Origin of the sequence: Mesorhizobium sp. B2-4-17 (assembly GCF_006441275.1) — a bacterium.
Classification (GTDB): Bacteria; Pseudomonadota; Alphaproteobacteria; order Rhizobiales; family Rhizobiaceae; genus Mesorhizobium.
In genome coordinates this window covers 1-115343 of the sequence record NZ_VFUX01000015.1, presented here as the reverse complement: position 1 = coordinate 115343, position 115343 = coordinate 1, and the positions used below count along the sequence as shown (strand labels likewise).

Here is a 115343-nt window from a genome sequence, read left to right as displayed (position 1 = left end):
GAAGACATCAAGGCGCCGGAATGCTTCATCATCGAGCAGCGCCTGCGCGAGCTGATGGACATCCCGGTCTTCCATGACGACCAGCACGGCACCGCCATCATCTCGGCCGCCGGCCTCATCAACGCGCTGGAGATCACCGGCCGCGACATGAAGACCACCAGGCTGGTCTGCAACGGCGCGGGTGCGGCCGGCATCGCCTGCATCGAGCTGATGAAGGCGATGGGCTTCGCGCCTGAAAACATCATCCTGTGCGACACCAAGGGCGTCGTCTTCCAGGGCCGCACCGAAGGCATGAACCAGTGGAAGTCGGCGCATGCGGTGAAAACCGAGGCGCGCAGCCTGGCCGAAGCGCTCGATGGTGCCGACGTCTTCCTCGGTCTGTCGGCCAAGGGCGCACTGACCACCGCCATGGTGCAGTCGATGGCCAAGAACCCGATCATCTTCGCCATGGCCAATCCGGATCCCGAGATCACACCGGAAGAAGTGGCCGAGATCCGCACCGACGCCATCATGGCCACCGGGCGTTCGGACTATCCGAACCAGGTCAACAACGTGCTCGGCTTCCCCTATATCTTTCGCGGCGCACTGGATGTGCGGGCCACCACCATCAACGACGACATGAAGATCGCCGCGGCCCGCGCGCTCGCCGAACTGGCGCGCCAGGACGTGCCGGACGACGTCGCCGCCGCCTATCAGGGCAACCGGCCGAAATTCGGCCCCAACTACATCATTCCGGTGCCGTTCGACCCGCGCCTGATCTCGGCCATTCCGATTGCCGTGGCCAAGGCGGCGATGGATTCTGGCGTCGCCCGCAAGCCGATCCTCGACCTCGACCGCTACGCGCAGGAGTTGTCCGCCCGCCGCGATCCGATCGCTTCGACCCTGCAGCGCATCTACGACCGCGTGCGCCGCCAACCCAAGCGCATCGTCTTCGCCGAAGGCGAGGAGGAGCAGGTAATGCGCGCCGCCGTCTCCTATGTGAACCAGCGGCTCGGCACCGCCATCCTGCTTGGCCGCGACGATGTCATCAAGGAGAACGCCAGGAACGCCGGCATCGACCTCAACAAGCAGGGCCTCGAGATCATCAATGCCCGGCTGTCGCGCCGCAACTCGATCTACACCGACTATCTCTACGAGCGCATGCAGCGCAAAGGTTTCCTGTTCCGCGACTGCCAGCGGCTGATCAACAACGACCGCAACCACTTCGCCGCCTGCATGGTAGCGCTGGGCGATGCCGACGGCATCGTCACCGGCGTGACCCGCAATTATTCCACCGCGCTCGACGACGTGCGCCGCGTCATCGATGCCAAGCCCGGCCACCGCGTCATCGGCGTGTCGATCGTGCTGGCGCGCGGCAGGACGGTGATCGTCGCCGATACCGCCGTGCACGACATGCCCAACGCCGAGCAGATCGCCGATATCGCCGAGGAAGCGGCTGGCTTTGCCCGCCGCATGGGCTACGAGCCGCGGCTGGCCATGCTCGCCTATTCCACCTTCGGCCATCCGCAGGGCGAGCGTTCCGAACGTATCCAGGAAGCGGTGCGAATCCTCGACAGGCGCCGCGTCGATTTCGAGTATGACGGCGAGATGGCCGCCGATGTCGCGCTGAACGCCCGCGCCATGGCGCAATACCCGTTCATGAGGCTGACCGGCCCGGCCAACGTGCTGATCATGCCGGCCTTCCACTCGGCCTCGATCTCGACCAAGATGCTGCAGGAACTCGGCGGCTCGACGGTGATCGGTCCGTTGCTGGTCGGCCTGAACAAACCGGTTCAGATAGTCTCGCTGAACGCCAAGGACAGCGACATCGTCAACATGGCGGCGATCGCGGCTTATACGGCGGGGACTTGAGAAACGCTCACCCCGCCGCGAACACCCGCGCCGCCTCGACAACCTCCTCGACCTGGTCCTGCCGCAAGAGGTCGATCGGAACGCGGCCGTCGAGCTGCGTCGCCGGGCGCGTCAGCCACAGCCAGGCCAGCCTGGGATTGCCGATAAGGGACAGCACGTCGCTTATGCCCGCCACCGGCCTGCCGTCGACGAACTGCGCCAGCGGGAAGACGTGTTTGCGGCCGCCCTTGCGCAGGGCGATGACGTCGTTTCGTCTCTGCCAACGGTGCAGGGTCGAGCGGGCGATGCGCAGGTTTTCCTCCAGATAGGTCGAACCGGCGACACGGCCGGCCCAGTCCTCGATCAGCATCGATTCGAGGTCGTCGGACTGGGGAGGAGGTGCTTCATCGGCCAACAAGCCCGTCGGCAGGTTTGTGGTTCCGGCGGTGCCGGCTTCGCTGCGGCGCGCGGCTTCCGCCGCCAGCGCGCGCACGAACTTCTGGGCAAGGCCGGGAAGGTCGGCATGGATGGTGTCGATGGCGCGCTGAAGTTTCGGCGACAGCAAGGTGACGGCCGACGCTATGCTGCCGGCGATCTTGCCGACCGAGACCACTGTGGATCGGTTTATCGCCTCGTCATAATGGGCCAGCGCGCGTTCGACGTCCTCCGCGACCATCTCCGCGAAGTCGTCCTGTCCGAGACCGTTTGTCTGAGATTTGTTCATGCATCTGTCTTCTGGCCGCGTGCTCCTCCCCAAAGCCACGGCCGGTTGCTGAATTTCTAGTGCGGAAAACGGAGATCGCGGCGGCAACGAATCGCGCCCGACAGCCTGATGTCTTGCATCCTTGAGACCCCAACTGGCTGCGGACGTCCCGAAATGTCAGTCACGGGACGCTCGCAAGTTCGTGTAGGTGCGATATGTGACAACCGCGCGACGGTGAGAGCGGTTGCTTTTCCTCCTCCCGGAAGGAAGAGCCATTCCTACAGCAACCCAGCCTGTTCCGCCTCGCGGCGCAGATTCTGCCTCGGCCTTGGGCCGATCTGCTGGATCACCAATCCGGCCGCGAGCGAGCCGAGATCACCGCAAGTCTTGAGGTCGCGGCCTTGCGTGTAGCCATGCAGGAAACCGGCGGCATAGAGATCGCCGGCGCCAGTTGTGTCGACCAACTCCCTGATGGCGGTCGCCCGGATCACCACGGTCTCGTCGCCGCGCACGATGACCGAGCCTTTTTCAGACCGCGTCACGGCCGCGATCCTGCAGTCCTTGCGGATTTGCGCCAGCGCCGCGTCGAAGGAGGATGTCTGGTAGAGCGACTTGATCTCGTGGCTATTGGCGAAGACGATGTCGACCGTGCCCGAGCGCATCAGCTCGAGGAACTCGTCGCGGTAACGGTCGACGCAGAACGAATCCGACAGCGTCATCGACACTTCGCGGCCCGCCGCGTGCGCCAGTCTCGCCGTCTGCCGGATCGCTTCCTTGGCGCGCGGCGGATCCCACAGGTAACCCTCGAAATAGGTGACCCTGGCGCCCGAAGCCTTGTCGGCCTCGACATCTTCCGGCCCGAGTTCGACGCAGGCGCCGAGATAGGTGTTCATCGAGCGTTCGCCGTCGGGGGTGACGAAGATCATCGAGCGCGCCGTCGGCGGCTCGCCCTCGAGCGGCTTGGTGTCGAAGGCGACGCCCTGCGCATGGATGTCGTGGGCATAGATTTCGCCCAGCGCATCATTGGAAACCTTGCCGAAGAAGGCGGCGCGTCCGCCGAAGCTGGCAACGCCGGCCGCCGTGTTGCCGGCGCTGCCTCCGGAGGCCTCGATCGCCGGGCCCATGCGGCTGTAGAGCAGTTCGGCGCGGTGGGTATCGATGAGGTTCATCGCGCCCTTGATGATGCCGTTGGTTTCGAGGAATTCCTCCTCGCACTGGGCGATGATGTCGACAATGGCATTGCCGATGCAAAGCACGTCATAATCCGGCATCAATGTCTCCGCCAAAAACCGAGCCGGCTTCTTGCCACGCCCGCGCGGGTCTACAGCATGATCCCGAAAATTGGCAACTGATTTTCCGTCGTTGCCGGCGTGGCGGCGATGACCGTTCCCTGTCGACAAGGCGTAAAGCTGCGGTCCTTGCAAATTGGGGTCCACGTGGTGCGCGTCAACAGCCAGGCGCTACGACAATTCGACCGTGGCCGAAGCACTTCTTCGCGGCGTTGGCTAGAACAAGTCCGATTGCACCCCGAAGGCGACAAGTCCATGTCCGAAAAAAACGATACGACAACCGACCTGGCGTTGCTCGGCGTCTTGGCGGTGCTGTGGGGCGCCTCCTACACCTTCATCAAGATCGGCGTCGAAACGATCCCGCCGGTCACTTTCATTGCCGCCCGCACCTTGATCGCCGGCGGCATTCTGTTCGCCATCATCCGCTGGCGCGGGCTCGCCATGCCGCGCGATGCGGCCACGTGGCGTCGCTTTGCCTTCCAGGCCTGCCTCAACAGCGTGATCCCTTTCACGCTGATCGCGGCCGCCGAGCGCTCGGTCGACGCCGGCCTCGCCACCATCCTCAATGCGACTTCGCCGATTTTCACCTTCCTGCTGACCGCGCTGATCACCCGCCACGAGCCGGTTACGGTGCGCAAGCTGATCGGTGTCGGCGCCGGCATCGCCGGCATCTGCCTCATCGTTGGCACCGAGGCGCTGGGCGGCCTCGGTCACCAGCTGTGGGCGCAGGTCGCCATCATCGTGGCAACAATCTGCTACGCCGGTGCCGCGATCTTCGGCCGTGGCTTCAAGGGCCTCGATCCGATGCAGCCGGCTGCGGGCTCGATGCTCTGCGGCGCGGTCATTCTGGTGCCGCTCAGCCTGGTGGTCGACCAGCCCTGGACGCTGACCCCCTCGATGGCATCGATCCTGGCCCTGCTGGGTCTGTCGGTGTTCTCGACGGCGCTGGCTTTCGTCATCTATTTCCGCCTCATCCACACGCTGGGTTCCGTCGGCACGACGTCGCAAGCCTATCTGCGCGTGCCGATCGGCGTTGGTATCGGCGCCGTCTTCCTCGGCGAAAGCCTGGGGCCAACCGCCTGGGTCGGAATGGCCTTGGTCGTCGCCGGCGTCGCGGCCATGACCATACCGGTCCGCAAGCGGGCTTTCGCGCGGTAGGAATAATTCCAGGAAGTGTGAAGCGGTTTTCGATCCGCGATCGCATCAACCAGAAAATCATACGCGCTTGTGCTAGCGACCCGCCTTGCCTATCTCGGAAGGCGTCCGCCTTCCGGCGGTGTCCGCCTTACCTGGGGGTGAAGCACGGTGATTTTCGACGCTGCCCGCACTGCGGCCTTGGAACTGCTTTCGCCTCCCTTCCGTGCCGTGTTTATCAAGACGCTTGGCCTGACCCTGCTGGCGCTGGTCGCCCTGTGGTTCGGCCTGACCAGCCTTGTCGAGTGGCTGGCCCTGCCATGGCTTCACACGCTGTTGCCCGGCGCGCCGTCCTGGGCCGGCTGGCTCGGCGGCATCATTGCGGCAATAGCGCTTGCCTTCGGCATGGCACTGCTCGTCGCGCCGGTGACCGCCGTGATCGCCGGCCTGTTCCTCGACGATGTCGCCGAGGTGGTCGAGCGCACCGACTATCCCCGCGATCCGGTTGGGCGCGCCATGCCGGCGCTGCGTTCGCTTGTGCTGGCGATAAAATTCTTCGGCGTCGTCATCGTCGGCAACATCGTGGCACTCATGCTTCTGCTGGTGCCGGGCATCAACATCGCCGCCTTCTTCGTCGTCAACGGCTATCTGCTCGGCCGCGAGTTCTTCGAATTCGCCGCCATGCGCTTCCGCCCCGAGGAAGAAGCCAGGGCCTTGCGCGGGCGCTATGCTGGCACGGTGTTTGTCGCCGGCCTGATCATATCGGCCTGCCTTGCCGTGCCGCTGCTCAACCTTGTGACGCCGCTCTTCGCTGCCGCCATGATGGTGCATCTGCACAAGGCGATCTCGGCACGGGAAGCGGCCCGCGGCTGAGCGGTTCCTTCACCGCAACAGGAAGCCGCGTCCCAACTCGTCGTCGGGTTCGACGATGTATTCGGTTCGCCCGGAATAGTAGGCGCGGCCGCCGACGCGGGCGATGATCGCCTCGTGCGGACCGGCCTGCGCCGTTCGCGCCACGGCTCCGGAAAAGCGCGAGCCGGCGATGCTCTCGAAGGTGCGCGTCTGCCCGATGGCAATCTGGCCCCTGGCATGCATGGCCGCCAGCCGGGCGGTGACGCCGGAGCCGGTCGGCGAACGGTCGACCTCGGCTTCGGCGAAGACGCAGATGTTTTTCGTTACCTCGCCGGAAAAGGCGTCCTTTCCATCCGTCAAAATCGTGCCGTAGAGAAAGGCAAGATCGGCGTGGTCGGGATGCGACAGCCGGAAATCCGCTTTCAGCCTGTCCGTCAAACCCGTCGCCGCATCGACGAAATCACGCACCCGGCTGCGGCCGAACTCAAGACCGAACTGGTGGCAGTCCGCCAGCGCGTAGAAGGCGCCGCCATAGGCGACGTCGAAACCGATCGCGCCATAGCCCGGCAATTCGATCCGTTGGTCACGGGCAAACAGGAAGGCCGGCACGCTTTCGAACGACACCGCGCCGGCACTGCCGTCGTGGACCTCGACCGAGGCGACGACCAAACCGCACGGCGCCTCGATGTTGACCGTCGTGATTGGCTCCTGTTTCACCACCAGCCCTTCGTCGACGGCATAGCGACCGAGCGCGACGATGGCGTGGCCGCACATGGTCGAATAGCCCTCATTGTGCATGAACAGCACGGCAAGGTCGGCGCCGGGCAAGTCGGGTTCGACCAGCAAGGCGCCATACATGTCGTAGTGGCCGCGCGGCTCGAAGATCAGCAGCTTGCGCAGATGATCGAGATGGTCGCGCACATAGGCGCGCTTTTCCAGGATGGTGCCCTTCGGGATCTCCGGATAGCCGCCGGTGACGATCCTGAGCGGCTCGCCGCCCGTATGCATGTCGACGACGGTAAGGGTCATGTGACGGCTCTTTTCAGTCTGAGGATTTGCCGAACAGCGCCTGCAACTTGCCGAACGGCATGGCGGCGCTGGTGAAGCCGAACGTGCCGTCCTGCTGAATCTCGCGCGCCGCCGTCTCCAGCATGCCATAGGCGAAATTGGTCAACCACGGCCCGAGCGAAATGCGTTTTGCCCCTGCCATGGCGAGATCGGCGGTGGTGAAGCCGGGCCTCGCCATGACGTTGACCGGCTTGCTGACCGCCGAGCACAAGGTCCGCACCATCTCGACGTCGCCGATGCCCGGCGCGTAGAGCACATCGGCGCCGGCCTTCTCGAATGCCTGCAGCCGCTTGATGGTGTCGTCGAGGTCGGACTTGCCCCACAAAAAGTTCTCGGCGCGCGCCGTGAACACGAAATCGCGCTTCAGCGCGCGTGCCGCTTCCACCGCCGCCGCGACGCGCTCGACCGCGTGGGCAAAATCATAGATCGGCTTGTCGGGATCGCCTGTGTGATCCTCGATCGAACAGCCGGCAAGGCCGGCCGCTTCGGCCGCGAAGATGGTTTCAGCGGCCTGCTCGGCGCTGTCGCCCTTGCCTCTCTCGAGATCGGCCGAGACCGGCAGGCTGGTTGCCGCCGTCACCTCGCGGCAATGATGGATCATCTGATCGAAGGTCACGGCGCCGTCCGGCAGGCCGCGCGAAAACGCAAAGCCGGCGCTGGTCGTCGCCAAAGCCTTGAAACCGAAGGAGCCAAGCAGCTTCGTCGTGCCGACATCCCAAGGATTGGGCATGACGAAGGTCGTGGCATGCAGGTCGCGAAAAATCTTGCCCTTGTCCATGGTGGTTCCCCCATCGCGTGCTGTTTGGTGAAGCGGATTTTATCTTGCCCTCTTTGCCCGGGCAAACGAATGCGGTTGGTTCAGAAGCGTTTGGCGTTCTCTGCTGACAAATGTTCGAACGCGTCGGAATCCTTGACGTAATGTGCTGTTTTCCCAAGTGGCGGATGCCGAACTCTCGTGCGACGACGCCTCGCACGCTGCCTCGGAGATCGTTGACATCACGGCTCGGGGTGTCGGGCGCAGTGGAACGTAGCATAGCGCCCCAACAGGTCCAGTCCGCCCGTCAAACTGGATAAATCAGTGGATCGGCACCAACCCGGCCAATTCGCGCATGTCGTCGAACAGGATGCCGCCGGCCCGGATCAGGCCATCGCGGTCGGAATAGGGGTCGCCGTGATAGGAAAACACCCGCATGCCCGCGGCAATGCCTGCCTGCGTGCCGGCAACGCTGTCTTCGATGACGATGCAGTCGGCAGGCGCAAAGCCCAGGGTGCTGGCCGCATGCAGGAACAGGTCCGGAAATGGTTTGCCGCGCCCGACCATGGTGGCACTGAACATCGCATGTTCGAACAGCGGCAAGAGCCCGGTCTGGCCCAGCGTGATATGCATCTTCGAGATCCTGGCCGATGTGGCCACGCAATAGGCGATGCCGGCCGCGCGCACCGCCTCGACAAACTCCCGGACATAGGGGATCGCCTCGACGCCATGGGCGAACAGATCAGGCAGGCCGGCATTCCAGCGCTCGACGAAATCGGCGCCGAGCCTAACCTCTGTCTGCTCTTCGATCTCCTTCTGCACCGAGACCATGCTGCGGCCGGAAAAATTCTTGCGGCAATATTCGAAGCTTGTCGGATAGCCGGCGGCAACGAGCCATTCGGCGAGGCGCCGGTTGGCAAGGTTTTCGGTGTCGACGAGGATGCCGTCGCAGTCGAAGATGACCAGTTTGGGAAGGGACATTGTTTAGGGCGTCAGGCGGTGCCGGTTGATCCGAATCCGCCCGCGCCACGCGCCGTGCCGCCGGCCAGGGACCGCTCTTCAACGGCCACTTGAGTCACTGGCGCGAAAACGATCTGGGCGATGCGCATGCCGCGCGTCACGGCGAAATCCTCGTCGCCGAGATTGATCAAGAGCACCTTCACCTCGCCGCGATAGTCGCTGTCGACCGTGCCAGGCGAATTGAGGACGGTGAGGCCGTGTTTGAAGGCAAGGCCGGAGCGAGGCCGGACCTGGCCTTCCATGCCTTCGGGAATTTCCAGGATCAGGCCGGTCGGCACCAAGGCGCGTTTTCCCGGCAGGATCAGCAGCGGCCGGTCATCCGGCACGGCCGCGCGCAGATCCATGCCTGCGGCGCCGGTGCTTTCATAGGCGGGAAGCGGTAGTCCTTCACCATGCGGCAACCTGACGAAGCCGACAGTCGGACCGATGACGGAGGGAGTTTGGAGAGCTGCGCGCATAAAATCGATCCTATCGGCGCGAATGCCGATTCGGTCAATTCGCGTGCAAGAGTATCAACGTCTTTCTTTCGGGCATCACTATGGCCGGAGCGCAGCTCAGCGCACTTCCATCGGAACCACCGTCGTCTCCTTGATCTCCTCCATGACGAAGGAAGCGGACACGTCGGACAGCGCCACCTTTGCGATCAGCCGCTGGTAGAGCCGGTCATAAGCCTTCACGTCGGCGACACGGGCGCGCAAGACATAGTCGAGGTCGCCGGACATGCGGTAGACGCCGATGATCTCGGGTAAGCCCGTCACCGCCGCGCGGAATTTCTGCAACCAGCCGGGATCATGATTCGATGTGCGGATCAGGATGAACACCGACAGGCCAAGCCCGAGCTTGTCGGCATCGACAAGCGCCACGCGGCCGGTGATGACGCCATCCTCCTCCAGCCGCTTGACGCGCCGCCAGCACGCATTGCGCGACAAGGCCACCCGTTCCGACAGCTGGTCGACCGACAAGGTGCCGTCGCGTTGCAATTCGGCAAGCAGTTTTCGGTCGATTTCGTCGATTTCGAGCGCCATATGGGATGTTTGTCCCACGAGACGGCAAAATACAAGGATATTTTGGGACCGATGAACCAGCAAAGCGTGCCAGGATACTCAACATAAGAACTCAAGCGCTGAAGGGGACCAGCATGTCGGTAGCAAGCATTTTCACCTCTCATCCGGCCAAGGTCGGCGAAACCTATTTCAGCCATATGGCCTTCGCCGCCTGGTTCTCCTCGCGTCTGCTGATGGCGGCGGGCGCCGCGCTCGTTCACGCTTTCTTGCCATTTCTGTTCGAGACTACCGCCAGCCGAATCGTCCGCCAGCTTTACGAGCGGACGCACAACAGAGGCACACACGCGACCAAGGAGCCCGCGGCTCTTCCCGATCGCGCCTAGAGGACGACGGAAGCGATGTGCCGATGGGCGGCCTATCTCGGTGAAGCGGTCTTTCTCGAAGACATCCTCACGGCGCCCTGCCACTCGCTGATCGCCCAGAGCCACTGCGCCCAGGAAGCGAAGTCGCCGACCAATGGCGACGGCTTCGGCCTTGCCTGGTATGGCGACCGGCCGGAACCGGGTCTCTATCGCGACATCCTGCCGGCCTGGTCGGACCCCAATCTGAAGAGCCTGTGCCGGCAGATCAAGTCCGGCCTGTTCCTCGCCCATGTGCGGGCCTCGACCGGCGGCGCCACCAGCCGCATGAACTGCCATCCCTTCATCTCGGGTCCCTGGTCGTTCATGCACAACGGCCAGATCGGCGGCTTCGAAAAGATCCGCCGCGCGCTGGAGAATTCCTTATCCGACGCCGTCTTCGACCAGCGCGAAGGTACCACCGATTCCGAATTGTTCTTCCTGCTGATGATTGATGAGGGACTGGCCGGCGACCCGCAAGGCGCGGTGTCGCGCGCGACCAGCCGCGTGCTCGAAGCCTCGCGCCGCGCCGGCCTTGAACCGGCGCTGAAACTCACCGCCGCCTTCTCTGACGGGCAGGCGCTGCATGCGGTGCGTTATGCCACCGACGCGCACGCGCCGACGCTCTACACGTCCATGTTCCGCAAGGGCGGCGGCCGCTGCATCGTCTCCGAACCTTTCGACCGCGACGGCGGCGATTGGCAGGCTGTTCCGCCGTCGAGCTTTGTCACCATGACCCGAGGGGAGATCGCCATTCGTCCCTTTGCGCCGGCAGCGGCGAAACTGGCGTTGGTCGGGTAGCGATTCTCCGGATTGCAAATGAGAAACGTCGCGGGACAGCGCTGACTTCATCGACTCGGCAACGCAATTTCGATCAAGCGTTGCCGATCCTCGAATGCTCGACTCCGCTTGAAGTCATGCCGCTGTCCGCCATCTTCACCCGGGCGAGCGCGGTCAAGCCGGAGCATTTGCCATGGACGCCATCTTTTCCTCGATTGCCGATCTCGCCGCCGCCATCGCCAAGCGCAAGATTTCGGCCGTCGAAGCACTCGACGCCCATCTCGCGCAGATCGATAGCCACAACGGAGCGGTCAACGCCGTCATTTCGCTCGACAGGGAAGGCGCGCGCGAGCGGGCAAGAAATGCCGACGCGGCGGTCGCGCGCGGTGAGGCGCTCGGGCCTTTGCATGGCGTTCCCTTCACGCTGAAAGACACGCACGAGACGGCGGGCATGAAGACCACGGTCGGCTTTCCGCCTTTCGCCGACTACGTCGCCAGCCACGACAGCCCGGTCGTTGCGAGGCTAAAGGCGGCCGGCGGCAATCTCTTCGCCAAGACCAATGTCGCGACCATGCTTTCCGATTGGCAGTCGAACAATCCGCTGTTCGGCCGCACCAGCAATCCCTGGAACCTTGAGCGGACCGCAGGTGGCTCCAGCGGCGGCGCCGCAGCGGCGGTGTCCACTGGCATGACACCATTCGATGTCGGCACGGACATGCAGGATTCGATCCGGCTGCCCGCCGCCTTCTGCGGTGTCTATGGGCTCAAGCCGACGGAGCGCCGCGTCTCGCTGGTAGGCGCCTTCCCGGACCCGGCTGGCGCCGCGCGCAGCGTGCGGCTGATGTCCTGCCTCGGGCCGCTGGCGCGCAGCGTGGACGATCTGTCGTTGATCTACCGAATCATCGCCGGGCCGGACGGGCGCGACACCGATCTTGCGCCGGTGCCGGTTGAGGCCACGCCGGAGCTTGACCTCCAGACAGTGCGCATCGCCTTTGCATCGACCTTTCCCGGTTTCCCGGTGGCCGGCGACATTAGCGCAGCGGTTGAAAATCTCGCAAGACAACTGCAATCGGCCGGCGCCACCGTCGAGGAAGCGAAGCTGCCCAGGCTCGATCTGCACGACGATCTTGCCCAGGGGGGAGCGCTGATCGGCATGATGATGGAAGCCGCACAGCCGGAGCCGCCGGAAGAGCCGACACCGATCTCCCGCTGGTTCGGGGCACTCGCCCGCCGCGACCGGTCCATCCTCGCCTGGGATGCTCTTTTCGAGAGCCATGACGCGCTGCTTTGTCCGGTCGCCATGACCACGGCCTTCCCGCATTGCGAACCGGGCACGACGATCGAGGTCGGCGGTGGGCAACAGAGCTACTGGATGCTGCCGGCCTATGGCGCTGTCTTCAACTACAGCGGCCACCCAGCCCTTTCGATGCCGTGCGGACAGGATGGCGACGGCCTGCCGATCGGCCTGCAACTGGTCGGCAGACGCTGGTCGGAATCGCGGCTGTTCGGCATGGCCAAGGCGATGGCGCCCTTGACTGGCGGCTTCAGTCGCCCGCCGGGCTACTGAGCGAAGCGACCCAATCCGTAAGGTGCCAGCAGCGGGTCACGCTCGCCGTCGAGGATCTCCCGGGCGGCGAACAGGCCGACCGCCGGCGCCAGCGTGATGCCCGAATGCGTGACGGCGACATAGAGACCACGCATGCCCTCGGCGCGGCCGATGACCGGGAAGCCGTCGACCGGCGTCGGCCGGTAGCCGATCGTGTGGAAATCCAGTTCCAGTCCGGCGCTGTCGCGCAGCATGGCCTTCATGACTGCAAACAACTCGCGAGCCGTGGCGTCGGCATCCATGCCCGGGTCGCCGCCGCCGAAATCAGAGCCGGCGATGATGCGGCCCTCCGCGGTCTGGCGCATGTGCAGCCGCTCGGCCAGCACCAGCCCGTTGAGCAGTTTTCTGTATGGCCGCGAATGGACGATCAGGCCCGGCGGCGTCTCGATCGGCAGTCTGACGCCGGCCGTCGCGGCAATGTCCGGCGAGCCGACGCCGGCCGCGATCACCACTTCGTCGGCGGCAACCAGCCCATGTGATGTGTCGACGCCCGTAATGCGGCCATTGCTCTGGGCAAGTGCCGTTACCGCGCTGATGAGGATGCGCGCGCCATGCCGCTCCGCGTCGGCCAGCAGCGCTTTCGCTGTGGCGACGGGTTCCGCGACGCCCTCTTGGGCGACATGCAGGGCGAAATCTGGAAGTTCGGTCAGATTGGGCTCGATGCGCGCGGCTGCGGCGCGGTCGACGCGCTCGATGCCGTAGCCCCAGGATGAATGTTCTTCGGCATAGGTTTCCAGGTCGGCCGCCGACAGATCCCAGCACAGGCCGCCGCACCAGCTGAGCGGCAGGCCGGGCAGGTCCTGCGCCAGCCTTGTCCATTCGGCCATGGCGCGGGTGCGCAGCCGGAAATACGGTTCCGGATTGCCCCAACTGGCGTTGATCCAGGCAAACGAATTCGGAGTCGCCACTCCGCCGGCGGCGCTGTCGGCAATGACCGTCACCCGGGCGCCCGCTTTGGTGAGATGCCAGGCGATCGATGCGCCGATGATGCCGGCGCCGATAACGATGACTTGTTTCGCCGCGGTCATGCTTTCACCTCTGCATCGTAGTCCTAGGCAACGCTTACCCAAGTGCCACGCTGGCGGGTGCTTGCCAACATCGAGCCGCGAGAAATATGCGTCGTGACGTCAAGTGCCGGCTGCCCCTCGGACCGAGTCGGCTTGAGCGAGCTGCGGCACCCGGCGGCGTCCGCGCCGCCGGAACGGTCGACAGCCCGGCACTGCGCTGCTAGAAGCCCGGCCTGTCACACGGAAATCCCAAAAGAATGCCCGAAACAATACCAGAGGAAGTGTCGCGCCGCCGCACCTTCGCGATCATCGCCCACCCGGACGCCGGCAAGACCACGCTCACCGAAAAGCTGCTGCTGTTCGGCGGCGCCATCCAGCTTGCCGGCGAGGTCAAGGCCAAGAAGGATCGCATCCAGACCCGGTCCGACTGGATGAAGATCGAGCGCGAGCGCGGAATCTCGGTCGTCACTTCGGTGATGACCTTCGAGTATGAAGACAACGTCTTCAACCTGCTCGACACGCCCGGCCACGAGGATTTCGCCGACGACACCTACCGCACGCTGTCGGCGGTCGACGCGGCCGTCATGGTGATCGACGCCGCCAAGGGTATCGAGCCGCGCACGCTGAAACTGTTCGAAGTCTGCCGGCTGCGCGATATCCCGATCATCACCTTCGTCAACAAGATGGACCGCGAGAGCCGCGACCCGTTCGAGATCCTCGACGAGATCGAGCAGAAGCTGGCGCTCGACACCGCACCCATCACCTGGCCGATCGGCCGCGGCAAGACCTTCTCCGGCACCTACCATCTGGCGCTGAACGCGGTGCGCAAGGGCGACGACGAGAAGGAGCGCACGCCGGTCAACGGCCCCGATTCCAACCGCGTCGCCGGGCTGTTGCCCGACAACGAGCGCGAAGCCTTCATCGAGGAGCTGGAACTGGCGCGCGAAGCCTGCCGGCCGCTCGACATCGACGCTTTCCGCGAGGGTCATCTGACACCGGTCTATTTCGGCTCGGCGCTGCGCAATTATGGCGTGCGCGACCTGATCGAGGCGCTTGGTGCCTATGGACCGCCGCCGCGCGCGCAGGAGGCCGACACCCGCAAGGTCGAGGCGACCGAGGATAAGATGACCTCCTTCGTCTTCAAGATCCAGGCCAACATGGACCCCAACCATCGCGACCGCATCGCTTTCGTGCGGGTCTGCTCGGGCAAGCTCGAGCGCGGCATGAAGGCCAAGCTGGTGCGCACGGGAAAGCCGATGAGCCTGTCGGCACCGCAGTTCTTCTTCGCCCGCACCCGCGTTACCGCTGACGAAGCCTTTGCCGGCGACGTCGTCGGCATTCCCAACCACGGCACGCTGCGCATCGGCGACACGCTGACAGAAGGCGAGGAAATACTGTTCAGGGGCGTGCCGAACTTCGCCCCGGAAATCCTGCGCCGCGTCCGCCTCGGCGACGCCATGAAGGCGAAGAAACTCAAGGAAGCGCTGCACCAGATGGCCGAGGAAGGCGTCGTGCAGCTGTTTTCGCCCGAGGATGGCTCACCGGCCATCGTCGGCGTCGTCGGCGCACTGCAGCTCGATGTGCTGAAGGAACGGCTGAACTTCGAATACACGCTGCCCGTCGAATTCGAGATGTCGCGCTTTTCCGTCTGCCGCTGGATATCGGCCGACGACAAGGCCGAGGTTCAGCGCTTCATCGAAGCACATCGCGGCGACATCGCCCGCGACCTCGACAACGACCCGGTGTTCCTCGCCCAGCACGCCTTCTCGCTGAACTACGAAGCCGAACGCTGGAAGGCGATCCGTTTCGAAACGATCAAGGACTATCAGGTCCGCGACAAAGCAGCCTGAGCTGCCGCCTTTTCCTTCTCCCCGTCCACGGGGAGAAGGTGCCCGAAGGGCGGATGAGGGGCGGCGCCGACCTCAAGGACCGATCGGCAATGTGCCCGCCCTTCGCAAGCTCAGGGCGTTCGCTCAGCCCTTCGCCGCCTCTTCGATCTTGGCGATGTCGATCTTGCCCATCTGCATCATCGCCGACATCACCCGGCCTGCCTTGGCCCTGTCGGGGTCCTGGAGCAACTTCGGCAGCTGCTCGGGCACGACCTGCCAGGAAACGCCGAACTTGTCCTTCAGCCAGCTGCAGCGTCCAGGTTCGCCGCCGCCTTCGGTGAGCCTGGTCCAGAAATGATCTACCTCTTCCTGCGTCTTGCAGTCGATCGACAGCGACATGGCCTCGGTGAACTTGTATTGCGGGCCGCCGTTGAGCGCCTGGAATTGCACGCCGTCGAGCTCGAACGAGGCCACCAGCACCTTGCCTTCCGAGGCGTGGCCCTGGGGCCAGCGCGTGACGCTCAGCACCTTCGAATTCTTGAAAATGGACACATAGTGGTTCATGGCCTCTTCGGCCTCACCGTCGAACCACAGGAAGGTGGTAATCTTTTGCATGGTGCACTCCTCGGTTGCTCTGCTGTTGTAGTGAAACGGCTGACTCCGAGAATGGTGCCATTCCTGCCGTCCGTCCCAAGGACGCCTTTGCGGCACCTGATCCGACAACCGCATGCATTTTTTTCGGGAGCCCTCGAATTTTCCAGGAAAATCTGGCGCATTGCAAAAATGTGGCCAGACCATATTTGCGAGTCTATAACGCCTGCGGTCCGAATTCAGCGCCGCCACGCTCCGCATCGAGCGCAGCCGGCCAGCCAAGGAAGAGTCATGCCTGCCTATCGCTCCCGCACCACCACCCATGGCCGCAATATGGCCGGCGCCCGCGGCCTCTGGCGCGCCACCGGCATGAAGGACTCTGATTTCGGCAAGCCGATTATCGCGGTGGTCAACTCGTTCACCCAGTTCGTGCCGGGCCATGTCCATCTGAAGGACCTCGGCCAGCTGGTCGCGCGCGAGATCGAGAAGGCCGGCGGCGTCGCCAAGGAATTCAACACCATCGCCGTCGATGACGGCATCGCCATGGGCCATGACGGCATGCTCTATTCGCTGCCGTCGCGCGAATTGATCGCCGATTCGGTCGAATACATGGTCAACGCGCACTGCGCCGACGCCATGGTCTGCATCTCCAATTGCGACAAGATCACGCCCGGCATGCTGATGGCCTCGCTGCGCCTGAACATCCCGACTGTCTTTGTCTCCGGCGGGCCGATGGAAGCCGGCAAGGTGGTGCTGGCCGGCAAGGCGCAGGCGCTCGATCTGGTCGACGCCATGGTGGCGGCCGCCGACGACAAGATCTCCGACGAGGACGTCAAGGTCATCGAGCGCTCGGCCTGCCCGACCTGCGGCTCCTGCTCGGGCATGTTCACCGCCAATTCGATGAACTGCCTGACCGAGGCGCTCGGCCTGTCGCTGCCGGGCAACGGCTCGACCTTGGCGACGCACGCCGACCGCAAGCGGTTGTTCGTCGAGGCGGGTCACCTCGTCGTCGATCTCGCCCAGCGCTATTACGAGCAGGATGACGAGACAGCGCTGCCGCGCAGCATTGCCTCGAAGGGTGCCTTCGAGAACGCCATGACCCTCGACATCGCCATGGGCGGCTCGACCAACACCGTGCTGCACATCCTGGCCGCCGCCTACGAGGGCGAGGTCGACTTCACCATGGAGGACATCGACCGACTGTCGCGGCGGGTTCCGGTGCTGTGCAAGGTCGCGCCGGCCAAGTCGGACGTGCATATGGAAGACGTCCACCGCGCCGGCGGCATTATGGCCATCCTTGGCCAGCTCGACAATGCCGGGCTGATCAATCGCGACCTGCCGACCGTGCACACGGCTAGCCTCGGCGAGGCGCTCGACCGCTGGGACATTTCCCGCACCACCAGCCAGAACGTACGCGATTTCTTCCTCGCCGCTCCCGGCGGCGTGCCGACACAGGTCGCTTTCAGCCAGGACCGCCGCTGGGACGATCTCGATCTTGATCGCGAGAAGGGTGTCATCCGCTCGGCGGAGACGCCGTTTTCGAAAGACGGTGGGCTTGCCGTGCTGAAAGGCAATCTGGCGCTCGACGGCTGTATCGTGAAGACGGCCGGCGTCGACGAGTCGGTCCTGAAGTTCACCGGCCCGGCGCGGGTGTTCGAAAGCCAGGACGCCAGCGTGAAGGCCATCCTCTCCAACGAGATCAAGGCTGGCGACGTTGTCGTCATCCGCTACGAGGGACCGCGTGGCGGCCCCGGCATGCAGGAAATGCTCTACCCGACCAGCTATCTGAAGTCGAAGGGCCTCGGCAAGGCCTGCGCGCTGGTCACCGACGGCCGCTTCTCCGGCGGCACGTCGGGCCTGTCGATCGGCCATGTCTCGCCGGAAGCCGCCGAGGGCGGCACGATCGGGCTGGTGAGGGAAGGCGACACGATCGAGATCGACATCCCCAACCGCACCATCCGCCTCGCCATCAGCGACGCCGAACTGGAAACGCGCCGCGCGGCGATGGAAGCCAAGGGCGCGGACGCCTGGAAGCCCGAGGAAAAGCGCAAGCGCAAGGTGACCACCGCGCTACGCGCCTACGCCGCCTTCGCCACCAGCGCCGACAAGGGCGCGGTGCGGGTCGTGCCGGAGTAAGATCCTGGTGGGGAGTTTGAAGACGCGGCGACAGCTGCGCTCCGTGAGCGGCTTCAACTATGCTCGTTGCCGGTCACGTCGGCGCTGCCCCTCATCTGCCTGCCGGCATCTTCTCCCCGTATAGGGACGGGGAGAAGGGGCTGGCGGCAACCTCTTAGCATTCTTGCAACAACGACAAATTGGGCGAAGCCGTTGGTGCCGACCTCTTTCTCCCCGTCCCTATACAGGGAGAAATGTCCGGCAGGACAATGAGGGGCAGCACAAACTCTGCAGGACTACCTGTCCTCGGCTTGCGCTGCTCCACACTCACGGCATCAGCTGATATTCATAAAGCTTCTGGTAGAGCCCGCCCTGGCTGAGCAGTGTCTTGTGCGGGCCGCTCTCCACCACCTTGCCGGCTTCCAGCACGACGATCGTGTCGGCTTGGTGCACGGTCGACAGGCGGTGCGCGATGACGATGGTCGTACGCCCTTCCGTCAATTGCTGCAGCGCGTCGCGGAACAGGGCTTCCGATTCGGCGTCGAGCGCGCTGGTCGCCTCGTCCAGCAGCAGGATTTCGGCGTTGCGCAGCATGGCGCGTGCGATCGAGATGCGCTGGCGCTGGCCGCCCGACAGCAGACCGCCATTCTCGCCGACATCGGTCTCGTAACCCTTCGCTTGCGCGATGATGAAGTCATGCGCATTGGCCGCCTTGGCCGCGGCAATCACCTCTTCGTCCGTCGCGTCCTGCCGCCCGAGCCGGATGTTGTGCATGATCGTACCGGCAAACAGGAACGTGTCCTGGCCGACATAGGCGATCTTTTCCCTGAGCGAGGCAAGGGTCGCCTGGGAAATGTCCTGGCCGTCGAACAGCACCTTGCCGCTCTTCGGGTCGTACATGCGCATGATCAGGTTCAGGATCGTCGACTTGCCGCCGCCGGAAGGCCCGACCAGCGCCGTCATCTTGCCGGGCGCGAAGGTCAGGTCGAACCGGTCCAGCACCGGCGGGCCATTCTGATAGGCGAAGCTGACGGCGTCGAACCGGATTTCGCCCGGTCCGGCCCGGAGCGACGTTGCATCCGGCTTCTCGGCCAGCGTCAGCGGCTCGTCGGCCAGCTGGAACATTATGCGCACGCCGACAATGCCGCTTTCCAACGCGATGCGCACGCGCGCCAGGCGTTTTGCCGGTTCATAGGCCAGCAGCAGTGCCGCGATGAAGGCCATGATGCCGCCCGGCGTCTGGCCGCCCTGCAGCACCAGCAAGCCGCTGACCAGCACGGCACCGGCGATGGCCAGGCCGGCCAGCGTTTCCATCACGGGACTGGTGATCGCCTCCAGCGCGGCGATGTTGTTGGCCCGGTCCTCGACATCGGACACCGCCCTGTACATGCGCTTGCGCATCAGGCCTTCGAGGTTGAAGGATTTGACCACGCGCACGCCGATCGCGGTTTCCTGCATCACCTGGACGATCTGGCCGACCGAGCGGAACTCCATCGCCGCGAACTTGCGCACGCGTTTCAGGATGCGGTTGACGCCGTAGATGGCCAGCGGACCGACGACGAAGCAGATCAGCGACAGCGCCGGCTGCTGCCAGACCATGACCCCGATCAAGGCAGCCAGGGTCACCAGATCGCGCACATAGGAGGTGACGATGAGGTCGAGCACGTTGCGCGCCGCCTGGGCATTGTTGGTCATGCGGGTGATCAGGTCGGACGACGAGGTCGAGTGGTAGAATTCGATGCCTTGCGCCAGGATGCGGTCATAGATCTTGCGCTGCCGTTCGGCGATGATGGCGTTGCCGACCCGGCTCATGAAGTAGGCCTGGACGAAATTGGCTATGCCCTTGACGATGAAGATCGCGGCGACCGCCACGGCGATCATGTTGACGCGCTCGATCCTTTTGTCGATCACGAATTCATTGGTGATTTCGCGCAGGATCCAGGCGCTGGCAGCCGTCATGCCGGCCACCACGAGCATCGACAGGATGGCAGCGGCGTAGCCGGCCCTGTGCTGCCGGAACGATTCCCTGAGCAGCCTCGCCACGAGGCGCTGGTTCTCCGTCGAACGGAAGAAACGAAACAACGGCTGATCCTTGATGCCGGGATGTCGAAGGCGGCTTATAGAGGGAGTTGCGGCCGGATGGAACCATTGGCGGCTTCTGGAAAGAAACCGCTGCGGCATGCTGTCTTTTGGGACACGATGGAAAAGTGATTCTTGAAGCGGGATGACGACAGATGGACTTCGACCTTATCGTTCGTGGCGGCACGCTGCCGGATGGCAGGATTGCCGATCTCGGCATCAGCGGCGAGACGATCGCGGCGATCGAGCCCAGGCTGGAGGGTTCCGCCCGGGCCGAAATCGACGCCCGTGGCAATCTTGTGTCGCCGCCCTTCGTCGATCCGCATTTCCATATGGATGCCACGCTCTCCTATGGCATTCCGCGCATCAACGCGTCGGGCACGCTGCTCGAAGGCATTTCGCTGTGGGGCGAACTGAAGCCGCTTTTGACGCATGAGGCGGTGCGCGACCGGGCGCTCGCCTATTGCGACTGGGCGGTGTCGACGGGGCTGCTCGCCATCCGCACCCATGTCGATGTCTGCGACGACCGGCTGCTGGCGGTCGAGGCTCTGCTCGACGTCAAGAAAACGGTCGCTCCTTACATCGACCTGCAATTGGTGGCGTTTCCTCAGGATGGCTTCTATCGCTCCCCGACGGCACGCCAGAACACCATCCGTGCGCTCGACATGGGCGTCGACGTCGTTGGCGGCATTCCGCATTTCGAGCGCACCATGGCCGACGGCACGCGCTCGGTGACCGAGCTTTGCGAAATCGCAGCCAAGCGCGGCCTGATGGTCGACCTGCATTGCGACGAGACCGACGACCCGCTCTCGCGCCACATCGAGCAACTGGCCTATGAAACGCAGCGGTTGGGGCTGCAGGGCAGGGTGGCCGGCTCGCACCTCACCTCGATGCATTCGATGGACAATTATTACGTTTCGAAGCTTTTGCCGCTGATCGCGGAAGCCGGCGTCTCCGCCATCCCCAATCCGCTGATCAACATCATGCTGCAGGGCCGCCACGACACCTTCCCGAAACGCCGTGGCCTGACCCGGGTCAAGGAGATGCAGGCGCTCGGCATCCGCGTCGGCTGGGGTCAGGATTGCGTGCTCGACCCCTGGTATTCGCTGGGCACCGCCGACATGCTCGACGTCGCCTTCATGGGCCTGCATGTCGCCCAGATGTCGAGCCCGGCCGACATGGCACGCTGCTTCGACATGGTCACCAATGTCAACGCCGCCATCATGGGGCTCGATCATCTCGGCCTCGCGGTCGGCAAGCGCGCCAGCCTCGTCATCCTCGACGCCGGCAATCCGATCGAGGCCCTGCGTCTGCGCGGCGAACGCATTTGCGTCATCGCCAGGGGCAAGGTGGTGGCGGAGCGCACGAGGCAGGATACCAGGCTTTCGATCGAGGGCAGGCCAGCGGCGGTGAACCGCAGGCACAAAGCCATCTAGGCCCAGCCGATTCCCGGTTCTGGTCCCGCGATTTCCCGGATTCTCCTCGTCAAAGCGGTCGCTTCCGTCTACGACGCAGCTTCGCATGAGAAGAATTGGGATCGGCATGACGCAACCCGTGGCGCAGAATTCCACAATCAGGAACGTGCTTCTGGCCGGCATTTTGTTGATGCTGGCCGGCGACTTCCTGTTTGCGCTGAACGATGCGATGGGCAAGTGGCTGGTCGCCAGCTTCTCCGTTGGCCAGGTGGTGCTGATCCGTTCCATTGGCGCCTTCTTCGTGCTCGGCCCGATGATCGCCCATCAGGGCACCGCCAAGCTGTTTCGCATGGAGCGGCCCGAATTGCAGATATTGCGTGTCGTCATGACCACGCTCGACACCGCGCTCTTCTATGCCGCTGTCGTCTATCTGCCGCTGGCAGATGTCATGAGTTTCTACATGGCCGGGCCGATCTATGTCGCGGCACTCTCGCACCTGCTGCTTGGCGAAAAGGTCGGCTGGCGCCGCTGGCTGGCGATCCTGCTTGGCTTCTGCGGCGTGGTGATCATGCTGAAGCCATCCTCTGCCGCGTTCTCCTTGTCGTCGGGCTTCGCGCTTGCCGGCAGCATCGCCTTCGCCTTCGCCATCATCCTCAACCGGCGGCTGCGCGGCACCAGCGACACCAATCTGGTGACATGGCAAACGATCGGCACGCTGCTGGTCGGCGGCGTCCTGACCATCGGCGCTTGGCGCACACCTTCGGCGCTCGACGTCGGCGCCATGCTGCTGCTCGGCATCGTTTCCTGCGGCGCGCATCTGATGATCACGCGGGCGCTGAAACTGGCGCCGGCTTCGACACTGGCGCCGCTGCACTACACGCTGCTCCTTTGGGCAGTGGTGTTTGGACTGGTGTTCTTCGGCGATGTTCCCGGCCCGCGCATCCTGATCGGCTCCGGCATCATCGTGCTGGCCGGCCTGTTCATCTTCCACCGCCAGAAGGTGGTCGACACCACGGTGCCACCCGAAAATGTGCCGAAGGGCGTCAATTAAAGCCCGGATTTCTGGTGCCTAACCCAAGCTTATCGCGGCCAGGTGCCGTGAAAACTCCGGCGTCTCCATCAGCGCCCTGCAGCGCGCGAAGCGGCTGTCGGCATAGGCGCGGAAATCGTCGACCGGGTTGTTGTTGGCAAGCTGGATCAGCCCCCACAGTGTCCACAGCAAGTCGCACATCGCCTTGTAGATGATGATACGGCCGTGTTCCGCAGGTCTCGCCTCGCCACCGAAATAGGCGCGCATCATCTCTTCATCCTGGAAGGCATCGAATTTGCCTTCCACGCTGAGATCGCCGAGATCCCACAGCGGATCATTCATTCCCGAATATTCCCAGTCGACGATCCACATCCTGTCGCCCGTATCGAGAAAATTCTCGCACAGCGGATCGCAATGGCAGGCGACGAGCGGCAACGGATGGGCGGCGAAGGCGGAGCGCACGCTCTCCGCCTCCCGCACCACGTCGTGATAGCCCGCGGGCAGGGCGACGTCCTTGGTCGAAAGCACCTTGAGATAGTCGTCGATCATCGCGAACAGTTCGAAGCGGAAGGGGAACACGGCGCCCGATGTGTGCAGCTTGCGGAAGGCTTCGCCGGCGCGGGCCGGACTGCCCCGACGTTCCCTAAATTTCTCCGGCGACATCGTCTCGGCCCCGGCGATGAAGCGCGTCACCATCACGCCGGTGTCGGCGTCGACATAGAGCACTTCCGGGCTGACGCCGGCCTTTGCCGCCGCGCGCGCCGCTACCGCTTCATTGGCGCGGTTGATGTATTCCTGGGTGCCTTTGCCGGGGATGCGCAGGCAGTAGTCACCGGCCCTGAAGACGAGGTTGGTGAGGCCGCCAAGCCGGTCCAGCGACCCGGTATAGCCGGCCAGCACCGGAATGGCGTCAAGTGTTGCCCGCGCCTCGTCTGTCGCCATGGCTGCGCCCCACGCCGTTATTTCTTCGGGCAACGGTTCCACAATTTTCGCCGTTTGGCTATCATCCCTCGCGGGACAAGGGATTGGTGAGTACGTGGCGGACAGCAAACATCAGGGCGCGCTCGGCGCGGTCTACGCGGCCAAGCGCCCGGAAGAGGTGGCGGCACTCTATGATCGCTGGTCACAAACCTACGACGCCGACATGTCGGCTGCCGGCTACCGCCATCCGACCATCTGCCTTGCGTTGCTCGCCCGTCATCTGCCACGCGGCTCAGCCCCGCTGCTCGATGCCGGGGCAGGCACCGGGCTGATCGGCGAATGGCTTGACATAACAGGCTATCCCCAGGTCGAGGCGCTCGACATCTCGCAAGGCATGCTGGACCAGGCCGCGCGCAAGGGCGTCTATTCGGCCCTGCATTGCCTGGCGCTCGGCGGTCGGCTGCCTTTCGCCGATCATGCCTATGCGGGGATCATCTCGGCCGGCGTGTTCACCTCGGGCCATGTCGGCGCCGAGGGGCTGGACGAACTGATCCGCATCTGCCGGCCCGACGGGGTGATCGTGCTGACGGTCAAGAACACGCTTTGGGACCAGGGTTTTGCCGCACGCATCGCCGAACTCGAGGCGCAAGGCCTCGTCACCCGCGTTGAAGAAACGCGCCCCTACGTCTCGATGCCTGGCGAGGCGGATACCGTGCCGAGCCGTGGTCTCGCCCTGCGGGTGAACTAAGCTTTCACCCTCTCCGCTGTCGGATCGTACATCGGCTCGAGATGGATTTTGGCCGGCGTCCGCTCCATCGCGACCACCAGCTCATAGCCGCCCGAGATGAGGAAGTCGTCGCTGACGCCATCGGCGTTGCGCACATAGCCGTAGCCGATATTCCTGCCGATCGTGTAGCCATAGCCGCCGCTGGTGAGATAGCCGACCGGCTCGCCATTGCGCAGGATGGTCTCGCGCCCGAGCAGCACGATCTCCGGATCATCAACCGTGAAGCCGGCAAAACGCTTCTTCAAGGGTGCGCCGCCAACTTTCTCGAGCGCGCGCCGTCCGACGAAATCGGTGTTCTTGCGCAGCTTGACCGCCCAGCCGAGGCCGGCTTCCTGCGGCGTGTCGTTGGGCGTGATGTCGGAGCCCCAGGCGCGGTAGCCCTTTTCCAGCCGCAGCGATTCCAGCGCCCGGTAGCCGACTGGGCGGATGCCGTGTTTCTTGCCCGCCGCCATCAGCGCGTCGAAGACTTCGCCTGTCGCCGCGATCGGCACGTGCAGTTCCCAGCCGAGCTCGCCGACATAGGTGACGCGCAGCGCCCGCACGATTTGGCCGGCGATTGCGATCTCGCGCACATGGCCGAACGGGAAGCCGGCATTCGATACATCGGCCACGGTGACGGCCGCAAGCACGTCGCGTGCGCGCGGCCCCATCAGCGACAGCGTGCCGAAATCCTCGGTGACATCGGTCAGCCTGGCATTGAGGCCCTCGCCGATATGGTCGCTGATCCATGAGGCATCATGGGTGCGAAAACCGGTGCCCGTGACGATGTAGAATTTTTCCTCGGCCAACCGCGCCACCGTCAGGTCAGCCTCGATGCCGCCGCGCGTGTTGAGAAGTTGCGTATAGATCAGCCTTCCGGTGGGCTTGCTGACATCGTTGGCGCAGATCCAGTCCAGCGCCTTGGCCGCATCGGGCCCGCTCAACTCGTATTTGGCGAAGGAGGACTGGTCGAAAATGCCGACTTGCTCGCGCACATGCCGGTGTTCGTCGCCAACCGCCGCGAACCAGTTCTGGCGCCCCATCGAATAGATGTCCTTGGGCTCGACGCCATTCGGCGCGAACCAGTTCGGCCGTTCCCAGCCGAGCTTCGAGCCGAACACGGCGCGCTGCTCCTTCAGCCTGTCGTAAAGCGGCGAGACGATGCGCGGCCGGCCGCTGGCATACTCCTCGTGTGGAAAGCCGATCGTGTAGTGCTTGCCATAGGCTTCCAGCGTGCGCTCGCACACCCACTGCCGGTCCCGGTGCAGGCTGGAAAAACGCCTGATGTCGACCACCCACAGGTCGAGCGGCGCCTCGCCGTCGACCACCCACTGCGCCAGCACCCAGCCGGCGCCACCGCCCGAAGCGATGCCGAAGGCATTGAAGCCGGCGCCGACGAACATGTTGGCGCATTCGGGCGCCACGCCGAGGATGAAATTGCCGTCCGGCGTGAAGCTTTCCGGCCCGTTGATCATCTGCTTGACGCCGACGGTTTCCAGCGCCGGCACGCGCGCGATCGCCTGCGTCATGTGCTGCTCGAAATGATCGTAATCATCGTCCAACAGCCGGAATTGCCAGTCATTGGGCACGTCAGCCGTCGTCCATGCCTGCGGGTTCGGCTCATAGCCGCCCATCACCAGCCCGCCGACCTCCTCCTTGAAATAGGTGCGCCGGTCCGGGTCGCGCAGCGTCGGCGCGTCGGTCGCCAGTCCCGCGATCTTCTCGGTGATGATGTACTGGTGCTTGACCGGCTGCAGCGGCACGTTGATGCCCGCCATGACGCCGACCTGCCGTGCCCATTGCCCGGCGCAGTTCACCACCTTGTCGCAGGCGATGTCACCCTGATTGGTCTTCACCGCCGTGATGCGGCCGTCCGTCATGTCGAAGCCGGTGACAAGCACATCCTCGTAGAGTTTGGCGCCATGCATGCGCGCGCCCTTGGCCAGCGACTGCGTGATGTCGGAGGGGCTCGCCTGGCCGTCGGTCGGCAGCCAGGAGGCGCCGACAAGGTCGCCGGTCTCCATCAGCGGCCACATCGCCTTGACCTCCGCCGGCGACAGCAACTGCATATCCATGCCGAAACTTTTCGCCGTCGTCGCCAGCCTTTTGTACTCGGTCCAGCGGTCGGCATTGGTGGCGAGCCGCAGGCAGCCGGTCATCTTCCAGCCGGTGGCAAGCCCGGTTTCGGCCTCCAGCCCCTTGTAGAGGTCGACCGAGTATTTGAGCACTCGGGTGATCGATGCCGACGAGCGCAATTGCCCGACCAGACCGGCGGCATGCCAGGTCGAGCCCGAGGTCAGCTTGCCCTGTTCGAGCAGCACCACGTCGGCCTTGTGGTCGCGCGCCAGATGATAGGCCGTCGAGCAGCCGATGATGCCGCCGCCGATGACGACGATCGCGGCCTGGCTAGGCAAGGTCATGATTTCAGAATCCCGTATTTTGTCCGGTAGTTTTCCAGCGCCGCGTCGAGCCGCACCAGGTTTTCCTCGGTGTAGGCGACGTAGTCGATACCCGGTGCGTCGAGATAGAGTTCCGACACCATGCTCCACATCGCCTCGCGCAGCAGCGAGGCGCATTGCATGGCGGCGTGCGAGCGGCGGATCGCCTCGTCCGGTTCCTTCATGAAATAGGCGGTCAGGAAAGCAAAAGATTCCTCGTCGCTCATGCCCGCGTTCGAGGCGACGCCGGCAAGGTCGAACATCGCCGTGTTGAAGCCGGCATATTCGAAATCGATCAGCCACAGCCGGCTGCCGTCGTCAAGAATATTAGCCGGCAAAAGATCATTATGGCCAAAGACGATCGGCAACAACTTCTGTGCCCGCTCCAGCTCGTCGGCCAGCGCCAGGAACCGCGGCAGGTCGCCACGCTTGCGGCTGCCGCCTTCCTCAAGCGTGCGGGCGTAGTCGCGGATGACGTGGAACACCCAGAACATGAAGCCGGCGCCGGAGATATGGTTTGGCATCTCACGGTGGAAGCCGCGCATCAGGGCCGCGACCCGGCCAAGATTGGCACGCACGTCCTCGGCCAGATAGGTCTTGGCGCCGAGAAACGCCGTCACCATGATCCCCGGTTCGGCATAGCGGACCGCCGGCGCGAAACCGGCGGCATGCGCTGCCCGCGCGGTCATCACCTCGCGCTCGCGGAAGACGTGGTGGAATGGATAGTCCTGGCCGAAGCGCACGACATGTTTGCCGGTCATGTCCGTGACGACAAAGTTGGCGTTGCTCAGGCCACCCGGCAGCGGAGCGATCTCGATGCTGCCAGTCCAGCAGGGCAGGGCGCGGATGCGATCTTCGGCGGTCACGAGCTTGCCCCGGGTTCAGCCAGTCTTCGGCATAGCGATGGTGAGAAGGAACGCAAAACCTCGTTGGTGCGGGATACCGGGAACTGTATCCCGCACCGCACCGACGAGCCCCTTGGCCGGTTTTTGAACCCGGCATCCGCCCCCGCGGATCTGAAAAATCTGGCGCCAGGCATGTTCCAGACGAACTGGCCAGTCGGTTGCGGCTCTGCCATCACCCTCCCGTGGCAGTTCCGAGCCTGTCACGAAGTCAATCTCACGCCAGCGTCGCGTCGCTGTCAATAAAAAGCTGTGACTTTTTTTGGGTGTTTTGCCCGAAAGCAGAAGGCATTTCCTTTAAAAGCGTTAGGAATGCCCTAGAATCGGTCAATCTCGGGACGCTCAGATGATCCACTCGAAACGGCATGGCGAAATCCTGCGGCTGCTGCAGGAAGAGGGAACCATCACCATCAACAGCCTGGCCGACCGGCTGGGCGTCTCGCTCGAGACCGTGCGTCGCGACGTCAAGCCACTCACCAGTGACGGCTCGGTGCTGAAGATGCATGGCGCCATCGGCCTGCCGTCGATGATCGGCGAAGCGCCGTTCGAACGCCGCATGCGCGAGAATGCCGATGCCAAGCGCGCCATTGCACGCATGGTCGCCGCCACCATTCGCGACGGCGAGTCGATCATGCTCGACACCGGCACAACGACCTCGTTCCTGGCGCGGGAGCTGCTCGGCCACCGGCGCCTGACGGTCGTCACCAACTCGTCGGATATCGCCCGCACGCTGGCCACCGTCAACGGCAACAAGGTCTACATGGCCGGCGGCGAACTGCGCAGCGATTCAGGCGCTGCGTTCGGGACTCCGGCCATCGAGTTCGTCAGCCGTTTTTCCGTCAGCCATGCCATCATCTCCATCGGTGCCGTCGATGCGGTGACAGGTGTCATGGACTACGATCTGGAAGAGGCCGAATTCGCACGCATGGTGCTGTCGCGCGGCCAGCGTTCGCTCGTCATCACCGACCACAGCAAATTCGGCCGTCAGGGTCTTGTTCAGGTCTGCGGCTTCGACGGCTTTTCCGAGCTTGCCACCGACCTGGCACCGCCGCGCGATATAGCCGCGGCGCTGGCGCAAGCCGGAGCGCGGCTCAGCATCGCGGGCGACGCAGCCGGGTTCTAACCGAACACCAGCGACTGGTGGACGCATACGCCCGCGAACGTCCCGCCCGACACGGCAAAGGCGATGTTGTGCGTCGCGCGTGCCGCGTCTCCGGCGGCATAGACGCCGGCGTTGACTTTCGCCCTGGCGACGTTGCTCGGCGCCGCCATCTGGAATGCGGGCTTCCTGCTGACCGGCTGTCTCCTGCGCGGCAGCGGCCAGGATTCCCTCACGATAGGCTTCCGCATCATTGTCATCGTCGTGGTGCTGGAGACGGCGTTCATGCTGGCACTGCGCTACGGCCCCGCATGGCGGCGGCGCATCAGGCTGGTGCTCGGCTGAGCGCCGGCTCTCCAGCCACGGGATAAGCACTGCCACTGGCTTTTCTTCGCGGCTGCGGCGGTGTTTAGTCCGGCCATGGCCTTCACCATCCGCCAGTTGCAATTCTTCGTCGCCGTCGCCGAGCAGGGCACGGTATCGCGCGCGGCACAAAATCTCTCCATCTCGCAATCGTCGGTCACCGAAGCGATCAAGGAACTCGAAAGCGATCTCGGCGTCGAACTGTTCGACCGCCATCCGCGCGGCCTCAACGTCACCCACAAGGGCCACCAGTTCCTGCGCCACGCCACGAAGATACTCGCCGACGTGTCCGACGCCCGCCGCTCTTTTTCCGGCGAGAAGGCCGCTTTCGGGGGCCGGCTGCAACTCGGCGTCACCTCGCTGGTCGCCGGCTATGTGCTGTCGGACCTGCTTGCCCGCTACCGCCGCGCCTATCCCGGCGTCGAGGTCTCGGCCATCGAGGACAATGGCGACTATCTCGAACATCTGTTGATCGGCGGCAAGCTCGACATTGCCGTCATGGTCACGTCCAATCTGCGCGATCGCACGGCGTTGCAGTCGGAAATCCTCGAAGTTTCGGCCTATCGCCTCTGGCTGCCGCTCGGCCATCCGCTCGCCGGTGCCGACATCATCGGCATCGGCGATATCGCCTCCGAGCCGCTGATCATGCTCACCGTCGATGAAATTGAGGAGAACACCGGCAAGCTGCTGACGGCGATCGGCGCCAAGCCGCATGTCGCCTTCCGCACCCGCTCCGTGGAAGCCGTTCGCAGCCTTGTCGCCACCGGGGCCGGCGTGGCGCTGCTGCCCGACCTTGTCTACCGGCCCTGGTCGCTGGAAGGCGACCGCATCGAATCGCGCGATGTTTCCGGCGCTTTGCCAGTGGTCCAGGTCGGCATGGTCTGGCGGCGCGGCTCCGGTCTGCCGCAGGCGGCGCGCGACTTCATCGGACTTGCCCAGTCGCAGCGGATGGTCCGGCAGCGCCTTTGATGACTTTGCTTGATATATCGGAAAAACCGATACCGCATTTCTGATAAATGAATTTGCGAAACCGGAATTTTCCAAGCACCTTGCGCTTCAGGAACCAAAGCCGCCACCAGAGCGGCATCAAGTCCGTCGACGAACTGACAGTTTTTCGGTCCGCGCATGACCTTTGGCGAAAACCGGAACCGGTTTTCGGGCCAGGCGCCAAAATGGGAGATTGATGATGAATTCATTCCTGAAGTCATGCACTGCGCTGACGGTCGCGTTGACCTTCTCAGGTCAGGCCATTGCCCAGGTCAAGGAACTCGGCAAGGGCGAAGGCCAGGTCAACATCGTTGCCTGGCCGGGCTATATCGAGCGCGGCGAAACCGACAAGGGTTATGACTGGGTCACGTCCTTCGAGAAGGAGACGGGCTGCAAGGTCAACGTCAAGACGGCCAACACCTCCGACGAGATGGTCTCGCTGATGAACGAAGGCGGTTTCGACCTCGTCACGGCTTCGGGCGATGCCTCGCTGCGCCTCGTCGCCGGCAAGCGCGTGCAGCCGATCAACACCGATCTCATCCCCAGCTGGAAGACGGTCGACGACCGCCTGAAGGATGCGCCATGGTTCACCGTCGGTGGCGCCCACTATGGCGTGCCCTATCAGTGGGGCCCGAACATCCTGATGTACAACACGGACGTTTTCAAGGAAGCGCCGAAGAGCTGGAATGTCGTGTTCGAGGAGATGAACCTGCCGGACGGCAAGTCCAACAAGGGCCGTGTCCAGGCCTATGATGGGCCGATCCACATTGCCGACGCCGCCAACTACCTGATGTTCCACAAGCCGGAGCTGGGTATCAAGGACCCCTACGAACTGAACGAAGACCAGTACAAGGCAGCACTGGCGCTGCTGCGCGTCCAGCGCACGCTGGTCGGCCGCTATTGGCATGACGCGGCGATCCAGGTCGACGACTTCCAGAACGAAGGCGTTGTCGCTTCGGGTTCGTGGCCGTTCCAGGTCAACACGCTGGTCGCCGCCAAGAAGCCGATTGCCTCGACCGTTCCCGAGGAAGGCGTCACTGGCTGGGCCGACACCACCATGATGGAAGCCGACGCGGCCAATCCGAACTGCGCCTATAAGTGGCTTGAACATTCGCTGGCGCCGAAAGTGCAGGGTGACGTTTCCGCCTGGTTCGGTTCGCTCCCTGTCGTGCCCGCCGCCTGCAAGGGCAATGAGCTGCTCGGCGAGGAAGGCTGCAAGACCAACGGCTACGAGAACTTCGACAAGATCAGGTTCTGGAAGACGCCGGTCTCGAAATGCGCCAGCCAGAACGACCAGTGCGTGCCCTACTACCGCTGGGTGTCGGATTATATCGGCGTCATCGGCGGTCGGTGATCCCCTTACCCTCCCCCTTGGGGGGAGGGTCGACGCAAAGCGTCGGGGTGGGGGGAGCGCGGACGTTCGGCGCTAACCACCCCCACCCGCGGCTTCGCCGCGACCTCCCCCATCGAGGGGGAGGTAGGGCGTCGTGCGAACCCGTTTAACCGGCAACCGAACTGACAGGCCCATGACCTCAGCCGTCTCTTTCCAGAAAGTTTCGCGCCATTTCGGCAGCGTTCGCGCCGTCGATGCGGTCGATCTCGACATCGCACCGGGCGAGTTCTTTGCCATGCTCGGGCCGTCCGGATCCGGCAAGACGACGTGCCTGCGGCTGATCGCCGGCTTCGAGCAGCCGACGGCGGGGTCGATCTCGATCTTCGGTGAACGTGCCGAGGGCGTGCCGCCTTACCGCCGCAACGTCAACACCGTGTTCCAGGATTACGCGCTGTTCCCGCATCTCAATGTGCTCGACAACGTCGCCTACGGGCTGATGGTCAAAGGCGTTGGCAAGGCCGAGCGGCACAAGGCGGCGGAAGAAGCGTTGTCGCTGGTGCGGCTGCCCGGCTATGGCGCCCGCCGGCCCGGCCAGCTTTCCGGCGGCCAGCGCCAGCGTGTCGCGCTCGCCCGCGCGCTGGTCAACCAGCCCAAGGTGCTGCTGCTCGACGAGCCGCTCGGTGCGCTCGACCTGAAGCTGCGCGAAAACATGCAGGAGGAACTGAAGTCGCTGCAGAAGGCGCTCGGCATCACCTTTGTCTTCGTCACCCACGACCAGGGCGAGGCGCTGTCGATGGCCGACCGCGTCGCCGTTTTCAACGACGGCAGGATCATGCAGATCGGCACGCCGGAGGATATCTACCAACGGCCGAGCACCCGCTTCGTCGCCGACTTCGTCGGCTCGTCCAACGTGTTGCCGCCGGACTTCGTCCAGCGCTATTCCGGCCAGCATCGCTGGGGAAGTCTGCGTCCGGAATCCATTCGCGTTTCAAACGCAACGAACGGGGACGGTGTTGCTGCCCGCCTGGTCGGCACGAATTATCTCGGCGCCACCACAAGGCTGGCGCTCGACGCAGATGGGCTGAGGCTTCACGCCATGGTGCCGGCCGGCACCGCTTTGCCGGCTGAGGGCGAGGCGGTGATGCTGACGTTCAATCGCGAGCACCTGCATCTGATGGATGAGCCGGCATGATGGCGGTCCGCGCGAAGCACCCCCCTCTGTCCTGCCGGACATCTCCCCCTCAAGGGGGGAGATTAGCAGTTTCTCGGCCTCGCCAATTCTGCTGCGTGGGAGATTGGCGAAGTCCGGAGGGACAGCCGATCTCCCCCCTAGAGGGGGAGATGTCCGGCAGGACAGAGGGGGGCGCGAAGGATCGCGGCTTCTCTCATTCCCCCGCCCAAGACGGTGTGTCGCCATGACAGTCGCGGCGCTCAACGCCAATCCCGCCCCCGCCATCCTGCCCGGCAGCGGCGGCATGCGTGGCGCGCTGTCGGACCTGTTGTGGCGCAGGCCGCAATTCCTGCTCCTGCTGATGCTGCTGCCGCCGGTGTTGTGGCTCGGCATCGTCTATATCGGCTCGCTGTTCGCCCTGCTGGCACAGAGCTTCTTTTCCATCGACGAGTACTCCGGCCTCATCAACCGCCAGTTCACGCTGAAGACCTATGGCGACCTGTTCCAGGCCGCCAATCTCGACATCATCCTGCGCACGGTGACGATGGCGGCGCTGGTCACGCTGGCCTCGGCCATCGTCGCCTTCCCGATTGCCTACTATGCCGCGCGTTATGCGCGCGGCCGCTGGAAGGCGCTGTTCTATCTCGGCGTCATGCTGCCGCTGTGGTCGAGCTACCTGGTCAAGATCTATGCCTGGAAACTGATCCTCGCCAAGGAAGGCATCCTCACCTGGCTGCTCGCCAAGCTCAATCTGTTGTGGCTGCTCGATGCATGGCTGTCGTTGCCGGTCGTCGGCGGCAACTCGCTGTCGGTGTCGTTCACCGGCACCTTCATCGTCTTCGTCTATGTCTGGCTGCCGTTCATGATCCTGCCGGTGCAGGCGGCACTCGAACGCGTGCCCGGCAACCTGGTGGAAGCCTCGTCCGATCTCGGCGCTTCGCCCGGCCAGACCTTCCGCAACGTGCTGTTCCCGCTGGCGCTGCCTGGCATCGTCGCCGGCTCGATCTTCACCTTCTCGCTGACATTGGGCGACTACATCATCCCGCAGATCATCGGCACCTCGCGCCTGTTCATCGGCCAGGCGGTCTATTCGCAACAAGGCACGGCCGGCAACATTCCGCTCGCCGCCGCCTTCACCGTGGTGCCCATCGTCATCATGGGGTTCTACCTCTGGGGCGCCAAACGCATGGGGGCCTTCGATGCGCTCTGACCGTGGCCAATCCGCCCCCCTCGGCCTGAAGATATCAGCCGCCTGCGGCCTGCTCTTCCTGCACCTGCCGATCCTGCTGATCTTCGTCTATGCCTTCACCACGGAGGAGAAGAGTTTCGTCTGGCCGCCGCCGGGGCTCACCACCCAATGGTTCGCCGTCACCTGGAACCGGCCCGACGTCTGGCAGGCGCTGTCGCTGTCGGTGCGCGTCGCCGCCATCTCGACCGCGATTGCGCTGGTGCTGGGCACGCTTTGCGCCGCCGCGGTCTCGCGGACCAAATTCTTCGGCCGCGAGACGATCTCGCTGCTTGTCATCCTGCCGATCGCTCTGCCCGGCATCATCACCGGCATCGCGCTGCGCTCGGCGTTTGCGCTGGCCGACATCCCCTTCTCGTTCTGGACGATCGTGCTCGGCCACGCCACTTTCTGCGTGGTCGTCGTCTACAACAATGCCGTCGCCCGCTTCCGCCGCACCTCGGGCTCGATGATCGAGGCCTCGATGGATCTCGGCGCCGACGGCTTCCAGACCTTCCGGCACGTCGTGCTGCCCAACATCGCAACTGCGCTTCTTGCCGGCGGCATGCTGGCCTTCGCTTTATCGTTCGATGAGGTCATCGTCACCACCTTCACCGCCGGCCAGCAGCAGACCGTGCCCATCTGGATGCTTGAGGAACTGATCCGCCCGCGCCAGCGCCCGGTCACCAATGTCGTGGCCATGGTCGTCGTGCTGGTGACGCTGCTGCCGATCCTGTTTGCCTATTACCTGACCCGCGACGGTGACCAGATCGCCGGTTCGGGCAAATAACGCCAGTTCATAAGGGAGAGACGTTCATGGACACCCAGATGCTGATCGGCTCGAAATTCGAGAGAGGCACCGAAACCGAGGAGCCGATCCTCAATCCGAAGACCGGGGCCAACATTCTCAACCTGCCCGAAGCCAACCCAGCGCAGATCGAGGCGGCCGTCAGTGCCGCCGAACAAGCGTTCGTCAGTTGGTCGCGCACCACGCCGGCGCAGCGCTCGGGCTATCTGCTGAAGATCGCCGACCGTATCGAAGCCGCCGCGCATGAGTTCGCGACGCTCGAGGCGCTGAACTGCGGCAAGCCGATCAATGCCGTGCTCAATGACGAGATACCGGCGATCGTCGACTGCTATCGCTTTTTTGCCGGCGCGGTTCGCTCGATGCCGGGGGTCGTCGCGGGCGAATATCTGCCCGGCCACACCTCGATGGTGCGGCGCGACCCGATCGGCATCGTCGCCTCGATAGCGCCGTGGAACTATCCGCTGATGATGATGGCCTGGAAGCTCGCGCCGGCCATCGCCGGCGGCAACACCGTGGTCTTCAAGCCGTCGGAGCAGACGCCGCTGACGGCGCTGAAGCTGGCGAAGATTCTGGCCGAGGTGCTGCCGGAAGGCGTCGTCAATGTCGTGCTTGGCCGTGGCGACAGCGTCGGCAACACGCTGATCAACCATCCCAAGGTCAACATGATCTCGATCACCGGCGATGTCGCCACCGGCAAGAAGGTGCTGCAGGCCGCCGCCAAGTCCGTCAAGCGGACACATCTGGAGCTTGGCGGCAAGGCGCCCGTCATCGTCTTCGACGATGCCGATCTCGGTGCTGTGGTCAACGGCCTGCGCGCCTTCGGTTACTACAATGCCGGCCAGGACTGCACCGCCGCCTGCCGCATCTATGCCGGCAAGAAGATCTACGACAAGCTCGTCGCCGATCTCTCCTCCGCCGTCTCGACCATAAAGTATGATCGCGCTGACGATACCGAGAACGAGATCGGCCCGCTGATCTCGCGCCGCCAGCGCGACCGCGTGTCGAGCTTCGTCGAGCGCGCGTCCGAATTGAAGCACATCGAGATCACCACCGGCGGCAAGCCGGGCGAGGGCACCGGCTTCTACTACCAGCCGACCGTCGTTGCCGGCGCGCTGCAGGAGGACGAGATCGTGCGCCGTGAAGTGTTCGGCCCGGTCGTCTCGGTCACCCGCTTCTCGGAAGTCGACGACGCGGTGAAATGGGCCAATGACAGCGACTATGGCCTCGCGTCATCGGTGTGGACCAAGGACGTCTCGCGCGCCATGGCGACGGCTGCCCGCCTGCAATATGGCTGCACCTGGATCAACACCCATTTCATGCTGACCAACGAGATGCCGCATGGCGGACTGAAGCAGTCCGGCTACGGCAAGGACATGTCGCTCTACGCGCTGGAGGACTATACCGCCGTGCGCCATGTCATGGTGGCGCACACGTAACATTTTCGAGAAAACGCAAGCATTCAACCAGGGAGGAACGAACCATGCATCGCCGCCAGTTTCTGACATCCGCGGCCGTAGCCGCCACACTATTGGCCGTAACGCCTGCCCTTGCCGCCGATACCGCGCAAGCGGTGGTCGAAGCCTATGTCGCCGCCTGGAATGCGCATGACTCGGCCAAGGCTGCCGGATATTTCGCCGACGAGGTCACCTATTACGACGCTTCCGTAGGCAAGCCGGTCACGGGCAAGGAAGCCGCCAAGACCGGCGTCATCGACAACTTCCTCAAAGCGGTCCCAGACGCGGTGTGGACGATGAAGGGCAAGCCCGTCATCGACGGGGATCGCGTTGCGTTCGAATGGGAATTTTCCGGCACCAACACCGGGGCCTGGGGCGATGGCACGGCCGCGACCGGGAAGAAGTTCTCCTTCACCGGCGCCTCGATGTTTTCCATCAAGGACGGCAAGATCGCGACCCAGAGCGACTACTACGACGCGCTCGGCTTTTACAAGCAGCTTGGCCTGATGTAATCGCGGCTTCCATTCTCCCCGTAAACGCTGTTCACGGGGAGAATGTGACCCAAAGGACCGACGAGAATCAGCGGCCCGGCAGCTATGCGGCCGTCCTACCCTGCTCCGCCGATGTCGCGGGCTTGATGTTCTGGTTGACCCGGAAGACGTTGGATGGGTCATAGGTCCGCTTCACCTGGCTCAGCCGCTCGTAATTCGCGCCATAGCTCGCCCGCAGGCGCTGTTCTCCCTCGTCATCCATCATGAAATTCACGTAGCCGCCTTCGCCGTTGTGGGGATGAATGCTCGCCCAGTAGTTTCGTGCCCATTCGATCAGTTCGGCGGCCTTGCCCGGATCGGGATCGATCGCCGCTATGACCATCGACCAGCTTGCGTCGCGCGCGTTCCAGGCGGTCTCGTCCTTGCCAACGCGGCGGACCGCGCCGTCGATCGGGTAAAGATGCATGAGCGACAATTCGCTGGGGGCCTGGGCGGCTTGTGCGATATGGGTCGCGATGGCTTCGTCCGGAAGCGATTTGACGAAATCGCCCTTCCAGTACCATTGCAGGCCTTTCGGAAGGAGCGGGTCGAACAGCGACTGCAGCGCCGGGAACGGCATTACGCCCATCCAGTTGAAGATCGGTGGGGGCAAGGTGTCCAGCAGCGGCGCCATGGCCTTGCGCCCGTCTTCCTCCGTGCCGTTGTAGCACGAGATAATGGCGCAGACGCGCTTGCCCCAATATTCGCGCGGGAAGGGATCGGTCGAGGGGACCGACTTCAACCCGACAAAGGCGCCGAGCTCTTCCGGTGCCTCCGGCAGATAATCGCGATAGGTACGCATGACCGCTGGCGCGTCCTTGGCCTCCCAGAATACCGGGCCGCCGAAGATCATGTCCACAGGATGTGCCTGGAACAGGAAGCTGGTCACCACGCCGAAATTGCCGCCGCCGCCCCGCAGCGCCCAGAACAGGTCGGGATTGTCGCTTTTGCTGGCCGTCACCAGGCTGCCATCGGCGAGCACCAGATCCGCCTCGATCAGATTGTCGATCGTGAGGCCGTATTTGCGCGTGAGATAGCCCGTTCCACCGCCGAGCGTAAGGCCGGCGACGCCCGTGGTCGAGACGATGCCGAACGGAACGGCGAGCCCGAATGGATGGGTGGCGTGGTCCACGTCACCCGAGGTGCAACCGGGCGCGACCCTCACGGTCCGGGTTTTCGGATCGACATGAACTCCCTTCATCATCGACAGGTCGATGACGAGGCCATTGTCGCAAATCCCCAATCCGGCACCGTTATGTCCTCCGCTGCGCACGGCGACCAGCAGGTCGTTGTCGCGCGCATACGCCACGGCGGTGATCACGTCGGCGACATCGGCACAGCGCGCAATCAGCAGCGGGCGCTTGTCGATCATGCCGTTATAGACCCTGCGCGCTTCGTCATATCCACCATCCTCGCGCAGGATCAACTCCCCGCGCAGGCCTTCACGCAGTTTTGCATGGGTTCCGTCGGTCATCGGTTTTCTCCCTGGTTGCGCCCGCGCCATGCGGCTTCGCCGCGAGGACTAATCTTGTTACTTGTTTGTACCGCCATCCGGCGGGTGCTTAGGGATAGCGCAGGAGCGGCACATTGCACCGATCTGGTTCTCCGCTGCTTCGCCCGAAAGGGCCAATGGTATGATGGCCCATGAGAGCCATAGGCTGGCTTCCGCAAGCTGCGGGATGCCGAGCCTCGTCCTTGGGTTGCTTGCACCACGAACGCGGCAGCTCGTCGGCCGCTCTTGTCCATCGTGCCAGTCGGCCTCTTCCGGCGCTCGACCGCTTCTACTCGACGATGCGGAAAATCTGCCACAGGCTGGTGCCCGACACGACATAGGGCTCCATCTCCTTGCCCCATTTGGCGTGCGCGTCGATCTTGCCGATCTTGGCGAAGAACGCCTCCAACTGGGCCAGGCTCTCGACCTGGTGATGGGATTCGACCGTCGCCTCCCGGGCGCCGATCGAGCCGGTCATGATCCGAAACTCGAGGTCGGCGAGACCGACTTGTGAGCCGATTTCGCGCTCCCATTTCTTCATCAATTCGAGCACGGTCTGCTTGTGTCCGAACTTGGCATCGATCTGCCATCTGGCGCTGAACATTTTTCTTCTCCTCCGGTTACGGCCCGGGCATGATCCCGAAAAGTGGCATCCTATTTTGAGGGCATGCTCCGGCACTGAGACAGCTCCATCCCATTCGATCGGGGTGGACAGGCTCCGCGGTTGACTACTCGTCCCAGGCTTGCACGACAGTCTGCCGGGCGATGCGCCCGTCCTTCAGCTCGAGCATCGACGCGCAGAACACTTTCGTGCCGTCAGGATAGGCACAGGCCTGGGTGAAGGCGAGGCTGTCGCCCTGCGCGACGGTGGCATCGACCTTGTGGGTCATGGCCCGGCTGCAGATGTCGTCCCAGAAGATGCTGATCGCCGCGCGACCGCGGATCTCGCGCGGCTTGCTCGGCGGATTGTTGCGGTCGATCACCCGCACCGTCGCATCGTCGGCATAGAAGCCCGACAGCATCTTGCCGTCACGGCCTTCGATCGCCTTCTTGATCGCCGTGCCGTCCACTGCGGGAGTCTTGGTCAACATTTTATCCTCCATGGCCCATCTTCGCGGTCGGGCGGTTGATGTCGGGAAGTGCCGACGTCCATCGACGGGCAGTGTCGTTCATTGCGACTTTGCCTTGACCGCCGCGAACACGTCGTCGGTCTGCTTCTTGAAGGTCGCCAGATCGACCTGGCTGCCGTTGAGTATCGTCGACCAATGGCGCACGATTGCCGCCATCGCGATCGTCTCCTTGATCTCCTCGTCGCTTGCGCCGTTTAGCTTGGCCGCCTCGGTGTGGAAATAGATGCAATACTGGCATGGGATCTGCGAGGCGACCGCGAGGCCCATCAACTCCTTGGTCTTGCCGTCAAGTGCGGTTTTGGGATTGAGCTGCACGCCCTTGATCTCGGCCCAGGCACCGGCGATGGCGACGTCAGGCAGTGTCTTGAACATGTCCGGCACCGAGCCGAGCGTCGCCTGGATGTCCTTGTAGGCGGCTGTCGCCGATGCGTCCTCGGCTTTTGCGGGAGAGATCGCCGACAGTGCGCCAATGCTTGCCGCGATCAAAAGTGATCTGACATTCAGTTTCGACTTGAGCATTTCATCCTCCGTTCGCAGTGCTTTGCTGGCTACGTCCGCCTGGCCTGCATGGGGGAATTGATAGCGCCTGCATCGGCATGGCCGCTTCGCCCGAAAGCGCCATGGCTCTCATGGCCCATCCAGGCCAGTGTGCCTGACGGAAAATGCCGCCGCGGCCGCCCGCGATGGCAGGTCGAGCTTGAGCAGTATGTTGGCGACATGGCGCTTGACTGTATGTTCGCTCAGCCTGAGTTCGGCGGCGATCGCTGCATTGCTCTTGCCGTCGGCGATCAGATTCACGACCTCGCTCTCGCGCGCCGTCAGGCAAGCCGGCTCGGTCGCCTTGGCCTTGGGGCGGCAGGCCGGTTCCAGATGCTGTTCGGACATCGCCCGGACAAGTGCCATGGGCTCATCCAACTCGTCGATGCTGATGCGGCCGGCGTCGGCGAAATGAAGCCCGGAGCCGGCCGCCAGGTCAGCGACCAGCCGCGACGCCAGTATGTCGCCGCGCCCGGCATGGGTGGCGAGGTGCATTGTAACGCGGCCGGTCAATCCGGCCGGTGGCCCGCGCGCCTCGATCTCGCCGACATGCGCGCCCTGGGCACTCGCCACGCCGATTTGCTGCGCCGCCTCGCGCAACGCCGCCGCGCAACGCAAGGCACGCCCTGGCCCGTCGAAACGAGAAATCATCATTTCGCCATGCATATCCACGCAGCGCCCGCCATGGCGCCCGACAAGCGTTCGCCATGTTTCCTGGAAGCGCTGGCTGCGTTCGCTCCACATCCGGTCGCCAAGCCTTGCCGTGTCGTAGATGCGTGTCACCAGCAGCGCCGCCAGGACGCGTTCGGCTTCTGTCACGGCGCATTCGCCGGTGAGGAATTCCTCGATCAGGTCGGCCACCCGGTCAACATCGCCGGTCCAGATTGGATGGTCGCGTCCGGGGATCTCGGCCAGCCGCGCATTCGGGATATTCCTGGCCAGGAAGCGGCTGGCGTCGGGATCGACCCGCGCATCGTTGCGGCGGTGGATCAGCAGCGTTGGCGCGCTGATCGCCGCCAGCACGCCGCGCACATCGATTTCCGCGTTCATCCGTGCCAGTGCCGCTGCCGCCGTCGGGCTCGCCGACTGCCGCTCGAAGCGCGCCCACCAGGTCGAGAAATGCGGGTCATCCACCCGACCGGGTGCGAAATTGGGCAAGGTGGCGCCGGTACCCCAGCCCGTTTCGGCCGTTTCGATGAAGGCTTCGAGCCGTTCGGGCGGCATCACCCATTTGTGGAAATGCGCATAGCCGCCATAGAGCGCCAGTGCTCGCGTCCGCTCCGGATATGTGGCGGCAAACAGCATTGCCATCGGCGCGCCCTCGGAGGCCCCGAGCAACGCGGCCCGACCGCTGCCGGTCGCGTCCATCACCGCGCGCACATCGTCCATGCGGGTTTCGAGGCTGGGCAGGTGATGGACATCGACACGGTCGGAAAGACCCGTGCCGCGCTTGTCGAACAGGATCAGCCGCGAGAATGCCGAAAGCCGTTTCAGGAGCCTGGTATAGCCCTCGTCTTCCCAATGCAGGTCGAGATTGGAAATGAAACCAGGGATGAAGACGAGATCAAGCGACCCTTGGCCGACCACCTGATAGGCGATCCGCACCTCGCCGCTTAGGGCATATCGAGTCTCGATCGGCCTCACGAGTTTTTCCGCCTGGCCTGACGATTTCTGATCGCCGACCATAGCAGAGCCGCGTCGATTGCGGCAGCTTAAACTTTAGCGGAAAGGAATATAAGCTGCCGGGCCCCCGGCTATTTCTGCGACGCGACAGCGTCGCCCGGAGGAACCTTGAGCCCGAGTTTCAAATCCGCCTCGGCCGGCGTGATTGGGCGCTTGATCCTGGCGGCGGCTACCACGACGAGTTCGTCGAAGCCTGCGGCGCCGTTGTCCAGCATCTCGAAGAACTGCCGCCGCATCCTCGGCTCCCAGAACTTGTTGATGTGCTCGGCAACGCCGGTAATGCCTTCCTCGCGCGGCCTGGAATGGAAAAAGGCAGCGATCTGGTTGGCCATGCGTATCAGCTTTTCGCTGGTGCTCATGATGTGATCTTCGTCATGCGACATGCTGGGTAACTCCGAAAACCACGCGGTCGGGCTGGGTGAAAACATCGAAATCGTCGCCGCGCACCAACGCCACCAACGTCATGCCGGCCTCTTGCGCGGTGCGGATGGCCAGCGCGGTCGGGGCCGAGACGGCGATGATGAAGGCAGAGCCGATCGCCGCCGTCTTCTGCACCATCTCTACCGAGACGCGTGACGTGACGATCACGGCACCCGAAGCGCCATCGACGCCGGCTTTCGCCAATGCGCCGGCCAGCTTGTCCAGCGCATTGTGGCGGCCGACGTCCTCGCGCGCCATGACGACACCCTTGCCCGGTATGTAGAAGCCGGCGGCATGCACGGCGCCTGTTTCGCTGTGCAGCGGCTGCATCTTGGACAGCAGTTTGACCGAGCGGGTAATATCATTCGCCCCAAGCGTAAGTCTTGACGCACCGACGGCGTCGACCGAACGCATCGCTTCCTCGATGGATTCGATTCCGCAGAGCCCGCAGCCGACCGGTCCGGCAAGCCGCCGCCGCCGCGCTTCGAAGCGCGTGTTGGCCTGGTCCTTCAGCCGGATCTGGATGTCGATGCCGGCGCCGAGATCCTCGACCTCGATCGCCTCGATCTCGTCCGGAGCGGCGATGATGCCTTCAGTGAGCGAGAAGCCGAGCGCGAAATCCTCGAAGTCGGCCGGGCTTGCCATCATCACCGCATGGGTGGTGCCGGCAAAGGAGAATGCCACCGGCGTCTCCTCCGGCACCATGCGGTTGGCGGCAGCGGTGCCGCTGGCGCGGTGCGCCAGCCGCGAGATCTGTGTCGTGGCTTTGCGGGGCGCGCTCAAGACTACTCCGCCGCTTGCATCGGAGCGATGCGCCGGCTGTTGCGCGCCTGCTCCTCATAGTCACGCTGCCAGTCCGACGGCCCGTTGGAGGCACCGACCTGGACCGCCGTCACCTTGTACTCCGGACAGTTGGTCGCCCAGTCGGAGAAGTCGGTGGTGATGACGTTGGCCTGCGTGTCCGGGTGGTGGAAGGTGGTGTAGACCACGCCGGGTGACACCCGGTCGGTGATCAGCGCCCGCAGCGTCGTCTCGCCCGAACGGCTGGTCAGCCGCACCCAGTCACCATCGCGCAGGCCGCGGTTTTCGGCATCGTGGGGATGGATTTCCAGCCTGTCCTCCGAGTGCCACAGGACATTGTCGGTACGCCGCGTCTGCGCGCCGACATTGTACTGGCTGAGGATACGGCCGGTGGTGAGCAGCAGCGGGAAACGTGGCCCGGTTCTCTCGTCCGTGGCGACATATTCGGTGCGGATGAACTTGCCCTTGCCGCGCACGAACCCATCGACATGCATGATCGGGGTGCCGAGCGGCGCCTTGTCGTTGCATGGCCATTGCACGGATCCGACACAGTCGAGCAGTTCGAAGGAGACGTTGGCGAAGCTCGGCGTCGTCTTGGCGATCTCGTCCATGATCTCGGAGGGATGCTGATAGTTCCAGTCCAGCCCCATGGCGCGGGCAAGCACCTGCGTCGCCTCCCAGTCGGCGTAGCGCGCCTTGGGCTCCAGAACCTTGCGCACCATGTTGATGCGGCGCTCGGCGTTGGTGAAGGTGCCGTCCTTTTCGAGGAAGGTCGAGCCCGGCAGGAAGACGTGCGCGTAGTTCGCTGTCTCGTTGAGGAAGAGATCGTGCACAACCACGCATTCCATCGCGGCGAGGCCGGCGGCGACATGCTTGGTGTCGGGGTCGGACTGCAGGATGTCCTCGCCCTGGATGTAGATGCCCTTGAAGCTGCCGTCGACGGCGGCATCCAGCATGTTGGGGATGCGCAGGCCCGGCTCGTCGTCGAGCTTCACGCCCCACAGGCTCTCATAGATGTCGCGCACGGCTTCACCGGAGATATGACGATAGCCGGGCAATTCGTGCGGGAAGGAGCCCATGTCGCAGGAACCCTGCACATTGTTCTGGCCGCGCAGCGGATTCACGCCGACGCCCGGCCGGCCGATATTGCCGGTGGCCATGGCAAGGTTGGCGATCGCCATCACGGTGGTCGAGCCCTGGCTGTGTTCCGTCACGCCCAGGCCATAGTAGATCGCGCCGTTGCCGCCGGTGGCGTAGAGACGCGCTGCACCGCGGATCAGTTCAGGATCGACGCCGGACAGCTTGCCGACGGTTTCGGGGCTGTTTTCCGGCAGGGCGACAAAAGAAGCCCAGTCCTGGAACTCCGCCCAGTCGCAGCGCTCGCGGACGAAGGCTTCGTCGAACAGGCCTTCGGTGACGATGACATGCGCCAGCGCCGTCAGCACCGCCACATTGGTGCCGGGCTTCAATGGCAGGTGGTACTCTGCCTCGACATGCGCCGACTTGACCATCTCGGTGCGCCGCGGATCGAGCACGATCAGCTTGGCGCCCTCGCGCAACCGCTTCTTCAACCGCGAGGCGAACACCGGATGGGCGGTAGCCGGATTGGCGCCGATGACGACGGCGACGTCGGTGAATTCGACGGAATCGAAATCCTGCGTGCCGGCCGAGGTGCCGTAGGTCTGGCCGAGGCCGTAGCCGGTCGGCGAATGGCAGACGCGCGCGCAGGTGTCGACATTGTTGTTGCGGAAGCCCTGCCGAACCAGCTTCTGGACGAGGTAGGTCTCTTCGTTCGTGCAGCGCGAGGAGGTGATGCCGCCGATGGAAGCGCGTCCGTACTGATACTGGATGCGGCGGAATTCCTTCGCCGTATGGGCGATCGCCTCTTCCCAGCTCACTTCACGCCAGGGATCGCTCACCTTCTCGCGGATCATCGGCGACAGGATACGGTCCTTGTGGGTGGCGTAGCCGTAGGCGAACCGGCCTTTCACGCAGGAGTGGCCGTGGTTTGCCTTGCCCTCCTTGTAGGGCATCATGCGGATGACCTCGTCGCCCTTCACCTCGGCCTTGAACGAGCAGCCGACGCCGCAATAGGCGCAGGTGGTGACGGCGGAACGCTCCGGCAGGCCCTTCTCGAGCACGGTCTTCTCGCGCAGCGCATCGGTCGGACAGGCCTGCACGCAGGCACCGCAGGACACGCATTCCGAGGCGATGAAATCCTCGTGCATGCCGGCCACCATGCGCGATTCGAAGCCGCGGCCCTCGATGGTCAGCGCGAACGTGCCCTGCACCTCTTCGCAGGCGCGCACGCAGCGCGAGCAGACGATGCATTGGGCCGGATCATAGGTGAAGTAAGGGTTCGATTCATCACGGGCAATGTAGTCCACCGCCAGCGAGCCATGGCCGGGCGCGACGCCGTCTTCCTGCTTGACGTGGTTGCGCCCCTCGATGCCGTAGCGGTTCTCGGTCAGGCCGACCGACTTCGCCACCGTGTCGAACTCGCTGGCGCCGGTGCCGGCCTTTTCGTTCCAGCCGGTCGGATGGTCGGAAACATAGAGCTCCATGACGCCACGGCGGATGGCGTCAAGGCGATCCGACTGCGTGTGTACAATCATACCTTCGCCGACCGGCGTCGTGCAGGAGGCCGGCGTGCCGCCGCGCCCTTCGATCTCGACCAGGCAGACGCGGCAGGAGCCGAAGGAGTCCAGCATGTCGGTGGCGCAGAGTTTCGGGATTTCGACCCCGCCCTCCATCGCCGCGCGCATGATCGAGGTGCCTTCCGGCACGCTGATGCTGCGGCCGTCGACGGTCAGCGTGATTTGCTTCGTCGCTTTCGATTCCGGGGTTCCGTAGTCGAGCTCTTCGATGAGCGTCGGGAAGTCGGCCTTGATGTTCATCTGCCAGCTCCTATTCAGCAGCCACGCGCGCCGGCGCGGGCTTGAAATCCTCGGGGAAATGCGTGATCGAGCTCATCACCGGGTAGGGCGTGAAGCCGCCCAGCGCGCACAGCGATCCGAACTTCATGGTGTTGCAGAGGTCGGTGACCAGAGCCAGGTTCTTTTCCGGTTCGATGCCGGCGGCGAGCCTGTCGATGGTCTCCACCCCGCGCGTCGAACCGATGCGGCAGGGCGTGCACTTGCCGCAGCTTTCGATGGCGCAGAACTCCATGGCGAAGCGCGCCTGCTTCAGCATGTCGGCGGTGTCGTCGAAGACGGTGATACCGGCATGGCCGATCAGACCGTCCTTCGCGGCGAAAGCCTCGTAGTCGAACGGCGTGTCGAACAGCGCGCGCGGGAAATAGGCGCCGAGCGGCCCGCCGACCTGCACCGCCTTCACCGGACGCCCGGTCGCCGTGCCGCCGCCGATATCATCGACGATCTCGCCGAGCGTCAGGCCGAAGGCCGTTTCGAACAGGCCGCCATATTTGATATTGCCGGCGATCTGGATCGGGATCGTGCCGCGCGAGCGGCCCATGCCGAAATCCTTGTAGAAGGCGGCGCCCCTGTCCATGATAATCGGCACGGAGGCCAGCGAGATGACATTGTTGATCACCGTCGGTTTGCCGAACAAGCCCTGGATCGCCGGCAGCGGCGGCTTGGCGCGCACCACGCCGCGCTTGCCCTCCAGGCTGTTCAAGAGCGAGGTCTCCTCGCCGCAGACATAGGCGCCGGCGCCGACGCGGATTTCCATGTCGAACGCGTTAGGGGAACCCAGCACGTTGACGCCGAGCACGCCCGCCTCGCGGGCGATTTCGACGGCCTTGTTCATGATGGCCACCGCATGCGGATATTCCGAGCGGATATAGACGAAACCCTTGGTGGCCCCGGTGGCGATGCCGGCGATCGTCATGCCCTCGATGAGCACGAAGGGGTCGCCTTCCATGATCATGCGGTCGGCGAAGGTGGCGCTGTCGCCCTCATCGGCGTTGCAGACGATGTATTTGCGATCGCCCGCCGTATCGAGCACCGTCTTCCATTTGATGCCGGTCGGGAAACCGGCCCCGCCGCGTCCGCGCAGGCCGGACTCCGTCACCTGCTTGACGATATCGGCTGGCGCCATGGCGACCGCGTTCTGCAGGCCTTTCAGCCCGCCGAGCGATTTGTAGGCGTCGAGCGACAGCGGGTCGTTGATGCCGCAGCGGGCAAAGGTCAGACGTGTCTGCTTGGCCAGGAACGGGATCTTGTCCGGCGCGCCCAGCCAGCGCTTGTGGTGGCCGCCGGTGAGAAAGCCGCTGTCGAACAGGCTCTTGACCTCGGAGGATTTCACCGGCCCGTAGGCGACGCGGCCATTGGCTGTCGCCACCTCGACCATCGGTTCAAGGAAATAGGCGCCGCGCGAGCCGTTGCGTACGATCTTAGCCTCGATGCCACGCTCGGCGAGTTCCGCGCGAACAGCCTTGGCGACCTTTTCGGCGCCGAGCGCGAGCGCGCCGGAATCGCCGGGAATGTAGATGCGGGGGATCATGAGCGCACCTCGGCAATGATCTCGTCGATCTTGTCGTCATCGAGCCGCCCGATCACCTCGCCGTCGAGCATCGCCGATGGCGAACAGGCGCAAAGCCCGAGACAATAGACCGCCTCGAGTGTAACCGATCCGTCGCGGGTGGTCTCGTGGAAATCGATGCCGAGCAACTGCTTGACCTTGGCGGCGACCGCATCGGAACCCATCGACTGGCAGGCTTCCGCCTGGCAGAGCTTGAGCACGTGGCGCCCGGCCGGCCGGGCACGGAAATCATGATAGAAGGTCACGACGCCGTGCACCTCCGCCCTGGAGAGGTTCAGCCCGTCGGCAATGACGGGCAGGGCGTCTTGCGGCACATGGCCGAACTCTTCCTGTATCTCATGGAGGATAGGCAGCAGCGGACCTTCGAGGCCCTTCAACTCCTGAATGATCGCCGCCGTGCGCGATGCGATCTCGGTACTTGCAGGCTGCATCGTCATGCAGCGCCCTCCCTGGTCGATAGTGCTCTAACGCTAAGTCTTTTCAAAAACAGGAAAAACCCGCGAAATCAATAAAGCTGATCCGTTGCTCGATAGAAATTTTCTATCAACCATATCCAGCCGCCATTCTCTACCCTAGCGATGTGCGCGGAAATCGTCCGCCAGCGCCATCGCCTCGTCCAGCAGCGCCTGCACCAGCGGCGTGTGCGGCTCACGCGGCGCCGCCACCAGGCCGACCGTGTGGCTGGCATCGGGCTCGACGATCGGAATGGCCCGGATCGGCTCGGAGAAGCCGAACGTTTCCGCCAAGTTGAGCGGCATGATCGACGACCATTTGCCGGTGCGGATATGCGAGAACAGCACGATCATCGAGTTGGATTCGAGCGTCGGCCGCACCTGCACCCCGGCCTCGGCCAGATGCTGGTCGATGATGCGGCGGTTCTGCATATCCGGCGTCAAGAGGCAGAGCGGCAGGCTGCTGAGCTCCGCCCATGTCACTTTGTCGCGGTCGAAATAAGGATTCCCGACCGCCGTGATCAGCTGATAGCGCTCGTCGTAGAGCGGCACGCTGGTCACCCGTCCAAGCGGCTCGTTGTCGAGATAGGTGATGCCGGCGTCGATGTCGAAATTGCCGAGTAGCGACAGCACCTCGATCGATGTGCGCGACAGCACCGAAAAGGTGACGCCGGGGTGCTTGGCCCGAAACGGTGTCGTCAGCCGTGCCACCATGGCAAGGGCCGTGGGGATGGCGGCAATGCGGATGCGTCCGGAAAGGCCGTAGCGCGCCGCCCGCATCTCCTCGCGCATGGTTCTTGAGTCGCCGACGATGCGGCGCGCCCACACCAGCACCTGCTTGCCTTCCGGCGTCAGGCCCTGGAAGCGCGAGCCGCGCAGCACCAGCATCACGCCAAGCTGGCCTTCCAACTGCTTGATGCCGGCCGACAAGGTCGGCTGGGTGACGCCGCACACTTCAGCCGCCCGGCCGAAATGCTCCTCCTTGGCCAACGCGATAAAGAATTCCAGCTTGTCGATCATCGACGCAAGCTATCGGGCGCAGGACGGCTGCGCCAGATGGTGCCGGCGTCACAACGACACAATCCCGCCGCCAGGCAGGGGATGGCTGTTGCTGCGTGGCCATCGCTATTTGTCCACGAGGTTCAGGATGTTGCCGTCAGGATCCTTGAACCAGGCAACCTTCATGCCGTGGCCGACATGGATGTCGCCTTCGAGCGACAGGCCGGGCATCTCGTAGTGTTCGAAGGCGACACCTTTCGATTTCAGCGACTTGACGATCGGCTCGATCTGGTCGCCGACAGTCCAGGTGACCGCCGTCGCCTTGTTGGTGCCGGCGAATTGCGAATGATAGACGTTGATGAGGGTGCCGCCGCTCTTGTACACGACCAGTTCGCCTTCCATGTCGTCGACCTGTTTGAGGCCAAGCGTTCCCTCATAAAAGGCCTTCGCTTTTGCCAAATCCTTCACCGCGAGATTGGCCGTCGCGTTGCTGTTTTCGAGCATGACCGTCTCCTTTCCTGATTGTCGTTCTCATGCCGATCATCGAAATAGCGCTGCATGGCCTGTTGACGACGGTCACATGCCGATTTGTCCGGCCGCCCGGCGGAGAACGCGGTGGATGGATGCGGCGATGTGCCTCTATCTTTTTCAGGGCAGGCCGATGCAGCTTGGTTCTGTCGGGAAACTGCATTATCTGAACCGGCAAACGCCAAGGGAAAGATCATGGCCGTAACCAAGGAAATCGTCGTCGAGCGCCTGAAGACGGTCAACGGGCCGGATTTCACCGGCAACATCGTCGACCTCGGCATGGTGTCCGAGATATTCATCGCCGATTCGAAAGTGTTCTTCTCGATCACGGTTCCGGCCGCCCGTGCGCAGGAAATGGAGCCGTTGCGCGCCGCTGCCGAGCGGGTTGTGAAAGCCATTCCGGGGGTCGCCGGCGCGGTCGTAGCGCTGACCGCCGAGAAGAAGGGCGGCGGCATGGAAGCGCCGGTCCCGCAGCGCCAGGCGCCAAGGCCAACGCCACCGGCAGCGCCTCAACGTCCTGTGCCGCATGCCCCCGCCTCGCACAGCCAGGGCAAGCGCGGCGTGCCCGGCATCGAGGCGATCATCGCGGTTGCCTCGGGCAAGGGCGGCGTCGGCAAGTCGACCACCGCCGTCAACCTGGCGCTTGGCCTCGCCGCCAACGGCCTGCGGGTCGGCGTGCTCGATGCCGACATTTATGGCCCGTCGATGCCGAGGCTCCTCAACATCCACGGCCGGCCGCAGACGATTGACGGCAAGACCCTGAAACCGATGGAGAATTACGGCCTCAAGGTGATGTCGATGGGCTTCCTCGTCGACGAGGAGACGCCGATGATCTGGCGCGGCCCGATGGTGATGTCGGCGCTGACGCAGATGCTGCGCGAGGTCGAATGGGGGCGGCTAGACGTGCTCGTCGTCGATATGCCGCCCGGCACCGGCGACGCCCAATTGACCATGGCGCAGCAGGTGCCGCTGGCCGGCGCCGTCATCGTTTCCACGCCTCAGGACCTGGCGCTGATCGATGCCCGCAAAGGACTGAACATGTTCAGGAAAGTCGACGTGCCGCTGCTCGGCATCGTCGAGAACATGAGCTACTTCATCGCCCCGGATACCGGCAAACGCTACGACATCTTCGGCCATGGCGGCGCGCGCCGCGAGGCCGAGCGGCTCGGCGTCACCTTCCTCGGCGAGGTGCCGCTGGAAATGGGCATCCGCGAAAGCTCGGATGCCGGTGCGCCGGTGGTTGTCTCGAAGGCCGATGGCGCCGAGGCGAAAATCTACCGCGATATCGCCGCCAAGGTCTGGGACCGGGTCAACGAGGAACGGGGTGCTGCGGAAGCGGCGGTGCCAAGCATCGTGTTTGAGTAGTTTTCTGCTTGGTTGGCGCCGCCCCTCATCCGCCTGCCGGCACCTTCTCCCCGTATAGTGACGGGGAGAAGAGACCTGGCCTCAACCTCGGCGCCTAACCTGCCATGCCGGTGATTGGCGGAACCGTCGGCGCGGGCTTCTTTCCCCCCGCCACTATACGGGCAGAAATGCCCGGCAGGGCAATGATGGGCGGCGCCGGCCCTAAATAGCTAGGGGCCTACAAGCGAGCCGCAACTAAGGCGCGCCCACTTTCTCCCCAAAGTTGGAAAAGAATTGCCCAGCCAGTTTCTTCGATGTCGACGCGATCAGCCGGCTGCCGAGCTGGGCGATCTTGCCGCCGACATCGGCCTTGGCCGCGTATTTCAGGACGGTGGCGTCCGGCCCATCCTCGGTCAGCGTCACGTCGGCGCCGCCCTTGGCGAAGCCGGCAACGCCGCCCTTGCCTTCGCCCTGAATGGTGTAGGCATGTGGCGGCTTCAGGTTTTTCAGCGTCACTTCGCCGTTGAAGGTCGCCTTGATCGGCCCGATCTTCAACACGACCGTCGCCGTCAACTCGGTGTCCGATTTCTTCTCCAGGCTCTGGCAGCCGGGAATGCTCTCCTTCAGCACCGCCGGATCGTTCAGAGCCTCCCAAACTTTCTGGACGGGTGCGGCAATGCGCTCCTCGCCTTCGATCACCAAAGCCATCAAGACCTCCCGGATTGCTGATGCCGATTGGTCCTAGCGCGCGGCCGGATACAAGTCTATCGCACCAAAGTCCGGATTCAGATCACGCGTGCCCCTTGCCTGCATCCGCGCGTTGTCATATCGATTTGTCATACAAATACGGAGACCATGATGGCTGGCGCCCCCACACACAAGAAAAAATTTCGCTCGCAGGAGTGGTTCGACAACCCCGATAACCCGGGAATGACGGCGCTCTATCTGGAGCGTTACCTGAATTACGGGCTGACGCGCGCCGAACTGATGTCGGGCAAGCCGCTGATCGGCATCGCCCAGACCGGCTCGGATCTTTCACCTTGCAACCGCCACCATATCGAGCTTGCCAAGCGCGTGCGCGAAGGTATCGTCTCGATGGGCGGCATTCCCTTCGAATTCCCCTGCCATCCGATCCAGGAGACCGGCAAGCGCCCGACCGCGGCGCTTGACCGCAACCTCGCCTATCTCAGCCTCGTCGAGGTGCTCTACGGCTATCCGCTCGACGGCGTCGTGCTGACCATCGGCTGTGACAAGACGACTCCAGCGCTCCTTATGGCGGCGGCCACCGTCAACATCCCGGCCATCGCGCTGTCGGTTGGCCCGATGCTCAATGGCTGGCACAAGGGCAAGCGCACCGGTTCCGGCACCATCGTCTGGGAGTCGCGCCAGCGCCTGTCGGCCGGCGAGATCGACTACGACGAGTTCATGGACATCGTCGCCTCCTCGGCGCCCTCCACCGGCTACTGCAACACCATGGGCACGGCGACCACGATGAATTCGCTGGCCGAGGCGCTCGGCATGCAACTGCCGGGCTCGGCCGCCATCCCGGCGCCCTACCGTGAGCGTGGCCAGATCGCCCATGAGACGGGCAAACGCATCGTCGACATGGTGCACGAGGATCTGAAGCCCTCCGACATCATGACGCGCAAGGCCTTCGAGAACGCCATCGTCGTCAATTCGGCCATCGGCGGCTCCACCAACGCGCCGATCCATCTCAACGCCATTGCCCGCCATCTCGGCGTGCCGCTCGACAATGATGACTGGCAGAAAATCGGCCTCAACGTGCCGCTCATCGTCAACCTGCAGCCGTCGGGGGAATATCTTGGCGAGGACTATCATCATGCCGGCGGCGTGCCGGCGGTGGTGGCCGAACTCATGAAAGCTGGGCGTCTGCCGCATCCCGACGCCATGACCGCCAACGGCAAGACCATCGGCGACAATTGCCAGGGCGCCGTCAACGAGAATCCTGATGTCATCCGCAGCGTCGACAAGCCGCTCAAGGCCAATGCCGGCTTCATCAACTTCAAGGGCAATCTGTTCGATTCGGCGATCATGAAGATGAGCGGCATCTCGCCGGAGTTCCGCGAGCGCTACCTGTCCAATCCGAACGATCCGGAAGCCTTCGAGGGCAACGCCATGGTTTTCGACGGGCCGGAGGACTATCACGCCCGCATCGACGATCCGGCGCAAGGCATCGATGAGCACACGATCCTGTTCATGCGCGGCGCCGGTCCGGTCGGCTATCCCGGCGGCGCCGAAGTCGTCAACATGCAGCCGCCGGCCTATCTGATCAAGAAGGGCATCCATTCGCTGGCCTGCATCGGCGACGGCCGCCAGTCCGGCACGTCGGGCTCGCCATCGATCCTGAACGCCTCGCCCGAGGCCGCGGTCGGCGGTGGGCTGGCCCTGCTCAAGACCGGCGACCGGGTCCGCATCGATCTCAGGAAGGGCACCGCCGACATTCTCGTCACCGATGACGAGATCGCGCGGCGCCGCGCCGAACTGCAGAACAATGGCGGCTACCACTATCCGAAGCACCAGACGCCATGGCAGGAGATCCAGCGCGGCATGGTCGACCAGTTCTCAGGTGGCATGGTGCTGAAGCCGGCCGTGAAATACCAGGACGTCGCGCATACAATGGGCATTCCCCGCGACAATCACTGATTGTTTGCATCCGCGACAGCGGCGGCTTGATCCTGATCACGCCGCCGCTGGCCATCCTTGACAAGCGCGCCCAACAAATCCACCATCGGGGTAAGGGGTGAATCGCGACGACCCCGTGAGGCGTCAGCCCAACGTTCGCGTCCAGGCTTCTCTATCAGGAGGTGGACGCCATGCCGTCAACAACCGCTATCACCGTTCCGCAACTGTCCCGTCTCGTCGGTCTGCCGGGCGCGCCCGAAATCGTCGATGTCCGCACCGATGAAGATTTCGACGCCGATCCGCGCCTGCTGCCGGCTTCGAGCCGGCGCGATTTCAAAACCGTTTCGACCTGGGCGCCCGATTTCGCCGGCAAGCCGGTGGTGGTCGTCTGCCAGAAAGGCCGGAAACTCTCGCAAGGTGTGGCCGCATGGCTGCGGCATGAGAGTATTTCCGCCGAAACCCTCGAAGGCGGCTTCGAAGCCTGGCGCGAAGCGAAGGGGCTTCTGGTCCGCACCGACAAGTTGCCCCCGCGCCACGAAAAGGGCCGCACGGTGTGGGTGACACGGGCTCGCCCGAAGGTCGACCGTATCGCCTGCCCCTGGTTGATCCGGCGTTTCGTCGACCCTCACGCGGTGTTCCTGTTTGTCGAAGCGGCCGAAGTGCGTGATGTGGCCGACCGCTTTCACGCCGTGCCGTTCGACATCGACAATGTGTTCTGGAGCCATCGCGGCGAACGCTGCACTTTCGACACGATGATCGAGGAGTTCGGGCTGGAATCCGAGGCGCTCGATCGCCTTGCCTTGATCGTGCGCGCCGCCGACACCGCGAGACTCGACCTGGTACCCCAGGCTGCCGGCTTTCTGGCCGCTTCGCTTGGCCTGTCGCGCATGTTTCGGGACGATCTGGAACAGCTGGAAGCAGGCATGCCTTTCTACGATGCGTTCTTTCGTTGGTGTCGCGACGCCACCGAGGAGACGCACAACTGGCCCGGTGCAGGCGCGGACAAACAAACGGGGACGAGCCGATGAACAAGGCCGAGAGCATCAAGGCGACGCCGGCGAGACTTTCCGGCACGCCGGCTCATGGCATTCCGTTCAGCGAAGCCGTCCGCGTTTGGGCGCGGGTCGCGGCACTAAGTTTTGGCGGTCCGGCGGGGCAGATCGCAGTGATGCACCGTATCCTCGTCGAGGAGAAACGCTGGATCGGCGAGATGCGGTTCCTGCATGCGCTGAACTACTGCATGCTGCTGCCAGGCCCCGAGGCTCAGCAACTTGCGATCTATATCGGCTGGCTGCTGCACAAGACCAAGGGCGGGCTCATCGCTGGTATCCTGTTCGTGCTGCCTGGCGTCGTTGCCATCATGGCGCTGAGCTGGATCTACGCAATCTTCGGCAATATCGGCGTGGTCCAGGCTCTGTTCTTTGGATTGAAAGCCGCTGTGCTGGCCATCGTACTTGAAGCTGTGGTCCGGGTCGGCAAGCGGGCGCTCAGGAACAACGTCATGGTGGCGCTCGCCGCCGCCGCCTTTATCGCGATCTTCTTCTTCCGCATGCCGTTTCCGCTGATCATATTGACGGCCGCGGTGATTGGCTTCATCGGCGGGCGGTCGGAACTGGCGCCGTTCATGGCCGGCAACGGGCATGGCAAGGTCAGCGGCCAGCAGGTTGCCGATGCCGGCACGGCGCTGGGCGAAGACACACCAGTCCATTCCAGGCCGACCCTTGGCTGGTCGCTCAAAATCGCCGCCGTGTTTCTGGTGCTGTGGTTCACGCCCGTCCTCGGCCTGTTGGCGGCGTTCGGGCCCGGGAACGTCTTTACCGCCATCGCCATCTTCTTCTCGAAGATGGCCGTGGTGACCTTCGGCGGCGCCTATGCGGTGCTCGCCTATGTCGCGCAGCAGGCCGTCACGACCTATGGCTGGCTCAAGCCTGGCGAGATGCTCGATGGCCTCGGCATGGCCGAGACCACGCCTGGCCCTTTGATCATGGTTACGCAGTTCGTCGGTTTCATGGGTGCGTTTCGCGCGCCCGGCACGCTTCATCCGCTCGTTGCCGGAACCCTGGCTGGCCTTTTGACGACGTGGGTCACCTTTACGCCGTGCTTTCTCTGGATCTTTCTCGGCGCCCCCTACATCGAGAAATTGCGAAGCAACAAGGCGTTGTCCGCCTCGCTCGCGACGATCACCGCCGCCGTCGTCGGCGTGATCCTGAACCTGGCGGTGTGGTTTGGGCTCCACGTGCTGTTTCGCGAGCTGCATGAAAGGCAAGGTTTCGGCATGAACGTCGACGTGCCGGTGCTGAGTTCAATCAACATCCCCTCGCTGGTCCTGACGCTGGGGGCATTGCTGGCCGTCTTCCGCTTCAAGGTTGGCATGCTGCCGGTATTGGCTGTCTGCTCGGTGCTTGGAGTGCTCTACGGCTTCGCCAGCGGCGCGATATAGGCGGAGCGATCTCAGCCGCGCCGCAGGCTTGGTCCGTGCCGTGCGCTGACTTTGTATTCCTTTGGCCAACCACCTAAATGGTTGGGAGCGGATTGGACAATCATGGCGCAACGACGCTCTTCCCTCGGCTTCCTCGGAATGTTCGGACGGTCGGGAGACCTGAGGCAGCTCGATGCGGCCTTGCGCGGCGCCGACCTCCACCCCGCCCTCGTGCCGGAGGGTGTGAAACTCACCCTCGTCAATCTGATGAAGGATCGCTGGTCCGACGAACCGCCGCCACAGGCCTACCCAGAAGTGGCGCGGCTGTTCAGCTATTGCATTGCCGGGCCGGAAGCATTCGAGCGCTCCCATGGCCCTCAACTGCGGGACGAGGTAGAGCGCCGGATCGAGGCGGCGGTCGAGGCCGGCGACAGTTTCGATGCCCAGATCGTGCTGATGACGCTGCACGCCAAGCTGATCAACGCCGAGGTAATCGAGCGCTATGGGCTGGGTGCGGATTGATTTGGACTATTGGGCGAGCGGAGGCGCTACCCGCCCATATTGGCGCGCGGCAGCTTGATCATGTCGCCGAAGCGGGCGCGTAGTCTGTCGTCGAGCATCTTCGGCACATGGCGCGGGAAACGCTCGGCAAGGACGCGCTTCTTCTCGATGATCGCCCGCTGCAGGATGTCGGGCCGGCCCTTCTCGTTCCATTCCTTCGGCGAAAACCGGTCGCCGACGGCTGGATAGAAATATTCGGTCTGCATCAGCCGCAGCGTCTGTTCGTTGCCGAGATAGTGGCCTGGACCCCTGAGGCAGACATCAGCGATGGTGTCGATCGACAGCGCCTCGTCGGTCACCTCGATGCCGCGCACGCAGCGCAGGCAATGGCCGAGCATGTCATTGTCGATGATCAGGCTTTCCAGGCAGAAGCCGAGCAGCGAGGCGTGCATGCCGGCCGATTCATAGACGAGGTTGAGCCCGGCAAGGCCGGCCATCACATCGGTGATGCCCTTTTCATAGCCGGACTGGATATCGGGCAGTTTCGAATCCGTCATGCCGGCCGCCGAACCGCCCGGCAGGTCATAGAACTGCGCCATCTGCGCGCAAGCAGCAGTCAAGACCGCCTGTTCGGCAGAGCCGCCCGACATGGCGCCTGTCCTCAGATCCGATACGAACGGCCAGGTGCCGAAGATCGCCGGATGCCCCGGCTTGATGGCGTTGACATAGACAAGGCCTGCCAGCACTTCGGCCACCGCCTGCACCACGGCGCCCGCGATCGCCGCCGGCGCGGTGGCGCCTGCCTGTCCGGCCGACAGCAGCAGGATCGGGATGCCGCCCTCGACACAGGCTTCGAGCACGCCGCAGGCGTCCTCGGCGAACTTCATCGGCGGCACGACGAAGCAGTTGGAGTTCGACACGAACGGCCTGGCGCGGAAATTCTCCTCGCCGCCGGCGATGGCATAAAGCATTTCCAGTGCCGGCTGGACGTTCTCGCGCACGGTGAACGAGGTGCCGACATGCTTGGATGTGCCCATCACGCAGGCATAGAGCGTGTTGAAATCCATCTCGAGCGGATCGGGAATGTCGCGCGGCACCATCGGCCGCTGGAAGAAATGGATGTTGTCGAGCCCCTCGACGATGCGGGCTGCGTCATAGATGTCCTGCAGCAGCGACTCGCGATATTCGCGCTTCTCGACATCGACCAGATGGACGGCGGCACCCGCCGTGCCGTAGTGCACGCGCTTGCCCTGGATCACCATGTCGTGTTTTGGGTCCTGGCCGTGCAAGGTGAAATTCCGTGCCGCCTTCTTGATCGTATCGAGCACCAGCGCGCGGGGGAAACGGATGCGGCCATCGTCGCCATAGGTGGCGCCTGCCGTGGTCAGCGCCTCGATGCAGGAGGGAATGGCATTGGCGAAGCCGACCGTCTCCAGCAGCGTCAGCACAGCCTCGTGGATACGCTCGCGGTCATTGCCGCGCAGGGGGCCGTAGCTGCCGCCCTCGAGGCCGGCGCGCACCGGCCTGATGTCGTCGGCCAAGGGCGCCGCCCGCATGGCGCGGCGCGCTTCGCGTCCGCCGGAACGGCGCGACCGTTGATCCGCCGCGTCCTGCTTTTCAAGAACCACTGACATGGAGCACTCCACCTTTCCTGGAAGCAGGGCAGCGGTTGGTCCACCATCGGCTGCTTCTTCCCCTTTGTGCCACGACTATGCCGCCGGCATTGGCACAGCCTATGAGCCAGCCAATCCGGTTGAGTATGCCAGGGCTAAAGGGAGCCGAAGCCGCCGCTAGCGGTTCCCGTAGGAGGGGATCAGGCGGCGGCGGGCCTGCGTCCGGCGGCCGTGGCGAGTTCACGGATGCCGGGCTCGATGTGCTGCAGTGCGATTGAGGAGATGCCCAACCGCATGAAGCGCGAAGGCTTTTCGGTGCGGTCGAAGAAGCGGTCGCCCGGCTCGATGATGACGCTGCGCGAGGCGGCGGCCTCGGCCAGGCCGCGGGAATCGGTACCCCGCGGCCCCTCCAGCCAAAGCGACGTGCCGCCGGCCGAGTCGGTCGAACGCCATTCCGGCAGGAAAGCGGAAATCGCATGGACCAGACGCTTGCGCCGTTCGTCGAAGGCGGAGGACAGCCGCCGCACCAGCGCTTCGTGATGGCCGAGCGACAGGAACAGTGCCACGGCGCGCTGGTTGTTGGCCGGCGGATGGCGCAGCATGAAGCGGCGCAACGCCCTGAGTTCCGCGATCAGTCCAGCCGAGGCCACGATGTAGCCAAGCCGCAGGCCCGGAGCCAGTGTCTTCGACATCGAGCCGACATAGACGACGCGGCCGGAACGATCGAGGCTCTTCAGCGCCTGCTGCGGCGCCTCATCGAGAAGCTGGCTGTCATAGCCGTCCTCGATGATGATCTGGTTGTGCCGGTTGGCGCGCGCCAGAAGGTCCTGCCGGCGCTCCGCCGACAACGGCACCATGGTCGGGCAGTGATGGCTGGGCGTGACGAACACGAACCCGGAATCATTGGGAATAGAAGAGGTTACGATACCGGACTGGTCGACCGGCACCGGCTGGATATCGGCCCCGGCAAGCCTGAAGATCGAGCGCGCGTCGGGGTAGCCAGGATCTTCCATCGCCACTTTCGATCCCTTGGTCATCAAAAGCGACGCCAGCATGTAGAGCGCGTTCTGGGCGCCGAGCGTGACGATGATCTCGTCGGGATTGGCGAAGATGCCGCGCCTGGGCAGCAGCCGCGCCTGGATCTGCTCGATCAGCAGCGGATCGTCGCGATCGACCATGTCGGACGCCCAGTTGCGGATCTCGAGCACGGCCAGCGCCATGCGGTTGCATTCGCGCCATTCGGCGGTCGGGAACAGCGCCGGGTCGAACTGGCCGTAGACGAAGGGGTAGGACGACTTGATCCAGTTCTCGTGCTTGGCCGGCGGCGGCATGTCGCTGGCCGCGATTTGCCGGCGTGCCTTCCAGTCGATCTCGTTGGCCTGGTCGGGCGCCTTCTGGTGCGGCTTGGCGGGGGTCGCCAGCACGTCGGGATTGACGAAATGGCCGCGCCGCTCGCGCGCCACCAGGAAACCCTGGTCGACGAGCTGCTGGAAGGCCAGCACCACGGTTCCGCGCGCCACGCCGAGTTTCTCGGCCAGGATCCGGCAGGAAGGAAGCGGCATCGAAGCGGCGATCTGACGGTCGAGAATGGCGGCCACGATGGCTTGGCGGATCTGCGCCTGCAGGGTCTGGCCGGATTCAGCCGAAATCCGGAACAAGCCGGACCATATCGCCGTGTCGTTTCTCTGTGGCATGGGAGATGTTCCTCGATGGCCAGCTTTTTTCACTTGGCTGGACCAGTCGAATGTAACGGTGGCACAAGGGGTTGCGCCAATCAATTTTTCTGATCTTTGGGATTTATGCCAGTGATCCTTCGGCCGAAGGAGGTGCTGTCACGTGGCTGGTGACACATTATGTCCTCACCGCGTGACAGAAAGTGTCGTCGCCGCGTATTGACCGGATTGAATTCGGCTCAATAGTTTTGCCGCGACGACACGCGCCGGAAACATCCGGTCTGATATGGTGCGTCGAAAAACGCCAGGAGCCTCCGCCAGTGGATCAGTCAGCCTTCCAGAAACAGCTCGCCGCCTTGCGCGATCATCGCGCCGCGGCGCCTTCCTCGATGCGCCAGGCCTTCGCCTCCGATCCCCAGCGATTCGCGACATTTTCCGCCACCGACGGCGACCTGCTGCTCGACTGGTCGAAATGCGCCGTCGACGCCACCACCATGGATCTGCTGGAAAAACTCGCCGGCGCCGCCGATCTCGAAGGCCGCCGCGCAGCCATGTTCGCCGGCAAGAAGATCAACATCACCGAGGACCGCGCCGTGCTGCATACGGCGCTACGCAACCTCAGCGGCAAGGGCGTTACGGTGGATGGCCAGGACGTCAAGGCGGATGTTATTTCCGTGCTCGATGCGATGGGAGCCTTCGCCGATGCCGTCCGCTCCGGCAAGGCGACCGGCGCCACCGGCAAGAAGATCACCGACATCGTCAACATCGGCATCGGCGGCTCCGACCTCGGCCCGGCCATGGCGACGCTGGCGCTCGCCCCCTATCATGACGGTCCGCGCGCGCATTATGTCTCCAACATCGACGGCGCCCACATTCATGACACGCTGAAGGGTCTGTCAGCCGAAACCACGCTGTTCATCATCGCCTCCAAGACCTTCACCACCGTCGAGACGATGACCAATGCGCAGACGGCGCGCGACTGGGTGCAGAAGGCACTTGGCAAGGAAGCGGTCGGCAAGCATTTCGCCGCCGTTTCGACGGCGCTCGACCTGGTGGCCAAGTTCGGTATCGAATCGGATCGCGTCTTCGGCTTCTGGGATTGGGTCGGCGGCCGCTATTCGGTCTGGGGCGCCATCGGCCTGCCGGTCATGATCGCCATCGGTCCGACAAATTTTCGCGCCTTCCTCGACGGCGCGCACGAGATGGACGAGCACTTCCGCACCGCGCCGCTGGCCAGCAACCTGCCGGCGCTTCTGGGGCTGGTCGGCTGGTGGCATCGCGTGATCTGCGGCTATCCGGCCCGCGCGGTCATCCCCTACGACCAGCGCCTGTCCAGGCTGCCAGCCTATCTGCAGCAACTCGATATGGAATCGAACGGCAAGGGCGTCACCCTTGACGGCACTCCAGTGCCGACGCCGACCGGGCCGCTGGTCTGGGGCGAGCCCGGCACCAATGGCCAGCACGCTTTCTTCCAACTCCTGCATCAGGGCACCGACTTCATCCCGGTCGAGTTCCTCGCCGCGGCCGTCGGTCACGAGCCTGACCTCAAGCATCAGCATGACCTGCTGCTCGCCAATTGCTTGGCGCAGTCGGAGGCTCTGATGAAGGGCCGCACCCTGGAGGAGGCGCGCGCGCAGATGCTGGCCAAGGGCATGAAACCGGCCGATGTCGACAGAATAGCGCCGCATCGCGTCTTCTCCGGCAACCGGCCTTCGGTGACCATTCTCTATCGCAAGCTCGACCCGCGCACTTTCGGCCGGCTGATCGCGCTCTACGAGCACCGGGTCTTCGTCGAGGGCACGCTCTTCAACATCAACTCCTTCGACCAGTGGGGCGTCGAACTCGGCAAGGAACTGGCCACCGGCCTGCTGCCTGTCGTGGAAGGCAAGGAAAGCGCCGCGAATCGGGACGCCTCGACCAGGGGCCTTGTGGAACGCATCCACCAATTGCGTGGTTCGGAGTGACTGACTTGGCAGACATCAAGGGGATATTGTTCGACAAGGACGGGACACTTGTCGACTTCAATGCGACCTGGCTCGGCGTCGCCGATTTCATGGCCATGGATGCATCCGACGGCGATCGCTGGAAGGCCGACAGGCTGCTCGCGGCGGCCGGCTTCGATTTCACCAACCGGCGCTTCAAGCCCGACTCGATCTTTGCCTCCGGCACCAATCTCGACGTCGTCGAACTCTGGTTTCCGCGCCTGTCCAACGAGGACCAGATGCTGGCCGTTGCCCGTTTCAACGAGATCACATCGGTACAGGGTTCGGCGATGGCCGTGGCGCTGCCGGGCATCGTCGAGACGCTCGGCGTTCTGCACGGGAGGTCCTACAGGCTTGGGGTCGCCACCAATGATTCGACCAGCGGCGCGGAAAAGACTCTGGTCACGCTCGGTGTCGCCCAGCTTTTCGACGCCGCCTATGGCTATGACGCTGTGGCCAGTCCCAAGCCCGCGCCCGACACCATCCAGGCTTTTTGCGACCTCACCGGCCTGAAGCCGGCGGAAATCGCCATGGTCGGCGACAACAGGCACGATCTCGAAATGGCACGCGCCGGTGCCTGTGGTCTGGCGGTCGGCGTGCTCTCCGGCACCGGCACACGCGAGTCGCTCGCCGAGATTGCCGACATCATCCTGGATTCGGTTGCCGATCTGCCGGACTTCCTTTCGGCGCGGGTCAGGGAGACTGTTTGATCGGTAGGCGGGGCAAAGCGCAATCAATCTGGGATTTGTCACCAATGGCCGAACGGGTATAAGTAGTTTCTCCTAGGCACTAGTCGACTATCAGGCGGACGCAATCGATGGTCGCATTCTCGATCGCGGCCAGTTTGGTCAATAGATCGAGGCGGATTATTTCGACGGTCTGGTCTGGAAGAACACCTTCGACCGTCAACCGGATATCGTGCCAGCCCTCGACATAGCGCACTGCGACGCCCTCGACACACAGACGATGGACGCCATGCTGGTCCGCGATTTCAGGGATATTCAAGTGTGGAAGCTCGGGCGCGTACAATGTTTCAATCAGGTCTATCCGAGGGTTAGGGCCAAGTTCGCTAAGGCGCTCGGCTAGAAAGCTGCTTCTGTTTTCGCTTTTCCCCCATTTTTGATCCGAAAGAAGGCGGCGAAGCCAATGGAGATGGTTAGGCAAGCCATCAGCCCGAACGAATGAAAATCGCGGCCAGCGCCGCTTGGTGAGGCGTTCCCAGCGGCCCGCAGTGATATCCAGGCGCCAGTCGTCGATGTTCTCGATCACAGCAGGCCACCTTGGCCCGATGAGGAGGCCGCCGCGAACCAGGATCGCACCACCATTTTCAACAAGCTGTGAAGAGTGCTTGTGTATCCATGGCGGAGCCTCGCCCGTGGTTTCGAGGCGGCTGATGCCATAGCTTGTTGTGTCCAACACGAGCACTTGCGCCTTGTCAGCCCGAATATACGGATAGGACAGGTTGCCGATTACAATTATTCGGGCGTCGATGAGATTTGCCGTGTGAAAATCGGTGGGCGGAAAGATCTTATCCGAATAGCCGAAAATCTCGATGCGTCCGTCGGCATCACTCACGATCACATCATTGTAAATGTAGAAATCTGGGTCGTAAGAATCTTCATATTCGCCGCCGATCCTGACAAGGCGGCCGTCTGGCAGCCGTGTTTCAGTGCGTCCGTACCGGCTGAAGCTCCAGCATGGCCCTACATCTTCTGAGCGTGGGCCGAGGAACGCTTTGTTCAGACCGTAACCGGTTAGACGGTGCTCAACGGCCCGTACCCAGACAGGGTTGGTCATAAGCTCCGGATTGCCGGAACCTCGACTGGGCGAGCGAAACTTCGAAAACAGATTGCGGTCGATCGGGGGTGTTTTTATCAAGCTCAAACGGGGCTAGCAAGGCTTCAACATCGAGCCGATACCCCATGATTGGACTATAGCTTGTATAGAATCGTCTGCAAGGGGGTGGAACTTATTCACTCGGGCGATTGTATTCGAGTTGGGGTTTCAGCGACATTCCGCCTCGAAGGAAAACACCCCACTCGGCTTGGCGGCAGTGGCCCTCGCGTCACCGAAATCCGGCACTTGATATTCGGCGAGCAATCGCAGCCGGTGCCGCGGCAGGTCGATGCGGCGGGGGTCGCCGACCAGCACATTGATGCCGGCTTCCAGACAGCGGTCGAGAAAAGGCGTCACCCGCAGGGCGACCTCACGGCCGTAAAACACGTCGCCTGCGAGCACGAGGTCGACGGTCGGTGGCGGACCCCTGGTGATATCGTTGTCGACGATGGTGATCTCGACACCGTTCGCCGCGGCATTGAGGCCGATCGCGGCAACGCCGTTGCGGTCGATCTCGGTGGCGATCACCGCGCTGGCACCGGCCTTCGCGGCGGCGATGCCGACAAGGCCCGAGCCGGCACCGAGGTCGAGCACACGGTGTCCGGCCACGCTCTGCGGATGATTGAGTATATGGCGCGCCAGCACCGTGCCGCCGGCCCAGGCATAGGCCCAATAGGGCGCCTGTGATTCCGGCGCGTCCTCATCCAGATCGTCGTGCGGCCCTACGAGCCGCCTAAGCCCGCTGCCTGGATGGGGCGTGTAAAGCCGGATTTCGGGAAGAGCGCGGACAGGGGCGAGGCGCAAATTGGCCTTGATGAACTCTGCCGGATCGAGGGTTGAGGCCGGCGTTGTCTCTTCGGAGGGTTCGTCCCCCACTAGCCGCGCAGCGCCCGTCGCAGGATCTTGCCGACCGGCGTCTTCGGCAATTCGGTCCTGAACTCGATATATTTGGGCCGCTTGTAGCCGGTCAGGTTCTCGCGGCAATAAGCGGTGATGGCTTCGACGGTCAGGGCAGGATCCTTCTTGACGATGAACAGCTTCGGCACTTCGCCGGAATGCTCGTCCGGCACGCCGATCGCCGCCACCTCGAGCACGCCTGGATGCAGCGCAACGACCTCCTCGAGTTCCGTCGGATAGACGTTGAAGCCGGAGACGAGGATCATATCCTTCTTGCGGTCGACGATCTTGGTATAGCCGCGCTCATCCATGAAGCCCATGTCGCCCGACTTGAAGAAACCGTCCTTGGTCATCACTCTGGCGGTCTCGTCCGGCCGGTTCCAGTAGCCGGCCATCACTTGCGGTCCCCGTATGCAGATTTCGCCGACCTCGACCAGCGGCACGTTGTTGCCGTCATCGTCGCGGATGGCGATCTCGGTCGAGGGCAGCGGCAGGCCGATGGTGCCGGTGAAGTCGCCGGAACTGAACTTGTTGGCCGTGGCCACGGGGGAGGTCTCCGAGAGACCATAGCCTTCGCTGACCGGACAGCCGGTCAGCGCCTTCCAGCGTTCGGCGACGCCCTTCTGGACCGCCATGCCGCCGCCCAGCGTCAGGATCAGCGGCTTGAAGTCGAGCTTGCGGAAATCCTCATTGTTGAGCAGCGCGTTGAACAGCGTGTTGAGGCCGGGAAAGATATGCACCGGATATTTCCGGAGTTCCTTGACGAAACCCGGTATGTCGCGCGGGTTGGGAATGAGGATGTTCTGGGCGCCTTGCTGCATGCCCATCAGCGCGTTCACCGTCAGCGCGAAGATATGGTAGAGCGGCAGGGCGCAGACGAAGTTGAGATGCGCGGGCTTCGGCTTGATCGTGTAGGCGTCCTCCACCCACAGCGAATTCTGCGCGACATTAGCCAGCACATTGCTGTGCAGCAGGATCGCGCCTTTCGAGATTCCCGTGGTGCCGCCGGTATATTGCAGGAAGGCAATATCATTGGCGGCCACCGTGGCCGGTTTGAAATTCATGCCGCTGCCAGCCTTGAGGGCGGCGTTGAACTTGACATGGCCAGGCAGCGACCAGGCCGGCACCATTTTCTTGACGCGGCGTACGACCAGATTGACGATCGTGCCTTTCAGCCCGCCGAGCATGTCGCCCATGGCGGCGACGACGACGTGCTTGACCGCCGTCCGCGTGACCACGGCCTGCAAGGTGCCGGCGAAGTTTTCGAGGATGACCATGGCCTGCGCCCCGGAATCCTTGAGCTGATGTTCCAGTTCACGCGGCGTGTAGAGCGGATTGATGTTCACCACCGTGTAACCGGCGCGGGCCACGGCCATCATCGCCACCGGATACTGCAGCACGTTCGGCATCATCAGCGCGACGCGCGCGCCCTTCTGCAGTCCCGTCGACTGCAGATAGGCGCCGAAAGCCGCCGAAAGCCGCTCGAGTTCCGCATAGGTGATGGACTTGCCCATGCAGGTGAAAGCCGGCTGGCCGGCAAACTGCTTGCAGGCGGCGACAAGGAAGTCGCCGATGGAGCTGTAGGGAAGGGGGCCGATCTCGGCCGGCATGTTCTTCGGATAGCTTTTCAGCCACGGTTTGTCCGGCAGGCCGGCGGCGAGCTCGGTGAGTGCCTTTGGCAGCCGCTGGCCGGCTGCCGGCGCCGGGATCGATGCCTCTGCCGGCGGTGCAGCCTTCGACGATCCGGACTTGTTCGCCGCGGTCTTTGCGAGAGAAGCCTTTGTCGAAGAGGTCTTCGCCGGAGCGGGTTTCACCGCCGGTTTGGTGGCGCGCTTGGCCGTCGCCGCCGTTTTCGCCGCTGGTGCCTTCCTGGCAGGCTTTGCTACCGTCTCGGCGGGCGCGGCTTTGGCGGCGGCTTTACCTTGCCCCTCGGCGCCGGTTGGTTTCGCGGCTGCCTTGGCCGACGCTTTCACCGGCGCCTTCGATGCTTTTGCCACCCGTTCCTCCTCGACAGTTCTTGTTCGCCCGTCTCTTGCCAGCTGCGCCGCGCTGGCCTCCGAATTGACAGAGACATCCTCCGCTGCCGCCAGCATATCCATCTATGTATTGCCTCTATCGGCGGCGGTGCAAGTCTTGCCCTTGCGGCAGGGCGCCCGAAAGATTTGCCGCCGAAAATCTTTCCCGCGGGCGACACTCGGACCCGCTATCTTTCCACATCCGGGTCGGGCGAAGGCGCACACGGCGCCGATATCACGGGAGACCGCCGATCAATAAAAAAATGCGGTCGTTAATAATATCGTGAATGGAAAGAACTGCTAATTTTTTCTGCCGTTTAGCGAAATCGCGGATTTTTTTCCTGCTTCCCGCCGGGTAAGCAAGCGGGGTGTTCCAAAGCCGGAAAAACGGTGCTTATATGCGCGCTTCGCGAGCCTGATAGAGGGGCTTGGAAGAACATCTAGGGAGTGCTCAATGAAGAAGAAATTGACTTTTGCAGCCGCGTTGCTGGCTGCAAGCGTCCTGGGGGGCGTGGCCAACGCGAAAACCTTGGTCTATTGCGCTGAAGCTTCGCCGGAAGGTTTTGACCCGGCGCCGTACACCGCTGGACAGACGTTCGATGCGTCCTCGCGTACCGTTTTCAACCGTCTCGTCGAATTCGATCATGGCAAGACCACGATCTCGCCCGGCCTGGCCGAGAGCTGGACGATCTCCGACGACGGCAAGGAATACACCTTCAAGCTGCGCAAGGGCGTCAAGTTCGCCCCCACCGACTATTTCACGCCGACGCGCGACCTGAACGCCGACGATGTGGTGTTCTCCTTCCAGCGTCAGGTCGACAAGAACGGTCCCTGGTTCCAGTACATTCCGGGCATCGCCTACCAGTACTACAATGACCAGTTCGGCGATAACATCTCCAAGGTGGAGAAGGTCGACGACCTGACGGTGAAGTTCAGCCTGAAGGAGCCGGCGATCACCTTCATCCCAACGCTGGGCATGGATTTCGCCTCCATCGTCTCGAAGGAATATGCCGACAAGCTGCAGGCGGACAAGACGCCTGAATTGTTCAACCAGAAGCCCGTCGGCACCGGTCCGTTCATCTTCGTCGACTATCAGACCGATGCGGCCATCCGCTACAAGGCCAATCCGGATTACTGGGGCGGCAAGCAGAAGATCGACGATCTGGTCTTCGCCATCACCACCGATCCGGCGGTGCGCGCGCAGAAGCTCAAGGCCGGCGAATGCAACATCATGTCCTACCCGGCACCGGCGGACATCAAAGGTCTGCAGGCTGATCCGAACCTGACGGTCGCGGAGCAGGAAGGCCTCAACGTTGGCGCGTTGATGTACAACACCCAGCAGAAGCCGTTCGATGATGTGCGCGTCCGCAAGGCGCTCAACATGGCCATCAACAAGAAGGCCATTATCGACGCCGTGTTCCAGGGCGCCGGCCAGGTGGCTATCAACCCGATTCCGCCGACCATGTGGTCCTACAACAAGGAAGTGAAGGACGATCCGTACGATCCGGATGCGGCCAAGAAGCTGCTCGCGGAAGCCGGCGTCAAGGACCTCAAGATGAACGTCTGGGCGATGCCCGTGTCGCGCCCATATATGCCGAACGCGCGCCGCACCGCCGAGCTGATCCAGGCCGACTTCGCCAAGGTCGGCGTCACCGTCAACATCGTCAGCTATGACTGGGGCGAATACCTCAAGCGCGCTTCCGCCGTCGATCACGACGGCGCCGTCATCGTTGGCTGGACCGGCGACAATGGCGATCCGGACAACTTCCTCGGCGTGCTCCTGAGCTGCGCTTCCGTCGGTTCGAACAACCGCGCGGAATGGTGCAACAAGGACTTCGACGCGCTCATCAACAAGGCCAAGACGGTTTCCGACCAGGCCGAGCGCACCAAGCTCTACGAAAAGGCACAAGTCATCTTCAAGGAGCAGGCACCTTGGGCGACGCTCGCCCACTCGAAGGTGTTCATGCCGATGCAGAAGACCGTCACCGGCTTTGCGATGGATCCGCTCGGCATCCATCGCTTTGACGGCGTCGATATCGCCGAATAAGGTTCGCGAAACGGGGCGGCGCCACAGGGTGCCGCCCCACCTCGCCCGCCATGCTGCGTTATATCCTCGGCAAGCTCGCCCTCATCATCCCGACCTTCATCGGGATAACCATCCTCGCCTTCGGCTTCGTGCGCATCCTGCCCGGTGATCCGGTGCTGGTGCTTGCGGGCGAACGTGGCCTGTCGCCCGAACGTCACACGGCGCTGATGCACCAGTTCGGTTTCGACCAGCCGATCTGGCAACAATATCTGACCTATCTGACCAACATCCTCGGCGGTGATTTCGGCACTTCGTTCTCCACCAAGACGCCGGTGCTCAAGGATTTCCTGGTGCGGTTTCCGGCAACGGTCGAACTCGCCATCTTCGCGATGATCTTTGCCGTCGTCTTCGGTGTCGCCTTCGGCATCTTCGCCGCGATCCGCCGTGGCTCCTGGTTCGACCAGCTGACCATGGGCACGGCCCTTGCGGGCTACTCCATGCCGATCTTCTGGTGGGGGTTGCTGCTGATCATCGTCTTCTCCGGCATGCTGCACTGGACGCCGGTCTCCGGCCGCATCGACCTTCTCTACTTCTTCAAGCCGGTGACCGGCTTCATGACCATCGATTCTCTGATTTCCGGACAGAAGGGCGCCTTCCGCTCGGCGCTGTCGCACCTCGTCCTGCCGACCATCGTGCTCGGCACCATACCGCTCGCCGTCATCGCCCGGCAGACGCGCTCGGCGATGCTCGAAGTGCTGGGTGAAGACTATGTGCGCACCGCGCGCGCCAAGGGCCTGGCGCCACGCCGCGTCATCGGCCTGCATGCCTTCCGCAACGCGCTGATCCCGGTCGTCACCACCATCGGCCTCCAAGTCGGCACGCTGCTCACCGGTGCCATCCTGACCGAGAGCATCTTCTCCTGGCCCGGCATCGGCAAATGGATGATCGACGCCATTTCCAAGCGCGACTATTTCACCGTGCAGGGCGGGTTGCTTTTGATCGCGCTGATCGTCATGTCGGTGAATCTCATCGTCGACGTGCTCTACGCCGTCATCAACCCGCGCATACGGGCGAATTGACATGACCAATGAAGGCCCCATCGAAGCCGCGACCGTCGTCAAACCGCAGGACGCGCGACTGCAGATGTTCGCCGAGTTCTGGCATTACTTCTCCATCAACAAGGGCGCGGTGATAGGTCTCGTCGTCTTCGCGCTGCTGATCCTGATCGCCATCTTCGCGCCGCTGCTCGCCCCGCATTCGCCGGACGACCAGTTCCGCGATTTCTTCCTGACGCCGCCGGCCTGGCAGGCGGGCGGCAACGCCCAGTTCCTGCTTGGCACCGATGCCGTTGGCCGCGACATCCTCTCGCGCCTGGTCTACGGTTCGCGCTTCTCGCTTGCCATCGGCTTCGTCGTCGTCACCACCGCGCTGATCTCCGGCGTCATCCTCGGTCTGCTTGCCGGCTATTGCCGGGGCTGGGTCGACACGCTGATCATGCGCGTCATGGACATCATCCTGGCCTTCCCGTCACTGCTTCTGGCACTGGTGCTGGTCGCGGTGCTTGGCCCCGGCCTCGTCAATGCCATGATCGCCATCGCCTTCGTGCTGCAGCCGCATTTCGCGCGCCTGACCCGCGCCGCCGTGATGGCGGAGAAGAACCGTGAGTATGTGATCTCGGCCAAGGTCGCCGGCGCCAGCCATCTCAGGCTGATGCTGGTCACCATCCTGCCCAACTGCATTGCGCCGCTGATCGTGCAGGCGACTTTGTCCTTCTCCAATGCCATCCTCGAGGCGGCCGCGCTTGGCTTCCTCGGCATGGGCGCGCAGCCGCCGACTCCGGAATGGGGCACCATGCTTGCCGAAGCGCGCGAGTTCATCCTGCGCGCCTGGTGGGTGGTGACCTTCCCGGGCCTCGCCATCCTCATCACCGTCTTCGCCATCAACCTGATCGGCGACGGCCTGCGCGACGCGCTCGACCCCAAGCTGAAGAGGTCGTGAGCATGCCTTTGCTCGAGATCAAGAACCTCACCGTTTCCTTCGACACCGCTGCCGGCCCGTTCATGGCCGTGCAAGGCATCGACCTTTCGATCGAGCCGCGCGAGGTGCTGGCGATCGTCGGCGAATCCGGTTCGGGCAAGTCGGTGTCGATGCTGGCCGTGATGGGGCTTCTTCCCAACACCGCGACGGTCAAGGCGGACCGCATGGCCTTCGACGGTGTCGACCTCTTGAAGCTCAGCCCGTCCGAGCGGCGCAAGATCATTGGCAAGGACATCTCGATGATCTTCCAGGAGCCGATCGCCAGCCTCAATCCGTGCTTTACCGCCGGTTTCCAGATCGAGGAAGTGCTGCGCTTCCACATGGGTATGGACCGCGCCCAGCGCCGCGCACGCGCCATAGAACTGATGAAGCTGGTCGGCATCGCCGATCCGGAATTGCGGTTGAGTTCCTTCCCGCATCAGATGTCGGGCGGCCAGTGCCAGCGCATCATGATCGCGATCGCCATTGCCTGCAATCCGAAGCTTTTGATCGCCGACGAGCCGACCACCGCGCTCGATGTCACCATCCAGAAGCAGATACTGGACCTGCTGGTCTCGCTGCAGGCCAAGTACGGCATGGGCCTGATAATGATCACCCACAATATGGGCGTGGTTGCCGAGACAGCCGACCGCGTCATCGTCCAGTACAAGGGCCGCAAGATGGAAGAGGCCGACGTGCTGTCGCTGTTTGAATCGCCGAAAAGCAATTACACGCGCGCGCTGCTGTCGGCGCTGCCGGAAAACGCCGTCGGCGACCGGCTGCCGACCGTCTCCGAGGTGATGTTCGAGCCGGCCCCGTCGGGAGCCAGAGCATGACCAGGGTCGTCGAAGGCAACAACATCGTGCGCGACTACCATGTCGGCGGCGGCCTGTTCACCGGACCACGCACCGTGCATGCGGTCAAGGGCGTCTCCTTCAACGTGGACAAGGGCAAGACACTGGCCATCGTCGGCGAAAGCGGCAGCGGCAAGTCGACGCTTGCCCGTATCATCACCTTGATCGATCCGGCGACAGCGGGCGAGTTGTTCATCGACGGCAAGAAGGTCGACATCGCCAAAGGTGGATTGACCCGGGAGATGCGCCGCAAGGTCCAGATCGTCTTCCAGAATCCTTACGGCTCTCTCAATCCGCGCCAGAAGATCGGCGACGTGTTGGGCGAACCGCTGCTGATCAACACCGACAGATCGGCGGCGGAGCGGCGCGACCTCGCCATGAAGATGCTGAAGAAGGTCGGTCTCGGTCACGAGCACTACAACCGCTATCCGCACATGTTCTCGGGTGGCCAGCGCCAGCGCATCGCCATTGCCCGCGCGCTGATGCTCAATCCAAGCCTGCTGGTGCTGGACGAGCCGGTCTCGGCGCTAGACTTGTCGGTGCAGGCGCAGGTGCTCAATCTGCTCGCCGACCTGCAGGACGAATTCCAGCTGACCTATGTCTTCATCAGCCACGACCTGTCCGTCGTGCGCTACATCGCCGACGATGTCATGGTGATGTATCTGGGCGAGGCGGTCGAATACGGCTCGCGCGACGAAGTCTTCGCCGACCCCAAGCACAGCTACACCAAGACCCTGTTCGCCGCGACCCCGCGCGCCGACGTGGCCAGCATCAAGGCGAGGCTAGCGAAGAAGAAGGCTGCCTGAGGTCTGTTCGTCGTCGTCATCCTAGGGCGGAGCGCTGCGAAGCAGCGCGGAGACCCTAGGATCCATGCCGTTACTTACGTCCCAACGTGCAACTGAGCAGAACTGCACCGTTGCATCGCTCGCATGTTACGGCATGGATCCTCGGGTCTGCGCCGCGTCGCTTCGCTCCTTGCTTCGCCCGTGGATGACGACCTCAAGGAGAGCCCGATTTCCCGGGATTACGACAGCTTGGCGATAATGGCGCGCAGCGCCTCGCCGAAACGGTGGATTTCCTCGACCGTGTTGTAATGGACCAGCGAGGCGCGGATCGCGCCGCTGTCCATCGACAGGTTGAGGCGCTTCATCAGCCGTGGCGCGTACATGTGGCCGTCGCGGATGCCGATCTGCATGTCGGCCATTTCCTCGACGATTTTCTGCGGTGACAGCCTGCCGATATTGAAGCAGAAGGTCGGCACGCGTTCGTTGATGCGGGCCTCGTCGGCAACGCCATAGATGGTTGCGCCGCAGCCCTTGAGCACGGCGAGCATTTCGCGCGCCAACACCAATTCGTAGTCGCGGATGGCGCCCATGCCAGCAACGATGTTTTCGCGCCGCGAGCGGCTGTTCGAGGGCTCAAGGTTGCGTCCGATCAGTTCCAGATACTGCACGGCCGCGTCCATGCCGGAGACGTTCTCGTATATGAAGGTGCCGGCCTCGACCTTGTAGGGCGGTTCGTCCGGAATGAAGTCCTCCCGGAAGGTCGGCAACCGCTTCAGCGTCTCGAAGCGACCCCACAGGAAGCCCATATGCGGCGAGAAATTCTTGTAGCCCGAGCAGACGAGATAATCGCAGTCCCAGGCCTGAACGTCGATCAGCCCATGCGGCCCGTAATGCACGCTGTCGAGGAACACCTCGGCGCCGGCAGCGTGGGCGATCTTGGCCACCGAGGCGACATCGACAATCGAACCGATCGAATGCGCCGTCACCGTGCAGGCGACAAGGCGGGTGCGATCGGAAACCAGCGGCTTGAGGTCGTCGACATGCAGATTGCCATCCTCGCGCATGCGCCACCACTTGAACTTTGCGCCGGCGGATTCCAGCGCCAGCCAGGTGGCGATGTTGGCGTCATGGTCCATATCGGTGACGACGATCTCGTCGCGCTCCTGCAGCATCTGGCCGATGCCGAGGCTGACGAGGCGGATGAACGAGGTGGCGTTCATGCCGAAGCAGATTTCCGCCGGGCTGTAGGCGTTGATCAGCAGCGCAACGCTTGTCCGTGCATCGGCGACCGACTGGTCGACCGTGACGCTGCGGCCATAGCGGCCGCCGCGCTGTACATTGTGCGAAACCAAGTGGTTGGTCACCGCGTCGAGCACGCTTTGCGGGATCTGCGCGCCGGCGGCGTTGTCCAGGAAGATGAAGTCGCCAGCTCTTTGCAATGCCGGGAACATCGCGCGGATGGTGTCGACGGGAAAGCCGCCGCTGGCGGATTGGGAATTGCTCAAGGTTATCTCCTGCGAATGTTCTTTGCAGATGGGATTGGGGCGATTAGCGCGACTTTTCGGTCTTGAAGCGGCGCTCGAGCAGGCTGACGAGGCGCACCATCGGCCAGAGGAAAATAAGATAGACGAGCGCCGCGCCGATCAGCGGTGAGGGGTTGGCGTAGAGCGATTGCGCGTTGGTCGCTTCCTTCAACAGCTCCGGCAGCGCCACGGTCGAGGCGAGCGAAGTGTCCTTGAACATCGAGACGCAGTTGCTGGTCATCGGCGGGATGACTACGCGCACCGCCTGCGGCAGCACCACCTTGCGCAAGGTCAAAAGGAACGGCAGGCCGAGCGCCTGCGACGCCTCGAACTGGCCGCGCGGAATGCTCTCTATGCCGGACCGGAACACTTCCGCCGAATAGGCCGACATGATGATGGCGAACGCCGTCACGGCGGATGCCCAGGACGAAAGCCGGATGCCGAGGAAAGGCAGCGCGTAATAGATCAGGATCAGCACGACCAGCACCGGCAAGGCGCGGAAGATGTCGGTATAGCCAACCGCCAGCCACTGCAGCGGCTTTGGCGCATAGAGCCGCAACAGGCTGATCACCAGGCCGATCGGGATGCCGATGCCGATGCTGAGCAGTCCCAGCAGCAGCGTGTTCAGGAAGCCGCGCAGCAGCGCCGGCAGGCTGGACGCAATGACATCGGCGTTGAAGAAGGTGTCGATCAGCGACATGGGAGCGTTTCCGAACTGTTTTGCGTCCCCTGATGCCAGCAATTCCAGGAAAGGGATGAGACGGTTTTCCGCCTGGAATTGCATCAAAGGGAGATGGCCCGGAACATCAAATCGGTTACTGCACCGAACGCGATCCCGGGGGACGATCGAATGCAGGAGCCGTGCCGCCTGCGAGCCGGCACGGTCCCTTTTTGTCAATCGCCGATCAGGCCTTCGGCAGCGGCATTTCCTTGACCGTCGAAGAGTCCGCCGGCGCGTCGCTGCCGAACCACTTCTTGTGGATCGCCGCCAGCGTGCCGTCCTTCTTCATCGCGCTCAGCGCATCGTTCAGATTGCCGAGCAGCGGATGGTCCTTGCTCATCATCAAGCCGTACTGCTCGCCGGTCTTGATGCGCTGCTTGACGGTCAGGTCCTTCATCTTGGTGAAGGAGTACTGCATGCCCGGAATGTCGCTGACGGCGGCATCGATGCGGCCCGCGCTGAGATCGAGCAGAAGGTTCTGCTGCGTGTCATAGCCCTTCACATCGCTGAAGCCGTCGGCTTCCTGATGCGCCTTGACCCAGGTTTCGCCGGTCGAGCCGGACAGCACGCCGACGATCTTGCCCTTGAGGTCGGCCTCGGCATTGATCGGGCTGTCGGTCTTGGTCGCGATGCCCATGTCTGAATCATAATAGGGCTGCGTGAAGGACTGCGACTTCAGCCGCTCCGGCGTGATGGTGATCGACGAAATGGCGACGTCGATGCGCTTCGAGGTGGTGGCGGCGAACAGCGCCTGGAAGCCGAGGTCGGCGATATCGGTGGTCATGCCGACGCGCTTGGCCGCTTCGTTGACGATGTCGACTTCAAAACCCTCGAAGGTGCCGCTCTCGTTCTTGTACTCGAAGGGCGGGTTGGTGGGGTAGGCGCCGACATTGAGCACATCGGCGGCATAGGCGGTGGCTGGTCCGGCGGCGATGCCGATGGCGGCGGCGAGCAGGATGAGATTGCGACGGGTGAGCTTCATTGGTGTTCCCTCTAGGGTGTCCCCTCTGGTTGTTGATCGGGCGGGGCTGGCCCCGCACGGTTTCTTGCCGTCCCACCTCCCAGCGGGGCGTCAATTCATGGCGACGACCATGCGGTCGAGCGCGGTCGCTATCTGATCGCGATCGCGACAGACGCACATGCGCAGGAATGCCGCCGAGGAGCTTCCGAACAAATGGCCGGGCGCCAGCCCGACCCGCGCTGTTTCGAGGATCCTGGCGCAGGCCTGCCGGGCATCGTTTTCGCCCTCAAGGGCAAAAAAGGCATACATGCCGCCGCGCGGTTTCTTAGACAGCACAATCCCGGGAATCCGTGCCAATCGGTCATAAGCAAGATCGAGGCCGGTCCTGATCCGCTGCCGGATCTCCTCGACCAGCGGCTCGCCCTGGCGGATGGCGGCAACCGCGCCGGCCTGGATCGGCGCGGCGGTGCCGCTGTTGATGTACTGGGTCATGGCGCCAAGCTGGTCGGCGACACCCGATGGATGGGTCAGCCAGCCAATGCGCCAGCCGGTCATTGCCCAGGCTTTCGAAAAGCTGTTGACCGACAGCACGCGGTCGCCGTCCTCGGCGATCTGCAGGATGGAGGGCGCGACGTCGCCGTCGAAATAGAGCCGGCCATAGACCTCGTCTGATATGATCCAGATGCCGGTGCGCCGGCTGAAGTCGAGCAGCGCCTGCATTTCCTCGCGCGACGCGGTCCAGCCGGTCGGATTGGACGGCGTCGACAGGAAGATGGCGCGGGTGCGTGCGTCGCAGGTGGTGAACAGCCGGTCGAGGTCGAGGTGCCAGTCGCCCTTGAAATCGAGCGAAAATGGACGCGGCTCGCCGCCGATCAGGTGGATGGCGTTATGGATGTTGGGCCATTGCGGCGCGACATAGATGACGTTGGTGCCGGTATCGACCAGCAGTTCCAGCGCAAGATACAGCGCCTGCATGCCGCCCGGTGTGACCGTGGTGCGTGGGATCGGGATCGGCCGGCCATGGATGCGCGACTGGTACTCCGACAGCGCTTCATTCAACGGGCCATGGCCGCGCATGTTGGAAACGTAGAAGGTCAGGCCTTCGTCGAAAGCCGCCTTGGCGGCGTCGCGGATGAAGGACGGCGTCACCATGTCGCCTTCGCCGTACCAGAGCGCGATCACATCACCCAGTTCCCGCGCGCGCACGGCGAGGTTGGCGATGTTTTCAGTATGAAGGTCGCGGATCTGGGCGCGCACGCCATCGAAAGCATAGCGCGCGCTGGACGATGACTGGGGCAGCACGAACGACAAGGACTGAACCCCTCCACCCTAAGCACCATGATGGACTGGCCGGCAACCTCCTCGGCACGGCAGCCACCATCGACTTCGAATGCTTATCCAAAGTGGGGCGCTTTTCAAGGCGAAAGTTTTAAGCTTAAAAAGTTTGACCGGCCTGTTGCCTCGCCGAGACCCCTGTTTGCCTAGCTGCGCCCGTTTTGCGCCAGTTCGGCGCGCGCGGCAGCACAGTTGGCCGCGGCGCCAGCACCAAGAAACATCGTGTCGCTGGCCAGCACGAAGAAACTCGCGCCGATGGCTGCCCATCGGCTGATATTCTGTGGGCTGGCGCAAAATATGCCTGCGGTCCTGCCGTGTGCGATCGTCGCGCCGATGATTGTGCCGATCGCCTCGTTGAGCTTGTCCGTGCCTTTCGATCCCATCGCATCGATCGACACCGAAAGATCGCCGGGACCGACGAAGATCATGTCGACGCCGTCGACGGCCGCGATCGCTTCGATGTTGGTGAGCCCCTCCGATGTCTCGACCTGGACCGCGACGACGATCCGTTCATTGGCGCCGGCAAGATATTCGGGAATGCGATAGCCATAGCCGGCGGCCCGGCCGGGTCCGACGCCGCGTTCGCCCAGCGGCGGATAACGCGAGGCTTTCACCGCCATCGCGGCCTGGGCTGATGTCGAGACACGCGGGATCAGCACGCCCTGTGCGCCGCTGTCGAGCGCTGCCTGGATGGCTTCCGGCGCATGGCCGGGAACGCGCACCATCGCCGGCACGCGATGCACGTCGGCCGCGCGAACCATGGTCTCGATCATGTCGCGCGAAATCTGGGCGTGCTCCCAGTCGATGCAGACGAAGTCGAGGCCGGCGAGCGCCATCACCTCGACCACGACGGGATGCGGAATGGCGGCGAAGGAGCCGACCAGCCTCGTCTTGCCGATGCATTTCTGGTGGAATTCGCTCATGCCGATCCCCTTTTTGTGCTGCCCAATCCATATCCGCAAACGATGGCAAGGCGAAGCTATTTCAGGCTTGAAATATTTTCGCGCGGGCCTAGCGTGTGGTCTCCCGCCGCGAGTTTCCCGAGATGACCAAAGCCCATCCCTTGCACGGCCAAAACAAACTGAAGCTCGGCGTCTTCTCGACCAACGCCGATGGCGGCCTTGCCATCACCGATGTGCCGGAGCGTTGGACGGCAAGCTGGCAGGACAATCTGACCGCGGCCCAGATCGCCGACCGCGCCGGGCTCGAGTTCCTGCTGCCGATCGCGCGCTGGCGCGGTTTTGGCGGCCGCAACAAGGTGCGCGAATGGTCATTCGAAACCTTCACCTGGGCGGCGGCTCTTGCCGCGGCCACCGAGCAGATCGGCCTGTTCATGACCGTGCACGTGCCGCTGGTGCATCCGCTTTATGCCGCCAAGGCGCTGGCGACGGTCGACCATATCAGTGGGGGCCGAGCCGGCCTCAATATCGTCTGCGGCTGGAACCCGAAGGAATTCGGCATGTTCGGCACGCCGCTGGTGGAAAAGGGTTATGAGCAGGCTGCGGAATGGATTGAGATCCTGGAGCGACTTTATGCGTCGAACGAACCACTCGACTATGAAGGCGTCTACTATCGCCTGAAGGAAGCGGTCAGCCGACCGGCCAGCCTGCAGGTTCCGCGCCCGGTGACCATGAATGCCGCCTTCGGCGGCCCGGGCCGCGATTTCGCCGCCGCCCATTGCGACTATCTCTTCACGACCTTTTCCGAGATGGGCGATGCCGGCAAGCATGTCGCCGACATTCGTGAACGGGCCGGCAAGGTCGGCCGTGATGTCGGCGTCTACACCGTGGCGCATGTCGTCTGCCGCCCGACCATGGAGCAGGCGCAGGCCTACTATAACAGCTATGCGGTGACGATGGCCGACCATGACGCGGTCGATGCCCATATGGCCGGCAAGAAGGAATTCTCGCAGTCGCACGACCCGCATGCCTATGACCGCTACCGGCAGCGTTTTGCCGGTGGCGCCGGCACCTACCCCTTGGTTGGAACGCCGGAATCAATCGCTGCCGAGATGGCCGCTATTGCCGGGCATGGCTACCAGGGCATCGCACTGTCCTTCGTCAACTATACGCAGGAGCTGCCCTATTTTTGCGATCACGTGCTGCCGCTGCTGAGGCGGGCCGGACTTCGCGAATAGCAGCGACGCTTCCACAACTTCGTCATCCCTGGGCGGAGCAGGAGCGAAGCTCCGTCGCGGAGACCCTGGGATCCATGCCGCGATCTTGGCCATGGAGTGCAGCGGAGGAGAATTCTGGGCCGCTGCAACGCTTTGATTTCACGGAATGGATCCTGGGGTCTGCGCTGCGTCGCTGCGCTCCTTGCTTCGCCCCAGGATGACGAAGCGATGGTCGGTTATTCCGGGATAACGGCGGTCGCCTGGATTTCGATCTTGGCGCGATCCTCGACCAGCGCCATCACCTGCATGGCGGCCATTGCCGGAAAATGCCGGCCGATCACCGCGCGATAGGCTTCGCCTAGCCCTTTGAGGTTGGCCAGATACTCGGCTTTGTCGGTGAAATACCAGGTCATCGAGGTGATGTGCTGTGGGCCAGCGCCAGCCTCGGCCAGTACCGCCACGACGTTTTCCAGCGTCTGCTTCACCTGGCCGACGAAGTCGTCGGTCTCGAACTGGCAATGCCTGTTCCAACCGACCTGTCCACCGACGAAGACGAGACGCCCGCGCGCGGCCACGCCATTGGCGTAGCCGACCGGTTTTGCCCAGCCTTCCGGCTGCAGGATCTCGTGCATCTCAACTCTCCGTCTGTCCAATATCGGGTCCGCAATATCAGCGTTCGCAAACAATCCAGTCCGTCGACGCGACCTGTCTCAGGCCGCGCCCATCACTTGCCGCGCGATCACTACTTTCTGTACGTCGGATGCGCCCTCGTAGATGCGCAGCGCGCGGATCTCGCGATACAGGCTCTCGACGATATGGCCCTTGCGCACGCCGTCGCCGCCATGCAACTGCACCGCCTTGTCGATCACCTCCTGCGCCTTGTCGGTGGCGAACAGCTTGGCCATCGCCGCCTCGCGTGTTACCCGCGCGGCGCCCATGTCCTTGGTCCAAGCAGCGCGGTAGACCAGAAGCGCCGCGGCATCGACGTCGAGCGCCATGTCGGCGACATGACCTTGCACCATCTGCAGCTCGGCCATCGGCGCACCGAACAGCTTGCGCTCGGCTACCCGTTTGATGCTCTCGTCCAGCGCGCGGCGGGCGAAGCCGAGTGCTGCCGCGCCGACCGTCGAGCGGAACACGTCCAGCACCGACATGGCGATGCGGAACCCATCGCCAGGCTTGCCGATCAGCGACGAAGCAGGCAACCGTACCTGGTCGAAGGAAAGCCGCGCCAGCGGATGCGGCGCGATCACCTCCAGCCGCTCGGCAATGCCAAGCCCCTTGGCGTCGCCCGGCACGAGGAAGGCGGAAAGCCCCTTGGCGCCCGGCGCCTCGCCGGTGCGGGCGAAGACGACGTAGAGATCGGCTATGCCGCCATTGGAGATCCAGGTCTTCTCGCCGGTGAGAACATAATCATCGCCATCGCGGGTCGCCGTCATCTCGGTATTGGCGACATCGGATCCCGAGCGCGGCTCCGACAGGGCGAAGGCGGATATCGCCTTGCCGGCGCGTGTCTTTGCCAGCCATCGCTGCTGTTCCGGGGTGCCGAACAGGCTGAGCGCCCCAGTGCCGAGCCCCTGCATGGCGAAGGCGAAATCGGCGAGCCCGTCATGGCGCGCCAGCGTCTCGCGCGCGATGCACAAGGTGCGGACATCGAGCGGCCCCGGATTGTTGGTGTCGAGCGCCGTCGGCTGCAGCCAGCCGTCCTTGCCGAGCCTGGCCACCAACTCGCGACAGGCCGCATCGACATCGTGATGGTCGACGGGGAGGTTTTTTGCGCACCAGAGTTCGAGGCGTTCGGCGAGTTCGCGATGGCGGTCTTCGAAGAAGGGCCAGTTGAGGAAGGAACGGTCAGGCATTTCGGCCTCCGCGATGTTGCGGGCCTTGCGCCCTACGGTGCCCCCCTCTGTCCTGCCGGACATCTCCCCCACTTGGGGGGAGATTGGCAGCTTCGGCTGCGGCGCCTTCTTTGCAACGCTGGAGATTGGCGAAAGCAGAGATGACGTCCAATCTCCCCCCTAGTGGGGGAGATGTCCGGTAGGACAGAGGGGGGCGCTGTCCCGCCAACGTCTCCTTTGAAACGATCATCCTCAATTCCCCTCGAAAACCGGCTTTTGCTTGTCGACAAACGCCCTGTAAGCCCGCTCGAAATCGTGCGTCTGCATGCAGATCGCCTGCGCCTGCGCTTCCGCCTCGATCGCCTGGTCGAGACCCATCGACCATTCCTGGTTCAACTGCGTCTTGGTGATGCCATGGGCGAAGGTCGGGCCGGAGACGATGCGGGCCGCCATGTCGAGTGCGTCGGTTTCGAGCGCCGCGGCATCGACGAGCCTGTTGTAGAACCCCCAGCGTTCGCCTTCGGCGGCCGTCATGGTGCGGCCGGTGTAGAGCAGTTCGGCGGCTCGGCCCTGGCCGATGATGCGCGGCAGGATCGCACAGGCGCCCATGTCGCAGCCGGCAAGGCCGACGCGGGTGAACAGGAACGCGGTCTTGGCTTCCGGCGTGGCGATGCGGATGTCGGAGCTCATGGCGATGATGGCGCCGGCGCCGACCGCCACGCCGTCGACCGCCGCGATGACCGGCTTGCCGCAATTCAGCATCGCCTTGACGAAATCGCCGGTCATGCGGGTGAAGGCGAGCAGTTCCTTCATGTCCATCCTGACCAGCGGGCCGATAATGTCGTGGACATCGCCGCCGGAGCAGAAATTGCCGCCATTGGGCAGGAACACCACGGCGTCGACGTCTTCTGCGTAGACGAGGTCGCGGAAAGTGTCGCGAAGTTCGGCATAGCTGTCGAAGGTCAACGGATTCTTGCGCTCGGGACGGTCAAGCCGGACCTTCGCGATCCTGCCTTCGACCTGCCAGAGGAAATGCTGCGGCTTGAGACCGGCCATCTTTGTCATTCGCGTCCCTCCCAGTTGCTGCGGAACGAGGTCAGCATGCCGGTCAGCCGGCGTGCGTCCTCCTCGCTGACCTTGCCCAGCAATTCACCGATCCAACCCTCATGCGCCGCTGCGATGGTGGCAAAGGACTTGGAGCCTTCCTCGGTCAGCCGCACCATCGAGGTGCGCCGATCGCCATTGCGGCGGGCGCGGGTAACAAGTCCCTCCGACACGAGCCGATCGACGATGCCGGTGACATTGCCGTTGGACACCAGCAGGAAACGCGAAAGATCGCTCATCAGCATGCCTTCGGGCGCGCGATAGAGTGCCGCCATCACGTCGAAGCGGGGCAGCGTCGTATCGAACTCCTTCTTCAGCCGCTCGCGCAGCTCGGCCTCGATCGTGCGCGAGGCGCGCAGCAGCCTGATCCACAGCCGCAGCCGGTCCTTGCCGGGTCCCGATGGCGCGGGCAGGGGGCCGGCTACCATGTTTCGCCTCCTGAGATGGAAATGGTCTGTCCGGTGATCGATGCCGCCGCATCGTCGCACAACCACAACACCGAGGCGGCAATCTCCTGCGGCTGGATGAAGCGGCCTTGCGGGTTGGTCGAGACGAGGCTCGATCGTGCCTCGCCGGCCGAGCGGCCGGTCTTTTCGACAATGCGCTGGATGGACTCCTCCAACATCTCCGTTTCGACAAAGCCTGGGCAAACCGCGTTCACGGTGACGCCGGACTTCGCCGTCTCGGCGGCGAGCGCCCGCATCAAACCGACGACGCCATGCTTGGCGGCGACATAAGGCGCGACATAGGCGTAGCCTTTCAGCCCTGCCGTCGAAGCGATGAAGACGATCCGGCCCGCCTTGCGCGCGGCCATGCCGGCCAGCGCCGGTTTCACCGTCAGGAAGGCGCCGGTCAGGTTGACGTCGAGCGTTCGCCGCCAGTCGGCAAGCGTGGTGTTGTGCGCCGGCGTGCTGCCGGCCATGCCGGCATTGGCAACGACGATGTCGAAGGGCCCGCGCGCGGCTTCCGCTGTCTGGTAAAGCGATGCCATCGCCGCCGCATCGGTGACGTCGGCGGCGATGCCGAAAATGCGATCGCTTTCGCTGGCCACCCTGGCAAGTTCGGCTTCGCGCCGGCCGCAGATGGTCACGTCGATGCCCGCACCCGCAAGCGCCAGCGCGATGGCCCGGCCAACGCCGGAGCCGCCACCGGTGACCAGCGCATGCTTGCCGGCGATCATGCGCCCGTCCTCGAAACATCGCGCTGCCCCTCACCCTTACTCTCTCCCCGTGAAGAACGGGGAGAGGGGGTCGCCAGCGCCGGAACTTGACCCTTCTCCCCGTTTTCCACGGGGAGAAGGTGCCGGCAGGCGGATGAGGGGCGGCGCCAACTCGGGAAGCGTGAAGCACTCATACTTTGAGCCCCGCGGCGGCATCGCGCTCGGCCAGACGGTAGAGCTGGTCGCGTCCGGGCAGATAGGGATCCGGCCATTTCACGTCACGGTCGCCGAGCGTCACCGCCGCATGCAGCGTCCAATAGGGATCGGCAATATGCGGCCGGGCCAGCGCCACCAGGTCGGCGCGGCCCGCCATCAGGATCGAGTTGACGTGGTCCGGTTCGTAGATGTTGCCGACCGCCATCGTCGCCATGCCGACCTCGTTGCGGATGCGGTCGGAAAACGGCGTCTGGAACATGCGGCCGTAGACCGGCTTTGCCAACACCGAGGTCTGGCCGGCAGAGACGTCGCAGATGTCGACGCCGGCCTCGTGCAGCAGCCGCGCGATCTCGACGGCGTCGGCTGGCGTGACACCTTCGATGCCGACCCAGTCATTGGCCGAAATACGCATCGAGATCGGCTTTTCCGCCGGCCATGCGGCGCGCACCGCATGGAAGATTTCGAGGGGATAGCGCATGCGGTTTTCCAGCGAACCGCCATATTCATCCGTGCGCCGGTTGGTGACCGGGGTGATGAAGGACGACAGGAGATAACCATGCGCGGCGTGGATTTCGAGCATGTCGAAGCCGCAACGATGCGCCATCTCAGCGGAGGCCACGAACTGGTCGCGCACCCTGTCCATGTCGGCGCGGTCCATCGCCTTCGGCGCCTGATTCTCAGGTGACCACGCCACCGCCGAGGCTGCCATCACAGGCCAGTTGCCGAAGGCCAGCGGTACGTCGGTGCCTTCCCAGCCGACACGGGTCGAACCCTTGGCGCCGGAATGGCCGATCTGGGCGCAGATCTTCGCCTCTGTCTCGGTGTGGACGAAATCGACCAGCCGCTTCCACGCCACCTCGTGCTCGGGCGCGTAGAAGCCGGGGCAGCCGGGTGTGATGCGCCCTTCGGGGCTGACGCAGGTCATCTCGATATAGACAAGGCCGGCACCACCCTTGGCCCGCTCGGCGTAGTGGGTGAAGTGCCAGTCGGTCGGGCAGCCGTCGACAGCCTTGTACTGCGCCATCGGCGAGACCACGACACGGTTGTTGAGCCTGAGGTCGCGCAGCTTGAAGGGAGCGAACATCGGGGCGCGGCGCAGCCTGTTGTCTCCGGCGCCTGCCTGGCGCTGGAACCATTCCTCCGCGCCGCTCAGCCACTCGGCATCGCGCAGCCGCAAATTCTCGTGGCTGATGCGTTGCGAGCGGGTCAGCAGCGAATAGTTGAACTGCACCGGATCGAGGCCGAGATAGCGCTCGACCTCCTCGAACCATTCGAGCGAATTGCGCGCCGCCGACTGCAGCTTCAGCACTTCGGTGCGGCGGGCATCCTCATATTTGCGGAAAGCGGCATCGAGGTTCGGCTCGGTTTCGACATAGTCGGCAAGCGCCACGGCACTTTCCAGCGCGAGTTTGGTCCCGGAGCCGATCGAGAAATGCGCCGAGGCGGCCGCGTCGCCCATCAGCGCCAGGTTCTTGTACGACCAGCGCTCGCACAGCACGCGCGGGAAATTGATCCAGGCCGAACCACGGATATGGTTGGCGTTGGTCATCAGCGCATGGCCGCCAAGGTGCTTTTCAAAGATGCGCTCGCAGACGGCGATGGACTCCTGCTGCGTCATCGAGCCGAAGCCGAAGGCAGCCCAGGTCGGTTCGCTGCACTCGACGATGAAGGTCGCGGTGTCGCTGTCGAACTGGTAGGCATGCGCCCACACCCAGCCGTGCTCGGTCTTCTCGAAGATGAAGGTGAAGGCGTCGTCGAATTTCTGCTTGGTGCCCAGCCACACGAACTTGCATTTGCGGGTGTCGATGTCGGGCTTGAAGATGTCGACGAAGGTGTTGCGTGCCTTGGAGTTCAGCCCGTCGGCGGCGACGACCAGATCATGCGTCTCCATATAGGGGCGGGGATCGGCGATATCGGTCTCGAACACCAGTTTGACGCCGAGCTCGCGGGCGCGGCGCTGCAGCAGGATCAACAGCCGCTTGCGGCCGATGCCGCAGAAACCATGGCCTGACGAGACCGTGCGCACGCCGTCATGGATGACGGCAATGTCGTCCCAATAGGCAAAATGCTTCTTGATCCACACGGCGCTGACCGGATCGTTCTTGGCCAGGTTGTCGAGCGTTTCGGCCGACAGCACCACGCCCCAGCCGAACGTATCGTCCGGCCGGTTGCGCTCGAACACGGTCACATCGTGCCCGGCGTCCCTGAGCTTCATCGAAATGGCAAAGTAGAGGCCGGCTGGTCCGCCGCCGAGAACCGCAACCTTCATCCGTGCGATCTCCTCTTCGCTTTCTTGCTGGCACGAATATCGCGCTTGAGGCGAGATATTTCAAGCTTAAAATTTCATATCGAAATGATCAGACCCTGTGCGCCTCGATGCTTTCATTTCGGGGCCTTGGACGTAGGGATGTCCAGCCAGTTCGCGTCGATTTCGGGCAGCGGAATGGCCGCAAGCAGATCGCGCGTGTAGGTTTCCCTGGGATTTTCGAACAGGGCATCGGTGGCACTGGCTTCGACGATCCTGCCTTCGCGCATGACGATCACCTGCCGGCACAGCCGCCGGATGACGGACAAATCGTGGCTGATGAAGGCGATCGTCAGGCCCATCTCCACTGCCAACTTCTCCAACAAAGTGAGGATCTGCGCCTGCGTCGACACGTCGAGACCGGAGACGATCTCGTCGGCCAGGACGAATTTCGGCGACAGCGCCAGCGCGCGCGCAATGCCGACGCGCTGGCGCTGGCCGCCCGACAGTTCGTGGCGGTAGCGGCTGGCGAAACTCTGCGGCAGGCCGACCCGCTGCAGCGCCTCGGTGACGCGGCTCTTCAGATTATCGCCAAGGCCATTCTGCCTCAACGGCGCGGCGATGATGCTGGCGATAGTGCGGCGCGGGTTGAGCGAGGACATCGGGTCCTGGAAGATCATCTGCAGGTCGCGCCGCAACGGTCGCAGCTCCGCTTCCGACAAATGGGCGATATCGCGGCCGTCGAAGCTGATGCTGCCGGCGTTGGGTTCCAGCAGCCTGACCAGCGCCCGGCCGAGCGTCGACTTGCCGGAACCGGATTCGCCGACGATACCGGTCACCGATCCCCTGGGCAGGTCGAAATCCAGGCCTTTCAGGATCTCGGCCAAAGGCGCGCGGCCGATCAGCGGCTTGCGGGTCATGTCGGGCAGCGCCGCCTTCAGCCCGCGCACGGAAAACAGCGGCTCAGCCACGCGGACGCCTCCAGGCCTGGTCCGCCGCGGCGATCTCGGCGGCAAGTCCTGCCAGCACCGTCTCGTCCACCGGCTTCAACGAAGCGAGCGGATCGGTGTAGCGCGGCGTCGCCGCCATCAGCGCGCGCGTATAGGGGTGCCGTGGTGCGGCGAAGAGGTCGGCGGTGTCGGCCTCTTCCACCACCTTGCCGGCGTAAAGCACCGAGACCTTCTGGCTGATCTTGGCGACGACCCCGAGATCATGGGTGACGAACAGGATCGCGGTGCCATGCTCGCGCTGCAATTGGGCGATCAGCCGCAGGATCTGTTTCTGCACGGTGACGTCGAGCGCCGTGGTCGGCTCGTCGGCGACGATCAGACGGGGCTCGGCGGCGAAGGCGGCGGCGATCAGAACGCGCTGGCGCATGCCGCCGGAAAGCTCGTGCGGATAGCTTCTCAGCACGCGCTCGGGGTCGCGGATCTGCACCTCGTCAAGCAATTGCCGGGTGCGGCTGTCGGCCCTCTCGCCGCTCCAGCCGAGGATGCGCACCAGCCGGTCGGTCATCTGCGGGCCGATGCGGCGCGACGGGTTAAGCGCGGTCAGCGGATCCTGTGGGATCAGCGCCGTGCGCGCGCCGATCAGCGTGCGCCGCGCCTTGGGCTGGAGCCTTCCGAGGTCTTCGCCCTCGAGCCTCATATCGCCTTCGACAATGCGCACGCTCGATGGCAGGACGCCAAGCACTGCCTTGCCGATCATGGTCTTGCCGGCGCCGCTCTCGCCGACCAATGCACGCACCTCGCCGGGTTGCACGGCAAGCGACACCGAGCGCAGCACGCGCTGGCCGTTCGGCAGCACCGCGCTCAGATCGGCGATGTCGAGGCAGGCGCTCATCGCAGCACCGGATCGAACCGCGTCTTCAGCGCTTCGCCGAACTGGCTGAACGACAGCACGGTGAGGATCAGCGTGATCAGCGGAAACACCAGCACCCACCAGGCCTGATGGATCGACAGCCTGCCCTCGGCGATGATGCCGCCCCAGGTCGGATCGTCGGTCGAGATCGACAAATTGACGAAGGACAGGATCGCCTCGACGATCACGGCGATACCCATTTCCAGCGACAGCAGCGCGACGATCGACGGCACGACATTGGGCAGCACTTCGCGCAGCATGATGCCGACGCGGCCATAGCCGGCGATGCGGGCGTTCTCGACATAATCCATGCGCGACTGGCCCATGGCCTCGGCGCGGATCACCCGGCAGAAGCGCGTCCAGTCGATGATGGCGATGGCGAGGATGACGGAACCGAGGCCTGTGCCCAGCACCGCGACCAGCAGGATGGCGAAGAGCACCGGCGGAAACGCCATCCAGACATCCACGATGCGCGAGATGATGCGGTCGGCCCAACCACCGAAATAGCCCGCGATCAGTCCAAGCGTCGAGCCGACTAGGCAGGCGGCGATCGCGGCGACGAAGGCGACGACGAAGGCGATGCGGCCGCCGAAAATCAACCGGGAAAGCAGGTCGCGGCCGAGGCTGTCGGTACCCAGCCAATAGCCGGGCTCGGCGCCGTCCAGCCAGAAGGGCGGCAGCCGCTCCAGCATCAGGTCCTGCGCCAGCGGGTCCTGCGGCGCGACCAATGGTGCGAAGATCGCTGCCAGCAGCGCCAGCAGCAGCCAACCGCCGGCGAGCCACAGCCGAGGGCTTACGCGGCGTCGCGACATGCGTGCCCTATCCATGGCGCAGCCTCGGATTGAGCAGCGCGTACATCAAGTCGACGGCAAGGTTGATCAGCACGAACAGCAGCGCGAAGACCAGCACGATACCCTGGATCAGCGGCAGGTCGCGGTTGATGACGGCATTGATCGCCATATTGCCGAGGCCCTCATAGGAGAACAGCCGCTCGACGATGACGGTGCCGCCGATGAGGAAAGTGAATTGCACGCCGACCAGGGTCAGCGTCGGCAAAGCGGCGTTCTTCAGCGCCTCGCGCAGGATGACCTGCGTTTCCGAAAATCCCTTGACCCGCGCCAGCACGACATAATCGAGGTCGAGCACTTCCTTCAGCGACTGTTTCAACAGCTGCGAGATGATCGCGGCCAGCGGCAGTGCCAGCGCAACCGCCGGCATCAGCATGTGCTTCAAGAGATCCCAGGTCAGGTCGAAACGCAGCCGCAGCAGGCTTTCGAAGAAATAGAACTGGGTGACGAAGGGCAGGTCGAGCTGTGGGGACACGCGGCCGGAAATGTCGAAGATCGGCACCAGCACGCCGAACAGCAGGATCAGCACCAAGCCCCACAGGAAATCGGGAATGGACAACGCAGCACCGCTGGCGATGTCGATGCCGGCCTCGACCGCCGTGCCGCGTTCGCGCGCGCCGAGGATCGCCGTCGTGCCGCCGATCGCAACCGCCATGACAAGCGCGACGATGGCGAGCTCCAGCGTCGCCGGCAGCCGGTTGAAGATCAGGCCGAGCACATCTTGCCTGAGCGAGATCGAGGTGCCGAAATCGCCCCTGACAACACCGGACAACCAGATGAAGAATTGCTCGACGATGGACTTGTCGAGCCCGTAGAGCGCGCGCAGCCGGGCGATGTCGGCATCCGTCGCGCCGGGCGGCAGCATCATGGCAATCGGATCGCCGGGCGCGACGCGGATCACGACGAAGACGACGACGGCCACGCCGAACAGCGTGATCAGCATCGTCGCAAGACGGATCAGGAATCTTTGCAGGAGCATGTAAATCTTTGCAGGAGCCCGTGGCTCGCATTCCCGATGGAAAATGCGCGCCGTCATTGGTGACGGCGCGCGGTAATTTCAGGGCTGATGTCAAGCCGGGGTCATCAGCGCCGGCAGCAGCGCGCCGGAAATGTGCTGGACGACATTGACGCCCTTGGCATGCACGATCGGCTGCGCGTACTGCATCAGCGGCAGCACATAGGCCTGCTCGGCGATGTACTTGTCGACCGCTTTCCAGCCGGCGATGCGCTTGGCCTCGTCCTTTTCGCCCCACAGCGGGTTGATCATGTCGATCAGGTCCTGGCTGTCCCAAACCGAATGCGGGCTCGGGCCATACATGGCAAAGCCGGTCGACGTGGTCGGGTCGCCGATGGCGTTGCCCCAATTGTAGAAGGCGGCCGGCGCCAGCTTGTCGGCGGCGCGCAGTTCGTAGTGCTTGGCGATCTCGTAGACCTCGATCGTCGCCTCAATGCCGACCTTGCGCCACATGCCGACGATCGCCTGGATCATCTCATAGTCCTTGGGCTTGAAGCCCTTGGTGGTCTGGATCGTGAACTTGACCGGCTTGTCCGGCGAATAGCCGGAAGCGGCCAGCAGTTCCTTGGCCTTGTCCGGATTGTGCTCGACCTTGATCGACGGATCGAAGGCTGCGTATTCCGGCGTTTCCAGCGTGGCGAGCGGCTGGCCGTAGCCGCGCAGCAACCGCTTGACCAGAAGCTCCTTGTCCACCGCCATCACGGCCGCCTGGCGGACATTCTTGTCCAGCATCGCTTCGATGTCGTTGAAGAAGATCATGCCGATGTCGGAAACGTTCTTGATCGAGCCGGCGAGCCCGTCCTTGGCGATCAGCCGATCGTATTCCTCATAGGGGATTTCGAGCGTCACCTGCGAAGAGCCGGACTCGATTTCGGCGACGCGGCTCGCCGCGTCGGTGACGAACTTGATCGTCACATTCTCGAAGGCCGGCTTGGCGCCCCAATAGTTCGGATTGGCTTTGAGCCGCAGGAAGGCGTTGCGTTCGAACTTGTCGACCATGTAGGGCCCGGTGCCGATCGGCGCCTTCTCGAAGCCTTCCGCGCCGACCTTCTCGTAGTAGGCCTTCGGCATGATGTAGCCGGTCAGGAACGACATCCATTTGAAATACACCGGGTCGAACTGCACGACGTCGCCGGTGATCTTGTTGCCGTCGATCTTGAAGTTGTTGACGTTCTTCCAGACGAACTGGATCGGGTTGCCGGTCTTCTCATCGCCGGCCCGCTGCAGCGACCACACAACGTCTTCAGGTGTGAATGGCGAGCCGTCGTGCCATCTCACGCCCTCGCGCACCGTCATCATCACCTTGGTTCGGTCGTCGTTCCAGCCCCATTCGGTCAGCAGGCCGGGCGCGAAGGACAGCTCCGGCTTCTGCGGGATGAACTGGTCGAACACCGACTGGTAGAGGCCCTGGATCGTCGGATTGACGGCCGACGGTCCGGTGGTCGGATCCCAGGAGGGCAGGTTGACGTTGTAGGCAATGGTCAATTCGCCGGCCGCGGCCTTGGCGATGTTTGGCAGGCCGACTGCGGCAACACCAAGTGCCGCGGCACTGTATCCGAGCAATTCGCGTCTGTTGATTGTCATGGTCGCTCCCCTTGTTGGTTATTGTCTTCGCGCGGCAGTGTCAGTTCGTTGGTTCAGGCTTCGTGGGCAGCAGCGCCTTGCATTTCGTCGCCTCTATGAAATCGTCGAGCCTACCTCCCGCCAAGCTGTTGCGCGAGCATGAAGCCCGACGCCGCGCCCGTGCCTGCACCTGGCCACGTCGCGGCGCCCGTGAGATGCAGATTGGCGACGGGCGTGTTCCAGCCGGAATAGCCGCGCGCCGGGCGAAACAGGAAATTCTGCGCCAGATGATGGCTGCCGCAGATCTGGTCGCCGCCAACGAGGTTCGGGTTTTCGCGCTCGAGGTCGATGGGCGAGAATACCGCCCGGCCAAGGATTTTCGCGCGCAGGCCAGGCGCATAGGTCTCGATGATGTCGAGCACGCGGTCAGCATAGGCTTCCTTGACCTCATCCCAATGCGCGGCCGCGATCGTGGCCGAAGCATCGCCGAGGATGTCGGCGGGCAGCATGCGCACCTGCACCCACAGCACATGCCTGCCCGCGGGCGCGCGCGACGGGTCGATCGCCGTCGGCTGGCCGACGACCAGCACCGGCTCGTCCGGCAGCATGCCCGCCATCGCCTGCTGATAGGTGCGCGACATGGCGTCAGGCGAGGGCGACAGATGGACATAGGCGAACTGGCGAAGCTCGGCCCCCGCGCTCCAGTCCGGCAGATCGTCGAGCGCCAGGTGGATCATCATCGTGCCCGGCGCATGGCGGAATTTCTGCATCGCCGTGTCGAAGCCGGCGTCGCCCGAACCATTGGGCAGCAGCTTGCCGGTCAGCGCCCTGGGCGCGACGCCGGCAATGACCGCCCTGGTCGCCCTATGGGTCTCACCGGAAGCCAGCCGCACGCCGATTGCCCTGCCGCCGGAAACCGTGATCTCGGCCACCTCGGCCCTGGTGACGATCTTGCCGCCGGCTGACGTCACCATGCCCGACAAGGCGCGGACGATGGTGTCGGCGCCGCCCTTGCCCAGCACCATGCCGAAGCTCTGGTTGGCCATCGATTCCAGATAGGGGAACACGGCGCCGCCTGCGATGTCGGGCGCGAAGTCGAGATGCATCCCCCAGGTGGCGAGTGTTGCACGCACATGCGGCGACTCGAAATTTTCCTCGAGCCAGGCGCGCGGCGATGACAGCAGCAGGCGACCCGTATCGAGCGCGCCGGACATGCCTTTCCTGCGCCACAGGTTCCAGGCCGTACCGGCAAGCGCGCGGGCACTCATCGGCGAGCCCAGCAGGCGAAACAGATGCTCGGCTTCCGCCGGAAACCCCGCGACCAGCCTGCGCCATGTCGCGGCATCGGCGGCGGAGAAGGCAGCCATGCGCGCGGCTGTTTTCTCCAGGTCGTTGCTGACGCCGAACCAGCGTCCGTCCGGGAAGGCGCTGGCGAAACAGTCGGCGACCGGCGCGAACTCCAACCCTTGCGCTTTCAATTCATTTGCATATTTCCGGTGGAAGGCCGAGCCGGCAAACAGGCTCAGATTCATCGCCCCGAAATCGTGGCGGAAACCGGGAAGGGTGAATTCGCCGGTCTGGACGGCGCCGCCGACCGCCGCGTTGCGTTCGAAAACGCCGGTTTTCCAGCCTTTGAGCGCCAGATGCGCGGCGCATGCCAGACTGTTGTGGCCCGCCCCGACAAAGATGGCGTCGAACTCGCTCACGCCCCGGTCCCATTTCCTTTATGCTTAAAGATAATTGCAGATGCATATGTTTTCGTCTAGTAGGATAATAAGGGCCGAGACGAGCCTTGATCATCACCGGAAAGAGGGAACAGAGACCATGGACACGCAAAAACTCCTCGGCGAGGTCGCCGGCCAGCTGCTTTCAGGCGCCATCAAGGTGGTCGACCTGTCGGCGCCGCTCGGACCCGACACGCCGTTGATCAAGCTGCCGCCGGAACTCGCCGTCGACACGCCGAAGGTCGAGATCCACACCATCTCCGCTTATGACAAGAACGGCCCGTGGTGGGCCTGGAACTGGCTGAAGCTCGGCGAGCATTCGGGCACGCATTTCGATGCGCCCAAGCACTGGATCACCGGCAAGGATTATTCCGACGGCGCCACTGACACCATTCCGGCGCAGAACTTCGTCGGCCCGGTCAATGTCATCGACTGCTCCAAGGAGGCCGCGGCCGATCACGACTTCCTGCTCACGGTCGACCACATCAAGGCGTGGGAAGCCGAGCATGGCGCCATCAACTCCGGCGAATGGGTGGTGATGCGCACCGACTGGTACAAGCGCAACGGCTCGGAAGCCGAATTCCTCAACGCCGACGAGACCGGTCCGCACACGCCCGGCCCGACGGCTGAAGCCATCCAGTATCTGATCAGCAAGGACATCAAGGGCTGGGGCTCGGAGACCATCGGCACCGATGCCGGCAAGGCCGGCGGAATGGAGCCGCCATTCCCGGCGCACAGCCTCATGCATAAGGCCAACCGCTATGGGCTCGCCAGCCTCTGCAATCTCGATCAGTTGCCGCCGAAGGGCGCGATCCTGATCGCCGCGCCCCTCAAGATCGAGCACGGCACCGGCAGCCCGATCCGCGCTCTGGCGCTGGTATCGGGAAAGTAGAGCGAGCGGTCTTCGGGAGAAGATCATGCGCGCGGGTGATGTCACGATGAGGGGCAGCAGGGGATGGCAGGCTGGTGGCGACGCCACTCTACGGCGCCGCCCTCTGTCCTGCCGGACATCTCCCCCTCAAGGGGGGAGATTGGCAGCTTTGGCGCCTCACTTGTCCCTGCGACGTTGGAGATTGGCGAAAGCGGTCGCGACGTCCAATCTCCCCCCTCGTGGGGGAGATGTCCGGCAGGACAGAGGGGGGCGCGAAGGAACGCTACCTTGCCCTCCTAAATCCCGCTCCCCAGAGAACCGTCGATGACCTCCCCCGATCACATCATCGTCGGCAGTGGCATCAACGCGCTGGTGTGCGCGGCGATGCTTGGCGGCAAGGGGGCGAAGGTGCTCGTGCTGGAACGCAACGACCGCATCGGCGGCTGCATGCGCACCGAGGAGATCACCGCGCCCGGCTTCACCCACGATGTGATGGCGACGACCTTCGTGCTGTTCATCACCTCGCCGGCTTTCGCAGCGCTTGGCGCCGACCTTGCGCGGCACGGTCTGGAGTTCTGCCACACCGCCACGCCGACCGGCGTGCTACGGCCGGACGGCAGTCATGCGGTGCTCAGCACCGACCGCGCCGCCAATGTCGCAGCACTCAACGCAATAGCTTCGGGTGATGGCGACCGGCATGCCGAGGATGTCGGCGGCATCGAGCGCAATGCCGGCCTGTTGTTTGGCCTGCTCGGCGGCAGCTTGTGGTCCTATCCGACGGCAAAGCTGCTGGCGGGCGACGCCTGGCGGCGCGGTCCGCGCGGCCTTGCCGCCTTCCTTGGTGAGGCCCTGGTGCCGGCGCGCGGCTGGCTGGAAAGCACTTACCGGTCCGAAACCATCCGTGCGTTCTGGGCGCCCTGGGTGCTGCATGCCGGGCTCGGCCCGGAAGATGCCTTTTCCGGTCAGATCGCCAAGGTAATCGCCTTCGCGCTGGAGGCGGCAGGCGCGCCGATCGTCAAAGGTGGGGCGAAGAACCTGCTGTCGGCTTTCGAGGCGCTTATCATCGAGCGCGGCGGCGTCATTTCCACAGAATCCGACGTTGCCTCCATCATCCTGGCCGGCGGCCGCGCCACCGGCGTGCGGCTGGCCTCGGGCGAGACGGTCCATGCGAAAAAGAGCGTCATCTGCTCGGTCACGCCGACGCAGCTCTATGGCCGCCTGCTCGGCACGGATGCTCCCAAAGCCGATACCGAGGCGACGAAGAAATACCGCTACGGCAAAGGCAATTTCCAGATCCATTACGCCCTCGACAAGCCGCCGGCGTGGCGCGGCGAAGGGCTGGACAAGGTGGCGCTGCTGCATCTGACACCCGGGCTGGATGGCGTCTCGAAAGCCTGCAACGAAGCGGCGCGCGGCATGCTGCCCGAGGTGCCGACCATCTGTGTCGGCCAGCCGCACGCGCTCGACCCGTCACGTTGCCCGGAGGGCAAGGCGATCCTGTGGCTGCAGCTGCCCGAGGCGCCACGCCATATCAAGGGCGATGCCGCCGGCAAACTGCAGGCGCCGGCCGACGGGCAGTGGACGACCGAGTTGCGCGAGGCCTATGCCGATCGCGCCGAGGTGTTTCTCGCCAGCCATATTGACGGCTTCAGGGACAGCATCATCGCGCGCCGTGCCTATTCGCCGGCCGATCTCGAAGCGATGAACATCAATCTGGTCGGCGGCGACCCTTATGGCGGTTCCTCGACCATCGACCAGTCGTTCCTGTGGCGGCCGTTCAAGACCAGCCGCAACCACCAGACCGGCATCAAGGATCTCTACCATATCGGCGCCTCGACCCATCCGGGTGCCGGCCTTGGCGGCGGCTCCGGCTTTCTCCTGGCGGGGAGGCTGTGATGGAACAGAAGCTTGGCGAAAAGCGCCAGCGCATTTCGACCCTCGGTCAGATCGGCCTGCAGCAATTCGCGCCCTATCTCATGAACCGCATCATGGGCCGCTACAACGCCACTTTGCGCGACGATTTCCGCAAGCAGGGCCTGACCATTTCGCAGGTGCGCACGCTTGCGGTGCTGTCGGTGGCCGACGGCGTCACCGTCAACGACCTCTCGGTCTACACCGTCATCGAGCAATCGACCTTGAGCCGCACGCTCGACACGCTGGAGGGCCAGGGGTTCGTACGGCGCGAGCAGGGGGTCGCCGACAGCCGTATCCGCCACGTGTTCCTGACCGACGAAGGCCGGGCCGAGTTTACCCGCGCCTGGCCGGCCATGCATGACGCGTTCGAGGCGATGTTCGACGATGTCGACGATGCCGAATACGCAGCACTGATCGCGACGCTGCAGAAGATGCTGAAGAACATTCGCAAGCACGACATCTGATGCATGTCGCCCAAAAGTGGACCCGGTTTTGGGGAAACGACATGCATAAACAGGGACTCTAGATTACGCGCCGCCGGCTGTCGGCGGCAACGGAAGGAGGCAGAGATGGCCGAACGGTCTTTTGCCAAGGAAGTCGAAAAACTCAGGCTCGGCGCCGGCGAGGAATTCGCTGGCGAGGGCATCCTCGCCATCACCAAGGCGCTGCTGCAATGCGGCGTCGGCTATGTCGGCGGCTACCAGGGCGCGCCGATCAGCCATCTGATGGACGTGCTGGCCGATGCGCAGGACATTCTGGGCGAGCTCGGCGTGCATTTCGAGGCCAGTGCGTCGGAAGCGACCGCCACCGCCATGCTGGCAGCATCCGTACATTATCCGATCCGGGGTGCCGCGACCTTCAAGTCGACGGTCGGCACCAATGTCGCCTCCGACGCGCTCGCCAACCTCGCCTCCGGCGGCGTCACCGGCGGCGCGCTGATCATCGTCGGCGAGGACTATGGCGAGGGCTCCTCGATCATGCAGGAACGCAGCCACGCCTTCGCCATGAAGAGCCAGGTCTGGCTGCTCGACCCGCGTCCCAACCTGCCGTCGATCGTCAAGGCGGTGGAAGACGGCTTCGAACTGTCCGAGGTCTCCAACACGCCGGTCATGCTGCAGGTGCGCATCCGCTGCTGCCATGTCCATGGCCATTTCATCGCCAAGGACAACAAGCGCCCGCCGATGAGCGTGGCCGATGCGCTTTCGGCACCGCGCCGCGACACGGGCCGCATCGTTCTGCCGCCCGCCTCGTTCCTGCACGAGAAGGAGAAGGTGGCGAAGCGCTGGCCGGCGGCGGTGGAGTTCATCGCCAAGAACAAGATCAACGAATTCTTCGGCTCGGATCATGGTTCGGTCGGCATCGTCATGCAGGGCGGCATGTATAATTCCGTCGTCCGCGCCCTGCAGCGTTTCGGCCTCGCGGATACCTATGGCGAGACGGACGTGCCGCTCTATGTGCTCAATGCAGTCTATCCGCTGATCGACGATGAGTTCCTGTCCTTCTGCGAAGGCAAGCAGGCCGTGCTGGTCGTCGAGGAAGGCCAGCCCAACTACATCGAACAGGCGTTTGCCGCGATGCTGCATAAGGCCGAGCGCGGCACCAGGCTGGTCGGCAAGGAGCATCTGCCGATGGCCGGCGAGTATACCGGCCAGGTCATGCTCGACGGCATCGGCGCCTTCCTGCGCGCCGAGGCGCCGCATTTGCTGCCGGGTGAGGTGCGTGCGCCCAACAAGGTCGGCGAGGGGGTCGACACCGCTGATCTGATCAACGTCGTGCCGGGTCGTCCGCCGGGCTTCTGCATCGGCTGCCCGGAGCGGCCGATCTTTGCCGCCACCAAGCTGGTCGAGCAGGAACTCGGCAAGCATCACATCGCCTCCGACATCGGCTGCCATTTGTTCTCGATCATGCCGCCCTTTGAACTCGGCGCCACCACCATGGGCTATGGGCTGGGGCCGGCCTCGGCCTCGGCGTTCAATTCGCCCGATGCCAAGCGCCGCTCGATCTCCTTCGTCGGCGACGGCGGCTTCTGGCACAACGGCCTGACCTCCTCGATCGGCAATGCGGTCTTCAACAAGAATGACGGCGTGATCGTCATCGTCGACAATTTCTATTCCGCCGCGACCGGCGGGCAGGACATTCTGTCATCGCGCGCCGGCAACAAGACCAAGTCGACCAAGCATCCGATCACCGAGGCGGTGAAGGGGATGGGCGTCAAATGGCTGCGCCATGTCGACCGCACCTACGATGTCGGCAAGATGCAGGACACGTTGCGCGAAGCGCTGACGACGGAGGAGAAGGGGCCGAAGGTCATCGTCGCTTCCTCCGAATGCATGCTCAATCGGCAGCGCCGCGAAAAGCCGCTGGTCGACAAGGCGATCAAGGGCGGCGAGCGCGTGGTGAAGCCGAAGTTCGGCGTCGACGAGGACATCTGCACCGGCGACCATGCCTGCATGCGGCTGTCCGGTTGCCCGTCGCTGTCGGTGAAGTCGCTCGATGATCCGCTGCGCGACGATCCGGTCGCCAGCATCGACCAGAACTGCGTCGGCTGCGGCAATTGCGGCGAGGTCGCGGACGCCGCGGTGCTGTGCCCATCCTTCTACCGCGCTGATGTCGTGCACAACCCCAGCCGCTGGGACCGGTTCGTGGAATCCGCGCGCCGTGCCGCGATCAATCTGTTGCAGCGCCGCCGCGAAAGCCGGCGCCTGACCTTCGCCGATGCTTGACCAGGCCCCACCCCTGCGCCCGAAGGCGGGCGCCACCGAAGACGAACGCGTCATCAAGCTGGCCGTGCTGGCGGTTGGCGGGCAGGGCGGCGGCGTGCTGGCCGACTGGATCACCGACGTTGCCGAACGCAATGGCTACGTCGCGCAATCGACTTCGGTCGCCGGCGTCGCCCAGCGCACCGGCGCCACGATCTATTATATCGAAATGGCTCGCGACACTGGCCGGCTGCCGGTGTTCGCGCTGTCGCCTTCGCAGGGCGATGTCGACATCCTGATCGCCGCCGAACTGATGGAAGCCGGCCGCGCCATCATCAGGGGCTTCGTCACGCCCGAGCGCACGACGCTGATCGCCTCGTCGCACCGCATCGCAGCCGTATCGGAAAAGATCGAGCCGGGCGACGGCCGGGCTTCTTCGTCCAAGGTGCACGCGACGGCCGAGGCCGCGTCCAAACGCTTCATCGCCTTCGACATGGAAGAGATCGCCGCCGACAACGGCTCGATGATCTCGGCCAGCCTGCTTGGCGCGCTGGCCGGATCCGACGCGCTGCCGTTCGCGCGCGAAAGCTATGAACAGGCGATCGGTGCCGGTGGTCGCGGCGTCAAGGCGAGCCTCGCCGCCTTCGGTGTCGCCTTTGATCGTGCGCGCGGCACGGCGGCGCCGGCGCCAAAGCCGGCTGAGCCGGCGATTGTCGAATCCGCCTTGGGGGCTGGGCGGGTCAGTGGCCCGCGAAACCTGCTGCAGGGCTGGCAGGCGCTCGCCGCCCGTATCGACCTGAAGCCCCTGGCGGTGCGCGACATGGCGCTCAGGGGACTCAGGAAGGTCGTCGACTATCAGGACATCGCCTATGGTGGCGAGTATCTTGACCGGCTGGACAAGGCCGTCGCGCTGGACAGCGCCGACCATGCCCACGCGCTGTCCATCGCCGCCGCCAAGCATCTGGCCAATGCAATGTGCTACGACGACATGATCCGCGTCGCCGACCTGAAAACACGCTCGACGCGTGACAGGCGTGTGCGCCGCGAGGTCGGCGTCAAGGGCGGCTCGATCCTGCAGGTGACCGAATATTTCCATCCCCGCATCGAGGAGTTCTGCGGCACACTGCCGGCGGGGCTGGGCAGCTACATCGAGAACCGGCCGAAACTCGCCGTCTTCCTCGACCGTCGCATCAATCTTGGCCGGCGCATCCGCACCGACAGCTTTGCCGGCTTTGCCGCGCTGTGGTTCATCGGCGGCCTGCGCCGCTGGCGCCGCCGGCTGCTGCGCCACAAGGTCGAGACCGCGCATCTTGAACGCTGGTACACGCTGGCGATTGGCTACGTGCAGGCCGACTACGCACTGGCCGTCGAAATCCTCAACTGCCGCCGGCTGATCAAGGGCTACAGCGACACCCATCTCCGCGCCCAGTCGAAATTCGACCGCGTGCTGTCGGCGCTCGACATGCTCGAGGGCCGTACCGACGCCGCCGACTGGATCCGCCTTTTGCGTGAGGCCGCCTTGAAGGACGAAAAAGGCGACATGCTCGACGGCGCACTGAAGACGGTGGCGACGTTGGATCAAAATCCCGTCGATTGAGGCGTGCCAACAGTGCCGTACGGCTCTGCACCGATGTGCGCAGCGCGCCAAGGCTTAAGCCTTGGCTGCGCTTCCAGTTCTCCGGGTAGCCGGGATTCTCCAATCCACAATCCGCCATCGGGCCTCACTGAACGATTTTGAACGTCGTTCACTTTCCCCTTGAACAATGTTCATGATATGGTAGAGTCCGATCGTGAACATCGTTCATCTCAGGGAGGTCGAAATGTGGAAGCAGCCTCGTATATATGCCGGCCAATCAACGGCCCGGTCAAATGCCGGGGGCCGAAAGCCACGGATGTGAATTGAGCGCAGCAAGGAAGTTTAACCAGCTCACTGATATTGCTGGGATCGAAACAGCGCCTGCAACCCGCAGGGCCCTCTGGCGAACAGCCACCGGGTTCCGCCAAATGGACATCGCCATGAACACTCATCTCATGTTGTCGCGGCGCTTCGCGCCTCTGTTCTGGACGCAGTTCCTGTCCGCGTTCAACGACAATTTCCTCAAGAACACGCTGGTGTTTCTGATTCTCTTCACCTTGGCCGCCGACCAGGCGGCCTCGCTGGTCACGCTCGCCGGGGCCGTCTTCATGGCTCCTTTCCTGCTCCTGTCGGCCCTGGGCGGCGAGATCGCCGACCGGTTCGACAAGGCCCTGATCGCCCGCCGGCTGAAATTCGCGGAGACCGCCGCCGCTGCAGTCGCCGTCATTGGCATCGCGCTGTCGTCGATCCCGGTGCTGATGACGGCATTGCTCATGTTCGGCATCATCTCGGCGCTGTTCGGACCGATCAAGTATGGCATCCTACCGGATCATCTCGAGCGCAAGGAATTGCCACGCGCCAATGCCTGGATCGAGTCGGCGACCTTCGCCGCCATCCTCGGCGGCACCATCGCCGGCGGCGTCGTCTCGGCCGATGGCATCGGCGTCTGGATCTTCGGGCCGATCATGATGATCCTGTCAGTCGGCTGCTGGTTCGTCAGCCGCTACATCCCTTCGACGGGTTCGGCTGCTCCCAGCCTTGTCATCGACAGGAACATCTTTCGCTCGACCTGGCGCCAGGTCAGCGAATTGCGCACCGATACACGCATCTGGCGCGCCGGCCTGATGACCTCCTGGTTCTGGCTGATCGGATCCATCATCCTTTCGATCCTGCCGACGCTGGTCAAGGATTCGCTCGGCGGCGGAGAAATCGCCGTCACCGCCTACCTCGCCGTGTTCGCCGTCTCGATCGCTATCGGTTCGGCCATTGCCGCATGGATGTCGCAGGGACGTGTCGTGCTCTTGCCGGCCCCGGTCGGCACGGCGCTGCTTGCACTGTTCGGCCTCGATCTGGCCCGGGTCATCTGGAGCATGCAGCCGTCGCCGAGGGCCGAGACACTTGCCCTGTTCTTCGCCGGGCCAAACACTATCCATGTCGCCATCGACCTCGCCGGCATGGCCATCTCAGCAGCCTTTCTCGTGGTGCCGACCTTCGCCGCCGTGCAAGCCTGGGCGCCCGAGGCGCGCCGCGCCCGCGTCGTCGCCGCCGTCAGCATCGTCAATGCCGGCTTCATGACTGTGGGCGGCATACTGGTCGCCGCGATCCAGGCCGCGGGCGTTTCCACTGGAGGCATTCTGTTCGGCCTCGTCGCGGCCAACGCGGTCGCTGCCTGGCTGATGCTGAAATTCTTGCCGACGAATCCGTTTCGCGACTTCGTCTCCATCCTCTTCCGCGCCTTCCACCGCCTGGAGATCGAGGGGATGGAAAACCTCAAGGCGGCCGGCAAGGCACCCATCCTGGCGCTCAACCATGTCAGCTTCCTCGATGGCCCGTTGGCGTTGACGCTGACGGATGAAGAACCGGTCTTCGCCATCGACTACACCATCGCGCAGGCCTGGTGGATGAAGCCTTTCCTGAAACTGACCCGCGCGCTGCCGCTCAATCCGGCCAAGCCGATGTCGACCCGCACGCTGATCAAGATCGTGCAGAATGGCGATCCGCTGGTCATCTTCCCCGAAGGCCGTATCACCGTCACCGGCAGCTTGATGAAGGTCTATGACGGCGCCGCCATGGTGGCCGATAAGACCGGCTCGATGGTGGTGCCGATCCGCATTGAAGGGCTGGAGAAAAGCCCGTTCTCGCGGCTGACGTCGCAGCACGTGCGCCGTCGCCTGTTCCCGAAGGTCAAGGTAACCATACTGGAGCCGGTCAAGCTTGAAGTGCCGCCGGAACTGAAAGGCCGCCAGCGCCGCGCCGCGGCCGGTGCGGCACTTTATCAGGTCATGTCGGATCTCGTCTTTCGTACCCAGGATATCGACAGGACGGTGCTGGAAAAGATCATTTTGACGGCGAACGAACGCGGCATGAAACGGCTCGCCGTGCAGGACCCCGTCACCGGCTCGCTGAGCTATGGCAAGCTGCTGACGGCGGCGGCCGTGCTTGGCGAGAAATTCGAGACGCTCTATGCCGGCCAGCGGACGCTCGGCATCATGCTGCCCAACGCCAACGGCTCTTGCGCCACGCTGCTTGGCGTGATTTCGGCGGGCAAGGTGGCGGCGATGATCAACTTCACCGCCGGTGCGGCCAACATCCTGTCGGCCTGCAAGGCGGCCGAGGTGCGCACCGTGCTGACCTCGCGTGCCTTCGTCGAACAGGCCAAGCTTGGCGCCGTGGTCGAGGAGATGGGCCGGTCGGTCGACATTGTCTGGCTGGATGACCTGCGCGCCACCATCGGCCTCAAGGAAAAACTGCTCGGCCTTTTGCGCAAGAGCACGCCGCGCGTTGCCCGCAAGGCCACCGACCCGGCGGTGATCCTGTTCACCTCCGGGTCGGAAGGCACGCCAAAGGGCGTGGTGCTCACCCACCGCAACATCCTGGCCAATGCCGCGCAGGCCGCATCCCGTATCGATTTCCACTCGGGCGACAAGGTGTTCAACGTCCTGCCGATCTTCCATTCCTTCGGCATGACGGCCGGCACGGTGCTGCCGCTGATCTCGGGCGTGCCGATCTTTTTCTATCCGTCGCCGCTGCACTACCGCATCGTGCCGGAACTGATTTACGCATCGAACGCAACGATCATCTTCGGCACCGATACGTTCCTCAGCGGCTATGCCCGCACCGCGCACCCGTACGATTTCCGTTCGATACGCTATTGCTTTGCCGGCGCAGAACCGGTCAAGGCGTCGACGCGCATGACCTATATGGAAAAGTTCGGCGTGCGTATTCTCGAAGGCTATGGCGTTACCGAGACCGCGCCGGTGATCTCCATCAACACGCCGATGTACAACCGTTCCGGCACCGTCGGCAAAATCATGCCTGGTATGGAGTATCGTCTTGATCCGGTGCCTGGAGTCGACGATGGCGGGCGGCTCTATGTACGTGGACCAAACGTCATGGCGGGCTATCTGCGCGCCGAGAAGCCGGGCGTGCTCGAACCTCTCCCGGACGGCTGGCATGATACCGGCGACGTCGTCTCCATCGACGAGGGGGGCTTCATCACCATTCGCGGCCGCGCCAAGCGTTTCGCCAAAATCGGCGGCGAGATGATCTCGCTCGCCGCCGTGGAGGCGCTGGCGGGTGAATTGTGGAAAGGCTCGCTGTCGGCGGTCACTTCCGTGCCGGATGCACGAAAGGGCGAGAAGCTCATTCTCATCACCGAGGCTCCCGGCGCCACGCGCGCCGAGTTCCTGAACTTCGCCAAGGCGAATGGCGCCATGGACCTGATGGTGCCCGCCGAGGTGCGCGTGGTCCAGAAAGTGCCGGTACTCGGCTCCGGCAAGCTCGACTTCGCCGGCGTGACCAAAATGGTGCGTGGAGAAGATATACCTATCGTCGACGTCGAGGCCGCCTGACCGCCAGTGACGCGAGACTACGCCGCGCGGGATCGCGGCGTCGCTCGACGCCGATCGTTGACGAAAATGTGATCGGCCATGCTGCGAACCGCTCCGGGAACGGAGCGGGATTTTATGCAGCGATCACGTAACGAGATCCCGCATTGGCTTCACTGCCGACGACTCCGGAAACACCTTGTCAGAAAGCAAGGCGGCGGAAAGACCGAATTGGTCGGCGAGCAGGCCCTTCAGGACCTCTCTGACATCGCTAGTCGGTGCAAGATCGCGTTGCTCATAGAGCTGAGCCGGCTTCAATCCCGGCCAGTCGGCGATGACGCGACCGCCCTTGATCGCGCCGCCCGCGAGCAGCACCACCGTGCCGGTGCCGTGATCGGTGCCGACCGTGCCGTTAATCTGCGCCGTGCGCCCGAACTCGGTGATGGCGACGATCGCAGTGTCCTTCCAGCGCTCGCCAAGCCCCTTCTCGAATTCCTCGAACGCGCCGTCGAGGCCACCGAGCAAGGTGGCAAGCCGGCCGGTCGCGCCGCCCTCATTGACATGCGTGTCCCAGCCGTCGAAGGCCAGGGCGGCGACCCGCGGTCCGTCATCGGCCGCGATCAGCTTGGCGGCACCTTGTGCGGCCTGCCGCATGCCGGCGGCGCTGTCGAGGCCGCCCTTCGGGTTTATCGCCTTGGCACCCATCTGGTCGTCGAGCGCCATGCGGTCGGCATCAAGACCTTTTTGCAAGGCCACCGCCAGCGCGGGATCGCGATGCTGATAGAGGTCGAGCACCCGTGCCGCTAGGTCATGGGCCGGAGCCGGCAAGGATTGCGGCGCCCAACCGAGCACCGGAGCCGCACCGCGGATCACCAGCGGTGTCGAAGGCCCGACGGCCAACCCGCCGAGCGTCGCGACGCGGTCGCCGGCCGGCAGGCTCTCGAGCGCCCGGTTGAGCCATCCGGTGGCGACATGGCCTGGACCGGCATAGCCGCTTTCCAGCACATCCTGCCCGTCGAAATGCGAGCGTTCGCGGTAGCCTGTCGCGGCCGCATGCACCACCGCAGCCTGCTTATCCCTGAACAGCCGCGCGAACACCGGCATCGCCGGATTGACCGCGAAGAAACCATCGAGCGGCAGCGCCGCGTGCGGGCCGGTGAGCGACAGCGCGATGTCGCCGTGCAGGCCGGCATAGTCTGGATCGCCGACCGGGCCGACGGCCGACAGGCCGTCGAGCGCGCCGCGCAGCACGATGACGATCAGGCGCGGGTCGCGGTTGTCGGCGGCACGGGCGAAGCGGGGCAGATAGGCCCAGGCGAACAGCGCGCCGCCGGTCATCAGCACGGCGCGGCGGGAAGGATGAGGTGTTTCACACAGCAGGCTCATGACTTTGTCTCCATGGGAGTTGTCCGCGCTGGCGCTATCGTCGCTGGAATTCGGGCGCCATCAGCAGCAGCGCCAGGCCCTGTTGCCTGGATTCGGCGCGGGCGACCGCTTGCCGCGTCTCCGGCGAGGCGGAGGGCCCGATGATGGCGTCGAGCATGTCGTTGGGATTGCCGATGTTGTTGACCTGGCCGGCCGCCTGCCAGGCGATGTCGAGGCGGATCTTCATGCCTTCGGCCGACGCCCAGCTGTCTGTCTGGTCGGAGAAGCCGTTCGGTCCCGGCGGCTGCCAGAGCGGCTCGCCCAGCGCGCTCAGCCATCTGAGCGACTGGCCGGGAGCGTTCGCCGGACCGGGGCCGGCTGCTCTGCGGATAGCGGCGACGTAGTCGAAGGGCGAACGCATCTTGGTCAAGGGCATCGACCACGCCTCGGGCATGTCGATGAGCGTCGCCGCCAATGCCCTGAGATTGCCATCGCTCCTGGTGAACACCTTGGCGAGACGCGCGACCGCCGCCGGTGGCGGCTCGTCCGATATGAAGTGTCGGGCGAGGTTGGTGGCGATGTGCTGCGCCGTCGCCGGATGGCGGGCGATGTCGCTGAGCGCGGCCTCGGCCTGGCCCATGCCGGCGGCCGGATAGGTCTTGCCCAACAGCACCGCGTCGCCAGGCTCATGTGCGTTGGCGTTGAAGACCGAACTGCCGGGCTCGCCAAGCCGTCCTTCCCGTCCGGCCATCATCCAGCCGGTCAGGATGCGGGCGAAGCTGGTGACATCGGCTTGCGTGTAACCGCTGCCGACACCCAGCGTGTGCAGTTCCAGGATTTCGCGGGCGAGGTTCTCGTTGAGACCGCGCTGGCGCTTCCTGCCGGCGCGGGAGTCCGGGCCGATCGACTGCTGGTTGTCGAGATAGAACAGCATCGCCGGATGCCGCTCGACCGCCATCAGCATATCGGCGAAACGGCCGAGCACGAAGGGACGGATCGCTTCCCGCTCGAAGGCGCCGGCGCTGGCCCGCACGATCGGCCCCTTTGCCGCCGAGACACAGAAATGGTTAGACCAGAAATAGACAAGACGTTCGACGAAGCCGACCTCGGCTTGCAGAGCTTTGTCGAGTCGCGCCTTGGCCTCGGCCCGGAACAGTTCAGCCTCGACCCTCGGCACCGCCGGCTTTGCGGAGGGCTGTGCTGGTGGCATCTGCGATGCATCGGTCATCTGCGATGCATCGGCTTTGGCCGTCCGCTCTGCCATGAGATTGCGCTCGAGCTTGCGCTGCATCGTTGCCGCCATGCTGGCCTGGATGGCTGAGGTGCTTCCCTTCAGTCCCGCATGGGCAGGATCGTCGAGCGATATCAGGGCAATGTCGGGCGCCTTGAGTTCAGCCCTCAAGGCGGCGCGGGGATCGCCGGCAAGTTTGTCACGGCCTCCCGGTCGCGCGCCCAGTCCAAAACGATTGAACGCAACCAGGATCTCGTCTTGCGTGGTTTCTGGGCCCGGAACAGCCAAGCTGAACCCTCCATTTTTCGGAGCGCATGTGGCCATGCGGGCTCCGGTCAAACCCATCCGGCGTCACCGGTGGAGGGGGCCAGGCATTTGCGCCTGGCCCAGAACCGCCTACCAGCGGTGCCAGCGATGCCAGTGGCGATGCGGGTGCCAGACGTAGAATGGGCCATGCACATAGTGCGGCCGCACCACGACACGGTTCGGAACGCAACGGCCCCAGCGGTTCGGGTGCCAGCCGATCCCGCAGCCCCAGCGGACACGCTCTACCAGTGCGGGCGTCCCCGGTTGGGTGACGGATACGATCGGCATGGCGTTGGAGGTGGCGGCGGTAGCGAATGTCCCGCTAACGGCAAGGCCGGCGGCGGCGGCATATTTTATCAGACGGTTCATCATTGAACTCCGAGTGCTTCGAGTTGAAGATGTCCGGCCCGCAACAAGCGGCCGGACAGGCTTGACCCTTCAATTCGTTAAACGGCGCCGGAGGCTTTTTCCGTCGGTCTTCATGGCGATTTTTTTGGCGCGCTGGCCGCCCGTTGCACGTGGCGCAGCAGCGCTGTCGCCAGGAGGCTTCGATTTTGCGGCGATGTATTCGCCGCAAAATCGACGATGGCCTGTTCAAGTCGCGTACGTACCGTCAAGTCGGCGTTGCGCGCCCGCTCCAGGGCGGCGGACAAAGCCGCCGTATTCACGACGGGCTGCTGCAACAGGTCGGCAGCCTCCTGCCTGGCCTGCTGACCGTCCAGAATGACCTGGCGGGATTCCATGCGGACCTGGCGCAGCGCCTTGCGGAATGCCTTGCGGTCCTGTTCCGGAAGCCTTCCGCCGGCCGTTTCCAGCGAGTAGCCCGCGCCTGCCCTGGCATTTCTCAGCCACGCCGCACCGCTGATAAATGCGCCTGCAAGAAAGACGTTCAGCACAACCGAGACGATGACAAGGCGGCGGACCCAACGCGTACTCATAGATTTTCCTCGCCATTGTCGGCATCCGCGCCCGCATCGCCGAAGGCCGTCGCATTGGCGTCGAGCACGTAGTGGTCGGGCTGGGCTTCGGGTGTGACGACGGTCACCAGGGCCAATCCGGCCACCGCACCGGCCAGGCCGATGCCGGTAAGTCCCAAGCCCAGCCACCAGAACCGCTGACGCCGCCGCTGGACGAGGTGCCGGTCGGCGACGCGCAGGATGCTGCCGTGCAGCGCCTTGCCGGGGGGCTGGACGCTGTAGCTGTCGAGCAGGGTGTCGAGTGTGCCGGCATGTCGCGAAATGGCTTGGCCCGCCTCGCTTGGAGCAAAGGCCGCGGCGGCTTCGCGCTCCGCTTCCGGCCAGCGACGCAAATCGCCGCCATAGGCTTCGGCCAGCGCCGCGAAGCGCTTGGCATCCATTGCCGGGCCGTCTTCGATGTCTTCAGTCATTTGCTTTCCCCTTGCCCCTTGGCGCCGCGTGCTCACGCGGGTTGGAAACGACAGCGACCCGCCCCCACCGGACGCCCGCAAAGCGCGATGAATGTTCGGCATCCATGGTCGCGCCTTTGTCAGTCATGGACGCTATCCTTGGCCAGAATCGTCTGTAGGGCCCGCCGGCCGCGCGAAAGCAGGCTCTCCAGGGCATCGATGCTGATCTCCAGGGTCGCGGCCGCCTCGATATTGGACATCTCCTGATAGTAGACCAGGATAATCGCTTCGCGCTGGCGTGGCGCGATCGCCTGCAAGGCGTGCTCGACCCGATGCGTCTCTTCCCGGGAATCGGGAAGCGGGGCCGGATCCGCCACGTCCGGCAAATCGTCGGTCACCCATTCGCGGCGCCGGCGCAGCCGGTCGTAGCAAAGGTTGAGCGTCACCCGGTGGATCCAGGTATCGAAGCGCGCACCGCCGCGCCGCCAGCTCGAGGCATGACGCCAGATCCGCACGAAGGTTTCCTGGGCGACATCCTCGGCCTCCGCCGTGTCGCCCAGCATGCGGGCGGCCAGCGACAGGATGCGCGGCAGCTTGCGCGCGACAAGCGTCCGCACCGCCGCGGGATCGCCGGCCCCGACCCGACGGACCAACTCCTCGTCCGGATCGGGGCTCATCTGCCGGCGTACTCCCGATGTTCATCACGCGTCATGGCCTCTTGGTCATTGCTCCGGCTTGGGAGCGGATTTGTGGCCTGGCATCTCGTCGGCCTTGAGGACGCCGTCGCCATTCTTGTCCAGTCTGGCGAAGCGCTTGGCGAAGAACGCGTCGAGCTCGGCGCGATCGATGAACCCGTCATGGTTCGAATCGATGCGCGAGAAGGATTTGGCGGGGTCGCCCTTGATGTTGCGCTTGGCCTGGAAGGCCTCCCACTCCAGCAGGCTGATCTTGCCGTCACCATCCGTGTCGGCGGCCATGATCGCCTTCTCCCGCCGCTTCTGGAACTTGGCCAGCGTAAGGTCGGACTTGGCCTTGGGCGCGACAGCCGGCGGTATGGCAGGAGCGGGAGCAGGGGGCTGCGTCGCCGTCTGGGCAAAAGCTGCCACGGTCGACAGGCTCAAGGCAGCGGCAAGGATCGAACGGCGTATCATGCTCTGGCGTCTCCGGTTGGGGCGTCGGCCACGGCCCGTGCCATGGTCACGCTTCAAGCGTTAAACGCCGCGGCGAGAGAAATCCGTCGGTCGCCTGTGCCGCCTGTTCCGATTTGTCGGCAGTGGCGGTCGGTGTTGGAACGGTCGCCGTAACACGGCGCCCGACGCGATCTGAATCCACGCCAGGCAAGGCCACTATTGTTGGTGGCGGTCGGGCTGGGATTATGTGGATTGGTCGGCGGCCACCAGCTGGTCCGATTTGAAGCCCGCATGTTGCGGGGTCCAGACATCGCCCTCACGGTTGAACCAATGGCACATATACGTGCCGGAAGCCGCGCCGTCGCTGACCGTCATCTTCGGACCTCCCGACTTCAGCCTGACGACGTCTCCGGTCTTGAAAGTGTTGGACATTTTGGGCCTCCATGCTGACGCCGGGAGTTTCACATCAAACATGAGTCTCGACAATGGCGGATATGCGTGGCGGGGCGTCGCGATCCTTCGCGCTCGATCCTGATCCTCAGGGGGTAGCCGGCCCCGCTCGCAGGCCCTGTCGTCGTATCGCGCTCAGTTGAGTTCTTGGGCGAGTCCGATGAGAAGCCCTTCGGGCCCACGAATGTAGCAGAGCCGATAGACGTCTTTGTACTGGACGACTTCGCCTACGAGCTGCGCGCCGCGTTTGCGGAGCCGTTCAAGCGTGTCGTCGATGTCATCCACGGCGAACATGACGCGGAGGTAGCCGAGAGCGTTGACCGGGGCGTTGCGATGATCCGCGACGGCAGGCGGCGTGAGGAAGCGGGAGAGCTCAAGCCGGCCGTGGCCGTCCGGCGTGCGCATCATGGCAACCTCGACGTGCTGATCGCTCAGCCCAGTGACACGTCCGGACCATTCTCCTTCGATCGTGGCCCGCCCTTCGAGCTCAAGGCCGAGCTCGAGAAAGAAAGCAATCGTCTCTTCGAGGTCATCGACGACGATGCCTATGTTGTCCATACGTCGGAGCGCCATGTGTTCAATCTACAAGGCGTGGTCTGGGCCGTAAACTCATAAAACCGCTTGCCAGATGAGCAAATGGTGATTCATGGCTCCGGCGGGCAGCCTTTTGATGCGTCGCCGGTTTGAGCCGACGGATTTTGAGTGGTCGCTAATCGAGCCATTGCCGCCGCAAAGGAGCCGGGCATGTATTCGCGGCTCTTCGCGGCTCTTCGCGGCTCTTCGCGGCTCGATGGCTATGCGCTCCTCAGCGGACAGGTCCGCGCGGTCCGGTGCGCGAGTGTCGTCGTCGATGAGGTTGGAAAACTCGGTCTCTTGGGCAGAAGGCGCAGGCTGGAGTCTTTTCCGTTGCGGTACAAATCCGGCGAGGCGATCAGCCAAGGTGAGTTTTGGTGCCGCTTAGGTGACTCGAACACCTGACCCCATCATTACGAATTAGCTCCACACACGAATAACGTGTTTTAGAAATAAGGCGGACATCCGATCAACTACGTTGATTTCACTAGCTTTTGTGGCGAGGTCCATATAACTTTCCCTGATTGTAAAACAACCTAGGGTAGTGCAAATAAGGTGGTTTTCCTTATTTGCAAATCGACCCGGAGGTCCAACCAGGGAGAATGTCATGTCGCGTATCAAGCTTACGGAACGGGTTATCGATCGTTTGGCGGCACCCGATCCGAGTGGCAAACAAGTGCTGCATTGGGATGCAGATCTAAAGGGCTTCGGCGTCTTGTGCTCGGGCGTCACCAACACAAAAACATACGTGGTCCAGCGCACGCTCCCTGACGGACGGACGCGCCGCGTTACCGTCGCAGCTGCGAACGAGATGACTCTGGCAAAGGCCCGTGAAGAAGCTGCCGACGCGCTCGTTGAACTGCGCAAAGGTCGGGATCCGAAAGTTCGGTCAGTCACGCTGCAATCCGCTCTCGACACTTATATCAAAAGGTACAAGGCAAGCCTCAGCGAAAATACCCAAGCCAACTATAAGACAATGATCGAGCGGCACTTGGCAAAGTGGCTGGACAAGCCGCTTACCTTCATCACGCGGGAAGCAGTCGAAAAACGCCATGCGGAGATTGCTAGCGAAGTCGCTGCGTCGCGCCCCGGACGAAAAGGCGAGACCAGTGCCAACGCCGTTATGCGAACGCTCAAGCTGCTATGGAATGATGCTCGCCACCAAGACAAGACCCTGCCCGAAAACCCGGTGCTGTTAAAGAAGCTGTGGTTTGAAGAAAAACGGCGCGAACGAATTGTCGAAGCTGCCAAGCTGTCCGACTTTCACAACGCAGTTATCGCGCTGCCCAACCCCATTGCGAGGGACTATATTCTCTTCGTCCTGTTCACCGGCCTGCGGCGGCGCGAAGCGGCCATGCTCAAGTGGGAGCATGTCGATTTCGATCTCAAGCTGATCCGGATTCCAGCTGCCAATACCAAGGCAAAGCGGAAGCTCGACCTGCCCATGACGGACTTCGTTCGAAATCTTCTTGTCGCGCGCCGAAGCGTCGGCAAGGAACCAAGCGGCTTCGTCTTCCCATCCCACGGCAAGAAAACCGGGTACATCGCTGAGCCGAAGTTTCCGCTTGATGCTGTCGGAAAAGCCTGCGGCGTCACCGTCTCCGTGCACGATCTACGCCGCACGTTCATCACCGTGGCAGAGGAGACTGAGATCAGCCCTATGGCACTGAAGGCACTGGTCAATCACTCACTCGGAAAGGACGTGACCGAAGGCTATGTCCAGATGAGGGTTGAACGCCTCCGCGCGCCCGCTCAAAAAGTTGCGGACAGCCTAAAACAGCTATGTGGCATCATCCCGATCGATGAAGAAAACGTCGTGGCGATGGCGTGAGTAAAGGTTCTGCTTGTGGGTTTTATTTTGCGCCCCTATTGTAGCGGTGTCCGTAGGCTACCTGCTGAGGTGGCATAGGGCCTTCGGGGTCGTTCCCGTATATACGACCCATCCAAACGACAGGCTCTCGTGTGCAACATGCGCGCGAGGGCTTTTTGTTTTGTGCCCCTCGCGTCCTTGGCGAAAGGATGCCCAATGGAAGTAAACCTGCATCTCGATAAACGAGCAGAAGATCTTGTCGCCGCCGTGGCTGGTGATGACGAGGATCTTTTGAATACGGCCCAAACAGCAAAGCTTCTGGGCGTCAGTGTGCAGTGGCTTGAGATCGGCCGCACGCGCGGCTATGGGCCGCCATTCATTCGCATCGGGCAGCGGAACATCCGCTATCGCCGCGACAGACTTCGCGATTGGCTCAAAGAGCGAGCCGAGTATCGTTCGACGCGCGACTACGCTTGAGCGCCAAAAAAGCCGGACCTGTTTGAGCAGGACCGGCGTTATAAATTTGGCACTGAAGCAAGAAGGAGCCAAGGTGTCGTGCGGATCGACCTTGGACCAACTCCCCCACAATATAGCCGCTCCAAAATAACCAGTAAATACTGAAGCCGGCTAATGAATTTTTCGAAGCTCCGCCCGGTTGGCGCTCTCAAATTCAGCTACGATTCAGATGGACTTGTGCGCGATGATCGCGACAACTTCATCACGCTTGTCGTAGCAGCGACGATTACCGCCCATCCAGAAGGAACTGATGATGGAAAGCTGCTTGGCCATGCAACGGCATGGGTCCGGGAGCAAGTTGACCTCAGCGCCACGCATAAGGGCAAATGGCAGCTAAGTGACGAGAGTCAGCTTCAGGCATTCTTGCGTCGCAAGATCGCCTACGCGCTCCGGAAAGAGACAAAAATCCGGGCCGGCAAAGGGAAGCGCGGTCTTGTTCCAGGGATTGCGCCCGACCGGCGCTCCGATCCAATGACGCCCTATGCGGCGACCGAGACGTTGCGACGCGAGTTGAGTGGCTATCTGAAAACTCTGCCTTTCTGGAATCCTGTCGAGCAGATGGACGCATTCCTAGCCGAAGGGCCTTCGACTGAAGCCACAGTTCCACGGCTTCTCGTGGCGGGCGCTGCTGGGCTTGGCAAGAGCACGATGCTGCTCGAATTGCTCGCCGACCTGTTCAGGGTCAGCACGGCCCGAGGCGACGTGAAGCGCCGTGTCTTTTACCTCTGCCCGACGATCGAGCTATGCGAGGAACTGGCCCTTAAGTACAGGGCAATGGGCGGGCGCAGTATTGTGATACGTGGCCGTACACACGGGCTGGCAAAAGACCCTGATAACACGCCCTGCCTCAAGCCGCGCGACGTTGAGACCGCCGCCAGCGCCGGCCTTTACATCCAAAGCTCGCTTTGCAAGAGGTACGATGAGGAAACCAAAGCGCTTCATCTGTGTGAGCACTACGAAAACGGTTGCCGCTACTACGCGCAGGCCGATGAAAGCGCAGACCTCGTTTTCATGACCCATGACATGGCAATGGTGACGCTTGACGAGGAACTGTCCGGCAAAGCCGACCTACTCATTATCGACGAATCCATCCTCAGCAAGCTGACCAGCATGGGCGGCGGCATTGCATTCGATGACATGCTGCACAGCAAGCATCTGACGCGCCTCCATGCAGCCCTCACAGCCGATCCAATAGCCGACCCGATCCAGACGCTCATTGCTATGGGCATCACGTGGCAAGACCTGCGTGACGAGCAAGTCGCGATGGAGGAATCCGACAAGGCGGCGAGGAGCAATGTCGCCTATCCGGGTATCGACAGCGCAAAGCTGACCAAAAATGCCGCGGCCTTCAAGAAGGAGCGCAGCAAAGCAACCACCATACGCATGCTGCGAAATCTCAAAAACGAGATGAAAGCAGGGCGAGCGGACGACACACGATCCTTCACCTACGCGCCGGAAGTGAAGGTTGCGGCGACCGATAAATCTCCGGCTCATACGACCAAGCTGGTATTCCTGCAGCACCGACCGAAGGTGAAGCTGCTTCGGCAGGATTTGCCAGTCCTGATGCTCGACGCAACCGGCGACGTTCGGTTGATGGCGTACAGCTTCCCTGGCATCGAAGCGGTCACGATAGAAGCCGAACGCAACGCGTATGTCATGCAGACCACCGGCAACAGTGGCGCGATGGGAAAGATCGGAAACACAGCGACCGACAAATATCGCGAGGAGGTGGCGCACGCCGCGCGCGAAATGACGGATAAGCGTGGGCCGCGCGGTCTTGTCGTCGCGACGAAGGAATCACTGGAACTTGGCTTGCAGCGGATGCTTCCCGAGGGAGTTGATGTCATCTACTTCGGCAACCTGCGGGGCATCGACAAATACAAGGATCGCGATTGGGTTCTGATTGCTGCTCGCATGCAGATCAGGGCGGCGGAGGCGGAGCGATATGCCAAAGCCTTGGCTTATGACGGAATGGAAGCTCTGTCGTGCCCGGGACACTACACGGAAGCCCTGATTGGCTACGATTTAGCTGATTATGAAGATAGGCAGGGCATCCATGCCGTCCGGCATATCGATCCGCTGGCTGAAGCAATACGTCGGCAGTTCACCGAGGCAGAAAGCGTTCAAGCAATTGATCGGCTTCGGCTGGTCTTCCGGGGTTACAGCGGTGACTTGGCCAGCCAGTCCGCGCAATGGCTGAGACCTGGCCCAAGCGCGTTCATTTGCATTCTGTCTGAGGTGCCGTTGCCGGGCATCATTGTTGATGAGCTGGCGCCATATAAAGAGGTTGTCGGGCGGACAGGCGAAAGAGGCGGTGGTGGAGGCCCCGGCAGCCGATTAAGAAAATGGTACAATGAGCTTGGCAATGTGCTCCCAATCCAGAAGCGGAAGTGGCTGGCGCAGCGCTTTGGCGTGAGTGTTCGCGCGGTAGACAACACCATCGATGACTTCAAGAAACGGGGCGATGGAGATTTCAAGAAGCTGCTCGGAGCGGTGCCCGTGTACGTGCAAGGCGTGACGCCGGGAACCGTGTGGGCCTCGTCGCGCCAAAGGGCGCTTGAATTCAGCGATGAGTGGCAGGAGCAGGCGCGGTAGTCCCGAGCCCGGGAAAACACTGCAAACCCTATAAGTGTACATATAGCTTTTGCAGTGTTTTTGCGCTGCTGGGATTATTGATCCGCATTCGCTTCTGGAACAGGGGAACACACGCGAAAAACTCAGGCGATGAAGAATTCCGAGCGGTAGCCCCTATTTTTATGCGCGCAGCCTCGCGCCGCATGCATAGCGGCAGCGCCCTCCGGCACCAGCGCCGAAAAGCCGCGTCACAGGTCGATTTTCATTATTACTAAAGCGTGTGGCACCATAACGCGCTGTAAATGTTCAGCTTTACGCATCACAGCAGCTAATATACAGTTAGCTTTATCAGTTGAATTGAAGCAAAACAAGCCCGGCGATAGCTAACCGATAGTCATAGGATAGCTACGGGGAAGCGAGTACTTCGTTCATAGAAAGCTAGCACTTCGCCAATGGACGATAATCATCCCACGCCGCGCCGCCACCGATCATCAAGGACCCGCGTCACCAACGGCAAGGAAATCCTGCCCGGCATCGATGGGCGGTCGCGATGGGCGCGGCGCTTGCATGACTTGATGGCAGCCCACGTTGCCGACCTCGGCGGCCCCGGCAAGGTCAGCCAGTCGCAGCTCAGCCTGATCCAGAACGCTGCAACCACGACGATTATCTTGGAAAAGGCGCAGCTTGCCTTCGCGGAAGCCGACACAATCAACTACGCCGACTTGATAGCCTTTCAAACGACGCTCAACTCCTTGCGCCGCACCTTCGAAGCGCTCGGCCTTGACCGCGTTGCACCACGACGCGCCGATCTCTCAACCCTGGACTTGAGTGAGCTCGATCCGACGGAGCAGCAACGCTTCAGGATGTTCCAACACAAGATGGAGGAGTTCGGGGCGCACAGTCTGAACGAGGATCAGGCCAAAGAGATGTATCGGCTGCTGGCGAAAATTGCGGGCAGGGGCGTCGGCCCTTCCTCTACGGATATCACTCCTATCGAGCGCCCCTACCATGAAATCGACTGGACAAGGCGATGACCCACGACATGCGAGCAGGCGACATCATAGCATCGCGGCGCGGGCACAATTGGATCGTTGTCGCGGTGATCGAGAATGGTGCTCCCATCGATCTCCCCGCCGGACGCCACCTGCTTCTAGTCAGGGCTCATGACACCGCAACCGGGACTGAATTGCTGCTGACGCTTCGGCCCGAATCTGACCTTCGGAAAGGCCATAGACGCAACGATTTCGAAGTCGGATA

The 115343-nt window shown here is 63.6% G+C and carries 101 protein-coding genes and 1 pseudogene (1 of these 102 running past the window's edge); 44 read left to right on the top strand and 58 right to left on the bottom strand.

The genetic code is table 11. The features are described from left to right. Positions 1–1851, top strand: partial view of an NADP-dependent malic enzyme gene (locus tag FJ548_RS14110; RefSeq protein WP_140778154.1) — the 3' portion only. It extends 429 nt beyond the left edge of the window; 1851 of the gene's 2280 nt are visible here — the last part of the coding sequence; the start codon falls outside the window, past its left edge; its stop codon occupies positions 1849–1851. A gap of 7 nt (positions 1852–1858) precedes the next feature. Here the strand turns inward: FJ548_RS14110 and FJ548_RS14105 are convergent, their stop codons facing one another. Next, positions 1859–2554: an antitoxin Xre/MbcA/ParS toxin-binding domain-containing protein gene (locus FJ548_RS14105; protein WP_140778153.1), complete on the bottom strand. Its 696-nt coding sequence runs from the start codon at positions 2552–2554 to the stop codon at positions 1859–1861. A gap of 257 nt (positions 2555–2811) precedes the next feature. Beyond that, positions 2812–3804, bottom strand: coding sequence for an adenosine kinase (locus FJ548_RS14100; protein WP_140778152.1), 993 nt, complete (start codon positions 3802–3804; stop codon positions 2812–2814). A 273-nt stretch (positions 3805–4077) separates the two neighbouring features. Here FJ548_RS14100 and FJ548_RS14095 point away from each other — a divergent pair, with 273 nt between their 5' ends. Then, positions 4078–4980: an EamA family transporter gene (locus tag FJ548_RS14095; protein WP_140778151.1), complete on the top strand. Its 903-nt coding sequence runs from the start codon at positions 4078–4080 to the stop codon at positions 4978–4980. Positions 4981–5127: 147 nt separating this feature from the next. Beyond that, the gene (locus FJ548_RS14090) at positions 5128–5829 is read left to right on the top strand and encodes a sulfate transporter family protein (protein WP_140778150.1); all 702 of its coding nucleotides are present in this window, start codon (positions 5128–5130) and stop codon (positions 5827–5829) included. 9 nt (positions 5830–5838) lie between these two features. Here the strand turns inward: FJ548_RS14090 and FJ548_RS14085 are convergent, their stop codons facing one another. The 5 genes from FJ548_RS14085 to FJ548_RS14065 form a co-directional block, all read right to left on the bottom strand. Beyond that, a complete protein-coding gene (locus tag FJ548_RS14085; RefSeq protein ID WP_140778149.1) occupies positions 5839–6837 on the bottom strand; it encodes a proline racemase family protein in 999 nt (332 codons plus the stop codon). A 13-nt stretch (positions 6838–6850) separates the two neighbouring features. Beyond that, positions 6851–7654 (bottom strand): oxaloacetate decarboxylase, encoded by an 804-nt coding sequence (locus tag FJ548_RS14080; protein ID WP_140778148.1) that lies wholly within the window; start codon positions 7652–7654, stop codon positions 6851–6853. A 297-nt stretch (positions 7655–7951) separates the two neighbouring features. Further along, positions 7952–8611, bottom strand: a complete 660-nt coding sequence (locus tag FJ548_RS14075; protein WP_140778147.1) for an HAD family phosphatase — start codon at positions 8609–8611, stop codon at positions 7952–7954. 11 nt (positions 8612–8622) lie between these two features. Then, positions 8623–9108: a dUTP diphosphatase gene (gene dut, locus FJ548_RS14070; protein ID WP_140766748.1), complete on the bottom strand. Its 486-nt coding sequence runs from the start codon at positions 9106–9108 to the stop codon at positions 8623–8625. A gap of 96 nt (positions 9109–9204) precedes the next feature. Next, on the bottom strand, positions 9205–9675 hold the full coding sequence (locus FJ548_RS14065; protein ID WP_140612962.1) for an Lrp/AsnC family transcriptional regulator: 471 nt from the start codon (positions 9673–9675) through the stop codon (positions 9205–9207). Positions 9676–9788: 113 nt separating this feature from the next. On the opposite strand from FJ548_RS14065, the gene FJ548_RS14060 reads away from it, so the two are divergent. From FJ548_RS14060 to FJ548_RS14050, 3 genes are all read left to right on the top strand, one after another. Beyond that, complete coding sequence (locus FJ548_RS14060; RefSeq protein ID WP_140778146.1) at positions 9789–10037, top strand: DUF6356 family protein; 249 nt, start codon at positions 9789–9791, stop codon at positions 10035–10037. Between the two features lie 15 nt (positions 10038–10052). Beyond that, the gene (locus tag FJ548_RS14055) at positions 10053–10853 is read left to right on the top strand and encodes a class II glutamine amidotransferase (protein WP_140766751.1); all 801 of its coding nucleotides are present in this window, start codon (positions 10053–10055) and stop codon (positions 10851–10853) included. A 172-nt stretch (positions 10854–11025) separates the two neighbouring features. After that, positions 11026–12399 (top strand): amidase, encoded by a 1374-nt coding sequence (locus FJ548_RS14050; RefSeq protein ID WP_140778145.1) that lies wholly within the window; start codon positions 11026–11028, stop codon positions 12397–12399. Here the strand turns inward: FJ548_RS14050 and FJ548_RS14045 are convergent. Next, complete coding sequence (locus FJ548_RS14045; protein WP_140778144.1) at positions 12393–13466, bottom strand: FAD-binding oxidoreductase; 1074 nt, start codon at positions 13464–13466, stop codon at positions 12393–12395. The genes FJ548_RS14050 and FJ548_RS14045 overlap by 7 nt on opposite strands. A 236-nt stretch (positions 13467–13702) precedes the next feature. On the opposite strand from FJ548_RS14045, the gene FJ548_RS14040 reads away from it, so the two are divergent. Continuing rightward, positions 13703–15295, top strand: a complete 1593-nt coding sequence (locus FJ548_RS14040; RefSeq protein ID WP_140612957.1) for a peptide chain release factor 3 — start codon at positions 13703–13705, stop codon at positions 15293–15295. A 123-nt stretch (positions 15296–15418) separates the two neighbouring features. Here FJ548_RS14040 and FJ548_RS14035 read toward each other — a convergent pair whose 3' ends face one another. Next, the gene (locus FJ548_RS14035) at positions 15419–15889 is read right to left on the bottom strand and encodes a VOC family protein (RefSeq protein WP_140612956.1); all 471 of its coding nucleotides are present in this window, start codon (positions 15887–15889) and stop codon (positions 15419–15421) included. Positions 15890–16156: 267 nt separating this feature from the next. Between FJ548_RS14035 and ilvD the strand changes: the two genes are divergently transcribed. Further along, positions 16157–18001: a dihydroxy-acid dehydratase gene (gene ilvD, locus FJ548_RS14030; RefSeq protein WP_140778143.1), complete on the top strand. Its 1845-nt coding sequence runs from the start codon at positions 16157–16159 to the stop codon at positions 17999–18001. A gap of 306 nt (positions 18002–18307) precedes the next feature. Here the strand turns inward: ilvD and FJ548_RS14020 are convergent, their stop codons facing one another. Further along, positions 18308–20062: an ABC transporter ATP-binding protein gene (locus FJ548_RS14020; RefSeq protein WP_140778142.1), complete on the bottom strand. Its 1755-nt coding sequence runs from the start codon at positions 20060–20062 to the stop codon at positions 18308–18310. 152 nt (positions 20063–20214) lie between these two features. On the opposite strand from FJ548_RS14020, the gene FJ548_RS14015 reads away from it, so the two are divergent. Both FJ548_RS14015 and FJ548_RS14010 read left to right on the top strand, forming a co-directional pair. Then, a complete protein-coding gene (locus tag FJ548_RS14015; RefSeq protein WP_140691080.1) occupies positions 20215–21495 on the top strand; it encodes an amidohydrolase family protein in 1281 nt (426 codons plus the stop codon). A gap of 106 nt (positions 21496–21601) precedes the next feature. After that, entirely contained in the window at positions 21602–22525 is a 924-nt protein-coding gene (locus FJ548_RS14010) for a DMT family transporter (protein WP_140691569.1), read from the top strand. An 18-nt stretch (positions 22526–22543) separates the two neighbouring features. Here the strand turns inward: FJ548_RS14010 and FJ548_RS14005 are convergent, their stop codons facing one another. Beyond that, positions 22544–23446, bottom strand: a complete 903-nt coding sequence (locus tag FJ548_RS14005; RefSeq protein ID WP_140778141.1) for a phosphotransferase family protein — start codon at positions 23444–23446, stop codon at positions 22544–22546. 94 nt (positions 23447–23540) lie between these two features. Here FJ548_RS14005 and FJ548_RS14000 point away from each other — a divergent pair, with 94 nt between their 5' ends. Further along, a complete protein-coding gene (locus FJ548_RS14000; protein WP_140691086.1) occupies positions 23541–24173 on the top strand; it encodes a class I SAM-dependent methyltransferase in 633 nt (210 codons plus the stop codon). Here the strand turns inward: FJ548_RS14000 and FJ548_RS13995 are convergent. Both FJ548_RS13995 and FJ548_RS13990 read right to left on the bottom strand, forming a co-directional pair. Then, on the bottom strand, positions 24170–26611 hold the full coding sequence (locus tag FJ548_RS13995; protein ID WP_140778140.1) for an FAD-dependent oxidoreductase: 2442 nt from the start codon (positions 26609–26611) through the stop codon (positions 24170–24172). The genes FJ548_RS14000 and FJ548_RS13995 overlap by 4 nt on opposite strands. Further along, positions 26608–27495: a phosphotransferase family protein gene (locus tag FJ548_RS13990; protein ID WP_140778139.1), complete on the bottom strand. Its 888-nt coding sequence runs from the start codon at positions 27493–27495 to the stop codon at positions 26608–26610. Before FJ548_RS13990 ends, FJ548_RS13995 begins: the two co-directional genes overlap by 4 nt. A 382-nt stretch (positions 27496–27877) precedes the next feature. Here FJ548_RS13990 and FJ548_RS13985 point away from each other — a divergent pair, with 382 nt between their 5' ends. Further along, positions 27878–28654, top strand: a complete 777-nt coding sequence (locus FJ548_RS13985) for a DeoR/GlpR family DNA-binding transcription regulator (RefSeq protein WP_140778138.1) — start codon at positions 27878–27880, stop codon at positions 28652–28654. Here the strand turns inward: FJ548_RS13985 and FJ548_RS30425 are convergent. After that, a pseudogene (locus tag FJ548_RS30425) lies at positions 28651–28761 on the bottom strand (NAD(P)/FAD-dependent oxidoreductase); the annotation flags it as partial. The gene FJ548_RS13985 and the pseudogene FJ548_RS30425 sit on opposite strands and share 4 nt — an antisense overlap. 4 nt (positions 28762–28765) lie before the next feature. On the opposite strand from FJ548_RS30425, the gene FJ548_RS13975 reads away from it, so the two are divergent. The 8 genes from FJ548_RS13975 (at position 28766) to FJ548_RS13935 (ending at position 36483) form a co-directional block, all read left to right on the top strand. Beyond that, positions 28766–28975 (top strand): hypothetical protein, encoded by a 210-nt coding sequence (locus FJ548_RS13975; RefSeq protein WP_246678667.1) that lies wholly within the window; start codon positions 28766–28768, stop codon positions 28973–28975. A 75-nt stretch (positions 28976–29050) separates the two neighbouring features. After that, positions 29051–29962, top strand: coding sequence for a LysR substrate-binding domain-containing protein (locus tag FJ548_RS13970; RefSeq protein WP_140778137.1), 912 nt, complete (start codon positions 29051–29053; stop codon positions 29960–29962). 217 nt (positions 29963–30179) lie between these two features. After that, a complete protein-coding gene (locus FJ548_RS13965) occupies positions 30180–31334 on the top strand; it encodes an ABC transporter substrate-binding protein (RefSeq protein WP_140778167.1) in 1155 nt (384 codons plus the stop codon). Between the two features lie 172 nt (positions 31335–31506). After that, a complete protein-coding gene (locus tag FJ548_RS13960; protein WP_140691098.1) occupies positions 31507–32505 on the top strand; it encodes an ABC transporter ATP-binding protein in 999 nt (332 codons plus the stop codon). 283 nt (positions 32506–32788) lie between these two features. Continuing rightward, positions 32789–33694 (top strand): ABC transporter permease, encoded by a 906-nt coding sequence (locus tag FJ548_RS13950; protein ID WP_181168791.1) that lies wholly within the window; start codon positions 32789–32791, stop codon positions 33692–33694. Next, entirely contained in the window at positions 33684–34499 is an 816-nt protein-coding gene (locus tag FJ548_RS13945; RefSeq protein ID WP_140778136.1) for an ABC transporter permease, read from the top strand. Before FJ548_RS13950 ends, FJ548_RS13945 begins: the two co-directional genes overlap by 11 nt. 26 nt (positions 34500–34525) lie before the next feature. Beyond that, a complete protein-coding gene (locus tag FJ548_RS13940) occupies positions 34526–35953 on the top strand; it encodes a gamma-aminobutyraldehyde dehydrogenase (RefSeq protein WP_140778135.1) in 1428 nt (475 codons plus the stop codon). A gap of 44 nt (positions 35954–35997) precedes the next feature. Then, entirely contained in the window at positions 35998–36483 is a 486-nt protein-coding gene (locus FJ548_RS13935; protein WP_140612723.1) for an ester cyclase, read from the top strand. 82 nt (positions 36484–36565) lie between these two features. Here FJ548_RS13935 and FJ548_RS13930 read toward each other — a convergent pair whose 3' ends face one another. From FJ548_RS13930 to FJ548_RS13875, 12 genes are all read right to left on the bottom strand, one after another. Further along, entirely contained in the window at positions 36566–37975 is a 1410-nt protein-coding gene (locus FJ548_RS13930; protein ID WP_140778134.1) for an FAD-binding oxidoreductase, read from the bottom strand. A 307-nt stretch (positions 37976–38282) separates the two neighbouring features. Further along, positions 38283–38597, bottom strand: coding sequence for a hypothetical protein (locus FJ548_RS13925; protein ID WP_140612725.1), 315 nt, complete (start codon positions 38595–38597; stop codon positions 38283–38285). 124 nt (positions 38598–38721) lie between these two features. Continuing rightward, entirely contained in the window at positions 38722–39084 is a 363-nt protein-coding gene (locus tag FJ548_RS13920) for a nuclear transport factor 2 family protein (protein WP_140691113.1), read from the bottom strand. 78 nt (positions 39085–39162) lie between these two features. After that, positions 39163–39642 carry a carboxymuconolactone decarboxylase family protein gene (locus tag FJ548_RS13915; RefSeq protein WP_140778133.1) on the bottom strand — a complete coding sequence of 160 codons (480 nt, stop codon included), beginning with the start codon at positions 39640–39642 and terminating at the stop codon, positions 39163–39165. Between the two features lie 108 nt (positions 39643–39750). Continuing rightward, positions 39751–41304, bottom strand: a complete 1554-nt coding sequence (locus FJ548_RS13910) for an alpha/beta fold hydrolase (protein WP_140778132.1) — start codon at positions 41302–41304, stop codon at positions 39751–39753. Between the two features lie 110 nt (positions 41305–41414). Continuing rightward, entirely contained in the window at positions 41415–41726 is a 312-nt protein-coding gene (locus FJ548_RS13905) for a formate dehydrogenase subunit delta (protein WP_140691120.1), read from the bottom strand. Beyond that, positions 41716–42546, bottom strand: a complete 831-nt coding sequence (gene fdhD, locus FJ548_RS13900) for a formate dehydrogenase accessory sulfurtransferase FdhD (protein WP_140778131.1) — start codon at positions 42544–42546, stop codon at positions 41716–41718. Before fdhD ends, FJ548_RS13905 begins: the two co-directional genes overlap by 11 nt. A 2-nt stretch (positions 42547–42548) precedes the next feature. Next, positions 42549–45461, bottom strand: coding sequence for a formate dehydrogenase subunit alpha (gene fdhF / locus FJ548_RS13895; RefSeq protein ID WP_140778130.1), 2913 nt, complete (start codon positions 45459–45461; stop codon positions 42549–42551). A gap of 10 nt (positions 45462–45471) precedes the next feature. After that, positions 45472–47028, bottom strand: coding sequence for an NADH-quinone oxidoreductase subunit NuoF (locus tag FJ548_RS13890; protein WP_140778129.1), 1557 nt, complete (start codon positions 47026–47028; stop codon positions 45472–45474). Then, positions 47025–47504 (bottom strand): formate dehydrogenase subunit gamma, encoded by a 480-nt coding sequence (locus FJ548_RS13885; RefSeq protein ID WP_140778128.1) that lies wholly within the window; start codon positions 47502–47504, stop codon positions 47025–47027. The genes FJ548_RS13890 and FJ548_RS13885 overlap by 4 nt, the downstream gene beginning before the upstream one ends. Before the next feature lie 135 nt (positions 47505–47639). Beyond that, complete coding sequence (locus FJ548_RS13880; RefSeq protein ID WP_140612734.1) at positions 47640–48539, bottom strand: LysR family transcriptional regulator; 900 nt, start codon at positions 48537–48539, stop codon at positions 47640–47642. A 105-nt stretch (positions 48540–48644) separates the two neighbouring features. After that, positions 48645–49022 (bottom strand): VOC family protein, encoded by a 378-nt coding sequence (locus tag FJ548_RS13875; protein ID WP_140612735.1) that lies wholly within the window; start codon positions 49020–49022, stop codon positions 48645–48647. Between the two features lie 216 nt (positions 49023–49238). On the opposite strand from FJ548_RS13875, the gene FJ548_RS13870 reads away from it, so the two are divergent. Next, complete coding sequence (locus tag FJ548_RS13870) at positions 49239–50411, top strand: Mrp/NBP35 family ATP-binding protein (protein WP_246671602.1); 1173 nt, start codon at positions 49239–49241, stop codon at positions 50409–50411. A gap of 234 nt (positions 50412–50645) precedes the next feature. Here FJ548_RS13870 and FJ548_RS13860 read toward each other — a convergent pair whose 3' ends face one another. Continuing rightward, on the bottom strand, positions 50646–51098 hold the full coding sequence (locus FJ548_RS13860; RefSeq protein WP_140612737.1) for a carbon monoxide dehydrogenase subunit G: 453 nt from the start codon (positions 51096–51098) through the stop codon (positions 50646–50648). 150 nt (positions 51099–51248) lie between these two features. Between FJ548_RS13860 and FJ548_RS13855 the strand changes: the two genes are divergently transcribed. The 4 genes from FJ548_RS13855 (at position 51249) to FJ548_RS13840 (ending at position 55974) form a co-directional block, all read left to right on the top strand. Further along, positions 51249–53054, top strand: coding sequence for an IlvD/Edd family dehydratase (locus tag FJ548_RS13855; protein WP_140778127.1), 1806 nt, complete (start codon positions 51249–51251; stop codon positions 53052–53054). A 170-nt stretch (positions 53055–53224) separates the two neighbouring features. Next, positions 53225–54061, top strand: coding sequence for a chromate resistance protein ChrB domain-containing protein (locus FJ548_RS13850; RefSeq protein ID WP_140691131.1), 837 nt, complete (start codon positions 53225–53227; stop codon positions 54059–54061). Continuing rightward, positions 54058–55473, top strand: coding sequence for a chromate efflux transporter (chrA, locus tag FJ548_RS13845; protein WP_140691134.1), 1416 nt, complete (start codon positions 54058–54060; stop codon positions 55471–55473). The genes FJ548_RS13850 and chrA overlap by 4 nt, the downstream gene beginning before the upstream one ends. Before the next feature lie 102 nt (positions 55474–55575). Then, complete coding sequence (locus FJ548_RS13840) at positions 55576–55974, top strand: hypothetical protein (RefSeq protein WP_140691137.1); 399 nt, start codon at positions 55576–55578, stop codon at positions 55972–55974. A gap of 26 nt (positions 55975–56000) precedes the next feature. On the opposite strand, the gene FJ548_RS13835 is transcribed toward FJ548_RS13840, so the two are convergent. Together FJ548_RS13835 and FJ548_RS13830 are read right to left on the bottom strand one after the other, a co-directional pair. Continuing rightward, the gene (locus FJ548_RS13835) at positions 56001–57587 is read right to left on the bottom strand and encodes a trimethylamine methyltransferase family protein (protein WP_140612742.1); all 1587 of its coding nucleotides are present in this window, start codon (positions 57585–57587) and stop codon (positions 56001–56003) included. Between the two features lie 179 nt (positions 57588–57766). Continuing rightward, a complete protein-coding gene (locus FJ548_RS13830; RefSeq protein ID WP_140691141.1) occupies positions 57767–59260 on the bottom strand; it encodes a PLP-dependent aminotransferase family protein in 1494 nt (497 codons plus the stop codon). Positions 59261–59559: 299 nt separating this feature from the next. On the opposite strand from FJ548_RS13830, the gene pgi reads away from it, so the two are divergent. Both pgi and FJ548_RS13820 read left to right on the top strand, forming a co-directional pair. Beyond that, positions 59560–61203, top strand: coding sequence for a glucose-6-phosphate isomerase (pgi, locus tag FJ548_RS13825; RefSeq protein ID WP_140612744.1), 1644 nt, complete (start codon positions 59560–59562; stop codon positions 61201–61203). 5 nt (positions 61204–61208) lie between these two features. Further along, positions 61209–61931, top strand: a complete 723-nt coding sequence (locus FJ548_RS13820) for an HAD family hydrolase (protein WP_140612745.1) — start codon at positions 61209–61211, stop codon at positions 61929–61931. 79 nt (positions 61932–62010) lie between these two features. Here the strand turns inward: FJ548_RS13820 and FJ548_RS13815 are convergent, their stop codons facing one another. From FJ548_RS13815 to FJ548_RS13805, 3 genes are all read right to left on the bottom strand, one after another. Then, positions 62011–63018, bottom strand: coding sequence for a hypothetical protein (locus tag FJ548_RS13815; protein WP_140778126.1), 1008 nt, complete (start codon positions 63016–63018; stop codon positions 62011–62013). A gap of 207 nt (positions 63019–63225) precedes the next feature. Continuing rightward, positions 63226–63933: a methyltransferase gene (locus FJ548_RS13810; protein WP_140778125.1), complete on the bottom strand. Its 708-nt coding sequence runs from the start codon at positions 63931–63933 to the stop codon at positions 63226–63228. After that, positions 63933–65951: a long-chain fatty acid--CoA ligase gene (locus FJ548_RS13805; RefSeq protein WP_140778124.1), complete on the bottom strand. Its 2019-nt coding sequence runs from the start codon at positions 65949–65951 to the stop codon at positions 63933–63935. Before FJ548_RS13805 ends, FJ548_RS13810 begins: the two co-directional genes overlap by 1 nt. 472 nt (positions 65952–66423) lie before the next feature. Between FJ548_RS13805 and FJ548_RS13800 the strand changes: the two genes are divergently transcribed. The 5 genes from FJ548_RS13800 (at position 66424) to FJ548_RS13780 (ending at position 71671) form a co-directional block, all read left to right on the top strand. Then, complete coding sequence (locus FJ548_RS13800; RefSeq protein WP_140612747.1) at positions 66424–68016, top strand: ABC transporter substrate-binding protein; 1593 nt, start codon at positions 66424–66426, stop codon at positions 68014–68016. A 50-nt stretch (positions 68017–68066) separates the two neighbouring features. Then, positions 68067–69074, top strand: a complete 1008-nt coding sequence (locus tag FJ548_RS13795; protein WP_140612748.1) for an ABC transporter permease subunit — start codon at positions 68067–68069, stop codon at positions 69072–69074. Positions 69075–69138: 64 nt separating this feature from the next. Next, positions 69139–69993 carry an ABC transporter permease subunit gene (locus tag FJ548_RS13790; protein ID WP_210240615.1) on the top strand — a complete coding sequence of 285 codons (855 nt, stop codon included), beginning with the start codon at positions 69139–69141 and terminating at the stop codon, positions 69991–69993. Between the two features lie 2 nt (positions 69994–69995). Beyond that, positions 69996–70847 carry an ABC transporter ATP-binding protein gene (locus FJ548_RS13785; protein WP_140612760.1) on the top strand — a complete coding sequence of 284 codons (852 nt, stop codon included), beginning with the start codon at positions 69996–69998 and terminating at the stop codon, positions 70845–70847. Beyond that, positions 70844–71671, top strand: coding sequence for a dipeptide ABC transporter ATP-binding protein (locus tag FJ548_RS13780; protein ID WP_140778122.1), 828 nt, complete (start codon positions 70844–70846; stop codon positions 71669–71671). The genes FJ548_RS13785 and FJ548_RS13780 overlap by 4 nt, the downstream gene beginning before the upstream one ends. 218 nt (positions 71672–71889) lie before the next feature. Here FJ548_RS13780 and FJ548_RS13775 read toward each other — a convergent pair whose 3' ends face one another. The 5 genes from FJ548_RS13775 to FJ548_RS13755 form a co-directional block, all read right to left on the bottom strand. Then, positions 71890–73155: a cysteine desulfurase-like protein gene (locus tag FJ548_RS13775; protein ID WP_181168790.1), complete on the bottom strand. Its 1266-nt coding sequence runs from the start codon at positions 73153–73155 to the stop codon at positions 71890–71892. Positions 73156–73198: 43 nt separating this feature from the next. Further along, the gene (locus FJ548_RS13770) at positions 73199–73873 is read right to left on the bottom strand and encodes an amino acid ABC transporter permease (protein ID WP_140766485.1); all 675 of its coding nucleotides are present in this window, start codon (positions 73871–73873) and stop codon (positions 73199–73201) included. Positions 73874–74078: 205 nt separating this feature from the next. Further along, positions 74079–74876, bottom strand: coding sequence for an ABC transporter substrate-binding protein (locus tag FJ548_RS13765; RefSeq protein WP_140778120.1), 798 nt, complete (start codon positions 74874–74876; stop codon positions 74079–74081). Between the two features lie 90 nt (positions 74877–74966). Further along, a complete protein-coding gene (locus FJ548_RS13760; protein ID WP_246678662.1) occupies positions 74967–76157 on the bottom strand; it encodes a pyridoxal phosphate-dependent aminotransferase in 1191 nt (396 codons plus the stop codon). 179 nt (positions 76158–76336) lie between these two features. Then, entirely contained in the window at positions 76337–77113 is a 777-nt protein-coding gene (locus tag FJ548_RS13755; protein ID WP_140778118.1) for an HpcH/HpaI aldolase/citrate lyase family protein, read from the bottom strand. Positions 77114–77235: 122 nt separating this feature from the next. On the opposite strand from FJ548_RS13755, the gene FJ548_RS13750 reads away from it, so the two are divergent. After that, positions 77236–78327 carry an LLM class flavin-dependent oxidoreductase gene (locus FJ548_RS13750; protein ID WP_140778117.1) on the top strand — a complete coding sequence of 364 codons (1092 nt, stop codon included), beginning with the start codon at positions 77236–77238 and terminating at the stop codon, positions 78325–78327. Positions 78328–78542: 215 nt separating this feature from the next. Here FJ548_RS13750 and FJ548_RS13745 read toward each other — a convergent pair whose 3' ends face one another. The 12 genes from FJ548_RS13745 to FJ548_RS13685 all read right to left on the bottom strand — a co-directional run bounded on the left by FJ548_RS13745 (position 78543) and on the right by FJ548_RS13685 (position 91860). After that, positions 78543–78938 (bottom strand): RidA family protein, encoded by a 396-nt coding sequence (locus FJ548_RS13745; RefSeq protein ID WP_140778116.1) that lies wholly within the window; start codon positions 78936–78938, stop codon positions 78543–78545. A 78-nt stretch (positions 78939–79016) separates the two neighbouring features. Further along, positions 79017–80165 (bottom strand): acyl-CoA dehydrogenase family protein, encoded by a 1149-nt coding sequence (locus FJ548_RS13740; RefSeq protein WP_140778115.1) that lies wholly within the window; start codon positions 80163–80165, stop codon positions 79017–79019. A 231-nt stretch (positions 80166–80396) separates the two neighbouring features. Further along, complete coding sequence (locus FJ548_RS13730) at positions 80397–81209, bottom strand: enoyl-CoA hydratase family protein (protein WP_140778114.1); 813 nt, start codon at positions 81207–81209, stop codon at positions 80397–80399. Next, positions 81206–81676, bottom strand: coding sequence for a MarR family transcriptional regulator (locus FJ548_RS13725; protein WP_140778113.1), 471 nt, complete (start codon positions 81674–81676; stop codon positions 81206–81208). Before FJ548_RS13725 ends, FJ548_RS13730 begins: the two co-directional genes overlap by 4 nt. Continuing rightward, entirely contained in the window at positions 81670–82428 is a 759-nt protein-coding gene (locus FJ548_RS13720; RefSeq protein ID WP_140778112.1) for an SDR family NAD(P)-dependent oxidoreductase, read from the bottom strand. The genes FJ548_RS13725 and FJ548_RS13720 overlap by 7 nt, the downstream gene beginning before the upstream one ends. 169 nt (positions 82429–82597) lie before the next feature. After that, positions 82598–84892, bottom strand: a complete 2295-nt coding sequence (locus FJ548_RS13715) for a bifunctional salicylyl-CoA 5-hydroxylase/oxidoreductase (protein ID WP_140778111.1) — start codon at positions 84890–84892, stop codon at positions 82598–82600. Positions 84893–85005: 113 nt separating this feature from the next. Continuing rightward, entirely contained in the window at positions 85006–85839 is an 834-nt protein-coding gene (locus FJ548_RS13710) for an ATP-binding cassette domain-containing protein (protein WP_140778110.1), read from the bottom strand. After that, positions 85832–86710 (bottom strand): ABC transporter ATP-binding protein, encoded by an 879-nt coding sequence (locus FJ548_RS13705; protein ID WP_140778109.1) that lies wholly within the window; start codon positions 86708–86710, stop codon positions 85832–85834. The genes FJ548_RS13710 and FJ548_RS13705 overlap by 8 nt, the downstream gene beginning before the upstream one ends. After that, positions 86707–87555, bottom strand: a complete 849-nt coding sequence (locus tag FJ548_RS13700; RefSeq protein ID WP_140778108.1) for an ABC transporter permease — start codon at positions 87553–87555, stop codon at positions 86707–86709. The genes FJ548_RS13705 and FJ548_RS13700 overlap by 4 nt, the downstream gene beginning before the upstream one ends. Continuing rightward, positions 87548–88555, bottom strand: a complete 1008-nt coding sequence (locus FJ548_RS13695) for an ABC transporter permease (protein ID WP_140778107.1) — start codon at positions 88553–88555, stop codon at positions 87548–87550. Before FJ548_RS13695 ends, FJ548_RS13700 begins: the two co-directional genes overlap by 8 nt. Positions 88556–88645: 90 nt before the next feature. Next, complete coding sequence (locus FJ548_RS13690) at positions 88646–90175, bottom strand: ABC transporter substrate-binding protein (RefSeq protein WP_140778106.1); 1530 nt, start codon at positions 90173–90175, stop codon at positions 88646–88648. Positions 90176–90285: 110 nt separating this feature from the next. Then, positions 90286–91860: an NAD(P)/FAD-dependent oxidoreductase gene (locus tag FJ548_RS13685; RefSeq protein WP_140778105.1), complete on the bottom strand. Its 1575-nt coding sequence runs from the start codon at positions 91858–91860 to the stop codon at positions 90286–90288. A 118-nt stretch (positions 91861–91978) separates the two neighbouring features. On the opposite strand from FJ548_RS13685, the gene FJ548_RS13680 reads away from it, so the two are divergent. The 6 genes from FJ548_RS13680 (at position 91979) to FJ548_RS13650 (ending at position 102789) form a co-directional block, all read left to right on the top strand. Next, complete coding sequence (locus FJ548_RS13680; RefSeq protein ID WP_140778104.1) at positions 91979–92770, top strand: cyclase family protein; 792 nt, start codon at positions 91979–91981, stop codon at positions 92768–92770. Between the two features lie 303 nt (positions 92771–93073). Further along, a complete protein-coding gene (locus FJ548_RS13670; RefSeq protein ID WP_140778103.1) occupies positions 93074–94645 on the top strand; it encodes an NAD(P)/FAD-dependent oxidoreductase in 1572 nt (523 codons plus the stop codon). Beyond that, a complete protein-coding gene (locus tag FJ548_RS13665; protein ID WP_140778102.1) occupies positions 94645–95127 on the top strand; it encodes a MarR family transcriptional regulator in 483 nt (160 codons plus the stop codon). The genes FJ548_RS13670 and FJ548_RS13665 overlap by 1 nt, the downstream gene beginning before the upstream one ends. 105 nt (positions 95128–95232) lie before the next feature. After that, complete coding sequence (locus FJ548_RS13660) at positions 95233–97386, top strand: indolepyruvate ferredoxin oxidoreductase subunit alpha (RefSeq protein ID WP_140778101.1); 2154 nt, start codon at positions 95233–95235, stop codon at positions 97384–97386. Beyond that, entirely contained in the window at positions 97379–98959 is a 1581-nt protein-coding gene (locus FJ548_RS13655; protein ID WP_140778100.1) for an indolepyruvate oxidoreductase subunit beta family protein, read from the top strand. Before FJ548_RS13660 ends, FJ548_RS13655 begins: the two co-directional genes overlap by 8 nt. A 419-nt stretch (positions 98960–99378) precedes the next feature. Continuing rightward, positions 99379–102789 (top strand): acyl-[ACP]--phospholipid O-acyltransferase, encoded by a 3411-nt coding sequence (locus tag FJ548_RS13650; protein WP_140778099.1) that lies wholly within the window; start codon positions 99379–99381, stop codon positions 102787–102789. 123 nt (positions 102790–102912) lie between these two features. Here the strand turns inward: FJ548_RS13650 and FJ548_RS13645 are convergent, their stop codons facing one another. The 9 genes from FJ548_RS13645 to FJ548_RS13605 form a co-directional block, all read right to left on the bottom strand. Then, positions 102913–104151, bottom strand: coding sequence for a DUF1501 domain-containing protein (locus tag FJ548_RS13645; RefSeq protein WP_140778098.1), 1239 nt, complete (start codon positions 104149–104151; stop codon positions 102913–102915). A 34-nt stretch (positions 104152–104185) separates the two neighbouring features. Continuing rightward, on the bottom strand, positions 104186–105685 hold the full coding sequence (locus FJ548_RS13640) for a DUF1800 family protein (RefSeq protein WP_140778097.1): 1500 nt from the start codon (positions 105683–105685) through the stop codon (positions 104186–104188). 72 nt (positions 105686–105757) lie between these two features. Beyond that, complete coding sequence (locus tag FJ548_RS13635; RefSeq protein WP_140691227.1) at positions 105758–106036, bottom strand: hypothetical protein; 279 nt, start codon at positions 106034–106036, stop codon at positions 105758–105760. A gap of 110 nt (positions 106037–106146) precedes the next feature. Then, the gene (locus FJ548_RS13630) at positions 106147–106605 is read right to left on the bottom strand and encodes a periplasmic heavy metal sensor (RefSeq protein ID WP_140765116.1); all 459 of its coding nucleotides are present in this window, start codon (positions 106603–106605) and stop codon (positions 106147–106149) included. Next, the gene (locus FJ548_RS13625) at positions 106602–107054 is read right to left on the bottom strand and encodes a hypothetical protein (RefSeq protein ID WP_140613351.1); all 453 of its coding nucleotides are present in this window, start codon (positions 107052–107054) and stop codon (positions 106602–106604) included. Before FJ548_RS13625 ends, FJ548_RS13630 begins: the two co-directional genes overlap by 4 nt. Before the next feature lie 119 nt (positions 107055–107173). Next, the gene (locus FJ548_RS13620) at positions 107174–107710 is read right to left on the bottom strand and encodes an RNA polymerase sigma factor (protein WP_140778096.1); all 537 of its coding nucleotides are present in this window, start codon (positions 107708–107710) and stop codon (positions 107174–107176) included. Between the two features lie 45 nt (positions 107711–107755). Continuing rightward, complete coding sequence (locus FJ548_RS13615) at positions 107756–108184, bottom strand: acid-shock protein (protein WP_140765112.1); 429 nt, start codon at positions 108182–108184, stop codon at positions 107756–107758. 222 nt (positions 108185–108406) lie between these two features. Continuing rightward, positions 108407–108595, bottom strand: a complete 189-nt coding sequence (locus tag FJ548_RS13610) for a DUF2158 domain-containing protein (protein ID WP_140613248.1) — start codon at positions 108593–108595, stop codon at positions 108407–108409. A 153-nt stretch (positions 108596–108748) separates the two neighbouring features. After that, positions 108749–109186: a VOC family protein gene (locus FJ548_RS13605; protein ID WP_140613249.1), complete on the bottom strand. Its 438-nt coding sequence runs from the start codon at positions 109184–109186 to the stop codon at positions 108749–108751. Between the two features lie 607 nt (positions 109187–109793). Here FJ548_RS13605 and FJ548_RS13600 point away from each other — a divergent pair. From FJ548_RS13600 to FJ548_RS30150, 5 genes are all read left to right on the top strand, one after another. Continuing rightward, on the top strand, positions 109794–111017 hold the full coding sequence (locus tag FJ548_RS13600) for an integrase family protein (RefSeq protein ID WP_140778095.1): 1224 nt from the start codon (positions 109794–109796) through the stop codon (positions 111015–111017). 195 nt (positions 111018–111212) lie between these two features. Further along, on the top strand, positions 111213–111473 hold the full coding sequence (locus tag FJ548_RS13595) for a helix-turn-helix domain-containing protein (RefSeq protein WP_210242666.1): 261 nt from the start codon (positions 111213–111215) through the stop codon (positions 111471–111473). 153 nt (positions 111474–111626) lie between these two features. Then, positions 111627–114107, top strand: coding sequence for a hypothetical protein (locus tag FJ548_RS13590; protein WP_140778094.1), 2481 nt, complete (start codon positions 111627–111629; stop codon positions 114105–114107). Positions 114108–114538: 431 nt separating this feature from the next. Further along, entirely contained in the window at positions 114539–115120 is a 582-nt protein-coding gene (locus FJ548_RS13585) for a hypothetical protein (protein WP_140778093.1), read from the top strand. Beyond that, positions 115117–115343: hypothetical protein (locus tag FJ548_RS30150; protein ID WP_210242664.1), on the top strand; the 227-nt coding region annotated here is incomplete at its 3' end. The genes FJ548_RS13585 and FJ548_RS30150, both read left to right, overlap by 4 nt.

Excerpts from the sequence above, each read along its gene's own strand:
- FJ548_RS14105 (WP_140778153.1), bottom strand. The coding sequence starts at position 2,554 with ATGAACAAATCTCAGACAAACGGTCTCGGACAGGACGACTTCGCGGAG.
- FJ548_RS14100 (WP_140778152.1), bottom strand. The coding sequence starts at position 3,804 with ATGCCGGATTATGACGTGCTTTGCATCGGCAATGCCATTGTCGACATC.
- FJ548_RS14095 (WP_140778151.1), top strand. The coding sequence starts at position 4,078 with ATGTCCGAAAAAAACGATACGACAACCGACCTGGCGTTGCTCGGCGTC.
- FJ548_RS14085 (WP_140778149.1), bottom strand. The coding sequence starts at position 6,837 with ATGACCCTTACCGTCGTCGACATGCATACGGGCGGCGAGCCGCTCAGG.
- FJ548_RS14080 (WP_140778148.1), bottom strand. The coding sequence starts at position 7,654 with ATGGACAAGGGCAAGATTTTTCGCGACCTGCATGCCACGACCTTCGTC.
- FJ548_RS14075 (WP_140778147.1), bottom strand. The coding sequence starts at position 8,611 with ATGTCCCTTCCCAAACTGGTCATCTTCGACTGCGACGGCATCCTCGTC.
- dut (WP_140766748.1), bottom strand. The coding sequence starts at position 9,108 with ATGCGCGCAGCTCTCCAAACTCCCTCCGTCATCGGTCCGACTGTCGGC.
- FJ548_RS14065 (WP_140612962.1), bottom strand. The coding sequence starts at position 9,675 with ATGGCGCTCGAAATCGACGAAATCGACCGAAAACTGCTTGCCGAATTG.
- FJ548_RS14060 (WP_140778146.1), top strand. The coding sequence starts at position 9,789 with ATGTCGGTAGCAAGCATTTTCACCTCTCATCCGGCCAAGGTCGGCGAA.
- FJ548_RS14055 (WP_140766751.1), top strand. The coding sequence starts at position 10,053 with ATGTGCCGATGGGCGGCCTATCTCGGTGAAGCGGTCTTTCTCGAAGAC.
- FJ548_RS14050 (WP_140778145.1), top strand. The coding sequence starts at position 11,026 with ATGGACGCCATCTTTTCCTCGATTGCCGATCTCGCCGCCGCCATCGCC.
- FJ548_RS14045 (WP_140778144.1), bottom strand. The coding sequence starts at position 13,466 with ATGACCGCGGCGAAACAAGTCATCGTTATCGGCGCCGGCATCATCGGC.
- FJ548_RS14040 (WP_140612957.1), top strand. The coding sequence starts at position 13,703 with ATGCCCGAAACAATACCAGAGGAAGTGTCGCGCCGCCGCACCTTCGCG.
- FJ548_RS14035 (WP_140612956.1), bottom strand. The coding sequence starts at position 15,889 with ATGCAAAAGATTACCACCTTCCTGTGGTTCGACGGTGAGGCCGAAGAG.
- ilvD (WP_140778143.1), top strand. The coding sequence starts at position 16,157 with ATGCCTGCCTATCGCTCCCGCACCACCACCCATGGCCGCAATATGGCC.
- FJ548_RS14015 (WP_140691080.1), top strand. The coding sequence starts at position 20,215 with ATGGACTTCGACCTTATCGTTCGTGGCGGCACGCTGCCGGATGGCAGG.
- FJ548_RS14010 (WP_140691569.1), top strand. The coding sequence starts at position 21,602 with ATGACGCAACCCGTGGCGCAGAATTCCACAATCAGGAACGTGCTTCTG.
- FJ548_RS14005 (WP_140778141.1), bottom strand. The coding sequence starts at position 23,446 with ATGGCGACAGACGAGGCGCGGGCAACACTTGACGCCATTCCGGTGCTG.
- FJ548_RS13995 (WP_140778140.1), bottom strand. The coding sequence starts at position 26,611 with ATGACCTTGCCTAGCCAGGCCGCGATCGTCGTCATCGGCGGCGGCATC.
- FJ548_RS13985 (WP_140778138.1), top strand. The coding sequence starts at position 27,878 with ATGATCCACTCGAAACGGCATGGCGAAATCCTGCGGCTGCTGCAGGAA.
- FJ548_RS13970 (WP_140778137.1), top strand. The coding sequence starts at position 29,051 with ATGGCCTTCACCATCCGCCAGTTGCAATTCTTCGTCGCCGTCGCCGAG.
- FJ548_RS13965 (WP_140778167.1), top strand. The coding sequence starts at position 30,180 with ATGAATTCATTCCTGAAGTCATGCACTGCGCTGACGGTCGCGTTGACC.
- FJ548_RS13960 (WP_140691098.1), top strand. The coding sequence starts at position 31,507 with ATGACCTCAGCCGTCTCTTTCCAGAAAGTTTCGCGCCATTTCGGCAGC.
- FJ548_RS13950 (WP_181168791.1), top strand. The coding sequence starts at position 32,789 with ATGCGTGGCGCGCTGTCGGACCTGTTGTGGCGCAGGCCGCAATTCCTG.
- FJ548_RS13945 (WP_140778136.1), top strand. The coding sequence starts at position 33,684 with ATGCGCTCTGACCGTGGCCAATCCGCCCCCCTCGGCCTGAAGATATCA.
- FJ548_RS13940 (WP_140778135.1), top strand. The coding sequence starts at position 34,526 with ATGGACACCCAGATGCTGATCGGCTCGAAATTCGAGAGAGGCACCGAA.
- FJ548_RS13935 (WP_140612723.1), top strand. The coding sequence starts at position 35,998 with ATGCATCGCCGCCAGTTTCTGACATCCGCGGCCGTAGCCGCCACACTA.
- FJ548_RS13930 (WP_140778134.1), bottom strand. The coding sequence starts at position 37,975 with ATGACCGACGGAACCCATGCAAAACTGCGTGAAGGCCTGCGCGGGGAG.
- FJ548_RS13925 (WP_140612725.1), bottom strand. The coding sequence starts at position 38,597 with ATGTTCAGCGCCAGATGGCAGATCGATGCCAAGTTCGGACACAAGCAG.
- FJ548_RS13920 (WP_140691113.1), bottom strand. The coding sequence starts at position 39,084 with ATGTTGACCAAGACTCCCGCAGTGGACGGCACGGCGATCAAGAAGGCG.
- FJ548_RS13915 (WP_140778133.1), bottom strand. The coding sequence starts at position 39,642 with ATGCTCAAGTCGAAACTGAATGTCAGATCACTTTTGATCGCGGCAAGC.
- FJ548_RS13905 (WP_140691120.1), bottom strand. The coding sequence starts at position 41,726 with ATGTCGCATGACGAAGATCACATCATGAGCACCAGCGAAAAGCTGATA.
- fdhF (WP_140778130.1), bottom strand. The coding sequence starts at position 45,461 with ATGAACATCAAGGCCGACTTCCCGACGCTCATCGAAGAGCTCGACTAC.
- FJ548_RS13890 (WP_140778129.1), bottom strand. The coding sequence starts at position 47,028 with ATGATCCCCCGCATCTACATTCCCGGCGATTCCGGCGCGCTCGCGCTC.
- FJ548_RS13885 (WP_140778128.1), bottom strand. The coding sequence starts at position 47,504 with ATGACGATGCAGCCTGCAAGTACCGAGATCGCATCGCGCACGGCGGCG.
- FJ548_RS13880 (WP_140612734.1), bottom strand. The coding sequence starts at position 48,539 with ATGATCGACAAGCTGGAATTCTTTATCGCGTTGGCCAAGGAGGAGCAT.
- FJ548_RS13875 (WP_140612735.1), bottom strand. The coding sequence starts at position 49,022 with ATGCTCGAAAACAGCAACGCGACGGCCAATCTCGCGGTGAAGGATTTG.
- FJ548_RS13860 (WP_140612737.1), bottom strand. The coding sequence starts at position 51,098 with ATGGCTTTGGTGATCGAAGGCGAGGAGCGCATTGCCGCACCCGTCCAG.
- FJ548_RS13855 (WP_140778127.1), top strand. The coding sequence starts at position 51,249 with ATGGCTGGCGCCCCCACACACAAGAAAAAATTTCGCTCGCAGGAGTGG.
- FJ548_RS13850 (WP_140691131.1), top strand. The coding sequence starts at position 53,225 with ATGCCGTCAACAACCGCTATCACCGTTCCGCAACTGTCCCGTCTCGTC.
- chrA (WP_140691134.1), top strand. The coding sequence starts at position 54,058 with ATGAACAAGGCCGAGAGCATCAAGGCGACGCCGGCGAGACTTTCCGGC.
- FJ548_RS13840 (WP_140691137.1), top strand. The coding sequence starts at position 55,576 with ATGGCGCAACGACGCTCTTCCCTCGGCTTCCTCGGAATGTTCGGACGG.
- FJ548_RS13835 (WP_140612742.1), bottom strand. The coding sequence starts at position 57,587 with ATGTCAGTGGTTCTTGAAAAGCAGGACGCGGCGGATCAACGGTCGCGC.
- FJ548_RS13830 (WP_140691141.1), bottom strand. The coding sequence starts at position 59,260 with ATGCCACAGAGAAACGACACGGCGATATGGTCCGGCTTGTTCCGGATT.
- FJ548_RS13815 (WP_140778126.1), bottom strand. The coding sequence starts at position 63,018 with ATGACCAACCCTGTCTGGGTACGGGCCGTTGAGCACCGTCTAACCGGT.
- FJ548_RS13800 (WP_140612747.1), top strand. The coding sequence starts at position 66,424 with ATGAAGAAGAAATTGACTTTTGCAGCCGCGTTGCTGGCTGCAAGCGTC.
- FJ548_RS13795 (WP_140612748.1), top strand. The coding sequence starts at position 68,067 with ATGCTGCGTTATATCCTCGGCAAGCTCGCCCTCATCATCCCGACCTTC.
- FJ548_RS13790 (WP_210240615.1), top strand. The coding sequence starts at position 69,139 with ATGTTCGCCGAGTTCTGGCATTACTTCTCCATCAACAAGGGCGCGGTG.
- FJ548_RS13785 (WP_140612760.1), top strand. The coding sequence starts at position 69,996 with ATGCCTTTGCTCGAGATCAAGAACCTCACCGTTTCCTTCGACACCGCT.
- FJ548_RS13780 (WP_140778122.1), top strand. The coding sequence starts at position 70,844 with ATGACCAGGGTCGTCGAAGGCAACAACATCGTGCGCGACTACCATGTC.
- FJ548_RS13770 (WP_140766485.1), bottom strand. The coding sequence starts at position 73,873 with ATGTCGCTGATCGACACCTTCTTCAACGCCGATGTCATTGCGTCCAGC.
- FJ548_RS13765 (WP_140778120.1), bottom strand. The coding sequence starts at position 74,876 with ATGAAGCTCACCCGTCGCAATCTCATCCTGCTCGCCGCCGCCATCGGC.
- FJ548_RS13755 (WP_140778118.1), bottom strand. The coding sequence starts at position 77,113 with ATGAGCGAATTCCACCAGAAATGCATCGGCAAGACGAGGCTGGTCGGC.
- FJ548_RS13750 (WP_140778117.1), top strand. The coding sequence starts at position 77,236 with ATGACCAAAGCCCATCCCTTGCACGGCCAAAACAAACTGAAGCTCGGC.
- FJ548_RS13745 (WP_140778116.1), bottom strand. The coding sequence starts at position 78,938 with ATGCACGAGATCCTGCAGCCGGAAGGCTGGGCAAAACCGGTCGGCTAC.
- FJ548_RS13740 (WP_140778115.1), bottom strand. The coding sequence starts at position 80,165 with ATGCCTGACCGTTCCTTCCTCAACTGGCCCTTCTTCGAAGACCGCCAT.
- FJ548_RS13730 (WP_140778114.1), bottom strand. The coding sequence starts at position 81,209 with ATGACAAAGATGGCCGGTCTCAAGCCGCAGCATTTCCTCTGGCAGGTC.
- FJ548_RS13725 (WP_140778113.1), bottom strand. The coding sequence starts at position 81,676 with ATGGTAGCCGGCCCCCTGCCCGCGCCATCGGGACCCGGCAAGGACCGG.
- FJ548_RS13720 (WP_140778112.1), bottom strand. The coding sequence starts at position 82,428 with ATGATCGCCGGCAAGCATGCGCTGGTCACCGGTGGCGGCTCCGGCGTT.
- FJ548_RS13715 (WP_140778111.1), bottom strand. The coding sequence starts at position 84,892 with ATGAAGGTTGCGGTTCTCGGCGGCGGACCAGCCGGCCTCTACTTTGCC.
- FJ548_RS13705 (WP_140778109.1), bottom strand. The coding sequence starts at position 86,710 with ATGAGCGCCTGCCTCGACATCGCCGATCTGAGCGCGGTGCTGCCGAAC.
- FJ548_RS13700 (WP_140778108.1), bottom strand. The coding sequence starts at position 87,555 with ATGGATAGGGCACGCATGTCGCGACGCCGCGTAAGCCCTCGGCTGTGG.
- FJ548_RS13695 (WP_140778107.1), bottom strand. The coding sequence starts at position 88,555 with ATGCTCCTGCAAAGATTCCTGATCCGTCTTGCGACGATGCTGATCACG.
- FJ548_RS13690 (WP_140778106.1), bottom strand. The coding sequence starts at position 90,175 with ATGACAATCAACAGACGCGAATTGCTCGGATACAGTGCCGCGGCACTT.
- FJ548_RS13680 (WP_140778104.1), top strand. The coding sequence starts at position 91,979 with ATGGACACGCAAAAACTCCTCGGCGAGGTCGCCGGCCAGCTGCTTTCA.
- FJ548_RS13670 (WP_140778103.1), top strand. The coding sequence starts at position 93,074 with ATGACCTCCCCCGATCACATCATCGTCGGCAGTGGCATCAACGCGCTG.
- FJ548_RS13665 (WP_140778102.1), top strand. The coding sequence starts at position 94,645 with ATGGAACAGAAGCTTGGCGAAAAGCGCCAGCGCATTTCGACCCTCGGT.
- FJ548_RS13660 (WP_140778101.1), top strand. The coding sequence starts at position 95,233 with ATGGCCGAACGGTCTTTTGCCAAGGAAGTCGAAAAACTCAGGCTCGGC.
- FJ548_RS13655 (WP_140778100.1), top strand. The coding sequence starts at position 97,379 with ATGCTTGACCAGGCCCCACCCCTGCGCCCGAAGGCGGGCGCCACCGAA.
- FJ548_RS13650 (WP_140778099.1), top strand. The coding sequence starts at position 99,379 with ATGAACACTCATCTCATGTTGTCGCGGCGCTTCGCGCCTCTGTTCTGG.
- FJ548_RS13645 (WP_140778098.1), bottom strand. The coding sequence starts at position 104,151 with ATGAGCCTGCTGTGTGAAACACCTCATCCTTCCCGCCGCGCCGTGCTG.
- FJ548_RS13640 (WP_140778097.1), bottom strand. The coding sequence starts at position 105,685 with ATGGCCACATGCGCTCCGAAAAATGGAGGGTTCAGCTTGGCTGTTCCG.
- FJ548_RS13635 (WP_140691227.1), bottom strand. The coding sequence starts at position 106,036 with ATGAACCGTCTGATAAAATATGCCGCCGCCGCCGGCCTTGCCGTTAGC.
- FJ548_RS13630 (WP_140765116.1), bottom strand. The coding sequence starts at position 106,605 with ATGAGTACGCGTTGGGTCCGCCGCCTTGTCATCGTCTCGGTTGTGCTG.
- FJ548_RS13625 (WP_140613351.1), bottom strand. The coding sequence starts at position 107,054 with ATGACTGAAGACATCGAAGACGGCCCGGCAATGGATGCCAAGCGCTTC.
- FJ548_RS13620 (WP_140778096.1), bottom strand. The coding sequence starts at position 107,710 with ATGAGCCCCGATCCGGACGAGGAGTTGGTCCGTCGGGTCGGGGCCGGC.
- FJ548_RS13615 (WP_140765112.1), bottom strand. The coding sequence starts at position 108,184 with ATGATACGCCGTTCGATCCTTGCCGCTGCCTTGAGCCTGTCGACCGTG.
- FJ548_RS13610 (WP_140613248.1), bottom strand. The coding sequence starts at position 108,595 with ATGTCCAACACTTTCAAGACCGGAGACGTCGTCAGGCTGAAGTCGGGA.
- FJ548_RS13605 (WP_140613249.1), bottom strand. The coding sequence starts at position 109,186 with ATGGCGCTCCGACGTATGGACAACATAGGCATCGTCGTCGATGACCTC.
- FJ548_RS13600 (WP_140778095.1), top strand. The coding sequence starts at position 109,794 with ATGTCGCGTATCAAGCTTACGGAACGGGTTATCGATCGTTTGGCGGCA.
- FJ548_RS13595 (WP_210242666.1), top strand. The coding sequence starts at position 111,213 with ATGGAAGTAAACCTGCATCTCGATAAACGAGCAGAAGATCTTGTCGCC.
- FJ548_RS13590 (WP_140778094.1), top strand. The coding sequence starts at position 111,627 with ATGAATTTTTCGAAGCTCCGCCCGGTTGGCGCTCTCAAATTCAGCTAC.
- FJ548_RS13585 (WP_140778093.1), top strand. The coding sequence starts at position 114,539 with ATGGACGATAATCATCCCACGCCGCGCCGCCACCGATCATCAAGGACC.